The organism is Streptomyces neyagawaensis, from assembly GCF_023516595.1.
Classification (GTDB): domain Bacteria; phylum Actinomycetota; class Actinomycetes; order Streptomycetales; family Streptomycetaceae; genus Streptomyces; species Streptomyces neyagawaensis.
Genome location: NZ_JAMGBG010000078.1, coordinates 1 through 115,343, shown reverse-complemented (window position 1 = coordinate 115,343; position 115,343 = coordinate 1). Strand labels below are relative to the sequence as shown.

The window sequence follows — 115,343 nt, the reverse complement described above, 5'->3', positions numbered from 1 at the left end:
TTCCACGGTCTCCTCGTCGACTTCTGCAAGCAGCGCGACATCCCCGCCATCGTCAAGGGCCTCCGCGCCGTCAGCGACTTCGACTACGAGCTGCAGATGGCCCAGATGAACATCGGTCTCTCAGGCATCGAGACCCTCTTCGTCCCCACCAACCCCACCTACAGCTTCTTGTCGTCCTCCCTGGTCAAGGAGGTCGCCACCTGGGGCGGAGACGTCTCCCACCTGGTGCCCCCCGTCGTCCTCGAAGCCCTGACCGAACGCCTGCGCCGCGACTAGGGCGCCTTGCCGCGGGGGCCCTGTCGCGGGGCCCGCGCGGGACCGGTCGCGCCACCCGGTGTCCGCGCCACCCGGTGTCCGGTGGTCCTCCACTGGCCGTACAGTCGATCCGACCGTCTCCAACACAGCTGTAGAGAGTGGCGAGCACACGGTGGACCACACGGTGGACGTGCAGAAGAAGCTCGACGAGATCGTCTCGGTGGTCTCCGGCGCCCGATCCATGCCCATGTCGGCCTCATGCGTGGTCAACCGCGCCGAACTGCTCTCGCTGCTCGATGAGCTGCGCGCGGCCCTGCCCGACTCCCTCGCCCAGGCCCAGGAGTTGATCGGGGACCGCGACCACATGGTCGAGCGGGCCCGCCAGGAGGCCGAGCGGATCATCGAGTCGGCCCACGCCGAGCGCGGCTCCCTGATCTCCGACACCGAGGTCGCCCGCCGCTCCCAGAACGAGGCCGACCGCATCCTCACCGAGGCCCGCCAGGAGGCCGAGGACATCCGCGCCGAGGCCGACGACTACGTCGACTCCAAGCTCGCCAACTTCGAGGTCGTCCTCACCAAGACCCTCGGCTCGGTCGGCCGCGGCCGCGAGAAGCTCCTCGGCACCGGCCCCGGCCTGGACGAGCAGGGCTACGAGGACGAGGACGCCCCCGAGCGCAGCCACGACCCCGAGACCCTCCGCCGCGACGCGGACGCCTACGTGGACGCCAAGCTCGGCGCCTTCGAGGCCGTCCTCGCCAAGACCCTGGAGGCCGTCGGCCGCGGCCGCCAGAAGCTCCACGGCCGGATCGCCACCGACGACCTCGGCGCCCTCGCCCTGAACGACGACGGCACCTCCCCGAGGCCCACCAGCGACGCCGACTACCTGGCCGAGCTGGCCGCCTTCTCCCAGAACCCGGCCGACCGGTCCCGTGAGGTCCCGGAGCAGTCGCCCTACGCCCCGCAGCAGGACGCCTACGGGGCGACGGCCTACCACCAGGACCAGTACGGCGGCTACCAGCAGCAGTACGCCCAGCCCCAGCAGGCGGCGGACCCCTACGGGTACCAGCAGGCCGACCCGTACGCCGTGGGCTACCCGCAGCAGCCCTCGTACGACCCGAACCAGCAGCACCTGGACCAGCAGCACCTGGACCAGCAGCAGCTGGATCAGCAGCACCAGGACCAGCAGGGTCACCAGGGGTACGCGCAGCCCCCGGCGAACGCGCTCGACGAGACGAGTCTCTTCGACACCACGATGATCACCGCGGAGCAGTTGCGGCGCTACGAGCAGGGCCGCTGACAGCGGATTGGGCCGATAGCGAAAGGTCCAGTATCCTGGCTGTTCGGTCGCGCGTGCGTTCATGCTGTCCGCAGAAGACGCCCGCGATCGTGCGCTGCCCGGAACACCGGGGCCGCGCCCTCCCCCGGATTCGAAGATCGAAAGTTGACATGGCTCTGAACGCCCGTCTCGACCACCGCAACCCCCTCGTGTTCGACACGCACGAGCTGGGCCGGCGGCCGGGTGCGATGCAGCGCCTGACGCGTTCGGTCGACGCTCCCAAGGATCTGGGGATCAAGAGCGTCATCGGAGTGCCGGAAGGCGCCCCGGTGGAACTCGAACTCCGCCTGGAGTCGGTCATGGAAGGGGTGCTCGTCACAGGCACCGCCCGTGCCAAGGCCCAGGGGGAGTGCGTAAGGTGTCTGGAGCCGCTGGAGCTGGAGCTCGAAGCGGACTTCCAGGAGATGTTCTCGTACCCCGACGCCGACGAGCGGGGCCGCGTGATCGCGGAGCCCGACACCGACGCCGAGGACGACGAGGACAGGCTCTTCCTCGAGGACGGCCTGTTCGACCTCGAGCCCGTGCTGCGGGACGCGGTGGTGCTCGCACTGCCGATGCAGCCGGTGTGCCAGGACGACTGCCCCGGCCTGTGCTCCGAATGTGGAGCGCGGCTCGCGGACGACCCGGACCACCACCATGACGCCGTCGACATCCGTTGGGCGGCACTGCAGGGACTCGCCGGTTCACTCGAAGATGGCGAGAAGGACGAGATGAGCGGCGCCGAACCTGGCGTCGACGAGAAGCAGGAGAAGTAGCCGTGGCTGTTCCGAAGCGGAAGATGTCGCGCAGCAACACGCGCCACCGCCGGTCGCAGTGGAAGGCTGCGGTCCCCACCCTGGTTGCGTGCGAGCGCTGCCACGAGCCCAAGCAGCAGCACATCGCGTGCCCGTCTTGCGGCACCTACAACAAGCGCCAGGTCCTCGAGGTCTGAGCGGCTGGTGAGAGGCTCCATGTCTGACGCCAAGGCGGACACCAACGCCAAGAAAAAGGCGGACACCACAGCCTCGTCCCACACGCTTCTGGAAGGGCGGCTCGGCTACAAGCTCGAGTCCGCCCTTCTGGTGCGCGCACTCACCCACCGTTCGTACGCGTACGAGAACGGCGGTCTGCCCACCAACGAGCGGCTGGAGTTCCTCGGTGACTCCGTCCTCGGCCTCGTGGTCACGGACACGCTGTACCGCACCCACCCCGACCTGCCCGAAGGCCAGCTGGCCAAGTTGCGGGCCGCGGTGGTCAACTCTCGTGCGCTGGCGGAGGTGGGCCGTGGGCTCGACCTCGGCTCCTTCATCCGGCTCGGCCGCGGTGAAGAGGGCACAGGCGGCCGGGACAAGGCGTCCATCCTCGCCGACACCCTCGAAGCGGTGATCGGTGCGGTCTATCTCGACCAGGGACTGGACTCGGCGGCGGAGCTGGTGCACCGCCTGTTCGACCCGCTGATCGAGAAGTCCTCGAATCTCGGTGCCGGCCTGGACTGGAAGACCAGTCTCCAGGAGCTCACCGCGACCGAGGGGCTCGGTGTACCCGAGTACCTGGTCACGGAGACCGGCCCCGACCACGAGAAGACCTTCACCGCTGCCGCCCGCGTCGGAGGCGTCTCGTACGGCACCGGCACCGGCCGCAGCAAGAAGGAAGCGGAGCAACAGGCGGCCGAGTCCGCCTGGCGTGCGATCCGCGCCGCGGCGGACGAGCGGGCGAAGGCGGCGGCGGAGGCGACGCAGGCCGCGGAGGCCGCGGAGGCCGCCGCGCGGGCCGCCGAGACCGAGGGCGCGCCCTCGGACGCCGCGTCGGCCTGACTGTTCGGTGCCCCCTCTTCGGGGGCTGCCGCCCCCGTACCCCCGCTGGGGGTGAGGGGGCGGCTTCCGTACGTCGTCGGGCGCGACCCGTCTTTCGGCTGGTCGCACAGTTCCCCGCGTCCCTGAAAGCGTCGGGTGCCCCATGGTTTTCAGGGGCGCGGCGAACTGCGCGAGCGACCACAACGCACCCGCAGCCACTCCACGACAACAACCCACCCTCTCTCGGCTCACCCTCCGGAGGACCCCGTGCCAGAACTGCCCGAGGTCGAGGTCGTCCGGCGGGGACTGCAGCGGTGGGTCGCCCAGCGCACCGTCGCCGACGTCGAGGTGCTGCACCCGCGGGCGATCCGGCGGCATCTGGCCGGCCCGGAAGACTTCGCGCACCGGCTCAAAGGGCACCGCATTGGTGAGCCGAGCCGGCGCGGCAAGTATCTGTGGCTGCCCGTGGCGGACACCGGGACCGCCGTCCTCGCCCACCTCGGCATGAGCGGCCAACTGCTCGTACAGCCGCACGACGCGGCCGACGAGAAGCACCTGAGGATCCGGGTCCGCTTCGCGGACGACCTGGGGACCGAACTCCGCTTCGTCGACCAACGCACCTTCGGCGGCCTGTCGTTGCACGACACCACCCCCGACGGTCTGCCGGACGTCATCGCGCACATCGCCCGCGACCCCCTGGACCCGCTGTTCGACGCGGAGGCGTTCCACCAGGCGCTGCGCCGCAGGCGCACCACCATCAAACGGGCCCTGCTCGACCAGTCGTTGATCAGCGGGGTCGGCAACATCTACGCCGACGAGGCGCTGTGGCGCGCGCGGATCCACTACGAACGCCCGACCGCCGGTTTCACCCGCCCCCGCACCACCGAACTCCTCGGCCACGTACGGGACGTGATGAACGCGGCCCTCTCGGTGGGCGGCACGAGCTTCGACAGCCTCTACGTCAACGTCAATGGCGAGTCGGGGTACTTCGACCGCTCACTGGACGCGTACGGGCGCGAGGGGCTGCCCTGCCGCCGCTGTGCCACACCGATGCGGCGGCGGCCCTGGATGAACCGCTCCAGCTACTTCTGCCCGACGTGTCAGCGGGCTCCGCGGGCCTCGTCGTAGCGCGCCCGCGCCCGCAGCACGTCCTCCATGCGCTCCTCCACGCAGACGATGAGGGAGAGCAGCCGCTCGGAGACCTCGTGGCCGAGCGGAGTGAGGGTGTAGTCGACACGCGGCGGGTTCGTGGGCTGGGCCTCACGGTGGACCAGCCCGTCGCGCTCCAGCGCGTGCAGGGTCTGGGAGAGCATCTTCTCGCTGACGCCGTCGACGCGCCGCCGCAGCTCGTTGAAGCGCAGCGACCCCTCGTGCAGCGCGCCCAGCGTGAGCGCACCCCAGCGGCCGGTGACGTGCTCCAGGGTGCCCCGGGAGGGACAGTTCCTGGCGAAGACGTCGAAAGCCAGGTCGTCGAAGTCCCGGTCGTCCGCGTCCGCGCAGGCCTGCGCGGGTGTCACGGCGGTCTGCGCGGCTGATTCCATACCCCGAGAATACTCCGAAGCAGCGCTAACCATAAGGTTGCACTAACTCATGGTTAGCGCTTGCTCGACCTGTGGAGGCGTGAGGCGGGGCCCGGAAGGCGCTCGCAGGGTTGGTTCAGTAACCGAAATCCTGGGTCCACCACGGGCCGCCGTCGCCCAGGTGCACACCCACGCCCAGCGTCTTGAAGTCGCAGTTCAGTATGTTCGCGCGGTGGCCGGGGCTGTTCATCCAGGCCTCCATGACCGCCTCGGCGGTGGCCTGGCCGCGGGCTATGTTCTCGCCGCCGAGGCCGGTGATCCCGAGGGCGGCGGCACGGTCCCAGGGGTCCTTGCCGTCGGGGTCGGTGTGGTCGAAGAAGCTGCGCAGGGCCATGTCCTCGCTGAACACCTCGGCCAGCTTCGCCAGCGCGCTGTCCGCCGCGACCGGGTCACAGCCTGCCTTCGCCCGCTCCTCGTTCACCAGTTGGAGGACGGCCGCCTCGGCCTGGGTCGCCGCGGAGATCTGCCCCGGAGGAGTGGTCTTCTCCTCCTTCTGCTTCGGGGGCTTGGCGGACGGCTCCTTGGTCTTCTTGGAGCCCGAGTCCTTCTCCGGCTTCTTCTCGGGCTTCTCGGACGGCGTCTTCGACGGGGCCGGCGTCCCCGACGGGGAGGCCTCGCGCTCGGCGTCGCGGCTCGTGGACTGGTCCTCGCGCTGCTGCGCGGCTCCGTCCGTGCCGCCCTGCTGGGCGGGCGCGCCCGTGGGCGACCCGGCGGGCACCACGGCGTCGGGGCTGCTGCCACCGCTGACGGTGTACTTGTCGCCGCCCGGCAGGACCCCGGTCGCCACCGCGGCGGTGCCTATCGCGACGGCCGCGGAGACGCCGAGCAGACCCGTCTTCACGGGCGTCACGGCCTTCTTCTTACGACGACGCGAACCGCCTCCGCGCGACGCGGCCTGGGCGTCGGCCTCGAGGAACTCGGCGAACCCGTACAGGTTCTCGGGCCCGTAGTGCGGCTCCTCGGCGGCGAAGCCCGTGTTCGTGACCCCGGTGGCGCGGCCCCTGGCGGCGCGGCCGGCGGCGGAGCGTCGGTGGCGTCCCATGTTCTGGCCTTCCTCGTCCTTGCGGTGTCCCTACGTCAACGTTGGGGGGTGCTGTCAACGTTGTGATCGTCGTCTTCACGAATCCCACACGAAGGAGTGAGTTTCATATGAGATTCATTGGGTGGGGACGGTACAGCATGGCGCCAGGGGAGGGTGAGACCCAGGAGACATTGGCCCGTTAGCGTGCACTCATGAGCGAGGATGTGCGACTGGTCGCGTGGGTGCGCGGACGGGTACAAGGTGTGGGTTTCCGCTGGTTCACCCGGGCCAGGGCCCTGGAGATCGGGGGCCTGAGTGGTTTTGCTCTCAATTTGGCCGACGGACGGGTGCAGGTGGTCGCCGAGGGCTCCCGGAGAGCGTGTCAAGGGCTGTTGGAGTGGCTCCAGAGTGACGACACGCCCGGGCGCGTGGACGGCGTCACCGAGATCTGGGACACACCCCGCGGTGGCTACGACGGCTTCGCCATCCGTTGACGCCGGCCGCGAGGCGAGGCGGGCGAGAGGGGCAAGGTGAGCCACCGGCATATGCCAGGTGCATGTACAGAACAGAAATGTGCAGGTGGTTGCCAAGAAGGTGCCGTCATGGCAAGCTCCGCGACAAGGATGATCCCCCTCGCCCTCACGGCCAGGAGAGGCCCCGGAACAGCCGCAGCGCCGCCCGCTCAGGACCGCGCGCCACCGGGATGCCCGCCAATACGGGGCGTGATCGTGTTGACCGTCAAACTTTTTGGTGAGACGCTGAAAGCCCCGCGCACCTTAGCTGTTTGGCATGGAGAACGGCAGCAAAAACTCAACAGTGCCAAGCACCACGGGTGCGATTCCCTCACGACCCACACCGCTTCGGTCGGTCACTCAGTGTGGAGGACCATCCATCATGGCAAAGGCGCTTCTCGGTTACGTCGGCGGCTCCGACCCGCGACTCCTCGCCGAGATGCGACGGCTCCAGCAGCGTGTCCAGGACCTGGAATCCGAGCTCGTACGGATCCAGGCCGAGAACGACGCGCTGACGGCTGCCGCTTCTCACGACTCGCTTATGGAGAGCATCGACGCACACCAGGCGGAGCCTGCGCTCACCTGATCACTGCATCGCATCGCACCACTACGACAGCAGTGGTTGGGCCGCCCGTATCAACCGCTAAGTTGTCAGATCTGCAAGGGACGCCTTCCTGAGGCGTCCCTTCTTTCTTCCCCCGCGCTTCAAAGTTGTCCCACCCTCTTAACGTCTGATGTGCCCTGCGTGTTCATGGGCGAAACCGCGCGCTCATGGAGTGAGACAAGGCCGAGAGGTAAAGTCCAGCGCCGTGCACCTCAAGGCCCTGACCCTCCGCGGGTTCAAGTCGTTCGCCTCGGCCACCACGCTCCGGTTCGAGCCGGGCATCACGTGCGTCGTCGGGCCGAACGGTTCGGGCAAGTCCAATGTCGTGGACGCGCTCAGCTGGGTCATGGGCGAGCAGGGCGCGAAGTCGCTGCGCGGCGGCAAGATGGAGGACGTCATCTTCGCCGGCACCACCGGGCGGCCCCCGCTCGGCCGCGCCGAGGTGTCCCTGACCATCGACAACTCCGACGGGGCCCTGCCCATCGAGTACTCCGAGGTCACCATCACGCGGATCATGTTCCGCAACGGCGGCAGCGAGTACCAGATCAACGGCGACACCTGCCGGCTCCTCGATATCCAGGAACTGCTGTCCGACTCCGGCATCGGCCGCGAGATGCACGTCATCGTCGGCCAGGGCCAGCTCGACTCGGTGCTGCACGCCGACCCCATGGGCCGCCGCGCCTTCATCGAGGAGGCCGCCGGCGTCCTCAAGCACCGCAAGCGCAAGGAGAAGGCGCTGCGGAAGCTGGACGCCATGCAGGCCAACCTGGCCCGCGTCCAGGACCTCACCGACGAACTCCGCCGCCAGCTCAAACCCCTCGGCCGCCAGGCCGCCGTCGCCCGCCGAGCCGCCGTCATCCAGGCCGACCTGCGCGACGCCCGCCTCCGCCTCCTCGCCGACGACCTCGTCCGGCTGCGCCAGGCGCTCAGCAACGAGATCGCCGACGAGGCCGCGCTCAAGCAGCGCAAGGACGCCGCCGAGACGGAGCTGAAGAAGGCGCTCCAGCGGGAGGCCGTCCTGGAGGACGAGGTGCGCCGGCTCACCCCGCGCCTCCAACGGGCCCAGGAGACCTGGTACGAGCTGTCGCAGCTCGCCGAGCGGGTGCGCGGCACGATCTCCCTCGCGGACGCCCGCGTCAAGAGCGCCACCTCCGCCCCGCCCGAGGAGCGTCGCGGGCGCGACCCCGAGGACATGGAGCGCGAGGCCGCCCGGATCCGGGAGCAGGAGGCCGAGCTCGAAGCGGCACTCGAAGCCGCCGAGCGGGCCCTGGAGGACACGGTCGCCCACCGGGCCGACCTGGAGCGGGAGCTGGCCCTCGAGGAACGGCGCCTGAAGGACGTCGCACGCTCCATCGCCGACCGCCGCGAGAGCCTCGCCCGCCTCGGCGGCCAGGTCAACGCCGCCCGCTCCCGCGCCGCCTCCGCACGCGCCGAGATCGACCGCCTCGCCGCCGCCCGCGACGAGGCGCAGGACCGCGCCGTCGCCGCCCAGGAGGAGTACGAGGCGCTGAAGGCCGAGGTCGACGGCCTCGACGCCGACGACACCGAACTCGCCGAGCGGCACGAGACCGCCAAGCGCGCCCTCGCCGACGCGGAGACCGCGCTCACCGCCGCCCGCGAGGCCACCACCGCCGCCGAGCGCCGCCGCGCCGCCACCCAGGCCCGCCACGAGGCCCTCGCCCTGGGCCTGCGCCGCAAGGACGGCACGGGCGCCCTGCTCGCCGCGAAGGACCGGCTCGGCGGCCTGCTCGGCCCGGCCGCCGAACTGCTGACCGTGACGCCCGGCCACGAGGTCGCCCTGGCGGCCGCGTTCGGCGCGGCGGCCGACGCGATCGCCGTGACCAGCCCCGTGGCGGCCGCCGAGGCCATCCGGCTGCTCCGCAAGCAGGACGCGGGCCGCGCCTCCCTCCTGCTGGCGGGAGCACCGGAGGACTCCGCGGCCCCGAGGGGCGAGGAGACCGGCCCGAACGGCCCCGCCGCACCCGCGAACCAAGGCCCCGCCGCACGCGCGCACCACCGCCCCGCGGACCACGGCCGCCCCCTCGCGGCGCCCCCCTCCGGCCACTTCGCCACCGACCTCGTCCGAGGCCCCTCCGACCTCATGCCCGCCGTACGCCGGCTGCTCCACGGCATCGTCGTGGTCGGCACCCTGGAGGACGCCGAGGACCTGGTCTACGCGCGCCCCGATCTCACCGCCGTCACCGCCGAGGGCGACCTGCTCGGCGCCCACTTCGCGCACGGGGGCTCCGCGGGCGCCCCCAGCCTCCTGGAGGTGCAGGCCTCCGTCGACGAGGCGGCGGCGGAGCTGGAGGAGCTGGCCGTACGGTGCGAGGAGCTGGCCGAGGCCCAGCAGGCCGCGGTCGAACAGCGCCGGGAGCGGGCCGCGCTCGTGGAGGAGCTGGGGGAGCGGCGCCGGGCGGCCGAGCGGGAGAAGTCGGCGGTCGCCCAGCAGCTCGGGCGGCTCGCCGGGCAGGCGCGGGGCGCCGCGGGGGAGGCCGAGCGATCCACCGCCGCGGCCGCACGGGCCCAGGAGGCGCTCGACAGGGCCGTCGAAGAGGCCGAGGAGCTGGCCGAGCGGCTGGCCGTGGCCGAGGAGATGCCGGTCGAGGAGGAGCCCGACACCTCCGTACGGGACCGGCTCGCGGCGGACGGGGCCAACGCGCGGCAGACCGAGATGGAGGCCCGGCTCCAGGTGCGTACGCACGAGGAGCGGGTCAAGGGGCTGGCCGGACGCGCCGACTCGCTGGACCGGGCCGCGCGCGCCGAACGGGAGGCGCGGGCCAGGGCCGAGCAGCGCCGGGCACGGCTGCGGCACGAGGCGGCCGTGGCCGAGGCCCTCGCCTCCGGCGCCCGGCAGCTGCTCGCGCACGTCGAGGTCTCCCTGGTCCGAGCCGAGCAGGAACGTACCGCCGCCGACGCCGCCAAGGCGCGCCGGGAGCAGGAGCTGGCGCGGGCGCGCATCGAGGGCCGCGACCTCAAGGCCGAGCTGGACAAGCTGACGGACTCGGTGCACCGGGGCGAGGTGCTCGGCGCGGAGAAGCGGCTGCGGATAGAGCAGCTGGAGACCAAGGCGCTGGAGGAGCTGGGCGTAGAACCGGAGGGCCTGGTCGGGGAGTACGGCCCCGACCAGCTCGTACCGCCGTCACCGCCCGCCGAGGGCGAGGCGCTCCCCGAGGACCCGGAGCATCCCCGCAACCAGCCGAGGACGTTCCACCGCGCCGAGCAGGAGAAGCGGCTCAGGGCGGCCGAGCGGGCGTACCAGCAGCTCGGCAAGGTCAATCCGCTGGCGCTGGAGGAGTTCGCGGCTCTGGAGGAACGGCATAAGTTCCTCAGTGAGCAGCTGGACGACCTCAAGAAGACCCGCGCCGATCTGCTCCAGGTGGTGAAGGAGGTCGACGAGCGGGTCGAGCAGGTCTTCACGGAGGCCTACTGGGACACCGCGCGGGAGTTCGAGGGCGTCTTCAGCCGGCTCTTCCCCGGTGGTGAGGGACGGCTGATCCTCACCGACCCCGACAACATGCTCACCACCGGCGTCGACGTCGAGGCCCGTCCGCCCGGCAAGAAGGTCAAGCGGCTGTCGCTGCTCTCCGGGGGCGAGCGCTCGCTGACCGCCGTCGCCATGCTGGTGTCGATCTTCAAGGCGCGGCCCAGCCCGTTCTATGTGATGGACGAGGTCGAGGCGGCGCTCGACGACACCAACCTCCAGCGGCTGATCCGCATCATGCAGGAGTTGCAGGAGGCGTCCCAGCTCATCGTGATCACGCACCAGAAGCGGACGATGGAGGTCGCCGACGCGCTGTACGGCGTGTCAATGCAGGGCGACGGTGTGTCGAAGGTCATCAGCCAGCGGCTGCGTTAACCGTTTTCACGTCGGGGTAGACGGGGTCCGAGCGCGTGGTTGCCTCGGGACCCTAACTCTGCTGCCACGGTTGCCATTTCTTCAATACTTGAACCCAATCTCCGCATCCACTCCTCCAATGTGGGCAATCGCTTTCACTCGACCCCCTCTTGACTTCGAAACTTGAAGACATAGTCTCTGCAACGTTGTTTTTACCTTCAGAGCGGAAGGTCCCCCCACGTGACCAGCACAGCGCAGGCATCGACGACAGGAGCCCGGGCCGCCCATCCCGAGCATCTCTCGCACGTGATCTTCATCGCGGCGGCAGCCGCCATGGGCGGCTTCCTCTTCGGTTACGACAGCGCCGTGATCAACGGCGCCGTCGAAGCCATCAGGGACCGCTACGACATCGGCTCCACAGCCCTGGCCCAGGTGATCGCCATCGCGCTGATCGGCTGCGCCATCGGCGCGGCCACCGCCGGCCGGATAGCCGACCGCATCGGCCGGATCCGCTGCATGCAGATCGCGGCGGCCCTCTTCACGGTCAGCGCCGTCGGCTCCGCGCTGCCCTTCGCGCTGTGGGACCTCGCCTTCTGGCGCGTCGTCGGCGGCTTCGCCATCGGTATGGCCTCGGTGATCGGCCCCGCCTACATCGCCGAGGTCGCGCCCGCCGCCTACCGGGGACGGCTCGGCTCGTTCCAGCAGGCCGCGATCGTCGTCGGCATCGCCGTGTCGCAGCTGGTCAACTGGGGAATCCTCAACGCGGCCGACGGCGACCAGCGCGGTGAGCTGCTGGGCCTGGAGGCCTGGCAGGTCATGCTCGGCGTCATGGTCGTCCCTGCCGTCCTCTACGGCCTGCTCTCCTTCGCCATCCCCGAGTCCCCCCGCTTCCTGATCTCCGTCGGAAAGCGCGAGCGTGCCCGTGAGGTGCTTGCCGAGGTCGAGGGCGACGGTGTCGACCTGGACGCACGGGTCGCCGAGATCGAGTCGGCCATGCGCCGCGAGCACAAGTCGTCCTTCAAGGACCTGCTGGGCGGCAGCCTCCTGTTCAAGCCGATCGTGTGGGTCGGCATCGGCCTGTCGGTGTTCCAGCAGTTCGTCGGCATCAACGTCGCCTTCTACTACTCCGCGACGCTGTGGCAGTCCGTGGGCGTCGACCCGACCGAGTCGTTCTTCTACTCCTTCACGACGTCGATCATCAACATCGTCGGCACGGTCATCGCGATGATCTTCGTGGACCGTGTCGGCCGCAGGCCGCTCGCCCTCATCGGCTCCGTCGGCATGCTCCTCGGCCTCGCGCTGGAGGCCTGGGCCTTCTCCTACGACCTCGTCGACGGCAGGCTCCCGGCCACCCAGGGCTGGGTCGCCCTGGTCGCCGCCCATGTCTTCGTCCTGTTCTTCGCCCTGTCCTGGGGTGTGGTCGTCTGGGTCATGCTCGGCGAGATGTTCCCGAACAAGATCCGCGCCGCCGCCCTGGGAGTGGCCGCCTCCGCGCAGTGGATCGCCAACTGGGCCATCACCGCGAGCTTCCCGTCCCTGGCCGACTGGAACCTCTCCGCGACCTATGTGATCTACACGGTCTTCGCCGCGCTCTCCATCCCGTTCGTCCTGAAGTTCGTCAAGGAGACGAAGGGCAAGTCTCTGGAGGAGATGGGCTGAGACGCAGGCCCCCGAACCCGAGGAGCAGGGCCAAGTCCCCGCTGCCCCGCTCCTCGTGCCCCGCCGTCGCCCCGGCCCGACCACTGAGCGGACCGGGGCGACGGTGTGTCCGCACCGGGCGGGACGGTCAGCCGTCCAGCCGGGGGAGCACCCGCTCGGCGAACAGCCGCAGCCCCCGCCACCCCTCCTCGACCGGCATCCCGCCCGCGAGCGGATGCAGGACGTAGTTGTCGAGGCCCAGCGCCACGCACTCGTCCGGCGTGACGATCCGGTACACGCCTTCGGCGCGCAGCTCGTCCACCGTCGTCGCCCCCGACCGCACGGCCGACCGGATCCCGGCCGACTGCCACGAGGCGTACGTCCGCGCCTCGTGCAGGAAGTGCCCGCCGTACTCGGCCCACGCCCGGTCCGGATCCTCCGCCACATGCAGCAGCGGAGTCTCGGCCGCGGGCATCATCGTCCAGCCCTCGGTGCCGTACTCCACGAGCCGCTCCTTGTAGTACGCCTCCAGCTCCGGCAGGTGCGCGCTCGGGAAGAAGGGCAGTCCGAGCCGGGCCGCCCGCCGGGCCGCCGCCTTCGACGAGCCGCCGACCAGCAGCAACGGATGCGGCTCGGTGGCCGGCCGAGGGGTGACGCGGACCGTGCGCCCCCGATAGGTGAAGGGCTCGCCGGTCCACGCCTGCAGCAGAGTCTCCAGCACCTCGTCCTGGAGCCTCCCCCTGCGCTTCCAGTCCACGTCGAACTGGGCGTACTCCTCCGGCCGGTACCCGATCCCCGCCACCGTCACCAGCCGCCCGCCGCTCACCAGGTCCAGGACGGCGATCTCCTCGGCCAGCCGCAGCGGGTCGTGGAGCGGGCCGATCACCGCCGACACGGTCACCGCGATCCGCCGCGTCGCCCCGAACACCGCCCCCGCGAACACGAACGGCGCCGGCAGCCAGTTGTTCTCGACCCCGTGGTGCTCCTCCGTCTGCACGGTGCTGATGCCCCGCTCGTCGGCGTACGCCGCCATCTCCACGGCGGCCCGGTAGCGGGCCCCCAGCGCGGCACGCGTGGCACCGGGCTCGACCAGATTGAAACGGACGACCGTGACGGGCATGGGAACCCCCTTCGGACGGATGTGGAGGCGGACGTTAGCTGACGCCTCGTCAGGTATCCAGGGGTGTGGCGGGCCGGTGTGGCCCCGTACGGCGATCGAACGCGGCGGGGGGTGGTCGCGCATACTGGTCCCGTTATGGAAATCCTCATCCTTGCTGTAGTCATCGCCGTGGTCGTGCTCGGCGTGCTGGGCGGGCTCGTCGTCGGCAGCCGCAGGAAGAAGCCGCTGCCCCCGGCGCCCCCCACCGCACCCGACATCACCGCGCCCCCGGCCGAGCCGCACGTCGGCGACGAGGCCGAGACCCCGCGCGACGAACCGCGCCGAACCATCGAGGAGGTGGACCTCCCGGACGCCTCGGCGACGGCGCCCGTCGCCGTCGAGGAACCCCCGGTCGTGGAGATTCCCGCGATCGAGGTCCCGGAGCCGACCGCCGGCCGTCTGGTACGGCTGCGCGCCCGGCTCTCCCGCTCGCAGAACGCGCTCGGCAAGGGGCTGCTCACCCTGCTGTCGCGCGAGCACCTCGACGAGGAGACCTGGGAGGAGATCGAGGACACCCTCCTCACCGCCGACGTCGGCGTCCAGCCCACCCAGGAACTGGTCGAGCGGCTGCGTGAGCGCGTCCGGGTGCTCGGCACGCGGACCCCGGCCGAGCTGCGCTCCCTACTGCGGGAGGAGCTGCTCACGATCCTCGTCCCCGAGTTCGACCGCGCGGTCAACACGGACTCGCCGCTCGACACGCCGGGCATCGTGATGGTCGTCGGCGTCAACGGCACCGGCAAGACCACCACCACCGGCAAGCTGGCCCGGGTCCTCGTGGCCGACGGCAAGAACGTCGTCCTCGGTGCCGCCGACACCTTCCGCGCCGCCGCCGCCGACCAGCTCCAGACCTGGGGCGAGCGCGTCGGGGCCCGGACGGTGCGCGGTCCGGAGGGCGGCGACCCGGCCTCCATCGCCTTCGACGCCGTCAAGGAGGGCATCGAGGAGGGCGCCGACGTCGTCCTGATCGACACCGCCGGCCGACTGCACACCAAGACCGGCCTCATGGACGAGCTCGGCAAGGTCAAGCGGGTCGTGGAGAAGCACGCGCCGCTGGACGAGATCCTGCTCGTCCTCGACGCCACCACCGGTCAGAACGGCCTGGTCCAGGCCCGCGTCTTCGCCGAGGTCGTCGACATCACCGGCATCGTCCTCACCAAGCTGGACGGCACCGCCAAGGGCGGCATCGTCATCGCGGTCCAGCGCGAGCTGGGCGTCCCCGTCAAGCTCGTCGGCCTGGGAGAGGGCGCGGACGATCTGGCGCCGTTCGAGCCGGAGGCGTTCGTCGACGCCCTGATCGGCGACTGACCACCATCGCCTGCGGATGTCCGTAGGCCGTCATTAGGCCGTCATGACGAAAGCGCCCGCCCCCAGGTGCAGTGGGGGACGGGCGCTTCGCCGTATGTTGAGGGCGGCGGGCCGGACAGTGAGCGGGCTACGCCCGCGACCGGTGTGCCACGTACGCCAGGGTGCCCAGCAGCAGCCGCGCGGCCGGTGGGCTCGTCGCGGAGTCGAGGGCGGGGGAGCGGAGCCAGCGGACCGGGCCGAGGCCACCGCGGTCGGACGGCGGGGCGGTGATGTGGGCGCCGGGGCCGAGGCCACGCAGGTCGAGGGCGGACGGGTCGTCCCAGCCCATGCGATAGAGCAGCTGCGGCAGCTCGGCGGCGGCCCCGGGCGCGACGAGGAAGTGGGCGCGGCCCTCGGGGGTGGCGATCACCGGGCCGAGCGGCAGGCCCATGCGTTCGAGCCGGACCAGCGCGTGCCGCCCGGCGGACTCGGCGACCTCGATCACGTCGAACGAGCGGCCGACCGGCAGCATGATGGAGGCGCCGGGGTGCTCGGCCCAGGCTTCGCTCACCTCGTCGAGGGTGGCGCCGGCGTGCACCAGGGGAGCGAAGTCGAGGGGGTGCGTGCCGGGCGCGTCACAGGTCGTCCTGCCGCAGGAACAGGCGCCCGAGACCGCCCGTGCGCCGGGGGCGACGTCCCACCCCCACAGGCCGGTGAACTCGGCCACCGCCGTGCAGTCCGAGGAGCGGCCGCGCCGCCCAGATCGCAACTCGCGAATGCCGCCGATCGTGAAGCCCATGCCCCCTCCAACGGGTCCAGCGCGCCGGTGGTTACGCGACGGAGGCGGGTCGTGACGCTCCGTCTCTGCCGGGGCGGCGCACTGCGGCACCCCCGGGTGGTGCGATCGGAGCGCGCGCCCTTGAATGCATCGCTCCGCCGACCCCTGGCCGTCATGTGTCAAGTGAATCGCGTGCGGGGCCCCGTTAGTTCATTCGAAGGGGTGGCGAATGGTGGCGTTTCTGGAATCGCCGTGGCCGGGCGCGTGATCGTGGGATTACTTTGAGTGCACAGATCCTGGGGATGCACGCGCTCGTGGGTATGCCGGAGGCAAGTCGTCTTTCCGTTCGACGGGTGACAACGGACGGACGTACGGCGCGGTAACCGGCATTCTGGTAGGGCTTGGCGCACACAGCGCACAAGTGGTTTCAGGGATGGGGGCGTTCCAGTGGGCGGCAACGGCGGAAGCGGCACGAACGCTGAGAAGCGCCCGAACGAACTGCTGGGCTCGTGGTTCGTCCGCAGCGGCTGGTCCAAGGGCGAACTCGCCCGTCAGGTGAACCGCCGCGCCCGCCAGCTCGGGGCCAACCACATCTCCACCGACACCTCGCGCGTACGGCGCTGGCTCGACGGGGAGAACCCGCGCGAGCCGATCCCGCGGATCCTGTCCGAGCTGTTCTCCGAACGGTTCGGCTGCGTCGTCGCCGTCGAGGACCTGGGGCTGCGCGCCGCGCACCAGGCGCCGTCCGTGTCCGGCGTCGATCTGCCCTGGACGGGCCCGCAGACCGTGGCGCTGATCAGTGAGTTCTCGCGCAGCGACCTGATGCTGGCGCGGCGCGGCTTCCTCGGGAACTCACTGGCCCTGTCCGCGGGCCCGGCCCTGATCGAGCCGATGCAGCGCTGGCTCGTCCCCACGCTGCCCGCGCCCCGCCCGGAGCCCGAACCCTCCGCCACCGCGCGCCGCGGCGGCCGCCTGTCCAAACCCGAGTTGGACCTGCTCGAGTCCACCACGGTGATGTTCCGGCAGTGGGACGCCCAGTGCGGGGGCGGCCTGCGCCGCAAGGCGGTCGTCGGCCAGCTGCACGAGGTGACCGACCTCCTCCAGGAGCCCCAGCCCGAGGCCACCAACCGGCGTCTGTTCAAGGTCGCCGCCGAGCTGGCGGAGCTGGCCGGCTGGATGAGCTACGACATCGGCCTCCAGCCCACCGCCCAGAAGTACTTCGTCCTCGCCCTGCACGCGGCGAAGGAAGCGGGCGACAAGCCCCTCGGCTCGTACGTCCTCTCCAGCATGAGCCGCCAGATGATCCACCTCGGCCGCCCCGACGACGCGCTCGAACTGATCCACCTCGCCCAGTACGGCAGCCGCGACTGCGCGAGCCCGCGCACCCAGGCGATGCTGTATGCGATGGAGGCCCGCGCCTACGCCAACATGGGGCAGCCCGGGAAATGCAAGAGGGCCGTCCGGATGGCCGAGGACACCTTCACCGACGCCGAGGAATGGGACGACCCGGACCCCGATTGGATCCGCTTCTTCAACGAGGCCGAACTGCACGGTGAGAACTCCCACTCCTACCGCGACCTCGCCTATGTCGCCGGCCGCAGCCCCACCTACGCCTCCCTGGCCGAGCCCGTGATGCGCCGCGCGGTCGAACTCTTCGCGACGGACACCGACCACCAGCGGTCGTACGCGCTGAACCTGATCGGCATGGCCACGGTCCATCTGTTGCAGCGTGAGCCCGAACAGGGCGCCGAACTGGCGCAGCAGGCCATGACGGTCGCCCGGAAGGTCCGCTCGGAGCGCCTCAACACCCGTATCCGCAAGACCGTCGACACGGCCGTACGCGATTTCGGCGATCTCGCCGAGGTCGTCGAGCTCACGGACCAGCTCGCCGTGCACCTCCCGGAGACCGCCGAAGCGGTCTGACCCGGCCCGGCCCACCACCCCCGAGGTCCCCCGACTCCGGCCGCGGCCGGTCATCCCTACTGCCCGACTCGGCTCCCCCATGCCAGGTCACCGGATGACCGCCGTGGCCGGTCCCGTAACGACACGCGCGAAGCCGACGCACCGTCGCGCCCTGCCGCAGCGGGGTGCGCCCTCCCCCATGCGGCCCACGGCCGAAGTTCCATCGGACGGCCGAAGTTCCATCGGATACGAAGCCGGTGCCCGCGGACCCGCCCGCAAGGGCCGGGCCCCGCGCGGTCCCAATCCGCCGTGACCCACGTTTCACCCGCCCGTAACACGACATGCGGGTTCGTCACCCGCGGGAAACAATTCCCTTCTTCCCGTGAAACGGTGCTGCGCCAGTCTCCTCAGCACAGTCGGCCCTCCCCGAGAGCTCCCCCAGGCTTCAGCATCCGCACGGGCCGTTCCGACCACGAGGAGATACCGGCATTGAACGGCACAGATACCGGATTCGTACTGATCAGCGCGGCGCTCGTCATGGTGATGACGCCGGGCCTCGCGCTCTTCTACGGCGGCATGGTCCGGGCCAAGAGCGTGCTGAACATGCTGATGATGTCCTTCATCACGCTGGGCATCGTCAGCATCCTGTGGGTGTTGTTCGGCTACTCGCTCGCCTTCAGCGGTGACGTCGGCCACGTCATCGGCAACCTTGACGCCATCGGCCTCAAGGGCATCGACATCACGAGCACGGCCGACAGCTTCGTCACCAACGCCAAGGGCGAACCGCACAAGATCGCCGCGTTCTCGTTCATCCTCTTCCAGATGCTGTTCGCGGTGATCACCCCGGCCCTGATGAGCGGCGCCCTCGCCGACCGCGTCAAGTTCAGCGCCTGGATGGTCTTCGTCGCGCTCTGGGTCACCCTGGCGTACTTCCCGGTCGCGCACTGGGTCTGGGCGCCCGGCGGCTGGCTCTTCGACATGGGCGTCATCGACTTCGCCGGTGGCACCGCGGTCCACATCAACGCCGGTATCGGCGCGCTCGCCGCGGTCCTCGTCGTGGGCAAGCGGATCGGCTTCAAGAAGGACCCGATGCGGCCGCACAGCCTGCCGCTGGTCCTGATCGGCACCGCCCTGCTGTGGTTCGGCTGGTTCGGCTTCAACGCCGGTTCGTGGCTCGGCGTCGACGGCACCACCGCCCGCATGGCGATCAACACGCAGATCGCGACCGCCGCGGCCATCATCGGCTGGCTGATCTACGAGCGCATCCGTCACGGCGCCTTCACCACCCTCGGTGCCTGCTCCGGCGCCGTCGCCGGCCTCGTCGCGATCACCCCGTCCGGTGGTCACGTCAACGCCTTCGGCGCCATCCTCATCGGTGTCGTCGCCGGTGCCGTCTGCTCCTGGGCCGTCAGCCTCAAGTACAAGCTCGGTTACGACGACTCCCTCGACGTCGTCGGCGTCCACCTCGTCGGCGGTGTCATCGGCACCCTGATGGTCGGCTTCCTGGCCACCGGCGGCGTGGGCGGCCTCGACCAGTTCGGCAAGCAGGCCACGGGCGCCTTCTCGGTCATGGGCTACACCTTCGTGGTGACGTTGATCATCGCCTTCGCCATCCAGAAGACGATCGGCTTCCGCGCCTCCGAGGAGGACGAGATCACCGGCGTCGACCAGACGCAGCACGCCGAGACCGCGTACGACTTCAGCTCGGCCGCCGGTTCGCACATCTCCTCCGGCGTCACGAGCACCGTCGCCGCCGCCACCCAGAGCAAGAAGGTCGAGGCATGAAGCTGATCACCGCCGTCGTCAAGCCGCACCGGCTCGACGAGATCAAGGAAGCGCTGCAGGCCTTCGGGGTGCACGGACTTACGGTCACCGAGGCCAGTGGGTACGGTCGGCAGCGGGGACACACCGAGGTGTACCGCGGCGCCGAGTACACGGTGGACCTGGTTCCCAAGATCCGGATCGAGGTACTGGCCGAGGACGACGACGCCGAGCAGTTGATCGACGTCATCGTCAAGGCCGCCCGCACCGGCAAGATCGGTGACGGCAAGGTCTGGTCCCTCCCGGTCGAGACGGCCGTACGGGTCCGGACGGGCGAGCGCGGCCCGGACGCGCTCTGACCGCACAGAAGAACAGGAGTCGCTGGGTGACGAGTACGGACGTACGTACGGATGCAGAGGACTCGGGACCCAGCGGCTACGCGGCGGCCCGGCTGCGCCTCCTCCAGGAGGAGGTGCGGCCCGGGCCGCCGCGCCGTGCCGCCCTCGCCGAGCTGACCGACGACTGGCTCGCCGGACTCTTCGGCGCGGGCGTCGGCGAGCTGCGGGGCGCCTCCCTCGTCGCCGTCGGCGGATACGGGCGCGGTGAGCTGTCCCCCCGCAGCGACCTCGATCTGCTGCTCCTGCACGACGGGTCCGACGACAAGGCCGTGGCCGCCCTCGCCGACCGCATCTGGTACCCGGTGTGGGACCTGGGGCTCGCCCTCGACCACTCGGTCCGCACCCCCGCCGAGGCCCGCAAGACCGCCGCCGAGGACCTCAAGGTGCAGCTGGGGCTGCTGGACGCCCGGCACCTCGCCGGTGACCTCGGACTCACCGCCGGACTGCGCACCGCCGTCCTCGCCGACTGGCGCAACCAGGCGCCCAAGCGCCTCCCCGAGCTCCAGGAGCTGTGCGCCGAGCGCGGCGAGCGGCAGGGGGAGCTGCAGTACCTCCTCGAACCCGACCTGAAGGAGGCGCGCGGCGGGCTGCGCGACGCCACCGCCCTCCGCGCGGTCGCCGCCTCGTGGCTCGCCGACGCCCCGCGCGAGGGGCTCGCCGACGCCCGGCGCCGCCTCCTCGACGTACGGGACGCGCTGCACCTCACCACCGGGCGCGCCACCGACCGGCTCGCGCTCCAGGAGCAGGACCAGGTCGCGGCCGACCTGGGGCTGTTGGACGCCGACACCCTGCTGCGTCAGGTGTACGAGGCGGCGCGGGTCATCTCGTACGCCAGCGATGTCACCTGGCGTGAAGTGGGGCGCGTGCTGCGTTCGCGCGCCGTGCGGCCCCGGCTGCGCGCCATGCTCGGCGGCGGTAAGCCGGTCGCCGAGCGGTCACCGCTGGCCGAGGGCGTGGTCGAACAGGACGGCGAGGTCGTGCTCGCGCGCGCCGCCCGGCCCGAACGCGACCCGGTGCTGCCCCTGCGGGCCGCCGCCGCGGCGGCCCAGGCCGGACTGCCGCTGTCCCTGCACGCCGTGCGGCGGCTCGCGGCCACCGCACGCCCGCTGCCCACGCCCTGGCCCGCCGAGGCGAGGGAGCAGCTCGTCACCCTGCTGGGGTCCGGGCGGCCGACCGTCGACGTCTGGGAGGCCCTGGAGGCCGAGGGGCTCATCACCCGCCTGCTGCCCGACTGGGAGCGCGTCCGCTGCCGCCCGCAGCGCAACGCCGTCCACATCTGGACCGTCGACCGGCACCTCATCGAGACCGCCGTCCGCGCCTCCGCGCTGACCCGCCGGGTCCACCGGCCCGACCTCCTCCTCGTCGCCGCGCTGCTGCACGACATCGGCAAGGGCTGGCCCGGGGACCACTCCGTGGCCGGGGAGATCATCGCCAAGGACGTGGCGGCCAGGATCGGCTTCGACCGCGAGGACGTGGCCGTGCTCGCCACCCTCGTCCGCCACCACCTGCTGCTCGTCGACACCGCCACCCGGCGTGACCTGGAGGACCCGGCCACCGTGCGGTCCGTGGCCGAGGCCGTCGGGTCGCCGGGCACCCTCGAACTGCTGCACGCCCTCACCGAGTCGGACGCCCTGGCGACCGGGCCGGCCGCATGGTCGTCGTGGCGGGCCTCACTCGTGTCCGACCTGGTCCAGCGGGTCGCCGCGCTGTTCGCCGGGGACGTCCCGGAGGAGCCGGAGCCCGCCGCGCCCACCGCGGAGCAGGAGCGGCTCGCCGTCGAGGCGTTCCGCACCGGCGGCCCCGTCCTGTCGCTGCGCGCGCAGACGGAGGCGCCGGCGGAGGACAACGACGACACGGACGAGAAGACCGACCCGGAGCCGCTCGGCGTCGAGCTCCTCATCGCCGTGCCCGACCAGCCCGGCGTCCTGCCCGCCGTCGCCGGTGTCCTCGCCATGCACCGGCTCACGGTGCGCACGGCGGAGCTCCGGGCGCTCGACCTGCCGGACGGCGTCGAGGGCTCCGTCCTGCTGCTGAACTGGCGGGTCGCCGCCGAGTACGGCTCGCTGCCCCAGGCGGCCCGCCTCCGCGCCGACCTCGTCCGGGCCCTCGAGGGCTCGCTGGACATCGCGGGACGGCTCGCCGAGCGCGACGCCGCCTACCCCCGGCGCCGGGGCGTGGTCGCGCCCCCGCCGCGCGTCACGGTGGCCGCGGCCGCCTCCCGGCACGCCACGGTCATCGAGGTCCGCGCCCAGGACGCCCCGGGTCTGCTGCACCGCATCGGGCAGGCGCTGGAGGACGCGCGCGTGCGGGTGCGCAGCGCCCACGTCAGCACGCTCGGCGCCAACGCGGTGGACGCCTTCTACGTCACCGGCCGTGACGGTAGCCCCCTCCCGGGCGACGACGCGGCGTCCGTGGCGCGGAAACTGGAGGAGACACTGCGCGGCTGAACCACGGGGTCACGGGGCCGCGACCTGCTCCGTGACCCCGGGCCGGGCATCGTTGTCCACAGGGGTGGAGACCCGACCACACCCAGACAGATACCCTGGAGGGCACGTCAGACTGCCCCCGACTCCGAGGACCGACACCGCCGTGTTCGATACGCTCTCCGATCGCCTCTCAGCGACTTTCAAGAACCTGCGCGGCAAGGGGCGCCTCTCCGAGGCGGACATCGACGCCACGGCACGCGAGATCCGCATCGCGCTCCTCGAGGCGGACGTGGCGCTGCCGGTCGTCCGGGGCTTCATCAAGAACGTCAAGGAGCGGGCGCTCGGCTCCGAGGTCTCCAAGGCGCTCAACCCCGCCCAGCAGGTCCTCAAGATCGTCAACGAGGAGCTGGTCGGGATCCTCGGCGGCGAGACCCGCCGCCTCCGCTTCGCCAAGAACCCGCCGACCGTGATCATGCTCGCGGGTCTCCAGGGTGCCGGTAAGACGACCCTCGCGGGCAAGCTCGGCAGGTGGCTGAAGGAGCAGGGCCACTCCCCGCTGCTGGTCGCCTGTGACCTCCAGCGGCCGAACGCGGTGAACCAGCTGAGCGTCGTCGCCGAGCGCGCGGGTGTGGCGGTCTACGCCCCCGAGCCGGGCAACGGCGTGGGCGACCCGGTCAAGGTCGCCAAGGACTCCATCGAGTTCGCGAAGTCGAAGGTCCACGACATCGTGGTCGTCGACACCGCCGGTCGCCTCGGCATCGACCAGGAGATGATGCAGCAGGCGGCGGACATCAGGGACGCCGTCTCCCCGGACGAGATCCTCTTCGTCGTCGACGCGATGATCGGTCAGGACGCGGTCAACACCGCCGAGGCCTTCCGTGACGGCGTCGGCTTCGACGGCGTGGTGCTCTCCAAGCTCGACGGTGACGCCCGCGGTGGTGCCGCCCTGTCGATCCGCCAGGTCACCGGCAAGCCGATCATGTTCGCGTCGAACGGCGAGAAGCTCGACGACTTCGACCAGTTCCACCCGGACCGGATGGCCTCCCGCATCCTCGACATGGGTGACCTGCTCACCCTGATCGAGCAGGCGGAGAAGACCTTCAGCCAGGAAGAGGCCGCCAAGATGGCCTCCAAGCTGGCGTCCAAGAAGGGGCAGGACTTCACCCTCGACGACTTCCTGGCCCAGATGGAGCAGGTCAGGAAGATGGGCAGCATCAGCAAGCTGCTCGGCATGCTGCCCGGCATGGGTCAGATCAAGGACCAGATCAACAGCATCGACGAGCGCGACGTCGACCGCACCGCTGCGATCATCAAGTCGATGACCCCGGGTGAGCGCCAGGACCCGACGATCATCAACGGCTCCCGCCGGGCCCGCATCGCCAAGGGTTCCGGTGTCGAGGTCAGCGCGGTGAAGAACCTGGTCGAGCGGTTCTTCGAGGCCCGCAAGATGATGTCCCGCATGGCCCAGGGCGGCGGGATGCCCGGGATGCCGGGCATCCCCGGCATGGGCGGCGGCCCCGGCCGGTCCAAGAAGCAGCCCAAGCAGGCCAAGGGCAAGCAGCGCTCCGGCAACCCGATGAAGCGCAAGCAGCAGGAGCAGGAGGAGGCCGCTCGCCGGGCGGCCGCCGCCCAGGGTGGCGCTCCGGGCGGTGCCTTCGGTCTGCCGGGCCAGCAGGCCGGGAAGGACTTCGAACTGCCGGACGAGTTCAAGAAGTTCATGGGCTGACGGGTCGCCCGCGTTCGACCGCGCCGCCCGCGTTCGCGGCCGTGTACGGTCCCGGGCCCACACACGCCACTGGGGGCGCCCTCCGAGCGGAGGGCGCCCCCAGTGGCGTGTCAGGTGTGGCGGCGGGCGCCGCGCGATCGGCCGGGGGGTGTGGCCGGGCGTGCGGCGCCCGTGCCGTGCGTGGACGGCACATTCGTGGTTGTCGGCATCCGAATGCGTGGTTCGGCCGGACGGTGCGTCAGGCTATGAGGATGGTGCTCCATTTCGCGAAGTGAGAGGCACCCCGTCCCGCTTTCTCCACACCATTCACACGTGCATCGGCCGAAAGTGTGGAAGACCTTCTCAGCGCACCCATGTCGGGGCCGTTCCCGCCGCTCAGGGTGTCCGCGCGATCAGATAGCGGAACACGTTCGGCATCCACACCGTGCCGTCCGGACGGCGGTAGGGGTGCAGGGCCTCGGCCAGTTCCTTGTTCACCTGGACCGGGTCAGTGCTCGCGATCGCCGCGTCGAACAGCCCCGTCGACAGCAGCCCCCGCACCGCGTTGTCCATGTTCGCGTACCCGAAGGGGCAGGCCACGCGCCCGGAGCCGTCCGGCCTGAGGCCGGCCCGCTGGGCGACCTCCTCCAGGTCGTCCCGCAGCGCCAGGCGCCAGCCGGCGGTGCCGCGCAGCGGATCGGCGAGCTTGGTGGCGACGCGGAGCACCGTGGACGTGGCGCAGCGCTCGGGGGGACCCCATCCCACGAGCACCACGGGGGCACCCCGCCCGGCGAGCGGGGTCGCGCGGGCGAGCAGCTCGCCCAGGCCCTCGGAGTCCCCGGCCAGACAGCCGATCGGCTCGAATGCGGTCACCACGTTGTACGGAGCACCGGAGGCCCCGGCCGCGTCCTCGGGAGCGCCCTCCACGACGCGGGCGTCGGCACGCGCGTGTGCGCCCCAGCCCTCCGGCAGCAGCCGCTCCCGCGCGAGAGCCGTTCTCTCGGGCGACGACCCGTCGACACCGGTGACCGCGGCGCCCCGCGACGCCGCCATCAGCAGGGCGAGCCCCGACCCGCAGCCGAGGCCCAGCAGCCGGGTGCCGGTGCCCACGTCGAGCCGGCGGTAGACCGCCTCGTAGAGCGGCACCAGCATCCGTTCCTGGATCTCGGCCCAGTCCCGCGCACGTGCACACTGGTCCACACGGGGTGCGGTCCCCGGGCGAGGCTGTTGCTGCCGCACCAGCGTAGGTGTCATATCGAAAGCGCCCCAATCCGCCGAGAGTTGTCTCTGTGCCCGTTTTCAGGGCCCCCGTGACAGTGCGCTCGCACTCCCCCCGTATGCCAGATAACTCCGCACATGGCGTGCCGTCCAGGGGTCGCGGACACCGGTTTGCGGACTGTCTACGCGTGGATAAAAGAATTCACATCCCCGCAACGTGGGCCCGTACGATCGCGGCATGGCTAAAGCACCCGTTCTCACCCCCCGGGCGGACGACTTCCCGCGCTGGTACCAGGATCTGATCGCCAAGGCGGAGCTGGCCGACAACGGCCCGGTGCGCGGCACCATGGTCATCCGACCGTACGGGTACGGGATCTGGGAGCGGATGCAGCGGGAGATGGACGCCCGGATCAAGGAGACGGGCACGCAGAACGCGTACTTCCCCCTCCTGATCCCGCAGTCGTACCTGACCAGGGAGGCCGAGCACGTCGAGGGCTTCGCGCCCGAACTGGCGGTGGTGACGCACGGCGGCGGCAAGGAGCTCGAGGAGCCCGCGGTGGTCCGCCCCACCTCAGAGATGATCATCAACGACTACTTCTCGAAGTGGATCCAGAGCTACCGCGACCTCCCCCTGCTGATCAATCAGTGGGCCAACGTGGTCCGTTGGGAATTGAGGCCCCGGCTGTTCCTGCGCACCAGTGAATTCCTCTGGCAGGAGGGCCACACGGCGCACGCGACGTACGAGGAGGCGCGCGACTTCGCCGCGCACATCCATCGGGAGGTCTACGAGGACTTCATGGTGAATGTCCTCGCGATGGATGTCGTCCCCGGTCGCAAGACCGTCAAGGAGCGCTTCGCGGGCGCCATCAACACCCTCACCCTCGAAGGCATGATGGGCGACGGCAAGGCCCTGCAGATGGCCACCAGCCATGAGTTGGGCCAGAACTTCGCCAAGGCCTTCACCACCCAGTACCTGTCGAAGGAGGGCAAGCAGGAGCTCGTCTGGCAGACCTCCTGGGGCTCCACCACCCGCATGATCGGCGCCCTGGTGATGATGCACGGCGACGACAACGGCCTGCGGGTCCCGCCGCGCCTCGCCCACATCCAGGCCGTCGTCCTCGCGATCAAGGGCGACGATGCGGTTCTGGCCAAGGTCCGCGAGATCGGCGACCGGCTGAAGGCCGCGGGCGTACGCGTCCACGTGGACGACCGCACGGACGTCCCGTTCGGCCGCCGCGCCGTCGACTGGGAGCTGAAGGGCGTCCCCGTCCGCATCGAGGTCGGCCCCCGCGACCTGGAGAACGGCACCGCGATGCTCGCCCGCCGGATCCCCGGCGGCAAGGAAGCGGTTGCGCTCGACTCCCTCGTGGGGCTGCTGCCCACGGTCCTCGAGGAGGACCAGGCACTGCTCCTGAGGCAGTCGCGCGAGCGCCGGGAGTCCCGTACGACCGAGGTGTCGACGATCGGCGAGGCCATCGAGGCCGCCGGCGCGGGCGGCTGGGCGCGCATCCCCTGGGCCGTGCTCGGCGAGGAGGGTGAGGCCGAGCTCGCGGAGCACGCCGCGAGCGTACGGTGTCTGGTCGCCGAGGACGGGTCGGTGCCCGACTCCTACGACGCACCCGGTAACGTCGCGGTCGTGGCGCGCGCTTACTAGAGCGATCCGTTCCGTCGCGAGAGCGACCGAAACGCCCCTTGCGTATCTGACGACCACAGGTGCCCCGGCGCGCGGACCTTGTCTACGCGCCGGGGCTACGTGTTACTACGTACCGCCTTGCGTGGAGCTGCGAGGCTTCTCCGCAGATCAGCGCACCCGCCCTCGTCGGGTCGCACTAGCGGCAACTGACGGGTACGTGCAAATTATTTGGGATGCCCCGGAATCGGAACACAGGGGCACTCAGGCTCGTTGTCATTACGTGAGCACGACACAGACACCACCCGTTCTCGCCGCAGAACTGGCGCAGGCGTGGGCCGACATTCAGCGGTACCACCCCGAGTTGCCGGATCTTGCCGCCCCCGAGTCCCTGATCGGGGAGTCGTCGTCCGCATGCGGGCACGAACTCTCCTTCGAGCGACTGCTCCATGAGGCAGTCCATGGCATCGCCGCCGCCCGAGGGGTCCGTGACACCTCCCGCGCCGGCCGCTACCACAACCGGAGATTCCTCGCGATCGCCGAGGAACTGGGTCTCGACCACCCCGAGGAACCGCATCCCAGCAGCGGCTTCTCGCTGGTCACCCTCAACCCCGAGGCGAAGCGTCGCTACCGCCCGACCATCGAGAAACTGCAGCGCGCCCTGAAGGCCCACACGGCGGCCACCTCCGCCGACACGGCCCGCAGCTTCCGGGGCCCGGCCGCCCGTCACGGCTCCTCCGGCGGAGGCGTCCGGGTCAAGGCGGTCTGCGACTGCGGACGCAACGTCCGGGTCGTCCCCTCCGTACTCGCCCAGGCACCCATCGTCTGCGGCGGCTGCGGAAAGCCCTTCCGGATCCCGGAGGTCGTGGGCGCGGCGTGACGCGACGACGAACTGAACAGACGGCTGCTCGTGGCGGCCGTACCAGTGAGTCGTCCGTCGAGTCGTACAGCGAGCCTCACGTCGAGTCGGGAGTGGAGGGTGCCGTCCCGGCGGCATCCTCTACGCGCCGGTGAGCGCGACGCACCCCTGGCGCGGGGTGCCGCTCAGGCATGGCCGCACGCGGCCCCTCGCGGCAAGCGCGACCCGTGGGGTGTGGCACAATGGCTAGCTGTACTCGACAGTCGCACAGGACCCCTCTCTCCTCCGGCTGACGCGTCCATCGGGCACTCGGGTACCGCAACCCCACGCGGCATTCTCGCCGTGCCCAACCACGTCAATTCCAGGAGAACCCACTCCCGTGGCAGTCAAGATCAAGCTGAAGCGTCTGGGCAAGATCCGTTCGCCTCACTACCGCATCGTCGTCGCCGACTCCCGTACCCGTCGTGACGGTCGTGCGATCGAGGAGATCGGCAAGTACCACCCGACGTACAACCCCTCGGTCATCGAGGTCGACGCGGACCGCGTCGCCTACTGGCTGGGTGTCGGCGCGCAGCCGACCGAGCCCGTGCTCGCCATCCTGAAGAAGACCGGCGACTGGCAGAAGTTCAAGGGCGAGCCCGCCCCGGCGCCGCTCCTCGTCGCCGAGCCGAAGTCCACGCGCCCGTCGTTCGAGGCCCTCGGCGGCGACGACGAGGGCAAGGGTGAGGCGATCACCCAGAAGAAGAAGGCTGAGAAGAAGGACGAGGCCGCGGCCGAGTCTTCTTCGTCTGAGTCGACCGAGGCCTGAGCATGCTCGAGGAGGCTCTCGAGCACCTCGTCAAGGGCATCGTCGACTACCCCGACGACGTACAGGTCGCCTCGCGCAACCTGCGTCGCGGGCGCGTCCTCGAGGTCCGGGTCCACCCCGATGACCTCGGCAAGGTGATCGGCCGCAACGGCCGTACCGCCCGCGCCCTGCGCACCGTCGTGGGTGCCATCGGCGGCCGCGGAGTCCGTGTCGACCTCGTCGACGTGGATCACGTCCGCTGACGCAATTCGCAGCACCGGCTCGGGCCGGGGAAGGCCATCGAGCCGTCCCCGGCCCGACGTCGTACGGTCGTCCGGACCGTCCGATGACAGGAGATCAAGCACAGTGCAGCTGGTAGTCGCACGGATCGGCCGCGCCCACGGCATCAAGGGCGAGGTCACCGTCGAGGTACGTACCGACGAGCCGGAGCTGAGGCTCGCGCCCGGCGCCGTACTGGCCACCGACCCCGCCTCGACGGGGCCCCTCACCATCGAGACCGGCCGGGTGCACAGCGGCCGCCTCCTGCTGCGCTTCGAGGGCGTGAAGGACCGCAACGCCGCCGAGGCGCTGCGCAACACCCTCCTGATCGCCGAGGTGGACCCGGAGGAACTCCCCGAGGAAGAGGACGAGTACTACGACCACCAGCTGATCGACCTCGACGTGGTCACCAAGGACGGGATCGAGGTCGGCCGGATCACCGAGATCTCGCACCTGCCCTCCCAGGACCTCTTCATCGTCGAGCGGCCCGACGGCAGCGAGGTGATGATCCCCTTCGTCGAGGAGATCGTCACCGAGATCGACCTCGAGGAGCAGCGCGCGGTCATCGACCCGCCGGCCGGACTGATCGACGACCGCGCGGAGATCGCGTCGTCGCGGGACGAGGCCTGATGCGGCTCGACGTCGTCACGATCTTCCCCGAGTACCTCGACCCCCTGAACGTCTCCCTCGTCGGGAAGGCACGCGCGCGTGGACAGCTGAATGTGCACGTGCATGATCTGCGCTCCTGGACGTACGACCGGCACAACACCGTCGACGACACGCCCTACGGCGGCGGCCCCGGCATGGTCATGAAGACCGAACCCTGGGGCGATGCACTGGACTCCGTCCTCGCCGACGGCTACGAGACCGGCGCCCGCCGACCCGCCCTCATCGTCCCCACCCCGAGCGGCCGCCCGTTCACCCAGACCCTCGCCGTCGAACTCTCCGAGCGGCCCTGGCTGATCTTCACCCCGGCCCGCTACGAGGGCATCGACCGCCGTGTCATCGACGAGTACGCCACCCGTATGCCCGTGTACGAGGTGTCCATCGGCGACTACGTGCTCGCCGGCGGCGAGGCGGCCGTCCTCGTCATCACGGAGGCCGTGGCGCGTCTGCTGCCCGGTGTCCTCGGCAACGCCGCGTCCCACCAGGACGACTCCTTCGCGCCCGGCGCCATGGCCAACCTCCTGGAGGGGCCGGTCTACACGAAGCCGCCCGAGTGGCGCGGCCGGGACATCCCCGATGTGCTGCTCAGCGGCCACCACGGCAAGATCGCGCGCTGGCGCCGGGACGAGGCACTGAGGCGCACGACGGCCAACCGGCCCGACCTCATCGAGCGCTGCGACCCCAAGGCCTTCGACAAGAAGGACCGGGAGATGCTCTCCATCCTCGGCTGGGCACCCGACCCCGAGGGCGAGCCCCACGGCCGATTTTGGCGTCGGCTGGAGGGCGTGGAAGAATAGGCCGCTGTTGTGCGTCGTCCGGCGCGCGCCCCTGCCACAGGGGGACACGACGCCCGCCCCGACACGGACAGCATCCTCTTGGAAAACCTAGCTCCCGCCTATGACCTGTGGCATGGGCGAAGAAAGCAGACGCAATGTCTCACCTGCTCGACTCCCTCGACTCCGCGTCGCTGCGCAGCGACATCCCGGCCTTCCGCCCGGGTGACACCGTCAACGTCCACGTCCGCGTCATCGAGGGCAACCGCTCCCGTGTGCAGCAGTTCAAGGGCGTTGTGATCCGCCGCCAGGGCGCCGGTGTCCGCGAGACCTTCACGGTCCGCAAGGTCTCGTTCTCCGTCGGCGTGGAGCGCACCTTCCCGGTGCACACCCCGATCGTCGAGAAGATCGAGCTCGTCACCCGCGGTGACGTCCGTCGCGCCAAGCTGTACTACCTGCGCGAGCTGCGCGGCAAGGCGGCGAAGATCAAGGAGAAGCGCGACAACTGAGCGCGCGCCCACGTGTCATAGAGGGGCCGGATACGATCTGGCCCCGATGGACACCGAGGCACAGCAGTACAAGGAGCGCGACCGCTCCCCCCGCCCTTCCGAAGCCGGGACGTCATCCGTCCCGGCCGGTTCCGAGGAGACCTCGGACACGGAGCGGCCGGAGGGGCGGTCGCGTTTCGTGTGGGCGGGCCGGGCCGCCGAGTCCGTTCCGGGTGGGCGATACACCCTTGCCGTACTGATCTGCCTGCTTTTTCTGACGCTCTTCAGCAACTTCGTGATGCAGCCGTTCCAGATTCCCAGCAGCTCCATGGAGCGTTCATTGAGGATCGGGGACCGCGTTCTCGTAAATAAGTTGGCGTACCGTTTCGGTTCTGAGCCGCGGCGAGGTGACGTCGTCGTCTTCGACGGCACCGGCTACTTCGGGAACGCCGACTACATCAAGCGCGTTGTCGGCGTGGGGGGAGATCGGGTGGTCTGCTGCGACCAGGAGGGGAGGCTTGAGGTGAACGGCCGGTCGGTCGACGAGTCGTCGTTTCTGTACCCGGGGGACAGCCCATCGAGCGTGCCCTTCGACGTGGTCGTACCCGAGGGGCGTCTGTTCCTCCTCGGCGACCACCGCGGCGACTCCAGCGACTCCCGCGACCACCTGGGCTCCCCGGGTGGCGGCATGATCCCGCTCGACGCCGTGATCGGCCGGGCCGACTGGATCGCCTGGCCCGCGGACCACTGGACGCGTCTGCACCGTCCCGACGCCTACGGGCGCGTGCCCGCCGCCGGCGGTGCGCATGGGTAACCGTGGCAGGCCCCGCGGTGCCGCCAGCGCTCCGTCCGAGAATCTGCTGCCCACCGGCACCCGGCGAGCCGGCGGTGCCGCGCGGCCGAGCCGGGTCGAGCGGCGCAAGCTCGCCCGCAAGATCAAACGGCGCAGGCGCCGCTCGGCGGTCAAGGAGATCCCGCTCCTCGTCGGGGTCGCCGTCCTGATAGCGCTGGTCCTGAAGACCTTCCTCGTCCAGGCGTTCGTGATCCCGTCGGGCTCCATGGAGCAGACGATCCAGATCGGCGACCGCGTCCTGGTCGACAAGCTCACCCCGTGGTTCGGCTCGAAGCCGGTCCGGGGCGACGTCGTCGTCTTCAAGGACCCCGGCGGCTGGCTGGAGGACGAGCAGACCACGGCCACGACCGAGGACCCCATCGTCATCAAGCAGATCAAGGAGGGTTTGCAGTTCATCGGACTGCTCCCGTCCGACGACGAGAAGGACCTGATCAAGCGGGTCGTCGCGGTCGGCGGCGACACCGTCAAGTGCTGCGACCTCCAGGGCCGCGTCACCGTCAACGGCATGCCGCTGGACGAGACGGCCTACATCCACCCGGGCAACAAGCCCTCCACGCAGGAGTTCCAGGTCACCGTGCCCCAGGGACGGCTCTGGGTCATGGGCGACCACCGCGAGAATTCGGCCGATTCACGCGCCCACCAGTCGGACGACTCGAAGACGGCCCGGTTCAGCGGTACGGTCCCCATGGACTCCGTCGTCGGTAGAGCCGTGGTCATCGCCTGGCCGATCGGCCACTGGGGGCAGTTGGAGGAGCCTGACACGTTCTCCGCCGTGCCGAGCGGGTCGCCCATTGCCCTCGGCGCTTCGCATAGGGTGGCCCCCGCGGATCGAAACGGATTGATCCCCCTCCCGACCCCTGCGGAACTCCCGCTCGTTATGGGAGTGGTGGGCCTGCACCGGATGTGGCGCGGGCGGCGGTACGGCGTGAGGAGTGGATGTGGGGGATTTGGCGGTCGGCGCACGGTCCGGACACGGTGGTTCCGAGGAGCGGCCCGAGCAGTCCGACGAGGCGGCTTCCCCGGCCGCGGAGAACGCCGTGGGTTCCGAGGGTTCCGTGTCCGACGGGAGTGACCACCCGGACGGGGCGGACGGCGGGGAGGACACCCGGACCTCGACGGACGACGGCGAGCAGAACCGTGCGCCCAAGAAGAAACAGCGCTCCTTCTGGAAGGAACTGCCGATCCTCATCGGGATCGCGCTGGTCCTCGCGCTGCTGATCAAGACCTTCCTGGTCCAGGCGTTCTCCATCCCGTCGGACTCGATGCAGAACACCCTCCAGGAGGGCGACCGGGTCCTGGTCGACAAGCTCACCCCCTGGTTCGGTTCCGAGCCGGAGCGCGGTGAGGTCGTCGTCTTCCACGACCCGGCCGGCTGGCTCAGGGGCGAGCCCACCCTGGAGCCCAACCCCGTGCAGCGGGTCCTCGGCTGGATCGGCCTGATGCCGTCCGCGGAGGAGAAGGACCTCATCAAGCGGGTCATCGGCGTCGCCGGCGACACCGTGGAGTGCAAGGGCACGGGCCCCCTGAAGGTCAACGGCAAGGCGCTGAACGAGCCGTATGTGTACCCGGGCAACACTCCCTGCACCGTCGACGACACCGGCGGCCAGTTCAAGGTGAAGGTACCCGAGGGCAAAATCTGGGTCATGGGTGACCACCGGCAGAACTCGCTGGACTCCCGCTACCACCAGAACGACAAGAACAAGGGCATGGTCCCCGTGGACAATGTCGTCGGCCGCGCCGTCGTGGTCGCCTGGCCGCCCACCCGCTGGTCCACGCTGCCGATTCCCGACACCTTCGACCAGAACCTGAGCGCCGCCGCGCCCGGCGCGCTCGGTCTCGCGGGCGCGGTTCCCCTGGTGCTGTGGCGCCGGCGCCGTCTCCTCGCGGCCGAGAGCCCGAGGGTTTCTGGCACGGGTACCGCCGGGTAGGGTGCCGTCCCAGATCGCCGATCAACCGTGGCTCCGCACGGCGCCCGGGCGATCGAATCTCCGAACTGGGGGAGCACTGGGATGAGCGGGACGACAGGCCGTACGGACGAGGGCCGCGGACGGCTCGGCAGCAAGCTGTCGGGGCTGGCCGTGGCCCTCGGCTGTGTGCTGTTCCTCGGCGGCTTCCTGTGGGGTGCCGTTATCTACCAGCCCTACACGGTGCCGACCGACTCCATGTCGCCCACCATCACCTCCGGCGACCGCATCCTGGCCCAGCGGGTCGACGGCGCCGACGTCCAGCGCGGTGACGTCGTGGTCTTCCGGGAGGAGGCCTGGGGCAACTCGCCCATGGTCAAGCGGGTCGTCGCCGTCGGCGGGGACACGGTCGCCTGCTGCACCGACGGCAAGCTGACCGTCAACGGCAAGAAGATCGACGAGGGGTATCTGCCGAAGGGGCAGGACGCCGAGCTGACCGGCATCCCCGAGATCACCGTCCCCAAGGGCCGCCTCTTCCTCCTCGGTGACGAACGCAGCGGCTCCCTGGACTCCACCGCCCACCTGACCGAGGCCGGCCAGGGCACGGTGCCGCGGGGCAACGTCGACGCGCGCGTGGACGCCGTCGTTTGGCCCATGGACGGCATGCTGGCCCGCCCCACGGGCTTCGAGAAGCTGGGCGCGCTGTCCTCTCCCGGCCCGCTGCGGCTGATCACCGCCGCGCTGGTCGTGGGCATGCTGCTGGTCCTGGGCGGCGCGGCCTACGGCCCCGTGGCCAAGCGGCTCGGCGGCCGCGACCGTACGCCGACGGAGCCCGCCCGTGTCGGCTGAGCCGTCGCGTGAGCCGTCGTACGGTGCGTCGCCGAAGCCGCCGTACGCGCAGCCGCCGGTGTCGCCGCACGGGGCCACGTACAGCTCGTACGGCGGTGACGACCGGGATGCCGGGGACGCGGCCGAGGACACCTACGAGGGCGGGCTGCGCACGGTGGCCCGGCTGATCCTGCTGGATCCACTGGACCGGATCCTCCTGCTGCACGGGCATGAACCGGACGATCCGTCGGACGACTGGTGGTTCACCCCCGGCGGCGGCGTCGAGGGCACGGAGACCCTGGAGGAGGCCGCGCTGCGGGAGCTCGCCGAGGAGACCGGGATCACGGACGCGGAACTCGGCCAGGTCCTCTGGCGGCGGAGGTGCTCCTTCCCCTTCGCCGGGCGCCGCTGGGACCAGGACGAGTGGTACTTCCTGGCCCGCACGGCCGTCGCACACCAGCCGCTGCCCGGCGCGGCGGGCCTGACCGAGCTGGAACGGCGCAGTGTCGCGGGAGCACGTTGGTGGACGTGCGGGGAACTCACCCGCACGCATGAGACTGTGTACCCGACCAGACTCGCCGAACTGCTGCGCACGCTGCTCGACGAGGGTCCCCCGGCCCAGCCCGTGGTCCTCGAGACCGAAATTGTCTAGAGGCGTGCGGGGCTGGCGCACAATGGGGGGATCGCACGGCTGAAGGGGAACATGCCATGAGCGCCGAGGACCTCGAGAAGTACGAGACCGAGATGGAGCTGAAGCTCTACCGGGAGTACCGCGATGTCGTCGGTCTGTTCAAATACGTGATCGAGACCGAGCGGCGCTTCTACCTCACCAACGACTACGAGATGCAGGTGCACTCGGTGCAGGGCGAGGTGTTCTTCGAGGTGTCCATGGCGGACGCCTGGGTGTGGGACATGTACCGCCCGGCCCGGTTCGTGAAGCAGGTGCGGGTGCTCACGTTCAAGGACGTGAACATCGAGGAGCTCAACAAGAGCGATCTGGAGCTGCCGGGCAGCTGAGGCCGGGGTCGGCGTCGGGGGGCCGGGTGTCGGCGTCGGGGGCGCATGGGCATCGGGTGTTGAGGCGGGGCGCCGCTGGGCCGCGGGCGCTGTCGTCCTCCGTGTGGGTGGCGAGGTTGTCCACAATCGTCGGCTTGTCCACCAAGATCCAATAGCGGGCGGGGACGCCCTCAGTGTTGGCGCCGGAGGTGGTGCCGACATGGGCAACGCACGAGGAGCACTCGGCAGGTACGGCGAGGAGCTGGCCGCACGGCGGCTGGCCGGGGCCGGGATGACCGTCCTGGAGCGCAACTGGCGCTGCGGCAGGACCGGTGAGATCGACATCGTGGCCAGGGACGGCGACGCGCTGGTCGTCTGCGAGGTCAAGACCCGAAGGGCCGGCCCCTTCGAACACCCGATGGCGGCCGTCACGACCACCAAGGCGGAACGCCTGCGCGGCCTCGCCGAACGCTGGCTCCAGGAACACGGAGGGGCTCCACCGGGCGGCGTCCGCATCGACGTCGTGGGAGTCGTCCTGCCCCACCGCGGTGCACCCGTCGTGGAACACGTGCGGGGGGTGGCCTGATGGGATTCGCCCGCACCTGCTCCGTGGCCCTCGTGGGCGTCGAGGGCGTCGTCGTCGAGGTCCAGGCGGACCTCGAACCGGGCGTGGCGGCGTTCACGCTCGTGGGCCTACCGGACAAGAGCCTGACGGAGAGCAAGGACCGGGTCAGGGCGGCGGTGGTGAACTCCGGCGCCGAGTGGCCCCAGAAGAAGCTGACCGTGGGGCTGAGTCCCGCGTCGGTGCCCAAGGCCGGCAGCGGCTTCGACGTGGCGGTCGCCTGTGCGGTCCTGGGCGCCTCCGAACGGATCGATCCACGGGTGCTCTCCGACATCGTGATGATCGGTGAGCTGGGACTCGACGGGAGGGTCCGCCCGGTGCGGGGCGTCCTGCCCGCTGTCCTGGCCGCCGCGGAAGCCGGGTACGAACAAGTGGTCGTGCCGGAGTGCTCCGCCGCGGAGGCGTCCTTGGTGCCCGGGGTGTCGGTGCTGGGCGTTCGCACCTTGCGGCAACTGATCGCCGTGCTCGCCGATGAGCCCGTGCCGGACGAGGAGCCCGACGAGGGACGTCCGGATCCCCTGCTGGCGGGGCTGCGCATGCCGGGCACGGGCGCCGCCACCGGCATGCACACCACGGGCGCCGCCCAGCAGGACCAGGGCCACGACCTTGCCGACGTCGTCGGGCAGCTCGCGGCGCGGACCGCGGTCGAGGTGGCGGCAGCGGGCGGACACCACCTCTTCCTGGAAGGCCCACCGGGCGCAGGGAAGACGATGCTCGCGGAGCGACTGCCGGCCATCCTGCCGGAACTGGGCCGGGAGGAGTCCTTGGAGGTCACGGCCGTCCACTCGATCGCCGGGCTGCTGCCGGTGGGAAAACCGCTGGTGGACACGGCGCCCTACTGTGCGCCGCATCACTCGGCGACGATGCAGGCCCTCGTCGGGGGAGGCCAGGGCATCGCCCGGCCCGGCGCGGTGTCGTTGGCACACCGCGGGGTGCTCTTCCTGGATGAGACTCCCGAGTTCAGCAGTCAGGCGCTGGACGCCCTGCGGCAGCCATTGGAGGCGGGCCACGTCGTGATCGCGCGCAGTGCCGGGGTCGTCCGGTTCCCCGCGAAATTCCTCATGGTGCTCGCGGCCAATCCCTGCCCGTGCGGGCGTTTCTCCCGGACCGACGATCTGTGCGAGTGCCCGCCATCCTCGATCCGTCGGTATCAGGCCCGGTTGTCCGGGCCGTTGCTGGACCGAGTCGATCTGCGTGTCGAGATCGACCGGGTCACCCGATCCGAGCTCACCCAGCGAGGCGCCCGAGGCGAATCCACGGCGACGGTCGCAGCCCGGGTGCGCGCGGCCAGGGAACGAGCCGCACTGCGACTGGCCGGCACGCCGTGGCGGACGAACAGCGAGATCCCCGGGCGTGAGCTGCGCAGCAGGTGGCATGCGGCGCCCGGTGCCATGGACGAGGCCGAGCGAAGCCTGGAGAGGGGCATCCTGACGGCGCGGGGACTGGACCGGGTTCTGCGGGTCGCCTGGACGATCTCGGACCTTGTCGGCCACGAACGTCCCGACGCGGCGGACGTCAACCTGGCTCTGCAACTGCGCACCGGCGTTCCGCGTGGAGTGCCCATGGCGATCGGAGCCCTGGTATGAAGCCGGAGCAACGCGCGGGTGGGTGGGCCATGACCGGTGGTGCCTTGGACGCCGAGCGGGTCGATCGGGCCTTCCTCGCCCGTGTCATCGAACCCGGGGACGAGCTCGCCGGGCGATGGCTGCGGGAACTGGGAGCCGGAGAGACCGCGCGGCGGCTTTCCGAGGGCGGTGGGCCGCTGCCGGGGGCGTCGGAGAAGCGGTGGGCGGGGCTGCGGTCCCGCGCCGCACGCGCCGACCCCGCGCGTGACCTCGCGGACGCGGCGACGGCCGGCGTCAGGTTTCTCGTGCCCGGGGACGTCGAGTGGCCGGGGCAGCTGGACGATCTGGGCGACGGGAGACCGGTCGGGATCTGGGTGCGGGGCACGGCACATGCCCGGATGTGGGCCCTGCGGTCCGTGGCCGTGGTCGGGGCCAGGGCCTGCACGGAGTACGGGGCGCACATGGCGGCCGTACTGGGGGCGGGGCTGGCCGAGCGCGGCTGGGTGGTGGTGTCCGGCGGCGCCTACGGCGTCGACGGTGCCGCTCACCGGGGCGTGCTCGGGGTCGGCGGGGCCACCGTCGCCGTGCTGGCCTGCGGGGTGGACCGGCCGTATCCACGGGGTCATGCCCAGTTGATCAACAGGATCGCCGAACAGGGGCTCGTGGTGGGGGAACTGCCCCCGGGGGAGCATCCCACCCAGAGCCGCTTCATCCTGCGGAACAGGGTCATCGCCGCCCTCACCAGAGGCACCGTGGTCGTCGAGGCGGCTCACCGCAGCGGCGCCCTGGTCACCGCGCGGGCCGCACAGCGGTTGGGGCGGTTCACGATGGGCGTGCCCGGACCGGCGACCTCGGCCCTGTCGGCGGGGGTGCACGAGCTGCTGCGCGGCGACGCGGTGCTCGTGTCGGACGCCGCGGAGATCGTCGAGCTGGTCGGCGACATGGGCGAGCTGGCGCCCGCCAAACGGGGCCCCGTTCTCCCGCGTGACCTGCTCGAACCCGGTGCGCGACAGGTGCTCGCCGCGCTGCCGGGGCGGGGCGCGGCGGCCGTCGACGCGGTGGCCAGGGGCGCCGGGACGACCGTGGACGACGCGGTCGGGAGACTGTACGAACTCCGCGCACTTGGTTACGTCGAACGACACGGCGACAGCTGGAAGTTGACACGCCAGGCGATGATCTCCGTTTCTTCGGATCGGAGGCCAAGGTGACCATGCGTGTTCGGCCGTCCGGGGGAACGTCGACAGCCTTGCGGTTTCCGGCAGTTGGGCCCGGCGCCTCCGTCACGCAGTGCGACCGGGGCGACCTCGGAGCGCTCCCAGCGGAACGTATCTGCGCGCGGGTGATCCCTCGACCTTCGCGCACTGCGACTCCCCAGTCACGCTACGCTCACGAGGATTCCGACTCAGGCAGGCATCTCGACATCAGACCGACAGCTCACCCAGGCACCCCCAGTTCACAGCAGAACGGCACAAGGCGACGAATGCCCCAGCACACCTCCGGGTCTGACCGGGCGGCGGTACCGTCCGCCGCTCGCGGCACCGTGCGCCCGCCCGCCCCCTCGACACTCGACGAGCTGTGGCGGACGTACAAGACGACGAACGACGAACGACTGCGCGAGCAGCTGATCCTCCACTACTCACCCCTGGTGAAGTACGTCGCGGGCCGGGTGAGCGTCGGCCTGCCGGCCAACGTCGAGCAGGCGGACTTCGTCTCCTCCGGGGTCTTCGGGCTCATCGACGCGATCGAGAAGTTCGACATCGATCGGGAGATCAAGTTCGAGACGTACGCGATCACCCGGATCCGGGGCGCGATGATCGACGAGCTGCGCGCGCTGGACTGGATCCCGCGCTCCGTGCGGCAGAAGGCACGCAATGTGGAGCGGGCCTACGCCACCCTGGAGTCCCGCCTCAGACGCACCCCCTCCGAGGGGGAGGTCGCCGCCGAGATGGGTATTCCGGTCGACGAACTGCACTCCGTCTTCAGCCAGTTGTCGCTGGCCAACGTGGTGGCCCTGGAGGAGCTGCTGCACGTCGGGGGCGAGGGCGGTGACCGGCTGAGCCTGATGGACACGCTGGAGGACACCGCCGCGGACAACCCGGTCGAGGTGGCGGAGGACCGGGAGCTGCGCAGGTTCCTGGCGCGGGCCATCAACACACTGCCCGAGCGGGAGAAGACCGTCGTCACGCTGTACTACTACGAGGGGCTCACACTCGCCGAGATCGGCAACGTGCTCGGGGTGACCGAGAGCCGGGTGAGCCAGATCCACACGAAGTCGGTGCTACAGCTGCGGGCCAAGCTGGCGAGTTTCGGCCGTTGAGCCGCCGGGCGCGGGCGCGGGCGAGGGCGCCGGGGCCGGCGCTGGGGGGCCAGGTGCCCGGGTTGCCCGGGCAGTGGGGGATCGGAGCGGTAGGGGTGGGGGAGGGCCGGCCGATGGCTGGAGGGGCGGCCGGTCGCGGGAAGGCACTCCCGTGGGTGGCGCTCCGTCCGTAGAGTGGTTTACGTGCCAAGGATTCGAGCGGCCTCCGTGGCCGAGCACCGGTCGATGCAGCGAGCCGCCCTGCTGGACGCGGCGCGGTCCCTGCTGTCCGAGGGTGGGACCGAGGCGTTGACGTTCCCGGCCCTCGCCGAGCGGACGGGGCTGGCGCGGTCGTCCGTCTATGAGTACTTCCGGTCCCGGGCAGCCGTGGTCGAGGAACTGTGCGAGGTCGACTTTCCTCTCTGGTCGGCGGAGGTCGAGGCGGCGATGGCGGCCGTCGACCGGCCCGAGGAGAAGGTCGAGGCATACGTCCGCAAGCAGTTGGAGCTGGTCGGGGATCGGCGGCACCGGGCCGTGGTGGCGATCTCGGCGAGTGAGCTGGACGCGGGTGCCCGGGAGAAGATCCGCGCCGCGCACGGCGGGCTGATCGCGATGATCGTCGAGGCGCTGGCGGCGTTGGGGCAGGCGGAGCCCAGGTTGGCCGCGATGTTGCTCCAGGGGGTCGTGGACGCGGCTGTGCGGCGGATCGAGCTGGGGGCGGCGGAGGAACCGGCCGCCATCACCGACGCGGCGGTCGCGATGGCCCTGCGGGGCGTCCGCGGCTGACCGCCGGTGCCCGTCGGTACGGGGTGGATGCGGCCCGGCTTTGCGGCCGGGCGGCGGAGGTAGGGCGTGAGAGCGGGGGCAGGGTGCCGTCCGCTGGCTGGCTCCGCTGGGCCATCGGGTGGCGGTGGGGCCCTGGCCACCAGGAGGGCACGACATGCGCTTGCTGAGCTCGGCCGGCCCCGCACCCCACGGCACCAGGGTGTGGCTGGTGAGCGAGTCCCTTCTCGGTGTCGGCTCGGCCGCGCGTCCGCAGCCGTGCGGGTCTGGTGACGTGGGCCGTCCTGGCCCGCACCCGGGCGTCGGAAGCGGCGGGGCCGTTATGCCGGGATCGGGAGCAGGCGGGACGGGGCTCTGCGGAGTAGCCAGGGTGGGAGCAGGGACAAGGGGTTCAGGTAAGTGTCCGCTCTGCGGAGGCCCCAGTGAAGGCAGGCCGTGGGGCAGTGGGAGGGGGAGGCCTCCAGGGTGCCGAGGATGTCTCCCGGGGCCACCTCGTCGCCCTTTCGTACGGATGCCCGGACCGGTTGATAGGTGGTCCGGAGCGGAGGGTCGCCCGTGTTCTCCAGTTCGACCGAGATGACCCCTCGGCCTGCCACCCGGCCCGCGAAGGACACCACACCCGGGGCGATGGCCCGGACGGGCGAGCCGGCGGGGGCCGACAGGTCGACGCCTCGGTGGCCGCGGGCATAGGTGGTCGGCGGGGGCTCCCACGCCCGTACGACCAGAGGCCGTAGACCCACCGGCCATGCGCGGCCGATCGCCGGGACCGGGCCGACCGTGTCCACCCCGGTCGCCCCACCGGACGGGTCCGGCGCGCCCGGAGCCGCGTGCGGCGCCGGAGTCCACGCCATGGCCATGAGCACGGCCAACAGCCCCGCCGACACCGCCGACCTCACCGACCCCCACGACCACCCCGTCCGGTCCACCCCTCCCCGCCGAGGCGCCCGTGCCGACCCGCCCGGTCGTGGGTGCGTGTCCGGCGGTGCGAGCCACTCCAACCACCCCGGCGGCGCCAGCCACCTCGGCCAGCCCGGCCACCTCGGCCAGGCGGGCCACCTCGGTCGTCCCGGCCGCGCAAGGCGCCTCGGCCGCCTCGGCCATCTTGGCCACCCCTCCCGGCTCGGACGTTCCCGGTGGGTTTCTCGGTCGATTCGTTCGTCGGACATGCCTGAAGCGTCGCCCGAGTGGAGCGATCATGGCCGGGAACTGTGGAGTACTGGCCGGTTGTGGACATCGGCGTCACCCGGCGCCTCGCGGGTCCCGTACACTTCTGAAGGCGATCCGGGTCACCGGGTCGACTTCGCACGCCCCGGTACGTGGCCCTCAGTGGTCCGTATCAGCGCCCCTCGGTCCTTAGCGGCAACGGCGCATCGCGGGCGTCAGGCGCGAATGCCGTCCGGTGTTCGCGGCACAACCGAGAAAAATCAAGGAGAACGGCCATGGCCGTCGTCACGATGCGGGAGCTGCTGGAGAGCGGCGTCCACTTCGGTCACCAGACCCGTCGCTGGAACCCGAAGATGAAGCGCTTCATCTTCACCGAGCGCAACGGCATCTACATCATCGACCTGCTCCAGTCGCTGTCGTACATCGACCGCGCCTACGAGTTCGTCAAGGAGACCGTCGCCCACGGCGGCACGGTCATGTTCGTCGGCACGAAGAAGCAGGCGCAGGAGGCCATCGCCGAGCAGGCCACCCGCGTCGGCATGCCCTACGTCAACCAGCGCTGGCTGGGCGGCATGCTCACCAACTTCTCGACCGTCTACAAGCGTCTGCAGCGCCTCAAGGAGCTCGAGCAGATCGACTTCGAGGACGTCGCGTCGTCGGGTCTGACCAAGAAGGAGCTCCTGGTCCTCTCGCGTGAGAAGGCCAAGCTGGAGAAGACCCTCGGTGGTATCCGCGAGATGCAGAAGGTGCCCAGCGCCGTCTGGATCGTGGACACCAAGAAGGAGCACATCGCGGTCGGCGAGGCCCGGAAGCTCAACATCCCGGTCGTCGCCATCCTCGACACCAATTGCGACCCCGACGAGGTCGACTACAAGATCCCGGGCAACGACGACGCGATCCGCTCCGTCACCCTGCTCACCCGTGTGATCGCCGACGCCGTCGCCGAGGGCCTCATCGCCCGTTCCGGCGTCGCCACCGGTGAGAAGGGCGAGAAGGCCGCGGGCGAGCCCCTCGCCGAGTGGGAGCGCGACCTGCTCGAGGGCGAGAAGAAGGCGGAGGAGGCCCCGGCCGCCGCCGAGGCTCCGGCTGAGGCTCCGGCCGAGGCCCCCGCTGAGGCCGCTGCCGAGACCCCGGCCGCCGAGGCCGAGCAGGCCTGACCCGGTCAGCATCCGTCGTGTTGACGGCGGGAGCGGTGACATGAACTCCGCTCCCGCCGTTCACCCGTAGGTCAGCGCCGCGTCGGAGATCTCCATCTGGATGGGTACCGACATCCCGATGCGGATCCCGGACCGCGCGGATCTCCGATCTCCCAGACTTCGAGAAAGACTCACAGACTCATGGCGAACTACACCGCCGCCGACGTCAAGAAGCTCCGCGAGCTCACCGGCGCCGGCATGATGGACTGCAAGAAGGCGCTGGACGAGGCCGAGGGCAACGTCGACAAGGCCGTCGAGGCGCTCCGCATCAAGGGCCAGAAGGGCGTCGCCAAGCGCGAGGGCCGCTCCGCCGAGAACGGCGCCGTGGTCTCCCTCATCGCCGACGACAACACCTCCGGTGTCCTCGTCGAGCTGAAGTGCGAGACGGACTTCGTCGCCAAGGGTGACAAGTTCCAGGCCGCCGCCAACGCGATCGCCGCGCACGTCGCCGCGACCTCCCCCGCGGACCTCGAGGCCCTGCTCGCCTCCGAGATCGAGGCCGGCAAGACCGTCCAGGCGTTCGTGGACGAGGCCAACGCCAACCTCGGCGAGAAGATCGTCCTGGACCGCTTCGCGCAGTTCGCCGACGGTTTCGTCTACGCCTACATGCACCGCACCATGCCCGACCTGCCCCCGCAGATCGGTGTCCTGGTCGAGCTGGACAAGGCCGACGCCGACCTGGCCAAGGGTGTCGCCCAGCACATCGCCGCCTTCGCGCCGAAGTACCTCTCCAAGGAGGACGTGCCGGCCGAGGTCGTCGAGTCCGAGCGCCGTGTCGCCGAGGAGACCACCCGCGCCGAGGGCAAGCCCGAGGCCGCCCTGCCGAAGATCGTCGAGGGTCGCCTCAACGGCTTCTTCAAGGACGCCACGCTGCTCGGTCAGCCGTACGCGCTCGACAACAAGAAGTCCGTCCAGAAGGTCCTGGACGAGGCCGGTGTCACCCTGAAGCGCTTCACGCGCATCAAGGTCGGCATCTGAGTCCGTACCGCGACGGACGTCCGGTCCCGATAGGGTCGGAAGCAGTCGTTCGCGTACGCCGTCGCACGCGCGCGTGTGACGGACGACAGCAGATCTGACGAGGAGGCCATTGCCGCGCATGGGATGCGAACATCACCCCACCGGCAATGGCCTTCTTCGTATGTGCGACACGTAAAGAGGCGAGATCTCCATGACCCCCAAGCCCCAGAAGAGCGACGACGGCAAATTGAGCGGCCGGTTTCTGCTGAAGCTGTCCGGAGAGGCGTTCTCCGGGGGCGGTGGCCTCGGCGTCGACCCCGACGTGGTGCACGCGATCGCCCGGGAGATCGCCGCCGTCGTCCGTGACGGCGCGGAGATCGCCGTCGTCATCGGCGGCGGCAACTTCTTCCGCGGCGCCGAACTCCAGCAGCGCGGCATGGACCGAGCCCGCTCCGACTACATGGGCATGCTCGGCACGGTCATGAACTGCCTCGCCCTCCAGGACTTCCTGGAGAAGGAAGGCATCGACAGCCGGGTCCAGACCGCCATCACCATGGGCCAGGTGGCCGAGCCGTACATTCCGCTGCGCGCCGTGCGCCACCTGGAGAAGGGCCGCGTGGTCATCTTCGGCGCCGGTATGGGCATGCCGTACTTCTCCACCGACACCACCGCCGCCCAGCGCGCCCTGGAGATCGACGCCCAGGCGCTGCTGATGGGCAAGAACGGCGTGGACGGGGTCTACGACTCCGACCCCAAGACCAACCCGGACGCGGTCAAGTTCGACTCCCTCGGCTACGGCGAGGTCATCACCCGCGAACTCAAGGTCGCGGACGCCACCGCCATCACGCTCTGCCGCGACAACAAGCTCCCGATCCTCGTGTTCGAGCTTCTCAAGGAGGGCAATATCGCGCGGGCCGTCAAGGGTGAGAAGATCGGCACTCTCGTGGGTGATCAGGGAAGCCGGGCCTGACCGGGTCCTTCCCCTGCCCGGGGGACGGAGCCTGACCGGGGGATGGACAATGTCCTACCGGTCGGGAACCGTGCAGGAACAAGACGCGACGCAGCCGGCCGCCGACGTGACCAAGTACAGCAGCCGGGCCTACTCAAGACACGCAGGAGCAAGTGGTGATCGAAGAGACCCTCCTCGAGGCCGAGGAGAAGATGGAGAAGGCCGTCGTCGTCGCCAAGGACGACTTCGCCGCGATCCGTACCGGTCGTGCGCACCCGGCGATGTTCAACAAGATCGTGGCCGACTACTACGGCGCGCTGACGCCGATCAACCAGCTGGCTTCGTTCTCCGTGCCGGAGCCGCGCATGGCGGTGGTGACCCCGTTCGACAAGACCGCGCTGCGCAACATCGAGCAGGCGATCCGCGACTCGGACCTGGGCGTCAACCCCAGCAATGACGGCAACATCATCCGTGTGGTGTTCCCCGAGCTCACCGAGGAGCGCCGCCGCGAGTTCATCAAGGTCGCCAAGACCAAGGGTGAGGACGCCAAGGTCTCGATCCGTTCCGTGCGCCGCAAGGCCAAGGACGCCATCGACAAGCTCGTCAAGGACGGCGAGGTCGGCGAGGACGAGGGCCGCCGTGCGGAGAAGGAGCTCGACGACACCACCGCGAAGTACGTCGCCCAGGTGGACGAGCTGCTCAAGCACAAGGAAGCCGAGCTCCTCGAGGTCTGATGAACGACTCTTCCTGGGGGGCGCCGCCACAAGCCGGGTACTGGGCGGCGACCGACCGGGGACCTGTCCAGGGGCATGCCCCGGCGGGTCCCCCGTACGATGCGACTGAGGCCCAGCATCCGATGCAGACTCAGCCCATGCCCATCGTGCCCGACGTACCCGCGCATGGCGGGAACCAGGACGACGACCGGGGGGCCGCCCGGCAGGCCGGTCCCCTGTTCCGTGACGAGACGCCGTCGGCGCACCCCCATGGGGCGGCGCCGCAGAAGCCGGAGCCCATGCCCGACGCCCCTCAGCCCGCCCCGCAGAAGAAGAGTGCGGGCCGTGACCTGAGCGCCGCCATAGGGGTCGGTGTCGGGCTCGGCGTGGTCATCGTCGCGTCGCTGTTCATCGTCAAGGCCGTCTTCGTCGGCGTGATAGCGGTCGCCGTCGTGGTCGGCCTGTGGGAGCTCACCTCGCGCCTGCAGGAACGCAAGGGCATCAAGGCGCCGCTCGTGCCGCTCGCGGTCGGTGGTGCAGCCATGGTCGTCGCCGGGTATGTGCGCGGGCCGGAGGGCGCGTGGGTGGCCATGGCGCTGACCGCGCTCGCCGTCCTCGTGTGGCGGATGACGGAACCGCCGGAGAACTACCTGAAGGACGTCACGGCGGGCGTCTTCGCCGCGTTCTACGTGCCGTTCCTCGCCACGTTCGTCGCGCTGATGCTCACCGCGGACGACGGACCGCAGCGGGTTCTCACGTTCCTGGTGCTGACCGTGGTCAGCGACACGGGCGCGTACGCCGTCGGCTGGCGCTTCGGCAAGCACAAGCTCGCCCCCCGCATCAGCCCCGGCAAGACCCGCGAGGGACTGCTCGGCGCGGTCGCCTTCGCCATGGTCGCGGGCGCACTGCTCATGCAGTTCGTCATCGACGGCGGCGCATGGTGGCAGGGCCTGCTCCTGGGCCTCGCCGTCGCCGCCAGCGCCACCCTCGGTGACCTCGGCGAGTCGATGATCAAGCGGGACCTCGGCATCAAGGACATGGGCACACTGCTGCCGGGCCACGGCGGGATCATGGACCGGCTGGACTCGCTGCTGCCGACGGCCCCGGTGGTCTGGTTGCTGCTGGTGCTGTTCGTGGGCTCCGGCTGACCGGAACGCCCCACGGGTACGCGGTGTCACGCGGGCCCCCGACCTGGACGACAAGGCGGGGGCCCGTCGCCGTTTGCCCGGCTCAGCGGTGAAGCGGGGTCCGACAGCCTGCACTCGTGTCTGAACTCGTGCCTGTGCTCGTGTCTGCGGCCGTGGCCGTGGCCTCGGCCGTGGTCGAGTGGGACGATTTCCTCAGGGGGACCACGTCGAAAGGGGGCGGGCAACATGTCCGACTTCCGTCAATCGATCGACATCGACCGCCGCCCGGAGGACGTCTGGGCGTATGTCAGCGACCTCTCCCATCTGCCCGAGTGGCAGGAGAGCGCGGTCGCGAGCGAGCCGCTGGACACCGACCCCGTCGGCGTCGGCTCCCGGGTGCGCGTCACCCGGCACTTCGGCCGCCGGAACATTCCGATGACCATGCGATTCACCGAGTACGAGCCGCCGCGCGCCTGGAGCCTGGAGGGCATCGACGGGCCCGTCCGCACTCATGTGCACGGGGAGATCACCCCGCTCGACCAGGGCCGACGCTCCCGGGTCACCGTCGAGGTCGGCTTCGACGGCCGCGGCATCGGCAAGGTCCTCGTCCCCCTCGTCGTACGGCCCCAGGTCCGCAAGGAGCTGCCGCGCAACGAGATGCATCTGAAGGACCGTCTGGAGCACGGGTCAGCGTAGCGGCCGACGGATCCGGCCCGGCCCCCGTGGTGCGGGAACCGGGCCGGAGCGGGCGGCGGTGTCGGGGGACCCGCGACGGTCCGCGCCCCCGAGTCACCTCACTTGGCGAGCCGGTACGCGTTGGTGATCGTCTGGCGCACGGTGTTGCCGCTCTTGTCCTTCAGGTCCACCAGGAAGGACACGGCCTTGGCACTCGCCGGATGCTTCACGCTGACCGAGCGCGCCCCCTTCGCGTCGGTCTTCACGGCCAGCGTCCTCCAGGTCTTGCCCCCGTCGAACGAGACCTTCACGGTGAGCGCGGCGACCTGCCCGGCCGCGGCGGCCGCGCCTCTCACCTTCAGCGGCACTGTGAGGGTGCCACCCGCAGGGGCGGTCCCGCTCAGGCTCAGTTTCGGCGTGAAACGCACCGCCGACAGCGGCAGCGCCACCGTCCGGTTCGGGGCCGGCCGCACCGAGTTGAACGTCCACACCCCGGCGACCTTGGTACTGGTGGAGGTGTCCGCCGTGGAGCGCTTCGCCTCGACCGTCAGACGGTACGCGGCGGACGCTGCGGGAACCTCGGCGGTCAACATGTCCGTCGCCGGGCCCTCGCCGAGGATCCGGCCGCCGGACTCCAGCCGGGCGGTGCCGCCGGTGACGGCCGAGAACCCCGGGTTGCCGCTGCCGTCGGTGAACAGCGGGATCATCGCGCTGATGGTGTCACCGGTCCGCTCGGCGCCCTGACCGTCGAGCCCACCGGGCGGGAGATCGGGGCCGACCACCGCGGTGTTGAACTTCAGCGTCTGACTGGAGCCCGGCTTGTAGGTGATCCGGTCCTTCCGGTAGATCATGCGCGGCTCGCCGCGCGCGTCGAGCTGGGTGGCCGTCCAGGACCAGCGCACTCCGGCGGTGCTGAGGTAGTGCGTGGTGGACAGCGGCAGCTTCTGCTGCTGTGGTTCGAGGGGCATGCTGTTCCCGAGCTCGTCCAGCGGCCTGATGTCGACGCGGCCCTTGGCCCCGGTCACGGAGGCGCCGAAGCCGAGCTTCACCTCGGCGACCTCGGCCCGGGTGACGGTGCGGTTCAGGCCGGTGAAGAAGCTGCCCTTGCGGTTGAAGGCGAACCGGTAGTCGACGTTCTTGCCGGCCGCGCCCGGCCTCTTCCACACACCGTTGTACTGGGCCCGCAGCGTCGGGGACGCCGGGCCGAGGGCGGCGGTGCGGATCGGCGGCACTCCGTCGGTGAACCAGGAGTTGCCCGAGCCCAATGCCTCGTCGTAGTAGCTGACGACGGAGGTGACCAGCTTCGCGGCCTTGTCCGGGGCCTTCACGGCGAGCGGCTTCGCCTTGCGGGAGTCGAGGGTGACCTTGACGTCCTTGGTCACCTCCAGCACTGGCTGCACGAAGAAGCCCAGCTCGTTGTCCTCGGCGAAGACCAGGCTGTCCAGGTGGTAGGAGCCCTTGCGCAGCCGCTGGACCACCGTGCCGTTCGGGCGGCTCGGCAGCTCCACGTAGCCGCCGTCCCCGTCACGGCGGGTGATCACCGTCGCGTACGTCTGCGCGTTCGCCCCGTCGGCGTCGATGTGCCGCACGGTGACGTCGTACGACTCGACCTCGCGCTCCACCACCAGACCGGTGCGCACCTCCTGGCCGTCTCCCGATGCCAGCACCGTGCCGCCGAAGACACCGTCGACGGTGCCCTTGCGGGTGTCGGCGGTGACGGTGGTCTTCGCGGTGCCGCCGGCCGGAACGGTCAGCTGGGTGTCCTTGACGGTGAACATGCCGGCGGGGGCGGGGCCGCCCGACGGACCCGTCGCGGCGACGGTCAGTTTCAGGGTGACGGCACGGGTGCCGAGGTTGCGGTAGGTGAGGGTCTTGGCGACCGGCTTGTCGTCGGTGTGCGGCCAGGACTGCAGGCCGAAGCCGAGGGAGCCCGGCTCGGCGGCGACCAGGGCGGTGGCGGCGCGCTCCAGGTCCACCCGGCCCGCGCCCTGCTGATGAGCGTGCAGCCGCGGATTCGGCTTGGCCGAGCCGGTCAGGACCGTCTTCAGCCGGGCTCCGCTCCAGTCCGGGTGCTGCTGGAGCAGCAGGGCGGCGGCGCCCGCGACATGCGGGGCGGCCATGGACGTACCGGTCTGGGCGACGTACCCCTCATCGGAGGGCTGTTCGCTCTGCGTGGTCAGGGCGGCGGTGATCTCGACACCGGGGCCGGTGATGTCCGGCTTGGGTGTGCCGTCGCGGTTCGGGCCGAGGCTGGAGAAGTCGCCGAGCTGATCCTGCTTGTCCACGGCACCTACGGTGAGCGCCGCGGGGGCGCTGCCGGGCGACTGGATGGAACCGGGCCCGTCGCCGCCCTTGTTGCCGGCGGACACCACGAACAGCGCCTTGCCGGAGAGCCGGGCGACGGCGGCCTCCATCGGGTCGAGGCCCGGCTCGTCGCCACCGCCGAGGCTCATGTTGACGATCTGTGCGCCCTGGTCGACGGCCCACTGCATGCCGGCGACGATGCCCGAGATGCCGCCGAGGCCGTCGTCGGCGAGGACCTTGCCGTCGAGCAGCTTTACGTCGGGCGCCACGCCCTTGAAGCGGCCGCCGGACTTCGCGCCGCTGCCGGCCACGATGGAGGCCACGTGGGTGCCGTGCCCGTAGCGGTCCTTGACGTCGGGGGTCCCGCTGAAGTTCTTCTGGGCGATCTCCAGGCCCTTGAGGTCCGGATGGGTCTGGTCGACACCCGAGTCCAGGACCGCCACCTTGACGCCCTTGCCGGTGTAACCGGACTTCCACATGACGGGCGCGCCGATCTGCGGCACGCTCTCGGCGAGGCTGGCCCGGACCTTGGCGTCCAGCCACACATGGGCGAGAGCCCGTGCGGGGGCCGCCGCACCGCCTGCCGCAGGGGCCGGGGAGCGGCCGGTGACGGCCGCCCACAGCGCCGGGGCGTCGGCCTTGGGCGCCTCGAAGGCCTCGCCGTCGACGGCCGGCAGCGCCTGGCGCTCCCGCACGGCCACGCCCGCGAACCGGTCGCGGGCGGGGGCGGACGGTTTCGCCTCGGCACCGTCCCGCCGGTAGCCGACGATCAGCGGCAGCGTGCCGCGGTGCGCGTCGTCGTACCCGTCCTCGACCAGCCGCGCGACGTCGAACAGTTGCCGGTCGAGCAGTCCGTCGGCGATCGGGCGCAGGGCGTCCTGCGGGACGACATAGGTGTGCCCGGCCTCACGCCGGACCGAGAAGCCGATCTTTTCGCGACCCTTGCCGCGGGTGAGCCCGACGACCTGACCGTCGGAGCCGACGGTCACACGATCGCCGGTGATCAAGGTGACGGTCGCCGCCGACTGGGACTCGGCCGTGGTCTCGGCCCCGCCCTGCGCGCCGCCGACGGCGGGCGCCGCCTCCGCTCCTAATGCCAAGGCCGGCTGCGCTCCAGACGCCGACACCGCCCCCGTGACCATGGCCCCGGCCATCACGCCGACCAGCGCCACCGTCCTCACGCGTCCTACGGATCCCACTCGCGTCCCCCCGTTCCCGTGTGCGTTCTCCGGTATCACGCGCACAACAGGTGCTCGGTTCTCGGTGAGGGCACATCAGTGCGAGGGGGATCGCGACGGGATGGGGTGAGCCGGGGACGTGCAGGGCCCGGTCCTTGTTTGCTGGGGCCGAGCCGTCTGCGGGCCGTCCGCGAGGGGGCGGCGACGAGCGGAGACGATCGGCTACGACCACCATGAGCGACTCGCCCCCCGGGTCACACAATTTGATCTGCGACACTGGGTGGGTTATGCCGAAGCCCGGAGAACTCACTTTCGTCGCCCCCCGCGGAGCCAAGAAGCCGCCGCGGCATCTTGCCGATCTCACGCCCGCCGAGCGCAAGGACGCGGTGGCGGCGATCGGGGAGAAGCCGTTTCGCGCCAAGCAGCTCTCGCAGCACTACTTCGCGCGGTACGCGCACGCCCCGGAGCAGTGGACCGACATCCCCGCCGGTGCGCGCACCAAGCTCCAGGAGGCGCTGCTTCCGGAGCTGATGACGGTCGTCCGGCATCTGTCGACGGACCAGGAGACCACCCGCAAGACGCTGTGGCGGCTGTTCGACGGGACGCTCGTCGAGTCCGTGCTGATGCGGTACCCGGACCGGGTCACCATGTGCATCAGCTCGCAGGCGGGGTGCGGCATGAACTGCCCCTTCTGCGCCACCGGCCAGGCCGGGCTCGACCGGAACCTGTCCACCGCCGAGATCGTCCACCAGATCGTGGACGGGATGCGGGCGCTCCGCGACGGGGAGATCCCCGGGGGGCCCGCCCGGCTCTCCAACATCGTCTTCATGGGGATGGGCGAGCCGCTCGCCAACTACAACCGCGTCGTCGGCGCCATCCGCCGGCTCACCGACCCGGAGCCGGACGGGCTCGGGCTCTCGCAGCGCGGGATCACCGTGTCGACCGTCGGGCTGGTGCCGGCGATCCACCGGTTCGCCGACGAGGGCTTCAAGTGCCGGCTCGCCATCTCGCTGCACGCCCCCGACGACGAGCTGCGCGACACCCTCGTACCGGTCAACACCCGGTGGAAGGTGCGCGAGGTCCTCGACGCCGGATGGGAGTACGCCGCGAAGTCCGGGCGGCGGCTGTCCATCGAGTACGCGCTGATCCGGGACATCAACGACCAGGCCTGGCGCGGTGACCGGCTGGGCCGGCTGCTCAAGGGCCGGCCGGTGCACGTCAACCTCATCCCGCTGAACCCGACGCCCGGCTCGAAGTGGACCGCGTCGCGGCCCGAGGACGAGAAGGCGTTCGTGGAGGCCATCGCCGCCCACGGGGTGCCGGTGACCATCCGGGACACCCGGGGTCAGGAGATCGACGGGGCCTGCGGCCAGCTCGCGGCCACCGAGCGGTAGCCGACAGCGGCTTACTCCAAGGCGGCAGCCGTCGGCTCACGCCAAAGCGGCCGCCGGCTCACGCCAACCGCCGAGGAGTCGGAATCCGGCCACGGGGTAGTGTGACCTTCGTACACATCTTCATATTCCGACAGGGGAGCGCCACAGCGCTGAGAGTGCGGCATCCAGGCCGCAGACCCTCTGAACCTCGCCCAGGTCATTCTGGGTAGGAAGTTCGGTCTTCACTCAAGCTGTTGCGCCCTGCCCGGGAACCGCCGAGGTTCCCGGGCAGGGCCGCGTCTCTTCCTGGTCACCCCCAGGAGGACATCAGTGCACATCAGAACGTTCGTCGCCGCGGCCGTCGGCCTCGGCCTCGTCACGCTGTCCGCATGCGGTTCGTCGTCGTCCGACGACGCCGGGTCGGGCGGCTCCAAGACCGTCACCCTCGTCAGCCACGGCTCCTTCGGCTACTCCAAGGACGTGCTGAAGGCGTTCGAGAAGGAGTCCGGCTACAAGGTCAAGGTCCTCAAGAGCGGCGACGCCGGCCAGGCCGTCAACCAGGCGATCCTGACCAAGGACAACCCGCAGGGCGACGTCTTCTTCGGCGTCGACAACACCCTGCTGTCCCGCGCGCTCGACAACGGCCTCTTCCAGCCGTACGAGTCGAAGGGCCTCGACAAGGTCGGCGCCGCCTACCAGCTCGACAAGGACAGGCACCGGGTCACGCCCATCGACTCCGGTGACATCTGCGTCAACTACGACAAGGCGTACTTCAGCGAGAAGAAGATCGCGCCGCCGCAGACGTTCGACGATCTGGTCAAGCCCGAGTACAAGAACCTCCTCGTCACCGAGAACGCCTCGACCTCCTCACCCGGCCTCGGTTTCGTCCTCGGTACGGCCGCGAAGTACGGCGACGGGGGCTGGGAGGGCTACTGGAAGAAGCTCAAGGCCAACGGCGTCAAGGTCGTCGACGGCTGGGAGCAGGCCTACTACCAGGAGTTCTCCGGGTCGACGGACGGCAAGAAGGCGGGGGGCGACCGGCCCCTCGTCGTGTCGTACGCCTCCTCGCCGCCCGCCGAGGTCATCTACGCCAAGCCGCGTCCGAAGACCGCGCCCACCGGCGTCGCCACCGGCACCTGCTTCCGGCAGATCGAGTTCGCGGGGCTGCTGAGCAACGCGCGCAACGCCGAGGGCGGCAAGGCGCTCATCGACTTCCTGATCTCGAAGAGGTTCCAGGAGGACATGCCGCTCAACATGTTCGTGTACCCGGTGGTCGAGGGCGCGTCGGTGCCGGCCGACTTCGCCGAGTACGGACCGGCCGCGAAGGACCCGGAGACCATGGCGCCGGCGAAGATCGCCGAGAACCGTGACGAGTGGGTCAAGTCATGGACCTCGCTCGTACTGAAGTAGCCAAGGAGCCTCCCGGGCCGGCGGAGGCCGTGCCCCGGCGGGGGTCCCGCGGGGGCGGCGCGGCGCGGCTCGGGCTGATGGCCCTGCCCGTCGCGTTCTTCGGGGTGTTCTTCGCCTACCCGGTGGCCGCGATCGTCGTCCGGGGGCTGAAGACCGAGGGGCGTGGCGGGGGCTGGCAGTTCGGGCGGATCGCGGAGGTGCTGGGGGACTCCGGGATCCGGCACGTGCTGTGGTTCACCACCTGGCAGGCGCTCGTCTCGACCGCGCTCACCCTGTTGCTCGCGCTCCCCGGCGCGTATGTGTTCGCGCGCTTCGATTTCAGGGGCAAGGACATCCTGCGGGCGGTCGTGACCGTACCGTTCGTGCTGCCGACCGTGGTCGTCGGTACGGCGTTCCTGGCGCTGGTCGGGCGCGGGGGACTGCTCGACGAGCTGGGGGGCGTACGGCTGGACACCACCGTGTGGGCGATCCTGCTCGCACACGTGTTCTTCAACTATGCGGTCGTCGTCCGAACCGTCGGCGGGCTGTGGGCCCAGCTCGACCCGCGGCAGGAGGAGGCCGCGCGGATGCTCGGGGCGTCCCCGCTCGGTGCCTGGCGGAAGGTGACCCTGCCGGCGCTCGGGCCCGCCGTGGCCGCCGCCGCCCTGATGGTCTTCCTCTTCACCTTCACCTCGTTCGGGGTGGTGCAGATCCTCGGCGGGCCGACCTTCTCCACGCTCGAAGTGGAGATCTACCGGCAGACCTCGGAGATCTTCGACCTGACGACGGCCGCCGTGCTGACGCTCGTGCAGTTCGTCGCGGTCGGGCTGATCCTCGCCGTGCACGCCTGGACCGTGCGGCGGCGGGAGACCGCGCTGCGGCTGGTCGACGCCTCGCTCACTTCACGGCGGCCGCGAGGAGCCGGGCAGTGGGCGCTGCTGACCGGGGTCCTCGCCACGGTGGTCGTGCTGATCCTCCTGCCGCTGGGCGTCCTCGTCGAGCGGTCGCTCGACGCACCGGGATTCGGCTACTACAAGGCGCTGACCAGCGACGACAGCGGGATCTTCCTGGTGGCGCCGATCGAGGCGATCGGCAACTCGCTCAGCTACGCGTGCGCCGCGACCGCCATCGCCGTCCTCGTGGGTGGGCTCGCGGCGGCCGCCCTCACCCTGCGCACCCGCCCCCGCGGCGACGGGAAGACCCCGGTGACCGACCGTCTCGTCCGGGGCTTCGACGCGCTGCTCATGCTGCCGCTCGGGGTGTCCGCCGTGACCGTCGGCTTCGGCTTCCTGATCGCACTGGACGAACCGCCGCTCGACCTGCGCAGCTCCTGGATCCTGGTGCCCCTCGCCCAGGCTCTGGTGGGCGTCCCCTTCGTCGTACGGACCATGCTGCCCGTGCTGCGGGCCGTGGACGAACGGCTGCGCGAGGCGGCGGCCGTCCTCGGGGCGTCTCCGTGGCGGGTGTGGCGCGAGGTCGACCTGCCGCTCGTACGGCGGGCCCTGCTGATCGCGGCCGGGTTCGCCTTCGCCGTCTCGCTCGGTGAGTTCGGGGCGACCGTGTTCATCGCGCGCGCCGACAACCCGACCCTGCCGGTCGCCGTGGCCCGGCTGCTCGGCAGGCCGGGCGACCTCAACTACGGCCAGGCCATGGCCCTTTCGACGATTCTGATGGTGGTGTGCGCGGTGGCCCTGCTGGTCCTGGAGCGCCTCCGCACCGATCGCACGGGGGAGTTCTGATGTTGCTGAGGATCGAGGGCGCGACCGTACGGTTCGACGGGCGGCCCGTGCTCGACGGGGTCGATCTGGGCGTCGCCGAACACGAGATCGTGTGTGTGCTGGGGCCGAGCGGCAGCGGCAAGTCGACCCTGTTGCGGGCGGTCGCCGGGCTTCAGCCCCTCGACGCCGGACGGGTGTCGCTGGACGGGCGCGACCAGTCGGGCGTCCCGGCGCACAAGCGCGGGGTCGGCCTGATGTTCCAGGACCACCAGCTGTTCCCGCAGCGGGACGTCGCGGGCAACGTCGCCTTCGGACCCCGGATGCACGGCGCCGCCAAGGACGAACGTGCCGCCCGCGTCAGGGAGTTGCTGGAGCTGGTCGGACTGCCCGGGGCCGCGCGCCGCCGGGTCGGGGAGCTGTCCGGCGGTGAGCAGCAACGGGTCGCGCTGGCCCGCGCCCTCGCGCCGCGCCCCCGGCTGCTCATGCTCGACGAACCCCTCGGCCAGCTGGACCGCTCACTGCGGGAACGACTCGTCGTCGAACTCCGGGAACTGTTCGCCGAGTTGGGCACCACCGTCCTGGCGGTCACACACGACCAGGGGGAGGCGTTCGCGCTGGCCGACCGGGTCGTGGTGATGCGCGACGGACGGATCGCCCAGACCGGCACGCCCCTTGAGGTGTGGCAGCACCCGGCGGACGAGTTCGTGGCCCGCTTCCTCGGCTTCGACAACGTGGTCGACGCGACGGTGACCGGCCAGGCCGCCGACACCCCCTGGGGCAAGGTGCCGGTGCCCGAGGGCTCGCCGCAGGGGCCGGGCGCGCTGCTGGTGCGGCCCGCCGGGGTACGGCTGGTCGACGCCGCCGACGGACTGCGCTGCACCGTGGCCGCACGCACCTTCCGGGGCACCCATGTCGCCGTGCACCTCCAGCCCGAGGGCGCGCCACGACTGGAGGCAGCGTGCGCGCTGCGGGACGCGCCGGACCCCGGCGACCAGGTGGGCGTGGCCTTCGACGCCGCCGAAATCCTCGTGCTCGGCGGTGACCCGGCCGCATAGGGTCCACCACCATGACCCCGCGTACCCGTGAACCCCAGGCCCGTCATGAGCGCTACTGCGCCGAGATCGAGCACCAGCTACGGCAGTTGAGGGACGTCGTGACCTCCGGCGCGGACCTCTCGGCGACCGTGCCCACCTGCCCCGACTGGACGCTGGAACAGCTCGTCCGGCACACCGGCGGCTCCCTGCGCTGGGTCGAACTCAACGTACGGACGCGGGCGGAGGAGGAGGTGCCCGAGGAACGGGTGCCGCTGTACGACGGCCCCGACAAACAGGGGGACCCGGCCGAGCTGGACGCCTGGCTCGCCCGGACGGGGGAGGAACTCCTCGCCACGCTGCGGGAGGCCGGGCCCGGGGCACCGGTGTGGTCCTGGGGCTGGGAGCGGACCGCCGGGTTCTGGGCCCGCCGGATGACCCATGAACTGGTCGTCCACCGGGCCGACGCGACCCTCGCCGCCGGGCTGCCGTACGAGGTGGCGCCCGAGATCGCCGCCGACGCGATCGACGAGTGGCTGGAGATCGTCGAGTTCGTCCAGCGGACCCAGCCGCACGACGCGGCCGCCGAACTGCGCGGCCCCGGCCGCAGCATCCACCTCCACGCCACCGACGCCCCCGCCGACGTGACGGCCGAGTGGTTCGTCGATCTGACCGAGAAGGGCGTGCGCTGGCGGCACGGCCACGAGAAGGCGACCGTCGCGCTGCGCGGCCCGCTCACCGAGGTGCTGCTCGCCTTCTACCGCCGGCTGCCCCCGGACGGCGGTCGCCTGGAGGTCCTGGGCGACCGGGAGCTGCTGGACTTCTGGCTGGAGCGCGCGACCTTCGGGTGAGCCGCGTGGGCGGGCCGCTCGGCGCGGGCCCCCGACACGCGTGCGGCCCGCGCCCCTCACCGAGGAGCACAGACCGCACGGCCGTACGAGGACGGGTCAGCGCATGGAGGACCCGCGGCGCCGCATGCTGTAGAACACGGCACTGACGCCGAGGGCGACCAGGACCGCCGCGACACCGGCTATGGGACCGGTGTCGGAGTCCGCTCCGGTCTCGGCGAGGTTGGAGTCACCCTCGGGGGAGGGCAGGTTGTTGGTGCCGCCCGAACCCGCGGGCGTGCCGCTCTCCGAGGGGGACGGCGTGGGGGCCTTCCCCTCCTCGGCCGGCTTTCCCGGCTCCTCCTCGGCGGGCTTCCCCGGCTTCTCGGGCTTCTCCGGCTTGTCGTCGGAGGCGGGCGGGGTGTCGTCCGCCTTCTTGCAGGACTTGTCGGGCGCGACCAGGATCGGCAGGTCCTCGTCGACGTACTTGTCCGCCGCGATGTGGATGCGGTACTCGGCCTTCGGCTTCCAGTTCTCGTCGAAGGTGACGGTCACACCCTCGGCCGTGGAGCCCTCGATGACCTGGGTGCCGACCTTGCGCAGGTCGGCCCCGTTGTTCTCCAGGTAGACGGTGACCTCGGCCGGGACGCCCAACGGGTCCACGTCGGTCACACGGATGACGCCCTTGCCGCCGTCGCACTCCGCCACGGCGGAGAAGTCCTTGATGGTGCAGGCCATGGCATTGCCGGCGACGCCGAACACGAGTGCGGCGGAAGCGGAGGCGACACCGAGACAGCGCGCTGCTCGCGCGATGCGGGGAGATGTGGACACGTTTGCCCTTCACGAGGAGCACAGGGGGTGGGGGTGACGGAGGCGCCGCCGGTGAAGCGGCTTCCCCATGTGCCTCACAGGTTTATAAGCGCGGCATAAGTACTGTCAATCCGAAGAAGTGTCCGAGCCGTTGGCTTTGCCCATTGATGAACAGCCCATGCGTTTACTCCCGGTTCGCCGCACCGTCCGCTCTCATCCGCGGAGCCGCTCCAGCGCCTCGGGGGCGTCCTCGATCCGGTCGACCAGTGCGATCCGGGACTCCATGGAACGGTCACGGGCCAGGGAGCTGAGCAGGGGCCAGGTGGGGAGCCTCTCCGTCCAGTGGACGCGGTCGACGAGGACCATGGGGGTCGGTTCGCCGCGGGACTCGTAGTAGTTGGGGGTGGCGTTGTCGAAGATCTCCTGGACGGTGCCGGCGGCGCCGGGCAGGAAGACGACGCCGTGGTCGCAGCGGGCGAGGAGGCCGTCCTCGCGGGTGGCGTTGGCGAAGTACTTGGCGATGTGGGAGGCGAACGGGTTCGGCGGTTCGTGGCCGTAGAACCAGGTGGGGATGCCCACGGAGGTGCCACCCTTGGGCCAGCGGGTGCGCACCTCGAAGGCGGCGCTCGCCCAGTCGGTGATCGACGGCGTGAACTCCGGTGCCTTCGCCAGCAGTCGCAGGGCGTCGGCGAGCATCGCGTCGTCGTGCGGGGCGGCGTAGGCGCCGAGGTTGGCGGCCTCCATCGCGCCCGGGCCACCGCCGGTGGCGACCGTGAGACCGGAGCGGGCGAGGTTCCGGCCGAGGCGGGCGGCACCCTCGTACGCCGCGGTGCCGCGGGCCATCGCGTGGCCGCCCATCACCCCCACCACCCGTGCTCCCACGAGCAGTTCGTCGAGCGCGTCGGAGACGGAGTCGTCGTGGACGGCCCGCAGCGTGGAGGCGAAGATGTCCCGGTCGGCCTTGGTCCGCTGGAACCAGGCGTAGGAGCGGGCGTCCGGCGTCGCCTCGTAACCGCCCTCCGCCAGGGACGCGAACAGCTCGTCGGGGGAGTAGAGCAGGCCCCGGTACGGGTCGAAGGGCAGATCCGGTAGGGGCGGGAAGACCAGGGCGCCGTCCGCGCGGATCTTCGCCGCCGCGTCCTCGCGCATCGGGCAGCCGAGGAAGACGGCGCCCGCCGTGTCGGTGCTCAGCAGTTCGCGCGTACGGTCCGTCAGGTCGACGGCCTGGACGCGGTATCCGGTGAGGGTGCCGCGGGCCGAGACGGTCGCGTCGAACTCCTCGATCGTCTCGATCTCGCGGTCGTCATGGTGGGCCGCATGGGCGGGCATCGTCTGCACCCGCCCATGCTAGGCGCGGCCGTACCGGCGGGAGGTTTCCCTCGGAGCGTCGGGACTCAGCCCTCGATGACGTCGGGGTTCATCCACACGACCTCCCAGGTGTGGCCGTCGAGGTCGTCGAAGGCGCGGCCGTACATGAAGTCCATGTCCTGGACCTTCTCGGAGGCCGTACCGCCGGCGGCGACCGCCTTCTCCACCAGTTCGTCCACCTTCTCGCGGCTCTCGGCGCTCAGACACAGCAGCACCTGGCTGGTCCGGGTGGCGTCCGCGATCTCCTTCTTGGTGAAGGTCGCGTAGAACGGCTTGGTGAGCAGCATCGCCACGATGGTGTCGCTGATCACGACGGAGGCGGCGTTCTCGTCACTGAACTGCGGGTTGATCGAGTATCCCAGCTCCGTGAAGAACTTCTTGGAGGCGTCGAGGTCGTTCACGGGCAGGTTCACGAAGATCATCTGCTGGTACATGAGGTCTCTCCCGTAGGTGTCCGGTCGGTCCGTCGTGGGTCTCGGTCCGTTCGAGGGGGTAGACCGGGCTCTTCCGTGAAACTCATCGCCGGTCGCGGTTTTTTCGTACGAGTTCTCCGGCGCCCTCGATGCCGCCGCCGGCCGGTGGTCAGGAGGCCAGCGGGAGTGCCGCCAGCTCCGCGACCGTCCAGGTCAGCGGGCCGAAGACGGCGAGCAGGGCGCCCGCGCGGAGCAGGGCCGCCCGGCGGGGCAGGGCGGCGGGCGCCCCCATCCGCAGCAGCGCGGCGGTGGTGTCGGCGTGCGCCCGGCGGGCCTCGACGGCGGCCGTGGCGAGGGTGAGGACGGCGCAGCCGGCCACGACGAGCGCCCCCAGCAGGGTCAGCGGACCGACCGTGGGGCGCGTGCCGGAGGACAGCGTCACCATGGCGTACGCCCCGGAGGCCACCGCGCACACCACCCCGAGGGGCTGCCCGATCCGCCGGGCCTCCGCCTGCAGCACCCGCCCGGACAGCAGCCTGAGCGCCCCCGGACGTACGGCCTGGAGCAGCCGGCCGGTGAGGTGGGTGAGCCCGGGGCCGGCGAGGGCCAGGCCCAGCGCGGTCAGCAGCCAGCCGCCGAGCACCCCGGCGGGGCTGTCGGCGAAGCCCCCGGGGAGGGCGAGGGCGGAGCCGGCGTCGGACTGGCCGGCGTAGGTCTCGATGGCGAGGCCGACGGCGAGGACGGCCACGCCCCAGGGGAGGCCGCCGGGCGCGGGGCGCGGGGTCGGCGGCTGGTCCGGCTCGGCGGTCGCGGAGGTCTCCTCGTCGGGCTCCGGCTCTTCCTCGAACCTGGTCGCGCCTGCCGGTTCCCGCATCCGGCGGCGGATGCCGAAGGTGTCGTAGGCCATGAAGCGCGTCCGGGGGTTGGCGGCCCGGGTCCGGGGCCCCCGGGGCCGCAGGACCAGGGCCGTCGTCACGGACGCCACGACCGGTACCAGGGCGAGCAGGGTGAGGGCGGCCGGCAGCGGCAGGGGGCGGCCGGCGCCGAGGACGTCGGCGGCGGTGCCGTCGAAGGGCAGGCCGGTGAGGTCGCCGCGCAGATGGAGGAAGAAGACGAGCAGGGCGAGCAGGGAGCCCAGGGTGGTGGACAGGGCCGTCGTCACGGCGGAGACGGCCATGAGGCGGACCGGGCCGAGGCCGATGGCGGACAGGCCGGGGCGTGGCCGGGTGCCGGGGTCGGTCCGGGCGACCGCCACCGCGAAGTGGATCGTGGCGGCGGCGGGAGCGAGGCACCAGAGCAGCCTCAGCAGCGAGCCGGAGGAGGCGTCCGGGTGGGACAGGGCGTAGCCGAGGGTGCACAGCAGCAGGAACCCCGTGCCGCCGGAGGCCGCTGCGACGAGCAGTCGGCGGAGCTGGACGACGGGGTGGGCGCGGCGGGCTAGACGGAGAGCGAGCACGCGGCCCGGCCTCCTCCCTCGGCGGCGGACGGGCGGTCCCCTTTGCCGGAGCCGCCGTCCCGTGCGGCCGTTCGTCCGCCCCCCTCGGCGCCCTCGGCGGCGGTGGCGGTCGGCGGGTCGGTTCGGGCATCGCCCGGCCGACCGGAGGGGGTGGCGGTCGTCCGCTCGGCCTCGGCGGCGGGCCGGCTGCCGTCCCCGGCGGCGTGCCGGGCCTTGCCCACGGTGGTGGCGAGGCGCTCGCCCTCGGCGGCGGACCGCGTCTCACCGCGCGCGGCGGACCGCGCCTGACCGCGCGCGGAGGTGCGGCCGTCGTCCCGTGCGGTGGTGAGGCCTTCCCCGCGCGCTGCGGGGGTGCGGCCTTCCTCCCGCGCGGGGGTGCCGCCCTCCTCCCGTGCGGCGGTGCGGCCGCCCTCGCGCGTGGTGGTCCGGCCGTCCCCGCGCGCGGCGGCGCGACTGTCCTCCCGCGCAGGGGTCCGGCTCTCCCTGCGCACGGCGGGCCGGCTCTCCCCGCGCACGGCGGTCCGGCTCTCCCCGCGCCTGGCGGGCCTCGGTTCGCCGTCGGTGGTGGACGGGAGGTGGACGGTCTTCACGCATCGGCCGTCCAACAGGGTCACCGTGCGGTCGGCGAGGGCGGCGGTCTCCGCGTCGTGGGTGGCGAGGACGACCGTGATCGCGTGCGAGCGGGCGGCCGCGGTGAGCGTGCGCAGCACGTGGGAGCGCTCGGCGCGGTGCAGCGGGGCGGTCGGCTCGTCGGCGAAGAGCACGGTGGGCGCGGCGACCAGGGCGCGGGCGACGACCACCCGCTGGCGCTCGGACTGCAGCAGGGCGTGCGGCCGCTTGCGGGCCGTGTCGCGGATGTCGAGGCGCTCAAGCCACTCCAGGGCGGCGGCCTTGGCGGCCCGGCGGCCCGTGCCGCGCAGCATCAGCGGCAGGGCGGTGTTCTCCCAGACGTTCAGCTCGGGGACGAGCGCGGGCTCCGGGTCGATCCAGCCGAAGCGGTCACGGCGCAGCCGCTCCCGAGAGACCGTCCCCATGGTGTGCACCGGGATGCTGTTGAACCACACCTCGCCCTGCTGGGGCCGCAGCTGGCCGGACAGACAGCGCAGGAGGGTGGTCTTGCCGCTGCCGCGCGGACCGGTCACGGCGAGGATCTCGCCCTCCCGCACGCCCATCGACACGCCTTGCAGCGCGGGCGAGCCGTCGTGCGCGTAGGTCAGACCACGTGCCCAGAGCACGTCGTTGTCCGGCGGGGCCACCATGGGCGTACACCTCGGTTCGGATCAGGGATTGCCGTGGGGAGTCCCCCGTCCGGGGGAACGAAAGCAGGGCTGATCGGTTACCAGGCACGCTAGGCACGAGGGGTGGCGGGGCCGGACGTCACGCGGCCCGGGACGCCCCCATCTCACTCGTACGGGGGGCATCCCGGGCCGTGCGCGGCGCCCGAGGGCGGGTTTACAGCAGGGTCCATGCCTCCGTCAGCGTGGCGCGCAGGATCTGCTCGATCTCGTCGAAGGTCGACTGGTCGGAGATCAGCGGCGGGGCGAGCTGGATGACCGGGTCGCCCCTGTCGTCGGCGCGGCAGTACAGACCGTTCTCGAACAGCTTCTTCGACAGGAAGCCGTAGAGGATTCGCTCGGTCTCGGCCTCGTCGAAGCTCTCCTTCGTCGTCTTGTCCTTGACCAGCTCGATTCCGTAGAAGTAGCCGTTGCCGCGGACGTCACCGACGATCGGCAGGTCGTGGAGCTTCTCCAGCGTCGAGCGGAACGCCCCCTCGTTGTCGAGGACGTGCTGGTTGAGGCCCTCGCGCTCGAACAGGTCGAGGTTGGCGAGGCCGACGGCCGCGGAGACCGGGTGGCCGCCGAAGGTGTAGCCGTGCAGGAAGGTGTTGTCGCCCTTGTAGAAGGGGTCGGCTATGCGGTCGGAGATCACACAGGCGCCGATCGGGGAGTAGCCCGAGGTCATGCCCTTGGCGCAGGTGATCATGTCCGGGACGTAGCCGAACTTGTCGCAGGCGAACGTCGTGCCGAGGCGGCCGAAGGCGCAGATGACCTCGTCGGAGACGAGCAGCACGTCGTACTGGTCGCAGATCTCGCGGACCCGCTGGAAGTAGCCGGGCGGCGGCGGGAAGCAGCCGCCGGCGTTCTGCACGGGCTCCAGGAAGACGGCCGCGACGGTGTCCGGGCCCTCGAAGAGGATCTGCTGCTCGATCTGGTCGGCGGCCCAGCGGCCGAAGGCCTCGGGGTCGTCGCCGAAGAGCGGGGCGCGGTAGATGTTGGTGTTCGGCACCTTGTGCGCGCCGGGGACCAGCGGCTCGAAGGGGGCCTTGAGGGCGGGCAGGCCGGTGATCGACAGGGCGCCCTGGGGGGTGCCGTGGTAGGCGACCGCGCGGGAGATGACCTTGTACTTGGTGGGCTTGCCGACGAGCTTGAAGTACTGCTTGGCGAGCTTCCAGGCGGTCTCGACCGCCTCGCCGCCGCCGGTGGTGAAGAAGACCTTGTTCAGGTCGCCGGGCGCCTCGTGGGCGAGGCGTTCGGCCAGCTCGACGGCCTTCGGGTGGGCGTAGGACCACACCGGGAAGAAGGCCAGCTCCTGCGCCTGCTTGAGCGCGGTCTCCGCGAGTTCGGTGCGGCCGTGGCCCGCCTGGACCACGAAGAGACCGGCGAGACCGTCGAGGTACCGCTTGCCCTTGTCGTCGTAGATGTACGTGCCCTCGCCCCGGACGATGGTGGGGACCGGGGAGTTCTCGTACGACGACATGCGGGTGAAGTGCATCCACAGGTGGTCGTACGCGGTCTTGCTGAGGTCCTTGGGGCTCACGGCTATCGCGTCCTCACGGTTATCGGGTTCCCCACATATAGGTCTGCTTCTTGAGCTTGAGGTAGACGAAGCTCTCGGTGGAGCGCACGCCGGGCAGGGTCCGGATGCGTTTGTTGATCACCTCGAGGAGGTGGTCGTCGTCCTCGCAGACGATCTCCACCATCAGGTCGAACGAGCCCGCGGTGATCACGATGTACTCGACCTCGGACATGGCTGTCAGCGCGTCCGCGACCGGGTCGAGGTCGCCGTCGACGTTGATGCCGAGCATCGCCTGGCGCCGGAAACCCACGGTGAGCGGGTCGGTGACGGCGACGATCTGCATCACGCCCTGGTCCAGCAGCTTCTGCACGCGCTGTCGCACGGCCGCCTCGGAGAGGCCGACGGCCTTGCCGATCGCGGCGTACGGCCGGCGGCCGTCCTCCTGAAGCTGCTGGACGATGGCGAGGGAGACGGCGTCCAACTGGGGAGTGCCGTTCCTGGGCTCCTTGGAGTCCCTCCGGGGCTCGCGGGAGTCCCTCTGCTCTGCGCTTCGACTGGCCACGAGCACACTGTGCACGAGACATCGACAGTTCCGCAAGGCCGGATCGATGAAATTCGTTGTTTACAGCGCCGTAGCTTGCGGATTTCGCAGCAAGTCTGGTGTCAGGGGTGTTGAAAACGTCGGGCGGCGGATTAGGGTGGTGTCTCAAAGGATGGACACCCCCATCTGTAACCCACATCTGGAGGGCACGGCAGTGAGCACCGAGCTGCGTCGTCTGCGTAACTACATCGACGGGGAGTTCCGCGACGCGGTCGACGGACGGACCACCGAGGTGGTCAACCCCGCGACCGGCGAGGCCTACGCGACCGCGCCCCTGTCCGGCGAGGCCGACGTCGACGCGGCCATGGCCGCCGCCGCGGCCGCGTTCCCCGGCTGGCGGGACACCACCCCGGCCGAGCGCCAGAAGGCCCTGCTCAAGATCGCGGACGCGTTCGAGGAGCGGGCCGAGGAACTCATCGCGGCCGAGGTGGAGAACACCGGCAAGCCGATCGGACTGACCCGGTCCGAGGAGATCCCGCCGATGGTCGACCAGATCCGCTTCTTCGCGGGTGCGGCCCGGATGCTGGAGGGCCGCTCGGCCGGCGAGTACATGGAGGGCATGACCTCGATCGTCCGCCGTGAGCCGGTCGGCGTCTGCGCGCAGGTCGCGCCCTGGAACTACCCGATGATGATGGCCGTGTGGAAGTTCGCCCCGGCGATCGCCGCGGGCAACACGGTCGTCCTGAAGCCGTCGGACACCACGCCGGCGTCGACGGTCCTGATGGCCGAGATCATCGGGGCGATCCTCCCGAAGGGCGTCTTCAACGTCATCACCGGTGACCGTGACACGGGCCGCCTGATGGTCGAGCACTCCGTGCCCGCGATGGCGTCCATCACGGGTTCGGTACGGGCCGGCATGCAGGTCGCCGAGTCCGCGTCCAAGGACCTCAAGCGGGTCCACCTGGAGCTGGGCGGCAAGGCGCCGGTCGTCGTCTTCGAGGACACCGACATCGCCAAGGCCGTCGAGGACATCTCCGTGGCGGGCTTCTTCAACGCCGGGCAGGACTGTACGGCGGCCACCCGGGTGCTGGTGCAGGAGTCGATCCACGACGAGTTCGTGACCGCGCTGGCCAAGGCCGCCGCCGACACGAAGACCGGGCAGCCGGACGACGAGGACGTGCTGTTCGGGCCGCTGAACAACCCCAACCAGCTCAAGCAGGTCTCCGGGTTCATCGAGCGGCTGCCGGCGCACGCGCGCGTGGAGGCCGGCGGCAAGCAGGTCGGCGACAAGGGCTACTTCTTCGCGCCGACCGTCGTCTCCGGGCTGAAGCAGGACGACGAGATCATCCAGAAGGAGGTCTTCGGTCCGGTCATCACGGTGCAGTCGTTCACCGACGAGGCCCAGGCCGTCGAGTGGGCGAACGGCGTGGAGTACGCCCTCGCCTCGTCGGTGTGGACCAAGGACCACGGCCGGGCGATGCGGATGTCGAAGGCGCTGGACTTCGGATGCGTGTGGATCAACACGCACATCCCGCTGGTCGCGGAGATGCCGCACGGCGGATTCAAGAAGTCCGGGTACGGCAAGGACCTCTCGGGCTACGGGTTCGACGACTACACGCGGATCAAGCACGTGATGACGTCCCTGGACTGACGGGCGGTCGCCCTCGTTGCACGGGGTGGAGGCCGGGCGGCATGCTGCGGTGATGTTCGTACTGCGGGGCAACGTCCGTCCTCCATCCCGTCGTTCTGTTCTGCGTGCCCTCGGTTCCGGTGCGCTGGCCGGCGGGCTCGCCGGGTGCGGGGTGCCTGCCGCGTATGTCGCGCCCGGGGACCGGGCCGGACAGGACCGGTCCACCCGGGAGAAGCGGGTGAACTGGGCGAACTGGCCGTTGTACATCGACACGGATGACGCGGACGAGTCGCGCAGGCCGACCCTGGAAGCCTTCGAACGGCGCACCGGGATCCGGGTCGACTACACCGAGGAGATCAACGACAACGACGAGTTCTTCGGCAAGGTCGGCCCGGCGCTGATGAACCACCAGGACACCGGGCGCGATCTGATCGTGCTCAGCGACTGGATGTGCGCCCGGTTCGTACGGCTGGGCTGGGTGCAGGAGATGGACCGGGCGGCGCAGCCGAACGTCACCGCGCACCTCGATCCGCAACTGCGGTCGCCCGCCTTCGATCCTGGACGCGCGTTCACCGTGCCCTGGCAGTCCGGGATCACCGGCATCGCCTACAACCGGCGGAAGGTGGGCCGTGAACTGCGCCGCCTGTCCGACCTCTGGGCGGACGACCTCAAGGGGCGCGTCACCCTGCTCTCCGGGCTGGACGAGGCGTTCGCGCTGCTGATGCAGGGCAACGGCGTCGACGTCACGCGTTGGACCGCCGACGACTTCCATCGGATCTGCGACCAGGTGGAGGCCCGCGTCCGCGCGGGCCACATCCGCCGGTTCACCGGCAACGACTACATCAAGGACCTGGCGTCCGGGGACGTCCTCGCCTGCCAGGCCTACTCCGGCGATGTGATCCAGCTCCAGGCCGACGACCCGGACATCGCGTTCGTCGTCCCCGAGGAGGGTGCCGAGCTGTGGTCCGAGTCCCTGATGATCCCCGACCTGGCCCGGCACAAGACCAACGCGGAACGCCTCGTCGACCACTACTACGACCCCGAGGTCGCCGCCGAACTGGCGGCCTGGGTCACCTACGTCTGCCCCGTCCCCGCCGCCCGCGACGTCCTCGCCTCCGCCTCGGACAAGGAGACCGCCGCGCTCGCCGAGGACCCCCTGATCTTCCCCGACGACACCATGCGGTCCCGCCTCGCGATCGCCCGCGACATCACCCCGAAGGAGCGGCCCGGGTTCGCCAGGCGGTGGAACGGGATCGTGGGGTTGTGAGGGTCGGTGCCGCGGTGGCCCGTGTCGCGATGGCCCGTGTCGCGATGGCCCGTGGCGCGGTGGCCGGTGCGGGGGGTCGGGGTTGGGGGCCGATGTTGTGAGGGCCTCGGGCGCGACGCTATCTTCATAGTCAACAATGCACCTAGGCACGTAGTTGCCTAGGGGTGGTCGGTTCGCCCGTCGCGGGCGGTGTTGGCGAGGAGGCGGTCGGCCCGTGTCGAGCGGTGCGTATCTGCGGTACGTCGCCCTGGGTGACAGTCAGACCGAGGGGCTCGGGGACGGCGACGACGTGCAGGGGTTCCGGGGGTGGGCGGACCGGCTGGCCGAGCGGATCGCCCGGCACAGTCCCGGCCTGCTGTACGCGAACCTCGCCGTGCGCGGCCGCAAGGCGGGCGAGGTGCGCGCCGAGCAGCTCGCCCCGGCGCTCGCGATGCGGCCCGACCTCGCCTCCGTGGTGGCCGGCGTCAACGACGCGCTCCGCCCGAGCTGCGACCTGGACGAGGTGGCCGGTCACGTGGAGGCGATGTTCGCCGCGCTCACCGCGCAGGGCGCCACGGTCGTGACGCTCATGTTCCCCGACGTCGGCCGGATCTCGCCGATGGCCCGCCCGCTCGCCCCTCGGGTCCTCGCCCTCAACGCGCGCATCCGCGAGGCCGCCGCACGGCACGGCGTGGTGGTGGCCGAGACGGCCGCGCATCCCGTGGCGACCGACCCGAGGCTGTGGAGCGCCGACCGGCTGCACGCAGGTCCCCTCGGTCACGACCGCATCGCGGACGCCGCCGCGTACGCGCTCGGCCTGCCCGGCAGTGACGACCGCTGGACGCTGCCGCTGCCGGCCGACGAGGTGAGGGCAGCGGGACTGCGGGCCGTGGGCGCCGAGCTGCGCTGGGCCGGCTCCTTCCTCGGCCCCTGGCTGCTCCGCCGACTGCGCGGGCAGTCCTCCGGCGACGGCCGCCGACCCAAGCGCCCCGAACTGCTCCCGGTGCTCGCGGCCACGCCCTGACCGTGCACGTGGTTGAGCAGCGGCCCGGAGCGGGGCGGGCCGGGTGGTCGACCCCCGGTGCGGGCCAAGACGGGCTGTGGGGTCAGTCTTCGGTGCGCCTCGGGCGGATCGGTGGTCAGCCCTCGGCGGGGAGCGCGGCCGCGCGCTGGTCGAGGCGGCGGAGCGCCATGTCGCCCCACTGGAGGTTCTCCCGCTCGAAGGACATACCGCGCAGCAGGGTGAGGTAGGGGCCGACGCGCTCGGCCTCGGCGAAGTACGCCTCCTCCGAGCGCCCGTCGAGCAGACGCCGGCGGAGTCGCTCGTAGCGGGCCAGCTTGGCCGTGGCCCACTCCATGCGCTCGGCCACGGCCTTGCGTACGGCGTCGATGTCGCCGGCGTCCACGCACTGCACCTTGACCATCAACTCGTCCCGGATGGCGGACGGTTTGCCGAGGGGCTCGACGGTGTAGGCGTGCACGGCCGCGCGCCCGGCCTCCGTCAGCGAGAACAGCCTCTTGTTGGGGCGGCGCTGCTGCTCGATGACACGGGCCGCGACCAGCCCTTCGGCCTCCATGCGCTCCAGCTCCCGGTAGAGCTGCTGAGGGGTCGACATCCAGAAGTTGGCCACGGACGCGTCGAACGCCTTCGCGAGGTCGTACCCGGACGCCTCGCCCTCCAACAGTGCGGCCATCACCGCGTTCCGCAACGCCATGGGCCCCACGCTAGCACTGTGTGTGACTACTCAAGGAGGTGACTGACAGCCGCTTCCCTGCCTGTGGACAAGGGGGATACGGCCCTCTAGCCTGCCTCTGTCCTAATCAATTTGTTCAATATCAGCTCGTGAGGTGGACTCGTGCATCCCTTCCGCAAGGCCGTCGAGAGCGACGACATGGACGCCGTCGCCGCCCTGCTGGCCGACGACGTCGTCTTCACCAGCCCCGTCGCCTTCAAGCCGTACCCGGGAAAGGCCATCACCGCCGCGATCCTGCGGGCCGTCTCGCGCGTCTTCGAGGACTTCACCTACGTCCGTGAGATCGCCAACCCGGACGGCCGTGACCACGCCCTGGTGTTCACCGCCACCGTCGCGGGCAAGCAGTTGCAGGGCTGCGACTTCCTGCACTTCGACGAGCACGGCAAGATCGATGAGTTCACGGTGATGGTGCGGCCGCTCTCGGCCGCCCAAGCCCTCTCCGAGGCCATGGGCGCCCAGTTCGAGCGGATCGCGCAAGAGGCCGCCGAGGGGTGACCGGCGGGGCGGCGATGTGGACGAGCCGGAGGTCGTCGCCCGCGTAGCGCGCCATGGCTGCCGAGCCGCCCGGGGTGTGGGCCCCGGGCGGCCTCGTCGTGTTTGCCTGGTGCTCCTCGTGGGCTCGTCAGGCCCCGGGGAACTGGCGGATCGCGGCGAGGTCGAACTGCAGCCGGACCTTCTCGCTGACCATGGCGCCGCCCTCGGCGAGCCGCTGGTTGTAGGTCAGGCCCCACTCGGAACGGTTGATCGTGGTCGTGCCGTCGAAGCCGACCCGCTCGTATCCGAACGGGTCGACGACATGGCCGATATAGGTGAGTTCGAGGTCGACGGGACGGGTGACGTTCTTGATCGTGAGGTCGCCGGTCATGCGGTAGACATCGTTGCCGACGAGGTCCACCGCCGTACTGGCGAAGCGCATCCGGGGATAGGTCGCGGCATCGAGGAAGTCCCGGCCGACCAGATGGGCGTCGCGTTGTTCCACGCCCGTGTCGACGGACGCGGTGGACAGCAGGATCTCGGCCTGCGAGCGGGACGGGTCACGGCCGTCGAAATAGAGCCGGCTCTCGTACTGCGTGAAAGCTCCGCGCACGGTCGTCACCAGGGCATGGCGGACGGAGAAACCGATACGACTGTGCGCCCGGTCGATGATCCATTCTCCGGTCAGCCCCGCCAGGGCGGGATCCAGCGTGCCGGTGGGGGCGGACGCCGGTGAATCGTGGGGGAGTTGTCGGTCAGTGGGGGGAGCCGGGCGGCGCAGCGACGCAGCACGGTTGAACAGGTTCATGATTCACGTAACTACGGCAGTTGGGAAAGGGCCGCAAGCCTTCTTCAAGAGCCGCGCACACGGTCACCACGAATTGCCCGTCGCATTCTCCTGTCATTCGCCGTAATTCGTCGAACCGCGGGCGGGTCGCGAAAAGCGGGAAGAATCGCCTTATTGGCGTCCGGAGGTGTCGGGCGCGCCCCGCGGGGTTCGGTGGTGGGTGAGGGGTGGGCGAGGAGTGGGCGAGGGGGGCGCTTTTGAACGTGTTCAAGTCCGGGCGTACGCTCCTGCCATGAGCGACAGAGCCGCCCTGGTGAAGGGCATCCGTGCGTGGCTGGTCTTCTTCGTCGTCTGCCTGGTGCTGAGCGGAGCCACGGCCTTCCCGCTCGTCCACGAGCTGCGCTGGACCGAGGAGTTGATGCGGTCGCTGTCCGTCGGTGACCATCTGCCGGGGCTCATGGAGTGGATCGAGCGGGTGCGTGCCGGGCTGGACGAGGCCGACGCCGAGTATCCGTTCCTGCTGTACGGCACCGACTGGCTGGCCTTCGCCCACCTGGTGATCGCGGTCGCCTTCTACGGGCCGTACCGCGACCCGGTGCGCAACATCTGGGTCGTCGAGGTCGGGATGATCGCCTGCGCGGGGATCGTCCCGCTGGCCCTGATCTGCGGGCCCGTCCGCGGCATCCCCTTCTGGTGGTCGCTGATCGACATGTCGTTCGGGGTGTTCGGCGTGATCCCGCTGTACGTCGTGTGGAAGCGGATCAAGCGGCTGGAGGCGCTGACGCCGGTCGCGCCGCCGATGGCGGCCACGGCCTGAGGATCCCGGTCGCGTCACGGGCCGAAAAACTGTTATCGGCGGCGCCCGCGTCCCGTCTCCACACCGACGCCTGTTTCCCCACGTACAGGAGCGCGCCGCAGGGGACGTGTGATCTCCGCCTCGCGGGTCCCCCCTGCCGCGGGAACGGCTGAGAAGGTACGGAAAACAGCCGATTGAGCACGGTGCACCCCCCCCGGGGCCGAAAGGAACGTACGTGGACGGGCGGCAGTGGCGCTCCACCATCGCGGACGCACAGGCGGGCGACCGGCGGGCCCTCGACGAACTGGTCGAGGGCTGGCTGCCGCTCGTCTACAACATCGTCGGCCGCGCCCTCAACGGTCACGCCGACGTCGACGACGTCGTGCAGGAGACCATGCTGCGCGCCGTCGACAACCTCGGCGCCCTGCGTGACCCGGACAGCTTCCGCTCCTGGCTCGTCGCCATCGCGATGCGCCAGATACGGGAGCGGGCGCGACGGCGCACCACCGACCGGCTCGCCGACAGCGACGGCCACGACGCCGCCGACTTCGCCGAACTGACCGTGCTGCGGCTCCAACTGGAGGGCCAGCGACGCGAGGTCGCCGAGGCGGTCCGCTGGCTCGACGACGAGGACCGGCAACTGCTCTCCCTGTGGTGGCTGGAGGTCGCCGGCGAACTCAGCCGACGCGACCTGGCGGCCGCCGTCGGCATCAGCCGGCAGCACGCCGCGGTGCGGGTGCAGCGGATGAAGGCCCGCCTGGAGACCGCGCGCGGCATCGTCCGGGCCCTCGACTCCTCCTGCGCCGACCTCAGCCAGGTGACCGCCCGGTGGACCGGGCAGCCCGACTCGGTGTGGCGCAAGCGCATCGCCCGGCACATCCGCGGCTGCGACCGCTGCGACGGCCAGGGCAGGCGCGGCGAGGCCGTCGTACCCGCCGAGCGTCTCCTCGTCGGCCTCGCCCTCGTCCCGGTCCCCGTCGGCTTCACCCTGTCGCTGGCGTTCGGCGGCAAGACGGCGGTCGCGGCGACGGCCGCCACGGCGTCCGTCGGCTGGTCCGCCAAGGTGCTGGGCGCCCTCACCAAACCGGCGGTGGCGGTGACGGCGTCCGCGACGATCGTCGCCGGTGGCGCCTACGTGGTGACGAAGACCCCCGAACAACGGCCCCCGCGGGCGGCGCCCACGGCACTGAGCACGGCCCGCCCGCAGGCCCCCGCCCCACGCCGTTCCCCCTCCGCGCCCGTATCCTCGACGTCCCCCAGCCCGACCCCGTCACCGTCGACGTCGCCGAAGAAGAAGCACGAGGCGTCGTACGGCACGGTCGTGGACGCCGTGGACCGGGCGCCGGACCCGGGCACCCCGCCCCGCGCCCTTCCGCGCCGGCCCGAGACGGGGATCGAGAGCACCGCGGGCGCGCGGGCCGTGATGAACCACCGGGGCGAGAGTGTGACCCTCAAGGGCGAGGGCTACATCCTCGTCCGCTGGCAGCTCGCGCCGCAGTACCGGCCGGGCTCCCTGGTCATGCCGGCCTGGACCGGGCTGAAGGGCAGGCTCTTCCATGTCGCCTCGGGCGGCGGCCGCCGCATGGACGACCCGGTGTCGCCGGACGGCCGGACCAGCGGCATGGGCGGCCCCGACATCGGCTACATCGTCCTTCCCGACGGCACCCAGCAGATGTGGCAGAACGAGTACTTCTACCTCGACGGCACGGTCACCCTCGTCCAGAACGAACGCGGCGCCGACTACAACCTGTCCGTGTTCCCCTCCTCCCGGACCGCCGTCGAGGACGACGTCAACCGGGGCCCCGACCAGGATGCCCTCCGCTACGGCCTCGTCCGCGACAACGGCACGGACACGACGCCCGTGCCGCAGTACGTCACCCGGGAGACACCCGAGGACGCGGCCACGGTGGCCCAGCGGTCCGAGGTGTGAGGGCGACGCGACCCGGGCGCGCGGTCGTCAGGTCCCGTTCCGCAGCGCGCACAGCGTGTCCACGCGGTTCGTGGTGATGGAGTCGACCCCGAGGTCCACCAGCCGCCGCATGGAGCGACGGGTGTCCGGCGTCCACACGGACAGCAGGTAGCCGTCGCCGTGGACACGGTCCGCGAGGGCCCGGCTCACCAACCCGAAACGGTAGTTGAGCCAGCGGGGGCGTACGGCGGCGAGCAGGGCCGGGCGGGGCGGGGCGAGGGTCTTCCAGGTGAGGGCGATCTCGGCGTCGGGAGCGACGGCCCGCAGGGCGAGCATGGTGTCGGCCCCGGCGCTGTAGTACACCCGCTCCTGCGCCCCGCACTCCTGTACGAGGCCCACGACCTGCCGTATCGCCCGGCGGTCGGCCGCACCCGGCAGGTCGATCATGACCCGGCTGGCCCCGGTGACGGCCAGGGCCTCGGCCAGCGTCGGCACACCGTCCGCCGTGAGCCCCCGCACCTCGGCGGCGGACAGCGCCGCGAGCGGCCGGTCCAGCTCCCACAGCCGCTTCAGGGTGGAGTCGTGGAGCAGGACCGGTACGCCGTCGCGGGTCGTCCGTACGTCGAACTCGACGGCGTCCGCGCCCAGCGCGAGCCCCGCACGCAGCGAGTCCAGGGTGTTCTCGCGGTGGCGGTACGGGGCGCCGCGATGAGCCACGGCGGTCACGGTGCGCAGGGGGTTCATGGTGCTTCCGGTGCGGGTCGTCTTCCGGTGCGGGTCAGGGGGTGAGCCAGGCCGAGGTGTAGGTGTCGATCTCGGCGGCCAGCCGGGCCTTGCCGGGCTCGTCGAGAAAGGCCGCCTCCACCGCGTTCTTCGCGAGCGCGGCCAGCCCCGGCTCGTCGAGGTCGAGGAGCCGGGCGGCGACCGCGTACTCGGAGTTGAGGTCGGTGCCGAACATCGGCGGGTCGTCGGAGTTGACGGTCACCAGGACACCGGCCGCCACGAACTCCTTGATCGGGTGCTCGTCGAGGGTGCGGACCGCGCGCGTCGCTATGTTCGACGTGGGGCAGACCTCCAGGGCGATCCGGTGCTCGGCGAGGTGGGCGAGCAGCTTCGGGTCCCTGGCGGAACTCGTGCCGTGGCCGATGCGCTCCGCGCGCAGTTCGTTGATCGCGTCCCAGACCGTCTCCGGCCCGGTGGTCTCGCCGGCGTGCGGAACGGAGTGCAGTCCGGCCGCGATGGCCCGGTCGAAGTACGGCTTGAACTGCGGCCGCTCCACGCCGACCTCGGGCCCGCCGAGCCCGAACGACACCAGGCCCTCCGGGCGCAGCCGGTCGTCGGTGGCGAGCCGGACGGTCTCTTCGGCCGACACGAGTCCCGCCTCGCCGGGGATGTCGAAGCACCAGCGCAGTACGGTCCCGAACTCGGCCTCGGCCGCCTTGCGGGCGTCCTCGATCGCGTCCATGAACGCCCGCTCGTCGATGCCGCGACGCGTCGAGGAGTACGGCGTGATGGTCAGCTCGGCGTACCGCACCTGCTGCCGGGCCAGGTCCCTGGCCACCTCGAACGTCAGCAGCCGGACGTCCTCCGGGGTGCGGATCAGGTCCACGACGGACAGGTACACCTGGATGAAGTGCGCGAAGTCCGTGAACGTGAAGTAGTCCGCGAGGGCCTCGGGGTCGGTCGGCACCTTGGAGTCGGGGTGGCGGGCGGCGAGCTCGGAGACGATCCGGGGGGAGGCGGAGCCGACGTGGTGCACGTGCAGTTCGGCCTTGGGCAGGCCGGCGATGAAGGCGTGCAGATCGCGGGCGCCGGTGCCGCCGGGCGCGGTGCGGTGGTCGGTCAAGGTTCCTCCCGGGAACAGCGTCCTGCCCGGACCGATGGTCTTCGTCGGGGGACGCGGGTGATCGGCTGATCGATGACTCGGGGATCATCGTAGGCGGCGAGATCCGCGTCGGGGGCCTCGGGCTTTAGCATGACCGACGGTACGGCTGATGGTGCGCCGTCATCCGGCTGTCCGGTCATTCGGTACGGCGCACGGGATCAGCGGTACTACGGGATCAACGCGAGACGCAACGCCACGACGCGGAACGGAACAGAGGGGGACCCGCGCATGTCGTCCGACGAGGCCACGACCCCGGCAGACCCGCCGATACCGGCAGACCCGCCGACACCCCGGGGGGCTTGGGTGACGCCGGGGGAGGGTGCGATATCCGGCGAGGGGGCCGGCACGGAGGCGCAGACCGATGCGTCGGCCGGGACGCCGATCGAGGGGACTGCTGACGGGGAGGCTGCCGCGCCCCCCTCGGAGGGGTCGGAGGGGGAGGGCGCCCCCGGGGACAGGCCGTCCGTCCCTGAGGACCGTGTGCCGTCGGCGCCCACCCAGAAGGTCGTGTTCGACAAGCCTGCCAGTGCCGACGTGGCGGATGCCGCTCGCGTATCGCTCGACAAGCCTGCGCTTGCGGACGTGGTGGATGCCGCCGTGGCGGATCCTGCCCGGGTATCGCTCGACAAGCCTGCGCTTGCGGACGTGGTGGATGCCGCCGTGGCGGATCCTGCCCGGGTATCGCTCGACAAGGCGGCCGCCGGTGCGACCGGCCCCGCCCCCGGTGCGACGAACCCCGCGCCGGTGTCCGCGACACCCCGGCCCTGGGCCGGCCCCAGTGGGGTCGCGGCCCCCGCCGCGCAGGAGCCCGGGACCCCTCCCGCATGGACCCCGCCGTCCCCCACCGCGTCCGGGGCCCGCGACCCCTTCGCGCCACCGGTCGACACGACGGTCTTCCCGGCGCCCGCGCCCCAGCCCCACCCGGCGAACCCCTTCGCCCCGCCCCCGGCCGGAACGACCTCACCGGCGCCGGTGTCGGCGCCGCACGCCGCCAACCCCTTCGCTTCCCCCGCAGGGCCTCCGCACCCTGCTGCGCAGGGGCCCGCCCCCAGCAACCCGTTCGCCCCGCCCTCCGACGGGACGCCGACCTACCCGGCGCCCGCGCCCTACGCCGCATACCCCCCGCCCGTGCCCGCCGGGGCCTACCCTCCGCCGACGTCGATGCCCGGCCCCGGTGCTCCCTTCGCTCCGCAGGACCCGGCAGCCCACACCTACCCACCCCACCTGCCCGGCGCGATGAGCGGTGCCCCCGTGCCGCCCCCGCCGATCAGCCCCGACGGACCCGGGCAGTTCCCGTACGGCTATGCGCCGTACCCGGGCGGCGGCCCCGGCCCGGCCGGGCACACGCATACCTCCGGTTACGGTTGGCCGCTCATGCCGCCCCCGCCGAGCAACGGGATGGGCATCGCCTCGATGGTGCTCGGGATCTGCGCGGCCACCCTCTTCTGTATGTGGCCGCTGGCGATCCTGCTGGGCGTGATGGCGGTGATCTTCGGCATCATCGGCCGAGCCAAGGCGAGCCGGGGTGAGGCGACGAACCCCGGGCACGCGCTGGCAGGGATCATCTGCGGCATCGCCGGCTTCCTCATGGGCATCGGCTTCTTCGTCCTGATCGTCGTGGCACCGGACGGCACGGACGAGTCGGACACCGACGTCTTCGACGACGGCTACGACACGTCCCTGTCCCTGGTCCTACCGACCGAGAACACCCCGCCGCCGCTCGCCCACCCCGCTACGCCGAGCCGATAGCCCTCCAAACCCACCTCCGCCGGCCCGCCGCGGTGGGGCTCCCAGGGCCGCGGGGGCCTGCGGTCACCCCAGGCCCCCGGCTACCCCTCCTCCCCCCGCAGCAGCCGCTCCCGTGCCTCCATCAGGGCGAAGCCCAGCAGGTTGGGGCCGCGCCAGCGCGTGGGGTCCATCGCGCGTTCGTCGTCCGCCGCGAGGCCGATGCCCCAGACGCGGTCCAGGGGGCTGGCCTCGACGAGGACGCGGCCCGTCGTGCCCAGCAGCCAGGCCCGCAGATCGTCGTGAGCGGCGAACTTGTGGACGCTGCCCTCGACGACGATGCCGAAGCGCTCCCGCTCCCACAGGGCCTCGTCGAAGCCGCGTACCAGGCGCCCCACCTTCTTCGCCATCGCGGGGTTCGACGCCGCGACGGCCTTGCGCTCCGCCTCCACGTCACCGAACAGCCGGGCCTTGGACGCCATCATCCAGTGCTCCGCCGTCGCGTACTCCACGCCGTCCACCGTGAACGGCGACGGCCACCACTGACTCAGACAGCTAGGCCCCACCCGGCCGTCGGGCCGCGGACGGTGCCCCCAGAAGTGCAGGTACTTGACCCTCGCCCCCGCCTGGACCTCGCTGATCAGCGCGTCCCAAGAATCGATCTTCAGCATGCCGACGAGTGTGGCACCCGCCACGGACACTCCGTCCCCGATTTTCACCTGCGACTGGACACCTGGTCGACAGATTCCGTCGCGTAACCAAAAGGCAACAACGGAATCACTTGTTGATGCCCCATCCCTCTGTCAGGATCGGCACTCAAATCGAGCTGGAGCTACGCCACCCGCCCCCAGGACACAGGGGGACAAGGCGGAGGAGAGCGACATGCAGAACCCGGGCACCGCCACCCCGGACCGATTCCCCGCGCAGGAACGCTTCGCGGCCGGCGCGCAGTACATCGCCGGCCGCCTCACGAAGGGCACGTCGGGTCACACGCACGCGGTCGTCGACCCCGCCACCGGCGACGAGGTCCTCACCTACGAGCTGGCCGGCACCGACGACGTGGAGGCGGCCGTCGCCGCCGCCCGCCGCGCGTTCCCGGGCTGGGCCGGGGCCACGCCCGGCGAGCGGTCGGACGCGCTGCACCGGTTCGCCGCCGTGCTCGCCGACCGGGCCGAGGCGTTCGCGCGGGCCGAGTCGCTCCAGTGCGGGAAGCCGCTGAAGCTCACCCGCGAGTTCGACGTCCCCGGCACCATCGACAACACGGCCTTCTTCGCGGGCGCGGCCCGGCACCTCCAGGGCCAGTCGGCCGGTGAGTACTCCGGGGACCACACCTCGTACGTACGGCGCGAGCCCATCGGGGTCGTCGGCTCCATCGCCCCCTGGAACTACCCCCTCCAGATGGCCGCCTGGAAGATCCTCCCGGCGGTCGCCGCGGGCAACACGATCGTCCTGAAGCCCGCCGAGCTGACCCCGCTCACCTCGCTGCTGTTCGCGCAGGCCGCCATGGACGCCGGAATCCCGGACGGTGTGATCAACATCGTCACCGGCACCGGCAGGGTGGCCGGCGAGCACCTCGTCGGGCACCCCGATGTGGCCATGACGTCCTTCACCGGGTCCACCCCCGTCGGCAAGCGGGTCGCCGAGATCGCCACCGCCACCGTCAAACGGCTCCACCTGGAACTCGGCGGCAAGGCCCCCTTCGTCGTCTTCGACGACGCGGACCTGGAGGCCGCCGTGCACGGCGCCGTCGCGGGCGCCCTCATCAACACCGGGCAGGACTGCACGGCCGCCACGCGCGCGTACATCCAGCGTCCCCTCTATGAGGCGTTCGTCGAGCGCACGGCCGCCCTCATGGAGACCGTCCGGCTGGGCGACCCCTTCGCGCCCGGCACCGACCTCGGCCCGCTGATCTCGCACGTCCAGCGCGACCGGGTCGCCGGGTTCGTGGACCGGGCGCGCGGCTACGCGCGCGTGGTCACCGGCGGCGAGGCGCCGCAGGGGGAACTCGCCAAGGGCGCGTACTATCGTCCGACCCTCGTCGCCGACGCCGCCCAGGACAGCGAGATCGTCCAGTCGGAGATCTTCGGCCCCGTCCTCGTCGTCCTGCCGTTCGACAGCGACGACGAGGGCATCCGGCTGGCCAACGACACCCCGTACGGGCTCGCCGCCTCCGCGTGGAGTCGCGACGTGTACCGGGCGGGCCGTGCGACACGGGAGATCAAGGCCGGGTGCGTGTGGGTCAACGACCACATTCCGATCATCAGCGAGATGCCGCACGGCGGTTATAAGGCGTCCGGCTTCGGCAAGGACATGTCGGCGTACTCGTTCGAGGAGTACACGCAGATCAAGCACGTCATGTTCGACAATACGGCGGTGGCCAGGAAGGACTGGCACCGCACGATCTTCGGGGACCGCTAGTCAGACCGGGGTCCGGCCGCCCGACCTCCGGCCGGACCTCGCCACCCTCCCGAAAGGGCACCTCCCGAAAGGGCATCACGCGCATGGAGCAGTTCGAGCCCGACCGCCTGTCCCCGGCCCAGGTGGCCGCCATGCGGCGCAGTCTCAGGAACGGCAGGGCCGCACTGAGCCGCCGTTCGCTGCTGCGCGCCGGAACGGGCGGCGCGCTCGCCGTCGGCGCGCTCGGCACGCTGAGCGCCTGCGGCATCCCCGCGGCGAAGAACACCGCGGGCGTCTCGTCCGAGGACCACTCGGCCAAGGAGAAGGAGATCGCCTTCTCCAACTGGACCGAGTACATGGACGTCGACGACAGCGGCAAGCACCACCCGAGCCTCGACGCGTTCACCGAGCGCACCGGCATCAAGGTCAAGTACACCGAGGACATCAACGACAACGTCGAGTTCTTCGGCAAGATCAAGCCGCAGCTCGCCGCCGGTCAGGCCACCGGCCGCGACCTGATCTGCGTGACCGACTGGCTGGCCGCCCGGCTGATCCGCTTCGGGTGGGTCCAGAAACTGGACCCGTCCAACCTGCCGCACGCCTTCATGAACCTCTCCCAGCAGTTCCGCAGCCCGGACTGGGACCCGGGACGGGCCTACTCCTACCCCTGGCAGGGCATCTCGACCGTCATCGCCTACAACAAGAAGGCCCTCGACGGCGAGGAGGTGAAGTCGGTCTCCGACATGCTCGACAACCCGAAGCTGAAGGGCCGCATCGGCTTCCTCTCCGAGATGCGCGACAGCATCGGGATGACCCTGCTCGACATGGGCAAGGACCCGGCGAAGTTCTCCGACGACGACTACGACGCGGCGATCGCCCGCCTCCAGAAGGCCGTCGACCAGGGCCAGATCCGCCGCTTCACCGGCAACGACTACACATCCGACCTGAGCAAGGGCGACCTGGCGGCGTGTATCGCGTGGGCCGGTGACGTCGTCCAGCTCAAGGCCGACACCCCGGACGTCGACTTCGTCATCCCCGACAGCGGCTACATGACCTCGACCGACAACCTGCTGATCCCGAACAAGGCCCGCCACAAGACCAACGCCGAACGGCTCATCGACTACTACTACGAGCCGAAGCCGGCCGCCGAACTCGCCGCGTACATCAACTACGTGTGCCCTGTGGAGGGCGTGAAGGCGGAGCTGGCCAAGATCGACGAGGACGCGGCGAACAACCCGCTGATCATCCCCGACGCCGCCATGGCGGCCAAGTCCCACGCCTTCCGCTCCCTCACCCAGAAGGAAGAGACGGCGTACGAAGAGAAGTTCGCGAAGCTGACGGGGGCGTGACGAGGACCATGAAGACCACACAGAACAGCAGCGGTGACGTCCGCCTCACCGGCATCGGCAAGACCTACGGCTCCTTCACCGCCGTGCACCCGCTCGACCTGACCGTGCCGGAAGGTTCCTTCTTCGCCCTCCTCGGCGCCTCCGGCTGCGGCAAGACCACCACGCTGCGGATGATCGCCGGCCTGGAGGAACCGTCCCGCGGAACCGTGTCGCTCGGCGACCAGGACGTGACGCACCTCCCGCCGTACAAGCGGCCGGTGAACACCGTCTTCCAGTCGTACGCCCTCTTCCCGCACCTCGACATCTTCGAGAACGTCGCCTTCGGACTGCGCCGGCGCGGTCTCAAGAGCGTGAAGAAGCAGGTCGACGAGATGCTGGACCTGGTCCAGCTCGGCGAGCAGGCGCGCAAGAAGCCGCACCAGCTCTCGGGCGGCCAGCAGCAGCGCGTCGCCGTCGCCCGCGCCCTGATCAACCACCCCAAGGTGCTGCTCCTCGACGAGCCGCTCGGCGCCCTCGACCTCAAGCTGCGCCGCCAGATGCAGCTGGAGCTGAAGCGCATCCAGACCGAGGTCGGGATCACCTTCATCCATGTCACGCACGACCAGGAGGAGGCCATGACCATGGCCGACACGGTCGCCGTGATGAACGGCGGCCGGGTCGAGCAGCTCGGCTCCCCGGCCGACCTGTACGAGAACCCGAAGACCACCTTCGTCGCCAACTTCCTCGGCACCTCCAACCTCATCGAGGCCGAGGTCGACTCCAGGAGTGGCGAGGAGATCGTGCTGAAGGCGGGCGACGGCAAGCTCGTCCTGCCCGAGGCGCGATGTGCGGCGCCCGCCACCACCGGCGGCAAGGTCCTCGTCGGCATCCGCCCCGAGAAGATCACCCTGACGCACGCGGACGACGCGGGCGAGATCCCGGTCGGCCGCAACCGCATCACCGGGAAGATCGCCGCGACCAGCTTCATCGGGGTCTCCACGCAGTACGTCATCGACAGCTCGGTCTGCCCCGAGTTCGAGGTGTACGTACAGAACATCGACCGCGACGCCCGCCTCGTCCCCGGCGCCGACGTCGTCCTGCACTGGAGCCCGGCCCACACCTTCGGACTGGACGCCGCGCAGTCCCTGCTTGCTGGGACAGCGGGCTCCGCGGGTGTCGAAGAGGGGGCGGCCCTGTGATGTCGACCCTCGCCGAAGCCGAGGCGCCACCGCCCCTCGCCCCCGTACCGACGGAGAAGCCGCCCCGCAGAAGGGGCCGCTGGACGCCGTACCTGCTCCTCGCGCCCGGTCTGATCTGGCTGCTCGTGTTCTTCGCGATGCCGATGGTCTACCAGGCCTCCACGTCCGTGCAGACGGGCTCCCTGGAGGAGGGCTACCAGGTCACCTGGCACTTCGCGACCTACTGGGACGCGCTCAGCGAGTACTACCCGCAGTTCCTGCGTTCGGTGCTCTACGCCGGCACGGCCACGTTCCTGTGCCTGCTCCTGGGCTACCCGCTGGCGTATCTGATCGCGTTCCGAGCGGGGCGGTGGCGCAATCTGATCCTGATCCTGGTGATCGCACCGTTCTTCACCAGCTTCCTGATCCGCACCCTCGCCTGGAAGACGATCCTCGCGGACGGCGGCCCGGTGGTCGGCGCCCTCAACTCGCTGCACGTCCTCGACGTCACCAGCTGGCTCGGCCTCACCGCGGGCGACCGTGTGCTGGCCACGCCGCTCGCGGTGGTCTGCGGCCTCACGTACAACTTCCTGCCGTTCATGATCCTGCCGCTCTACACCTCGCTGGAGCGCATCGACGGACGCCTGCACGAGGCGGCGGGCGACCTCTACGCGACCCCGTTCACCACCTTCCGCAAGGTCACCTTCCCGCTGTCCATGCCCGGTGTCGTCTCCGGCACCCTGCTGACGTTCATCCCCGCCAGCGGCGACTACGTGAACGCCGAGCTGCTCGGCTCCACCAACACCCAGATGATCGGCAACGTCATCCAGAGCCAGTTCCTGAGGATTCTCGACTATCCGACGGCGGCGGCCCTCTCGTTCATCCTCATGGCCGCGATCCTCATCATGGTCACGGTATACATTCGCAGGTCCGGGACGGAGGATCTGGTTTAAATGGCCTTCCTGAACTGGCTCAAGCGGCATCTCGTCGTCATCGCGGGACTGCTCACCCTCGGATATCTGCTCCTGCCCAATGTCGTGGTCACGGTCTTCTCCTTCAACCAGCCGAAGGGCCGCTTCAACTACGAGTGGCAGGAATTCTCCACGGCCGCCTGGACCGACCCGTGCGGCGTCGCCGACCTGTGCGGGTCGCTCTCGCTCAGCCTCCAGCTCGCCGCCTGGGCGACCCTCGGCGCCACCGTCCTCGGCACGCTGATCGCCTTCGCGCTCGTCCGCTACCGGTTCCGCGCGCGGGGTGCCGTCAACTCGCTGATCTTCCTGCCGATGGCGATGCCCGAGGTCGTGATGGCCGCCTCGCTGCTCACCCTGTTCCTCAATCTGGGTGCTCAGTTGGGTTTCTGGACGATCCTCATCGCCCACATCATGTTCTGCCTCAGCTTCGTCGTCGTCGCCGTCAAGGCGCGCGTGATGTCGATGGACCCGCGGCTGGAGGAGGCGGCGCGGGACCTGTACGCCGGCCCCGTCCAGACGTTCCTGCGCGTCACCCTGCCGATCGCCGCTCCCGGTATCGCGGCGGGCGCGCTCCTCGCCTTCGCGCTCTCCTTCGACGATTTCATCATCACCAATTTCAACGCGGGCTCGACCGTCACCTTCCCCATGTTCGTCTGGGGTTCGGCACAGCGTGGAACGCCCGTCCAGATCAATGTCATCGGTACGGCCATGTTCCTGATCGCCGTACTGTTCGTGGTGGCCGGAATGGTCGTCACGAACCGCAGAAAGCGGCAGAAGGCATAGCGCCGCCCGTCGAAATTCTCTGTAGGGAGTTGAAATCATGGCCCCTAGCGCCATGAACCGTTGGACAAAGTCTCTCTCCGACGCACAGCCGGTCCCGTACTGGCTCGAAGACCCCGGCAAGCCCCACCCCGAGCCCGCCCTCACCGGCGCCGAGACCTGCGACCTGCTGGTCGTCGGCGGCGGCTACAGCGGACTGTGGACCGCGCTCATCGCCAAGGAGCGCGACCCCGGACGGGATGTCGTCCTGCTGGAAGGCCGTGAGGTGGGCTGGGCCGCCTCCGGACGCAACGGCGGCTTCTGCGCCGCCTCCCTCACCCACGGTCTGGCCAACGGCCTCAGCCGCTGGCCGGACGAGATCCACAAGCTGGAGGAGCTGGGCGCCCGCAACCTCGACGAGATCGAGGCGGCGGTCGCCCGGCACGACCTCGACTGCGACTTCGAACGCACCGGTGAGATCGATGTCGCCACGGAGACCTACCAGGCCTGGGAGTTGCGCGACTGGTACGACGAGATCAGCCGCAGGGGCCTCGCCGACGGCATCGAGTTCCTCGACGCGGACGCCGTCCGTGAACAGGTCGCCTCACCGACCTTCGAGGCCGGGCTCCACGACCGCCGGGGCGTCGCGATGGTGCACCCCGCCAAGCTCGCCTGGGGCCTCAAGCGCGCCTGTGTGAAGCTCGGCGTCCGCGTCTACGAGCACACTCCCGCGCTGGATCTGAAGGCGTACGGCGCCGGCATGGCCGTCCGCACCCCGTACGGCCAGGTCCGCGCCCGTCAGGTCGCCCTCGGCACCAACATCTTCCCCAGCCTGGTCAAGCGCGTCCGCGCGTACACCGTCCCGGTCTACGACTACGCCCTCATGACCGAGCCGCTCACCGCCGACCAGCTGGCGTCGATCGGCTGGAAGAACAGACAGGGGCTCGGGGACTCCGCCAACCAGTTCCACTATTTCCGGCTCTCCGCCGACAACCGCGTCCTGTGGGGCGGCTACGACGCCATCTACCCGTACGGCGGCCGGGTGCGCGCCGAGTACGACGACCGGCCCGAGACGTACGCCAAGCTCGCCGGCCACTTCTTCACCTGCTTCCCGCAGCTGGAGGGCGTCCGCTTCACCCACGCCTGGGGCGGCGCCATCGACACCTGCTCCCGCTTCTCCGCGTTCTTCGGCACCGCCCACCAGGGCAAGGTCGCCTACGCGGCCGGGTACACCGGGCTGGGAGTGGGCGCCACCCGGTTCGGCGCGGAGGTCATGCTCGACCTGCTCGCCGGGGAGCGCACGGAGCGCACCGAGCTGGAGATGGTCCGCAAGAAGCCCCTGCCGTTCCCGCCGGAACCGTTCGCCTGGACCGGTATCGCCCTCACCAAGTGGTCCCTCGCCCGCGCCGACTCCCACGGCGGCCGGCGCAACCTCTGGCTGAAAGCCATGGACCGTCTGGGGCTGGGCTTCGACAGCTGACACCACGCAGGATGGAGGGGGCGCACCGAAGCGCTCGCGAGCCATGGGCGTACGCCTTGCTGGAACCGGCGTACGCCCAGCTCGAATGCCATCATCGGATTCACCACCAGGAAATGAGGGGAACCCGCGTAATGCCCGCCCCGCACCGCTGTCTGTGCTCCTGACGCGACCCCGCGTCCGACGGAGCTCTACAGAGAGGAAGGTCCCCGTCATGACTGGGGCCAAGACGGCGGTCGAGTGGCTGGCAGCGGTGGCGCCGGATCCGGACGCCTGCCGCTGGGAGTGGGAACGCAACCCCCTGGGAGTCACCTTGCTCCCGGCGGGCCGGGCCTGGGACGTGCTGATCCTGCCGGGGGAGCTCGGCTACCCCACGCTGGACGTTCTGACCCGCATCATCGACCGACTCGGGCCCGTGCTCGTCGACTTCGGCGACGACCGCATGGGCTTCTTCGTGCCCCCGGGAACGGCGTCCCGCTGGCTCGGCACGGGGGTGCGCAGCGCGGGCCGCGGCACCTGGATCGTGGTGCCGTACCCCGGTCGGCAGTCCGGCGGCGTGCGCTGGCTGATCCCCCCGGACGGCACCGGCACCCTCACCGACCCGGCCCTGCTGGAACTGGCGATGCACGAGGCGGCGGCGGGCCTCGCCGGGGACCAGGACCGTTGAGCGGAAAGGCCCCCGAGAAACACCGTTCTTGGTGCGGCAAGGGGAATGGATTGCGCCATTGACTTGATTCGCGTTGACGAAACACAAGGGAAACAAAAGCCGTCAAGTTCGCACTTGAACGGCTCAAGCGAGTGCCTTAAGCTCCAGTCCGTCCCCAGATACATGTGCCAGCCAACTGGCCCAGGCGGAAGAATGGAGGTGGTCATGGAATTATTACGGATTCCCGGAGTCGAGAGGCAGGCGCTCATGGCGCTGTTTCCCCTGGATCCCGCTCGATCCGTCAAGATCGGGACGCTGGGACCGGAAGGGACGAGCAGCGAGCACATCGCCCGGATGATGCTGCGCTGCATAGGTGATCCCGAGAATTGCGAGATAACTCTTGAGGATACGTTCGAGCGGTGCATGGACGCCCTCGTCGACGGAGTCATAGACCTCGCACTGGTACCCCACGCCTACTCGAAAATCAACGCGTTCTATATGCATCCCGGCTTGCAGCCGGTGAGTGTGTTTCATGGGAGCACGCCGGAATACGGCCTCGCCACCCGGCCCGACTTCGCGTTCGACGACGAAGTGCTGCGCACCGACACGGTCGTCAGCCACCCCGCTCCTGTTCCGATGCTCGAGCACCATGTCGCCGGGCCTGTGAAGGTCGCGACCGTGACCTCCACGAGCCAGGCCGCCGGCCGCGTCGCCGACGGGCATTACAACATCGCTCTGACGAACGAGCAGGCGGTCGAGCAGTACAACCTGAGGTTTGTCCAGAGGTTCTCGCGCATCCCCATGACCTGGACCGTTTTTTCGCGGAAGAAGGATGGACATGACCACCGGTGTGCGTGAAACCCCCTTCTTCCCGGCCGCTGACGCGCTGCTGCACGAGAACGGCGTGCGCAGCGATTCCTATCGGCGGGACGACACCGAGGTGCGGCTCTCCTATCTGGCGCCGGGAGCCGTGCTCGACGAGGCGGCGACGGCGTGGGCGCGGGTCGGGATCGTCGTGCGCGGGGAACTCGCCGTGACGGTCGAGGGCGTCACGAAGTCGATGACGGCCGAGCACGACGTCTTCGTCGCCCCGCCCGGAGCATGCCTCTCCGTGACGAACACGTCCGCCGAGGAGACCGTCCTGCTGGAGATCAAGCGCGACAAGCCCGGGGAGAGCTACCCCGCCCCCAGCGGCTATTTCCTCGAACCGCTGGAATCACGCAAGTTCGTCGGCATGGATGTCACCTTCTTCCTGGCGGACTGGATCGAGCTCATGCTCGCCAACATTCCGGCCGGTGGCGAGATGCCCTATCACAAGCACTCCCACGAACAGATCGGCACATGCCTGGAAGGTCGTTACGAGATGACCGTCGAGGGCTCACGGCATGAATTGCTTTTCGGCGGAACCTACTTCTGCGCCAGTCAGGAGGGGCACGGGGCAGCAAATCCCAACACCGCCGTGGCGCGTTCCCTGAACATTTTCATCCCGCCGCGCTACCACCGGGTCCCGAAACCGGCCTCGGAACAGGAAAGCGAGTGACCCGACTGGCACTCGTCCTGGGGGCCGGCCGCGGAATCGGAAGGGCGACCGCGCTGCGCCTGAACGCGACCGGCCATGCCACGGTCCTCTGTGCCCGAAATCGGAGCGACCTGGAAAAGGTCGCCGCGGAATCCGTGGGCGGACCCACCCCGTGCGTCATCGCGGGAGACATCACCTCGCCCGCTTTCCGTGCCGAACTCGTCGGTGAGACGGAACGCCGGTTCGGAAGGATCGACGTTCTGGTCAACAACGCGCCGGGTCCGGCGCCGGGCGCCTTCGACAGCGTGTCGGCCGACGACATCGGTGCCGCCATGGAGCAGAAGCTCGTCCCGTACCTGGACCTGATCAAGCTGGTGGCACCGCTCATGATGCGCAACAGGTTCGGGCGCATCGTGAATGTCGTCGGAAACGCCGGAAAGGAACCCGCCCCCGGATTGTTCCTCTCCGGTCTGGTGAACGCGGCCGTCGCGAACGCCGGCAAGTACTTGGCGAGTCAGTACGCCCCGCACGGAGTGACCGTGAACTGCGTGCATCCCGGAGTCATCCGCACCCAGCGGTACGACCGTGCCGTGGGGCACATGAGTCGCTCCGAGGGGATCTCGCCGCAGGAGGCCGAGGACCGGATGCGGCGGTCCATCCCCATGGACCGGCCGGGTACCGCCGAGGAGGTCGCCGCCCTCGTCGGGTTCCTGGCGTCCGAGGAGGCCTCCTATGTGACGGGGCAGCAGATCTCCGTCGACGGCGGCCACATGACATGCGTATGAGAGGAGACCGACTCGTGGCGTTCAAGGACAAGGTGGTCATCGTCACCGGTGCCGCCTCCGGGATCGGCCGCCGGACCGCGATCGAGTTCGCTCGGCAGTCCGCGAAGGTCGTCGTCGCGGACATCGACGAGAAGGGCGGTGAGGGCGTGGTCGCGCAGCTCACGGAGGAAGGGCTCGACGCCGTCTTCGTGCCGACCGATCTCACCGTGGAGGCGGACTGCGCGCAGCTCGTCACCACCGCCACCGAGACCTTCGGCCGACTCGACGTTCTCGTCAACAACGCCGGGATCGAGGTCACCACACCCCTGCACGAGATGCAGGAGCACGAGTGGGACCGGCTGGTCGACACCAACCTGAAGAGCATGTTCCTGTGCTCCAAGCACACCCTGCGCCAGATGATGTCGGCCGCCCACGGCGGGGCCATCGTGAACGTCTGCTCCGTCAGCGGCCTGGTGGCCTGGCCCGGCATAGCCGCCTACAACTCCACCAAGGGCGGCGTACTGATGCTCACCAAGTCCCTCGCCATCGACTACGCGCGACACAACATCCGGGCGAACTGCGTCTGCCCCAGCATCATCGACACCCCGATGACGGACGTCTCCAACGGCCACGACGACGCCGTCAAGGCGGAGAAGGCCAAGCTGAATCCGATCGGCCGCCTGGGCACGCCCGAGGACGTCGCCCACGCGATCCTCTTCCTCGCGTCGGACAAGTCCTCGTTCATCACGGGCACCGCCCTCACCGTCGACGGCGGTTACACGGCCATCTAGCAGCCCGCGGAGGACCTTCGGATCGTCCTCTCGCGATCCCCCCGCACCGAAAGAAAGAAAAGAAAGGTTGGCCGAGTGTCGGACCGATTGAACGGCGAGGAACGCTCCGGCGGATTCCCGCTCCTGACCGTGCTCGCCCTGATGGCGGGGATCTTCGCGGTCGGCTCGGAGGAGCTGGTGGTCTCACCGCTTCTCGTGGGCATGGCCGACTCGTTCCGCACCTCGGTGGCCCTCATGGCGCTGTCCGTCACGGTGTACGGCGTCGCGACGGCGATCGGCGCCCTGATCTTCGCTCCCCTCGGGGACCGTATGTCACGCCGGGTCAGCCTGACGATCGGGATGACGATGTTCGTCCTGGGGACCGTCCTGTGCGCGCTCGCCCCCTCACCGGCCCTGCTGTTCACGGGACGGGCCCTGGCAGGTCTGGCGACGGGCGCCTTCGTCCCGACGGCCTACGCCTTCGTCGGTGACCAGATCCCCTACCGGCACCGCGGCCGGGCCATGGGCATCATCGTGTCGAGCTGGTCGCTGTCGCTCGTGCTCGGCGTACCGATGGGATCCTTCGTCGGCGGCTGGGTCGGCTGGCGCTGGACCTTCGGGCTGCTCGCGATCCTCGGTGCCCTCGTGACCGTGGTGCTGGTCCGGGCCGGCGGAAGCGGCACCGCCGCCGACCCCGCCGCCGGCAACACGGGCGCCACACCGGACGGAGAGGCGGCCGCCGAGCCGTCGGACCGCGGCTGGGTACGGGACGCGGCCCGCGCCTTCCTGGCGCCCCGTGTGCCCACCTACGTCCTCGCCACCTTCCTGAACATGCTGGGCTTCTACGGGATGTACACCTTCCTCGGCAGCGCCCTGCAGTACCGCTTCGGCACGGGCAGCTCCATGACCGGCATCATGATCCTTCTCTACGGTCTGGGCTTCGCGACCAGCTTCCTCACCGGCCGATGGGCCGATGAGTGGGGCAAGGAGCGTGTGCTCGTCGTGCTGCTGGCGGGGCTCGTACCGGCCCTCGCGCTCATCCCGCAGGCCACGCGCTGGACGCCGCTCCTCGTGGTGTGCCTGTTCCTGTGGGGGGCGATGCAGAGCCTCGTGGTCACCCTGCTCAGCACCCTGCTGAGCGAGTGCTCGCAACAGCACCGAGGTGCGATCCTCGCGTTCTACAGCCTCGCCACCAACCTCGGGGTGGCCATCGGGGCGGCGGTGTTCGGCTCCCTGTTCTCCGCGTACGGATTCGACGCCCTCGGCTGGGTGTGCGCCGCCATCACCCTGATGGCCTTCGCCCTGACCGGCTGGGCGCACCGGGGGCGCGACGAGCGGACCGCCGGCCACCCGACCGCCGGGGCTCCGGATCCCGGGGCGGCCGTGGACCAGGCTCGGGGAGCGAAGGTCGTCGCCCATGAGGACTGAGACCGCGCGCAGGCTGCGTGACCTGCCCAGAAGCTCCTTCGCCACGACCGTGGCCAGGATCGACCAGATGGTCGCCGCGGGCGAGGACGTCGTCAACCTGTGCCAGGGCAACCCCGACCTGCCGACTCCGCCGCACATCGTGGAAGCGCTCCGCAGGGAGGTCCTCGACCCGGCCACCCACCGCTACGGCTCCTTCTCCGGCCTGCTCGAACTCAAGGCCGCGATCAGCGACTGGTACGCGACTCACCACGGGGTCCGTCTGGACCCCGAGACCGAGGTCGCGATCCTGTTCGGCGCCAAGGCCGGCCTGGTGGAGATCAGCCAGTGCTTCCTCGACCCGGGTGACGTCTGCCTGATGCCCGACCCGGCTTTCCCGGACTATTGGGCGGGCGTGGTCCTCGCCCGGGCGGACATGCGCCCCCTGCCGCTGCACAGGGAGAACGGCTTCCTGCCCGACTACACGGAGCTGGACCCGGCCACCCGCGCACAGGCCAAGCTGATGTTCCTGAACTACCCCAACAACCCCACATCGGTGACCGCCCCGCCGGACTTCTACGCCGAGACCGTCCGCTTCGCCGCCGAACACCAGGTGATCGTGGCGTCCGACTTCGCCTACGGGGCACTGGGCTTCGACGGTGAGCGGCCCGTCTCCTTCCTGGAGACGGACGGGGCCAAGGACGTCGGGGTCGAGTTCATCTCGCTGTCGAAGATGTTCAACATGGCCGGCTGGCGGGTCGGAGCCGTGGTCGGCAACCGTGACGTCGTCGCCGCGATCAACCTCCTCCAGGAGCACTACTACGTCTCGCTCCCGCCGTTCATCCAGCGCGCCGCCGTCGCGGCCCTCACCGGCCCGCAGGACTGCGTCGACGAGCTGACGGCGGTCTACGAACGACGCCGTGACCTCTTCGTCGCCGGGGTGCGCGACGCCGGATGGCCCGTCGCCATCCCCCGGTCGATCTTCGCCTGGCTGCCGATCCCCGCCCACCAGAAGTCCGCCGAGTTCGCCGACGACCTGCTCACCCGGGCCAGGGTCGCCGTGGCCCCCGGCCACTGGTTCGGCGAGCACGGCGAGGGATACGTACGGGTCAGTCTGCTGGCCCCCGAGGAACGCCTCCGCGAGGCCGTCGCCCGGCTCGCCGCCTTCTCACGATCCACGGGAGACCTGCTGTGATACGCCACGTCGTCCTGTTCCGGTTCAAGCCGGGAATCGACTGGAACGACCCGCGCGCCGTCGAGGCGGAGCAGTCCACCGCGAAGGTGGGCAGCGAGGTGCCCGGACTCCATACATGGCGCTGCGGACGCAATGTGTCCACCCGGGCCGTCGCCTACGACTTCTACGCCGAGGGAGTCCTGGACGACATCCCCGCCGTCGACCGCTACCTGACCCACCCCTTCCACCAGCGCTCGGCCGAGCTCTGGCGGGAGATCGCCGACTGGGTCGTCGTCGACGTGGAGGCCTGACGCGCGGGTCGGCGTGGGCTCCCCTACCGCTCCTCCAGGCCCGTCCCCTCGGGGGTACGGGAGTGGGGGCGCGGGGTGCGGGAGCGGGGGCGTGACCAGCGGCTCAGCGCGGTGAGGAGCATCGCGCACACGCACCAGCTCGCCACCACGTCGAGCGGCCAGTGGTAGCCCTGACGCACCAGGCCGGCACCGACGCCGAGGTTGACGACGACCGCGCAGCAGACGGCCGCGCCGCGCGCCGGGGCGCCGCGCAGCCAGGGCAGGAGCAGCAGAACGGCGGCGCCGTACGCCACGGAGGCGGTCGCGGTGTGGCCGGAAGGGTAGAAACCCGTGCCCGGACCCATGATCGCGGGGCCGGGGCGGGCGACCAGCTCCTTCAGCGGGACCACCCAGAGCGGTACCGCCGCCATGAGCGCGGCGGCGCCGGCGGCGGGCCGCCACCAGTGGTCCGTACCGGTGGCACGCGCGCGCCACGCGACGTGGGCGAGGACGAGCGCGAGCACCGGCACGGCGACCGTGACATTGCCGAGGTCGGCCAGGAACTGCGCGGCCGCGCCACGCCGTACGAGGGAGTCGCTGAGGCGTTCGTCCGCGCGGGCCAGCGGGCCGTCCGCGACGACTTGCCAGGTGATCAGCGCGAAGAGAAGGCCCGGAAGGCCGAGAAGGAGGAGTCCGGGGAGCCCGGGAAGGCTGTGGAGTCCGGCGCGACGGCCGGAGGAAATGGTCGGCCGCCCTCGAACAGGGGGGGTGGTTCGAGAGCGGCCGTCCGGATCGGTGTGCCGCGCGCCCCGGGGGGTTTGGGGCGAGCGGCCATCCGATCGGTGAGGAGATCCGGAGCCGGAAGCTCCGGGTGTGTGCGCGAGGGCACGACCAGGGCGAAGCTGGGGAGGCCCCGACCAGGTGTCGCCCACAGTTCCCTGTGGGCGGGGTGTATCTCTCATCTGCTCAAGAACCTACGGCAGGCCGTGCGGTGGCGACAGGTGAAAACGCGACCCGACATGCACTTTGCACACCTTCTTCACGCCCTCCGACGCTCGTCCACAGGCACCGGAATCCGGGGCCGCGTTCCGGTTCCGGGAAGCGTGGGACGTCGGAGGCGGATGGGGGATTCCGTATGCGCGCCCCGTGCGGGGCGGGGCCGGCAGGGGGCGCGCAGGGGCTCGCGGAGGCTCACGAGAGGCTTGCGAGAGGGCTCTCGCCAGAGGGCCCGCAGGAAGGCTCGCGAGAAGGCTCAGACGCGGGTGAACGCCTGCTCGATGATGTCGAGGCCCTCGTTCAGGAGGTCCTCGCCGATGACCAGCGGCGGCAGGAAGCGCAGGACGTTGCCGTAGGTGCCACAGGTCAGGACCAGCAGGCCCTCCTGGTGGCAGGCCTTCGCCAGCGCGGCGGTCGCCTCCGGGTTCGGCTCCTTCGTCGTGCGGTCCTTGACCAGCTCGATGGCGATCATGGCGCCGCGACCCCGGACGTCGCCGATGACGTCGAACTTCTCGGCCATGGCGGTGAGGCGGGACTTCATGATCGCCTCGATGTGCTTGGCCTTGGTGTTGAGGTCGAGCTCCTTCATCGTCTCGATGGAGCCGAGGGCGCCCGCGCAGGCGACCGGGTTGCCGCCGTAGGTGCCGCCCAGGCCGCCCGCGTGGGCGGCGTCCATGATCTCGGCGCGGCCGGTCACCGCGGCGAGCGGGAGACCGCCGGCGATGCCCTTGGCGGTGGTGATCAGGTCGGGGACGATGCCCTCGTCCTCGCACGCGAACCACTGGCCGGTGCGGCAGAAGCCCGACTGGATCTCGTCGGCGACGAAGACGATGCCGTTGTCGGAGGCGAACTTGCTGATGGCCGGGAGGAAGCCCTTGGCGGGCTCGATGAAGCCGCCCTCGCCGAGGACCGGCTCGATGATGATCGCGGCGACGTTCTCCGCGCCGACCTGCTTGGAGATCTGGTCGATGGCCTGGGCGGCGGCCTCCGGGCCCGCGTTCTCCGGGCCGGTCGGCCAGCGGTAGCCGTAGGCGACGGGCACGCGGTACACCTCGGGGGCGAACGGGCCGAAGCCGTGCTTGTACGGCATGTTCTTGGCGGTGAGCGCCATCGTCAGGTTGGTGCGGCCGTGGTAGCCGTGGTCGAACACGACGACGGCCTGCCGCTTGGTGTACGCACGCGCGATCTTCACGGCGTTCTCGACGGCCTCGGCGCCCGAGTTGAACAGGGCGGACTTCTTGGCGTGGTCGCCCGGGGTCAGCTCGGCGAGGGCCTCGGCGACCGCCACGTAGCCCTCGTACGGCGTGACCATGAAACAGGTGTGCGTGAAGTCCTGGAGCTGGGCGGAGGCCCGGCGGACCACGGCCTCGGCGGAGGCGCCGACGCTCGTCACGGCGATGCCCGAGCCGAAGTCGATCAGCCGGTTGCCGTCCACGTCCTCGATGATCCCGCCGCCCGCGCGCGCGGTGAACACCGGCAGCACGGAGCCCACACCCGCCGCCACCGCGGCGGTACGACGTGCCTGCAGCTCCTGCGACTTCGGTCCGGGAATGGCGGTGACTACGCGGCGCTCCTGCGGAAGTGCGCTCATGTGGGGCTCCTGGGGGCGTTACGGACGCTTGTCTTCTTTTCTCGCAGGCTAGGACCGAGGAGGAGTGGTGGGCATGCTCCATGTGGGCGTTGTTGCGGAGTCCGCTTGTCCGTGGTGGACATGGCGCGTTGTCGGAGGTGAACGGGGCCGCTCGGGTCACGGACCGGCAGCTTCCGGGCCCACCCGGCCGCGTATGCGGTGAACTCCCCTTGCGAGAGCGTTAGATTGGCACGCTGATGGTGGACGGAACGGCTGGTCAGGGGGCAAGGCGATGAACAGCGACGGGACGCGGGACGCACGGGGCACGCATGCGAATCCTGTGCCGCGTCCGGCGGGGTCGCCGGAGATGCCCGCGGTGCCTCCGCTGCCTCCCATGCCCGCGAGCGTGCCCGGAGCGCCGCCCAGGCCCGACGGGAACACCTTCCTGACCTGGCTGCGGACACCCAGGCCGGACGCGGCGCCCGGCGTCTGGCGGCTCGGCCACCGGCCGAGGCCGGAGGAGGAGCCCGAGATCGTGCCCGGCCGCCAGCTGCTCGGCGGCGCGGTCATCGCCTTCCTCGTCGGCTGGCTCATCTGGTCCCTGCTCTGGAACGGCTATCTCGGCGGCTGGTGGCTGGTGCCGCTCTATGCGATGATCCCGGACTCCTGGGCCCCTGCCCACTCGTACTCCGCGGTCGTTCTCAGCTATGTCTGGTACGTCGTCGTCGCTCTGGCGATCATGATCGGTGTCGGGCGGCTCGGCCGCTGGGGCGAGGTCTGGCGCCGGTACGGCGCCCCGCGCTTCAAACAGCCCCGTGAGCGGCAGGTCCTGCCGCCGCCCGAGCGGGATCCCGCCGAATGGCCGCAGCTCAGGGAGGCCGGTGCGACCGACGTCGCCGACCGGCTCGGTGCCGAGGCGCGGGCCGGGCTCATGCGGGATGTGGATCACGCACGGATCATGCGGGCGTGGCAGGGGGTGCGCAGTGGGCGGCACAGCATGGCGACGTTCACCGGCGCGGTGCTGAAGGACGGCGCGGCGGCCTGTCTGCATCCGTCGGGGGAGCGGGACCTCCCGGGCCGGCTCGCGCAGCACGACATGGTGACCGGGCAGGTCCGGCTCGGCACGACCGCCGACGACCCCCGCAACCCGTACGCCTACCGCGGCACCGGCCTCGCCCTCGGCCCGGAACTGCTGGGCACGTCCCTGCTGGCCGTCGGCCCCGCCGGGTCGGGGAAGACCGGCGGCATCGTGTGGCCCGTCGCCGAGTCGCTGTGCCTGCACGCGCTGGCCGGCCGGGCCGCCGTGGTGGTCGTGGGCGCGGCGGGCGCGGGGCTCGGTCCGGTCGACGCCTACGACGTCGTCGTCCGCATCGGCAACCCGGAGTCCGTGTACGACCTGGACCTCTACGGCGGCACCACCGACCCCGACGAGGCGGCCGCCGTCCTCGCCGAGGCGCTCGTCGGTGACCTCGCCGACCCGCACCCCGGCGGCGACAGCCGGCGTTCGACCACCGTGCTCGCGCAGCTGCTCGGCCCGTTCCGGGCGGTGCACGGGCGGTTCCCGTCGGTGCCGCAGCTGCGGCAGCTGCTCGACGGCGCCCCCGGCCCGCTGGGCGAGCTGCGCCAGGCGCTCCAGGACGCCGGGCAGGACTCGCTGCTGCGGGAGCTGGACGCGCGGGAGCGGCAGCTCGGGCACCCCGGTGACGTCGGCTCCGTCCTCGCCGACCGGGTCGCCCTACTGGACCGGCCCGCCTTCGCCGGGTTCTTCAACACCTCGGGCCAGTCCCGGCCGTTCTCCCTCCGGGCGCTCGACCATCCCGTCCGGGTCCGCATCGACCTCCCCGAGCGCGGCCACGCCGACGCCTCGCGGATCCTGGCCCGGCTGGTGCTCGCGCAGTTCACCGCGAGCGTGTCGGTACGGGAGGACCGCTCGCTGTTCGCGTGCCTGGTGCTGGACGACGCCACGGGCGTCATCACCCCCGAGGCCGTACGCGGCATCCAGCGGCTGCGGTCCGCCAACGCGGGCACGGTCCTCACCCTGCGCACCCTCGACGACGTGCCCCGGCCGTTGCGCGGGCCGCTGCTCGGCGCGACCGGCTGCCGTATGGCGCTGTCCGGGATCACCCCGTGGGACGGCCAGGACTTCGCCGAGGTCTGGGGCAAGGAGTGGACCGAGGCGCGGGACGTCACCGACCGGCAGATCATCGCGGACTCCCCGGCGGGCAAGGCATGGCACGCGTTGCGCCGGGTGATCACCGGCTCCGCGCCGACCGCCCGCGCCGTCACCGTGCGCCAGGTCGAGCGGGAGCGCTGGTCCGCGTCCGAGCTGGCGCACGCCGTGCCGCCCGGCCACGCGGTGCTGTCCCTGACGGACGTCCGCGGCGAACACGCGCCACCGCTGCTGGTGAACCTGCGGGGCTGAACGACGGAGGCCTTCGGATGCCATCGGAGGCATTCGAAGGTCATGGGGGCGGAAGGGGCGCGGGATCGGGCGTGAGGGGCGCGCGGTGACCGTACGGTGAGGCAGAATCGGTACTGGCCGTTCATACGCGGCGGCCAAAACGTACGACGGTGATCGCCGACCCGACCGGGATCCCGATGCCCCGACGCGACGCCGCTCCGAGTAGATTCCGACCCGTTCTGAAGGCCCGATGCCCCCGACGCTCGCCTCGCTCGTCCACCACTCCGCGCTCAAGCTGACCGTGCGGGCGGGCGGGGACCGCCTGGACGTGCCCGTCCGCTGGGCCCACGTCAGCGAGCTCGCCGACCCCGTCCCGTACATGGAGGGCGGTGAACTGCTGCTGATCACCGCGCTCAAGCTGGACGCGGAGGATCCGCAGGAGATGCGGCGCTATGTACGGCGGCTGGTGGGAGCCGGGGTCGTCGGGCTCGGCTTCGCCGTCGGGGTGAACTACGAGGAGGTCCCCGAGGCGCTCGTCGAGGCGGCGGACGCCGAAGGACTGCCCCTGCTGGAAGTGCCCCGGCGCACGCCCTTCCTCGCCATCAGCAAGGCGGTGTCGGCGGCCATCGCCGCCGACCAGTACCGGGCGGTGACGGCGGGCTTCGCCGCACAGCGCGAACTCACCAAGCAGGCGCTGGGCGCCGGTCCCGAGGGGGTGCTCGCCGCGCTCGCCTCACAGGTCGACGGGTGGGCCGCGCTGTACGACGCCTCCGGTGCCGTGGTGGCCGCGGCGCCCGACTGGGCGGAGCGGCGGGCCGGGCGGCTCACCGCCGACGTCGAACGGCTGCGGGACCGGCCCGCCCCGGCCAGCGCGGTCGTCGGCGGCGAGGACCGCGTCGAGCTGCACTCCCTCGGCACCGGGCGCAGGGCCCGCGCCGCGCTCGCCGTCGGCACGGCCGCCGCCCTGGGCACCGCCGAGCGGTACGCCGTCCACTCCGCGATCGCGCTGCTGACGCTGACGACGGAGAGGTCGCGCTCGTTGCACGCCGCCGAGCAGCGGATCGGGGCGGCGGTGCTGCGGATGCTGCTGGCCGGGGAGCCGGACCACGCGAGGGCCGTCGCCGGGGATCTGTACGGGCAGCTGCTGGACGCGCCGTTCCGGCTGATCCTCGCCGAGTCGGGCTCCGCGTCGGCGGCCCGGGCGCGGGCGGAGGGCGCGGTCGGCCCGACCGGTGCGTCGACCGGGAACGCCGGCGTCGCCGGGAGCGGCGGGGCGGTCGGCCGGGAGAGCGGACGGTACCGGTCCGCCGCGTTGGCCGCCGCCACTGCGAACGGCCATCCGCTCGCGCAGCTCGCCGAGGTCGTCGAGGCGGCGGCCGCGCGGGGCGGAGAAGCCGTGCTCGTCGTGCCCGAGGGGGAGCGGCTCGTCGTGCTCGCCGTGGACGGGGGCGCGGCGGTCGCCGCGTGCGGGGAGTTCGCGGGGGCGCTGGAGACGACAAGGTCGGCGACCGCGCGAACCGCCCGGGGCGCGGGGGGCGGGGGCGGTACGGGCGGGACGTCGGCGGCGGCTTCGGGAGCCGCCCCGGCCGCGACCGGTCCCGCGGTTTCGGCTGCGGGCCCCGGCGGGGGCCCGGCTCCCCTGTCGGCCTCCGCCGCGGGCGCCGCCGCGGCATCCGCGTTCTCCGAGGAGGAGGAACTCGTCGTCGGCCTCTCCGCGCCTGCCGGGCCCATAGCGGTCTCGGCCGCGTACAAGCAGGCCGAGCAGGCGCTGTCGGTGGCGCGGCGGCGGGGGCGGTGCCTGGTCGAACACGAGGAACTGGCGGCGGGGTCCGTGCTGCCGCTGCTCGCGGACGACGCGGTGCGGGCCTTCGCGGACGGGCTGCTGCGCGCGCTGCGGGAGCACGACGCGACCGGGCGGGGGGATCTGGTCGCCTCGTTGCGGGCGTGGCTGTCGCGGCACGGGCAGTGGGACGCGGCTGCGGCGGATCTCGGGGTGCATCGACATACGTTGCGGTACCGGATGCGGCGGGTGGAGGAGATCCTCGGGCGGTCGCTGGACGATCCCGATGTGCGGATGGAGCTGTGGCTGGCGTTGAAGGCGACGTCCGCGGCGGGGGAGTGACCAAGGGGAGTGACCAGGGGTCCTCGCCCCCGCCGCCCTTACCCGTCCCATCCCCAGGGGCTGCGCCCCTTCGACCCCGCCAGGGGGAGTGGGCAGGTGCGGGTGGGTGGGGGCTGATCGCGCAGATCCCCGCGCCCCTGAAAGAAGGCCTGCGGCCCCTTCGTCAAGAAGCGAGGGCCGCAGGCCCCGCTTTTTGAGGGGCGCGGGGAACTGCGCGACCCGCCACGACGCGCCCGCACTCGCCCACCCACCCGCACCCCCGAGTCATCAGGCGCCCGGCCCCACCCCCACCGCACCAAAGCGGCGCAACCCCCCGCCCCACTCATACGCCCCGGACAAACGACCCCCCGGCCTCCCGGCCCTACCGTGGAGCCGAGAAGAGGCTGTACAGAGACGCACCGAAGGGCCGGGAATTCACTATGAACGCCACGCATGCCTTCTGGCTCGCCGGCCGCGAGGCCACCGGTGAGACCACGTTCGACGTCACGTCACCGTGGGACGACCGGCTCGTCGGCAGGGTGAGCGTGCCCACGGACGCGCAGGTCGAGGAGGCGGTCGCCGCCGCGTACGCCGTACGGGACGAGTTCGCGGCGACCCCGGCGCACGTACGGGCCGCCGCGCTGGACCACGTCAGCCGACGCCTGGCGGAGCGGACCGAGGAGATCGCGCAGCTGATCTCCGCCGAGAACGGCAAGCCGATCAAGTGGGCCCGCGGCGAGGTCGGCCGTGCCGTGTCCGTGTTCCGGTTCGCGGCGGAGGAGGCCCGCCGGTTCAACGGCGGTGAGGCGCAGCGCCTCGACACCGACCTGGGCGGTCAGGGACGGCTCGCGGTCACGCGCCGCTTCCCGAAGGGCGTCGTCCTCGGCATCGCGCCGTTCAACTTCCCGCTGAACCTGTGCGCCCACAAGATCGCCCCGGCGATCGCGGCCGGTGTGCCGATCATCCTGAAGCCCGCCCCGGCCACCCCGCTCTCCGGTCTCGTCATCGGTGAGCTGCTGGCCGAGACCGAGCTGCCCGCCGGGTCGTGGAGCGTCCTCCCCGTCGCCAACGACCGCATGCCGGCCCTCGTGCAGGACGAGCGGCTGCCCGTCATCTCCTTCACGGGTTCCGAGAAGGTCGGCTACGCGATCATGGACTCGGTGCCGCGCAAGCACTGCACGCTGGAGCTGGGCGGCAACGGCGCGGCGGTCGTGCTCGCCGACTACGCCTCCGACGAGGACCTCGACTGGGCGGCGAACCGGATCGCCACGTTCTCCAACTACCAGGGCGGCCAGTCCTGCATCTCGGTGCAGCGGGTGATCGCGGACGCGTCCGTCTACGACCGGCTGCTGCCGCGCGTCGTGGCCGCGGTGGAGGCCCAGGTCACCGGCGACCCGTCCGACGCCGCCACCGACGTCGGCCCGCTGGTCAGCGAGGACGCCGCCAAGCGGGTCGAGACATGGGTCCAGGAGGCCGTCGACGCCGGCGCCACCCTCCTCACCGGCGGCAAGCGCGACGGCGCCTCGTACGCGCCGACCGTCCTCGCCGACGTGCCCGCCGACGTCACGCTCTCCTGCGAGGAGGTCTTCGGCCCCGTCCTCACCCTCCAGAAGGTGGACGGGGAGGCCGCGGCCTTCGCCGCCGTCAACGACTCCAAGTACGGCCTCCAGGCGGGCGTCTTCACCCACGACCTGCAGACCGCCTTCCGCGCGCACCGCGCCCTGGAGGTCGGCGGCGTGGTCATCGGCGACGTCCCGTCCTACCGCGCCGACCAGATGCCGTACGGCGGCGCCAAGCAGTCCGGCGTCGGCCGCGAGGGCGTGCGCTACGCGATGGACGACTACACCTACGAGCGGGTGCTGGTGCTGACCGGCCTCCAGCTCTGAGCCTCCACGGACATCGACCCCTAGCTTCTGACAATCGTTTTCAGGTAGGCTGGGGTCAGATCCCGGGATGAAGGGGCCCGGCACCGATGCCTTCCGGTGCCGGGCCCCTTCTGCGTCGGCCTGCTTCCGGACCCTCAACCGGAGAAGCCGACGCGCGCGAGCCGCAGGGGCCCGCGCAGTGCGAGGTGGACGTCGTGCACACCGGCGGCGGAGACGGCGGCGTGCAGGGTGGTGTACGCGTACGGGTCCCCGGCGGGGGTGTCGAGCGTCAGGGTCGCCAGCACCGGGCCGCCGACGAGGGAGAGCTCGACGCTTCCCCCGCCCGCGACCTCGACCGACATCCCGGTGACGCCCGGCCCGAAGTCGCAGCCGTTGAAGACCAGTTCGCCCGAGGCGCCGCCCAGCGGGGTCACCGCGTCGCCGGACACCTTCGTGCGGTCGACGATCTCGGTGCCGCGCTGCTCGTCGAAGTCCGCCGCGTTCAGGCCGCGTTCGCGGACCGGGCGTGGGGCGAGCGGCTCGCCCTCGACCTCGACGGTCGTACGGAGCCGGATGTCCTCGCTGGACGCGCCGGCGAGCACCTCGTAGGAGCCCGGCTCCAGCCGCAGGGTGCCGTGCGCCACGTCCCAGAACTCCAGCACGGACAGCGGCAGTCGGAAGGTCAGCTCGGTCGCCGCGCCGGGTGCGAGGGTGACGCGGCGGTGGCCGGCCAGCTCGCGGCGCGGGCGCGGGACCGAGGGGTCCACGGCGCGGACGTAGAGCTGGGCGACCTCGTCGGCGGTCACCTCGCCGGTGTTGGCGACCGTGAAGGACACCGTCAGCCGGCCTCCGCCGCCGTCGTCTCGCTGCTCCACGCGGGCGTCGAGGTTCTCGTATGCGAACGTCCCGTACGACAGGCCGTGGCCGAACGGGAACAGTGGTTCGCCCTCGAAGTAGAGGTACGTCTGGCGGCCGCCGATCACGTCGTAGTCGAGGAGGTCCGGCAGGTCCGTGTCGGAGGCGTACCAGGTCTGCGGGAGGCGGCCGGCGGGGGAGACGTCACCGGCGAGGACACGGGCCAGGGCGGTGCCCGCGGCCTGGCCGCCGTGCGCGGTCCACAGGACGGCCGGCAGTTCGGCCGGGTCGACGGCGTACGGGTAGGCCGAGACCAGGACCAGGACCGTGTTCGGGTTGGCGGCGCGGGCCGCGCGCAGCAGGCGCTCCTGGTGGGCGGGCAGGGCGAGGGTGGTGCGGTCCTCGGTCTCGCGGCCGTTGATGTGCGGGTCGTTGCCCGCGACCACGACGACCACGTCGGCCCCGGCGGCGGCCTCCGCCACCGCCTCCTCGCCGGGCTGCGTCACGACGAGCTCGAAGACCTCCGGATTCCCGTCGGCAACCTTCACGCCGTCGGCGGCGACAGTGACGTACCGGCCCGTCCCCGTGTGCTTCAGGAGGTGACCGTTCTCGTGCGGCTCCAGGCGGAACGTCTCCTGGACCACCCAGCCGCCCGGCTGGTCGGCGGCGGCGCGGACCCGGCCGTCCTCGGCGACCGAGAGGTAACGGCCGTCCGGGGCGCGGAAGGTGAGGACGCCCTCGCCCCAGTCGACCAGGGCGAGTTCCGTGCCGGTCGCGTCGGTGGTGAGCGGGGGCAGATCCGTCCGGCCCGCGAGGAGCGCCGGATCGAGGGCGCCCTCCGCGCCGCGCACCGCGTCGGCGCTGTCGCCGGACTCGGGGACGGCCAGGTACGCGCCGCCCGCCGTGCGCAGCCTCACCCGGTCCACGCCCTCCGCGAACGTCACGCGCCCGGCGCCGAACCGGTCGTAGAGGCCCTCCAGCGGGGTCGAGCGGTGGATGAGGGTGCCGCTGTACCAGTCGAGCTTGCACTCGTCGGCGAGGAGGCCGACGACGGCGATCCGGGTGTCCTCGGCGAGCGGCAGCAGACCGCCCTCGTTCTTCAGCAGGACGATCGCCTGCTCGGCGGCCTCCCGGGCGAGGGCCCGGTGGGCCGGGGTGTCGAAGTCCTTGATGTCGGCGTACGGGTCGGCTCCGGGGTCGAACTCGCCGAGCCGGAAGCGGACGGAGAGCTGGCGGCGGACCGCCTCGTCGATGTCGTCCGCGGTCAGCAGGCCCCGGTCGAGGGCTCCCCGGATGCGCCCGATCATCGTCGAGCTGTCGGTGCCGTGGTCGGTGAAGCTGTCGACGCCGGCGCGCAGCGAGGCGGCGGCCGCCTCCTCGTGGGTGTCGAAGTAGTGCTCGGAGTCGACCAGGTTGGACGGGGCGCCCGCGTCGGAGCAGACCATCAGGGGTTCGTCGGTCCAGGTGCGCAGCTGCTCGGCCAGATAGGGCGAGACATGGTTGGGGCGGCCGTTGACCAGGTTGTAGGCGGGCATCACGCCGGCGACGGCGCCCGCCTCGACGGTCGAGCGGAAGGCCCGCAGGTCGTATTCGTGCAGGACGCGCGGGCGGACCGAGGAGGACGTCTCGGAGCGGTCGGTCTCGTTGTTGTGGGCCAGCCAGTGCTTGAGGACGGGGGCGGTGCGCCAGTACGTGGGGTGGTCGCCGCGCAGCCCCCGGGTGTACGCGGTCGCGATCGCCGACGTCAGCGTCGAGTCCTCGGAGTAGCCCTCCTCGTTTCGGCCCCACAGGGGGTGGCGCAGGAGGTTCACCGTCGGCGACCAGACGTTGAGGCCGACGCGGTCGTCGCGCGCCCGCATGGCGCGGACCTCGGTGGAGACCGCCTCGCCCACCCGGCGGACGAGGTCGTCGTTCCACGTGGCGCCGAGACCGACGGCCTGCGGGAACACGGTCGCGGGGCCCATCCAGGCGACCCCGTGGAGGGCCTCCTGGCCGGTGCGGAACGCGGCCACCCCGAGCCGGTCGACGGCGGGCGCGAACTGGTGCAGGAACGCGATCCTCTCGTCCGGGGTGAGCCGCTGGAGCAGGTCGTCGATGCGCTTCGCGATCGGCAGCCGCGGATCACGGAACGGCGGCACGGGCGGCGTCTGAGCGGTCACGTGGGATCCCTTTGCGATGGAGCGGCGCGAGCCTTTCGAAGCGCTTCGATGCTCATTCGACCGTGGGGTGGGTGTCAAGAGACCGAGGTGCAACGGATCCGTTTCTTCACTGTCATGCAGGCCGCGTTCGAGGGCCGCGCCAGTGGTCCGTACCTCCGGGAAATCTGGGAATCGACCCTTGTGCACCCCCGGTCGTTCACTTAACCTCGCAGCAACATCGAAGCGCTTCGACGGTGGAGGGTTCGCTTCGCCAGCCTCCCCCTCCCCTCCGCCGGTCATGGGTTCCATCGCTTCAGCACAGCCAGTTCCACTCAAGACACCGCAGCCGACGGCCACCGCCGGGTGTCCTGGTGTGCGCCATGAAGGGTTGACGCAATGACGCCGAACTCAGCCACCCCCTCCGCCCCGAGCCGGAGAAGCTTCCTCGCCTCCACGGCGGTCGCCACCGCCGTCGTCGCGGGAGGCGTCCCCCTGCTGTCCGCCTGCGGCGGCTCGCAGGAAGGCCGCAAGGAGGGCACGACGTCGGGCAAGGACGCCAAGAAGATCCTCCCGACGTTCGTCGCGTCGAACGTCGTGGCACCCGACATCCCGTCGAAGAACGGCTCGGCGGCCGGCTTCACCAAGGCGATCCCCACGGCCGACCTGAAGACCTCGGTCCCGAAGAAGCTGGGCAGCGGCGGCAGCCTGAAGATCATGTCGCCGTTCTGGGGGACCCCGCCCAAGGGCGACAACCCGTACTACAAGGCGATGAACGAAGCCGTGGGCGTCGACGTCACCTGGCAGAACCAGGACGGCATCACCTACGACCAGAAGCTCGGCGCGGTCCTCGCCTCCAGCGACATCCCCGACGTGGTGGTCGTGCCCGCCTGGAATCTGATGGGCAAGATACCCAGCGCCATCAACGCCAAGTTCGCCGACCTCGGCCCCTATCTCTCCGGCGACAAGGTCAAGGAGTACCCGAACCTCGCCGCCGTCCCGAGCGAGGCCTGGCAGCGCGCCATCTTCGGTGGCCAACTCCGCGGGATCCCGATGCCCGGCTCGTACGTCACGAACATCGCGCCCCTCTACCGCAGGGACCTCTTCGGGAAGAAGGGCTACGAGGTCCCGAGGAGCCCCGACGCGTTCCTGTCCTGGGCGAAGGAGGCCACCGATGCCAAGTCGAAGCTGTGGGCCTGCGACGACATGAAGTGGTCGGCGTTCCACATCTACGGCGTCTTCCCGGGCGGCGACAAGGAGCTGTGGTGGAACCTCGTCGACGGGAAGCTGGTCAACCGCGTCGAGACCGAGGAGTACCTGGAGGCCCTGGAGTGGACGCGCAAGCTCTACGCGGCCGGCGTGGTCCACCCCGACGCCCTCAACATCAAGGCGGGCGGCACCGCGGGCAACCGCTTCACCGCCGGGGAGGTACTGGTCTACAACCAGAACATCTCCGACTGGTGGGGCAAGACGGCCGAACAGCGCACCCAGAACCCCGACTTCGACATGGCCGCGTTCGACTACTTCGGCGCCGACGGCGGCGACCCCACGCTGTGGGCAGGCCAGCCTGCCAGCATCTTCACCTTCATCAGCAAGAAGGCGACCAAGCAGCAGATCAAGGACTTCCTCGCCCTCTGCAACTACTGCGCGGCCCCCTACGGCACCAAGGAGTTCATGCTCACCGCCTACGGTGTCGAGGACACGGACTACGAGACGAAGAAGGGCCTGCCGGTCAAGACCACGCAGGGCGTCAACGAGGTCAACGGCGCCTACGACTACACCGGAAACCCCGCACCGTACGTCGCCTACCCCGACCTGCCGGAGATCACCAAGGGCATCGTCGAGTGGCAGCAGCGCATGGGTGCCTTCACCAGGAAGACCCCCTTCTTCGGGCTGACCATCACCGAGCCCAACCGCTGGGCCAACCTCGCCGACAACTTCGAGCAGCTGGAGGACGACACCGTCCGCGGCCGCAAGAAGATCAGCGACGTCCAGCAGGCGGTGGCCGACTGGAAGAGCAAGGGCGGCGACAAGCTGCGCGACTGGTACAAGAAGCTGCTCGACGAGACCGGCTCGGCGAGCTGAGCCGGGGCCCGAGGCGAGGAGAAGGCCGTGTCCCACAGCACGGTGCCCCGGCCCGGGGCCGAGGCCAAGACCCCCGACCGACCCCCGGCGTCCGGTGACGCCGCCAGGTCACGGCCCCCGGGGGAGAAGCACGTCAGAAGACTGAACCTCCGGCTGAGATTCCGGCGCGACCGCACGCTGATCCTGATGACGCTGCCCGCGGTCCTGCTCCTCCTGGTCTTCAACTACATACCGATCCTCGGCAATGTGGTGGCCTTCCAGGACTACGACCCCTACCTCAGCGACAACGGCTTCGTCGCCATGCTGGAGAGCCCCTGGGTCGGACTGGAGCAGTTCGAGCGGATCTTCGCGGACTCGGCCTTCTGGCACGCGGTGCGGAACACGTTCGTGCTGTTCTTCCTCCAGCTGGTGCTGTTCTTCCCGGTCCCGATCCTGCTCGCGCTGCTCATCAACAGTGTGGTCAGGCCCCGGGTCCGGGCGGTCGCCCAGGCGGTGATGTACCTGCCGCACTTCTTCTCCTGGGTCCTCGTCGTCACCGTGTTCATGCAGATCTTCGGCGGCGCCGGCATCATCGCGCAGACCCTGCGCCAACACGGCGTCGACGGCTTCGACCTGATGACCAACCCGGAGACCTTCAAGTACCTGGTCACCGTCGAGATGATCTGGAAGGACGCCGGTTGGGGCATCATCGTCTTCCTCGCCGCCCTCTCCTCCGTCTCCCACGACCTCTACGAGGCCGCGGCCATGGACGGTGCCGGCCGCTGGCGGCGCATGTGGCACATCACCCTGCCCGCCCTGCGCCCGGTGATCGCCCTGCTCCTGGTGCTCAGGGTCGGTGACGCCCTCACCGTCGGCTTCGAGCAACTCCTCCTGCAACGCTCGGCCGTGGGCGTCGACGCCTCCGAGGTCCTCGACACCTACGTCTGGTGGAACGGCATCCGCAACCAGGACTTCAGCTACGCCGCCGCGGCGGGACTCATCAAGGGCATGGTCGGCGTGGCCCTCGTCCTGGTCGCCAACAAGGTCGCCCATCTCATGGGCGAGCAGGGGGTGTACAAGAAATGAGCGCACTCGCCGACAAGACGGCCAAGGCCAGGGCGGACATGGCGGCGAAGACGGCCAAGGCTGACAAGGCGGCCGAGACCGCTGATCCGGCCGACCGCCGACCGGCCGCGAGGAAGCCGGGCCGCTGGGCCGCCCCACCCCGCCCGGTCTGGGAGGAGGAACCCGCCAAGGCGGGGCTCGCCGGCAAGGGCGTCGCCCTGGGCTTCGCCTGCTTCGCGATCCTCTTCCCCCTGTGGATCGTCGTTGTCACCAGCCTCCAGACGAAGAAGACCATCGACGAGGCGGGCGGCCTGGTCGTCGTCCCCAGGAGCATCACCTTCGTCGCCTACCAGGAACTCCTCGGCGGCGGCCAGGTGCAGCGGGCCGCGCTGGTCAGCGTCGGCGTCACCCTCGTCGGCACCCTGTTCAGCATGACCGTCTCGGTCCTGTGCGCCTACGGACTCTCCCGCACGGGCTCGCTCGGCCACCGCTGGATCCTGATGACCCTGCTCGCGACGATGTTCTTCGGCGCGGGCCTGATCCCGACGTACCTCCTGGTCCAGGCACTCGGCCTCACGGACACCTATCTCGCGCTGATCCTCCCCAGCGCGGTGAGCGTCTTCAACATCCTGGTCCTGCGGTCGTTCTTCATGGGCATCTCCCCGGAACTCATCGACAGCGCCCGTATCGACGGCGCCGGCGACTGGCGCATCCTCTGGAAGATCGTGATGCCGCTGTCGAGGGCGGTCCTCGCGGTCATCGCCCTCTTCTACGCGGTGGGCTACTGGAGCGCCTGGTTCAACGCGTCCATCTACCTCACCGACCAGGACATGATGCCGCTGCAGAACGTCATGATCCAGCTCGTCCAGAAGCAGGAACGCCCCGTCGGCCTCGCGGCCCAGATCAACACGGGCCAACTCTCCCCGCTCGCCGTCCAGATGGCCGTCATGGTGATGGCCCTGCTCCCGGTCGCCGTTCTGTCGCCCTTCGTTCAGAAGCACTTCAAGAAGGGCATGCTCACCGGGGCGATCAAGGGCTGACCCGCACTGCCCGCCCGACCCCCGCCGTGTTCGGCCGTGCCTGTCACCCGGCCGAGCACGGCGGGTCCAGCGGCCGGGTGCCATCCGCCCGAGGACCATCCGGGTGCCTGTGTCAGCGGGGCTTCGCCCCGCCGAAGGGCCCAGCCCTTCCAGGGGCGCGGGGAACTGCGCGACCGGCCCCGAACGACCCGCGGTCGCCGTCCCTCCCCAGGCACCCCGAGCTCTCAGGCGCCGAAGCACGCCCTCCGACGCCCCCTTGAGCCCCCCGACGCCCCCCTCCCCCTGCCCCTTCCCGACGCCCCCGAGGTATGTCATGCGCACGCCCCATCCGAGCCGCCGCACCCTACTCACCGCGACCACAGCCGCAGCAGCCCTCACCGCCCTCCCCGCACTCACCACCCCGGCCCACGCCACCGAGGCCCGAAACGGCCCGACCGCCGGAGGCTACCGCTGGCGCACGGCCGTGATCGGCGGCACCGGTTTCCTCACCGGCGTCCTCTTCCACCCCTCCGTCCGCGGTCTCGCCTACGCCCGCACGGACATCGGCGGCCCCTACCGCTGGGACGACCGCAAGGCCCGCTGGACCCCGCTGACCGACCACCTCGGCTGGGACGACTGGAACCTTCTCGGTGTGGAGGCGATCGCCGTCGACCCGGCCCACCCGAACCGCGTCTACCTCGCCCTCGGCACCTACACCCAGCCCTGGGCCGGCTACGGCGCGATCCTCCGCTCCGACGACCGCGGCGCCACCTGGACCCGTACCGACCTGACCGTGAAGCTCGGCGGCAACGAGGACGGCCGGGGCACGGGCGAGCGCCTGCTCGTCGACCCCGGGGACAGCGACACCCTGTGGCTCGGCACCCGACACGACGGCCTCCTCAGGTCGACGGACCGGGGCGCCACCTGGGCGAGGGCCACCGGCTTCCCGGCCACGCCCACCGCCACCGGGCAGGGCGTCACCCTGCTCGTCGCCGCCGGCCGCGCCCTCTACGCCGGCTGGGGCGACGGCGACGGCACCTCCGCCACCGCCAACCTGTACCGCACGACCGACGGCACCACCTGGGAGGCGGTCCCCGGGCAACCGGCCGGCGCCTCCGCCAAGGTCCCGATCCGCGCCGCGTACGACCGGCACACGCGCGAGCTGTACGTGACGTACGCCAACGGGCCCGGCCCCAACGGCCAGTCCGACGGCAGTGTGCACAAACTGCGCACCACCAGCGGCAGGTGGACCGACGTCACCCCGGTGAAGCCGGGCGGTACGGCGGCCGACGGCTCCGCCGACACCTTCGGCTACGGCGGCGTCGCCGTCGACGCCCGCCGCCCCGGCACCGTCGTCGTCTCCACCAACAACCGCTGGGCGGACATCGACACGGTGTTCCGTTCCACCAACGGCGGCCGCACCTGGACCTCCCTCAAGGACTCCGCGGTCTTCGACGTGTCCGAGACCCCCTATCTCAAGTGGGGCGGCGACAAGCCGAAGTTCGGCTGGTGGATCCAGGCGCTGGCGCTCGACCCGTACGACTCGAAGCATGTCGTGTACGGCACCGGCGCGACCCTCTACGGCACCCGTGACCTCACGCACTGGGCCCCGCAGATCCGCGGCCTCGAGGAGACAGCGGTCCGCCAGCTGATCTCGCCCCCGGTCGGAGAAGCGCACCTGATCAGCGGACTCGGGGACATCGGCACGATGTACCACGAGCGGCTCACGGCGTCCCCGAGGCGCGGCATGGCGACGAACCCGGTGTTCGGGTCGGCGACGGGGCTCGCACAGGCCGCCGCGAAGCCGTCGTACGTGGTCCGCGCCGGCTGGGGGGACCACGGCAACGGCGCCTTCTCGAACGACGGCGGGCGGACCTGGGCGCCCTTCGAGACCCAGCCCGCCATCGCCAAGGACGCACCCGGACCGATCGCCGTCAACACCGACGGCAGTGTGCTGCTGTGGTCCTTCGTCCACTGGGACGGCACGAAGTACGCGGCCCACCGCTCCACCGACAAGGGGGTGACCTGGTCCGAGGTCCCCACCTTCCCCAAGGGCGCCACCCCGGTCGCCGACCCGGCGGACGCGACCCGCTTCTACGCGTACGACACCGACACCGGAACGCTGTACGCCAGCACCGACGGCGGCCGTTCCTTCACGGCGGGCGCGACCGGCCTGCCCTCGGGGGACAGCCAGTACAAGCTGGCCGCGGCCCCGGGACGCACCGGCGACCTGTGGCTGAGCACCAAGACGAACGGCCTGTACCGGTCCACCGACGGCGGTGCCTCCGTCACGAAGGTCGCCGGCTGCCGCGCCTCGCACGTCCTCGGCTTCGGCAAGGCCGCGCCCGGCGCCGCCTACCCGGCGATCTACCAGATCGGGGCCGTCGACAGCGTCACCGCGGTCCTCCGCTCCGACGACGGCGCGCGGACGTGGACCCGCGTCAACGACGACGCCCATCAGTGGGGCTGGACCGGCGAGGCCATCGCCGGCGACCCGAGGCTGTACGGCCGCGTCTACGTGGCGACGAACGGCCGCGGCATCCAGTACGGGGACCCGCTCCGATGACCGGGCGGCGGCCAACCGGGCCCACCCTCGCCGACGCCACCCGCGGCCGGCTCCTCTTCGGCGGCGACTACAACCCCGAGCAGTGGCCCGAGGAGGTCTGGTACGAGGACGTCCGCCTCATGAAGGAGGCGGGCGTCAACTCCGTCACCCTCGGGGTCTTCTCCTGGGCGAAGCTCGAACCCCGGCCCGGCGCACGGGAGTTCGGCTGGCTGGACACCCTGATGGACCTGCTGCACGAGCACGGCGTCGGGGTCGTCCTCGCCACCCCCACCTCCTCCCCGCCGCCGTGGATGGGCCGCCTCCACCCCGAGACCCTCCCGCGCGACGAGAACGGGCAGGTCGAGTGGTGGGGCTCCCGCCAGCACTTCTCGCACTCCAGCACCGTCTACCGCCGCTACGCCGCCGCCATCACCGAGGACCTCGCCGCCCGCTACGGCTCCCACCCCGCCCTCACCCTGTGGCACATCAACAACGAGTACTGCACCTACGACTGGGGCGACGAGGCCGCGACCACCTTCCGCGACTGGCTGCGCCGGAAGTACGGCACGCTCGACGCGCTCAACGAGGCCTGGGGCACGGCCTTCTGGAGCCAGGGCTACGACGGCTGGCACGAGATCCTCCCGCCGCGCCGCGCCCACTACATGAGGAACCCCACCCATGTGCTGGACTTCAAGCGCTTCACGAGCGACATGCTCCTGGAGTGCTACGTCATGGAGCGCGACATCGTCCGCCGGCACACTCCCCACATCCCGGTCACCACCAATTTCATGCCGCTGTGGGTGGGCCAGGACGCCTGGCGCTGGGCCGAGGAGGAGGACGTCGTCTCGGTCGACCTGTACCCGGACCCGCGTGACCCGCTGGGCGCCCAGCACGGCGCACTCGTCCAGGACATGACCCGCTCGCAGGCGGGCGGCGGCCCCTGGATGCTCATGGAACAGGCCGCCGGACCCGTGAACTGGCGTGGGGTGAACCACCCCAAGCCCCGGGGCCTGAACCGCCTCTGGTCCCTCCAGGCCGTCGCCCGCGGCGCCGACGCCGTCTGCTACTTCCAGTGGCGGCAGTCCCGGCAGGGCGCGGAGAAGTTCCACTCCGGGATGGTCAGCCACGCGGGCGAGCGGGGCCGCACCTTCCAGGAGGTCAAACGGCTCGGCGCCGACCTCGCCGCGATCGGCGCCGAGGTGTCCGGCCGGCCCCTCACCGCCGAGGTCGCCGTGCTGTTCGACTGGAACTCCTGGTGGGCCGGCGCGCAGGACGGCCGGCTGTCGTCCGAGGTGGACCTCCCCCGGGTCGTCCGGGACTGGCACCGCGCCCTCTGGGAGGCCCACCTCACCACCGCCTTCGCCCACCCCGAGCACGACCTGTCGGCGTACCGGCTCGTCGTCGTCCCCCAGCTCTACCTCCTCACGGACACGGCGATCGAGAACCTCCTCGCCCACGTCCGCGGCGGCGGCACCCTCGTCTGCGGCTTCCTGACCGGAGTCGCCGACGAGGACGACCGGGTCCGACCCGGCGGCATGGACGCCCGGCTCCGCGAACTCCTCGGCATCCGCACCCTGCACGAGTGGTGGCCGCTGGACGCCGGGGAGGACGTCCGCTGCGACGGCTTCCGGGGCACGCTGTGGTCCGAGGAACTGGAGGCGGCCGACGCGGACGAGGTGATCCCCTACCGGGGCGGTGAACTCGACGGCCTTCCGGCGGTGCTGCGCAAGGGGCGCGCCTGGTACGTCTCCACGCTGCCCGAACCCGCCGGGCTGCGCGCGCTGCTCACCGGGATCGCCGACGGCGCCGGGGTGCGGCCGGTGCTCGACGGGCTGCCCGACGGGGTCGAGGCGGTGCGCAGGGGAGACGTCCTCTTCCTGCTCAACCACGGCCGCGACGAGGTCACCGTCGATGTGCCGGGCACCCACCGCGACCTCCTGACGGGCACCACCGTCACCGGCCCGCTGTCCCTCGGACGGTACGGGGCGGCCGTGCTCACGCCATGACCGACTCCGAGCTTTCTCCGGCGCGACCGCTTCGACCGGTCGCCGGAGAAGACCACGTCCTCCCCACAGGGGCGTGGTGATCCTCCCCGCAGTTCCCCCCACCCATGGAAGGAAAGCCATGGCACTACGCACCCGCACCCTGAGCAGGATCGGCAAGGCCCTGCTCGCCCCCGCGCTCGCGCTCGGCGCCACCGTCGGTCTCGCCGCCGCCCCCGCCTCCGCCGCCGTCTGGAACAGCTGTGACCAGTGGGGCAACACCAGCCTGGGCGGCTACACGCTCTACAACAACATCTGGGGCGGCGGCGCCGGCAGCCAGTGCATCTGGGCCAACTCCGGCACCAACTGGGGTGTCTGGGCCAACCACCCCAACACCGGCGGCATCAAGTCGTACCCCAACTCGAAGAAGGTGATCAACAAGTCGATCACCTCGCTCGGTTCGCTCAACAGCGACTACAACGTCACGGTCCCGTCCTCGGGCGCGTACAACACCTCGTACGACGTCTGGGACACCGACCACGACTACGAGATCATGCTCTGGGTCAACTACAACGGCGCGGTCGGCGCGCTCGGCGACTACCAGGGCAACGTCACGCTCGGCGGCCACAACTGGAACGTCCACAAGGGCCGGGTCTACCGGAGCAACGGCACGTACTGGGACGTCTTCTCCTTCCTGCGGACCGCGGACTCCACGTCCGGCTCGGTCCAGATCCTGCCCGTCCTCAAGTGGCTCAAGGACACCAAGGGCTGGATGGGCAACGAGACCATCGGTGACGTGCAGTTCGGCTTCGAGGTCACCTCGTCGTCCGGCGGCCTGAACTTCCAGACGAACAACCTGACCGTCAGCAGCAGCTGAGCCATCCGCCCGAGCCGGTGCCGCACCCCCGCACGGCCCCGGCTCGGGACCGTCCGCCCTCGCACAGCCAAGGCTCCGGTCCGTGCGCCCTCGTACGGGACCGGCGGGCGGCGGCCGTTCAGTCGGTCCCGGCGTGGAGGCGGATCAGCACGGCGGTCGGTGTGCGGGGCAGCGACACCCGCAGCGCGTGCCCGTCCCGGTCCCAGACCGCCGAGCCGCCGCTCCCCGCGGACGGGTGCAGGATCTCCGGACGCACCTCACGGCCCGCCAGGTGCCCGACGGGCAGCGACACGTCCGCCTCCCCGCCGCGCCGCCACACCGACACGTAGGACGGCCCGTCCGGCACCCGCAGGCCCAGCGCCAGCCACGGGTCCGTCCACCCCGGCAGACCGAGCGGCCAGAAGGGCACGGCCCGCGCCAGGTCCCCGCGGATCGACGTGTACGTGTCCACGGCGTCCCGGACGAGGCCGAGTTGCCGCTCCGACATCCGGTTCAGATGGCCGGAGAGGTGGATGCGGCCGAGGAGCGCGCCGCCGAGGGTGAACCCGATCAGGTCGTCGTCGAACCCGGGCTGCGGATACGCCCAGACGGCGCCCTGTTCCGGTGGGACCGCCGTCGGCGCGGCGGCGGCGATCGCGGGGAAGCGCAACGGGTCCTGCTGGTCGCTGAGGGACTGGAGCTGGGCGACGGCCAGGGTGGCACCGTCCATGCGCATGCCCCCGGAGGCGCAGTTCTCGACGACGAGACCGGGGTGGCGGTCCAGGACGTCGGACAGCCACTCCAGGTAGGCGTGGGCGTGGCCGAGGAGCCCGGCGCCGGGGGAGAGGTCGCCGGGGGCGCGGGTGCCCGGGTCGACGACGATGTTGTAGTCCAGCTTCAGATAGCCCACGCCCCAGTCGCCGACGATCCGGTCCACCGTCCTGTCGAGATGCGCGCGGGCGGCGGGGTGCCGCAGGTCGAGCTGATGGCGGCCCTGCTCGGTGATCCGTACGCCGTCCCGCTGGAAGAAGGCGTCCGGGGGGAGCGCCGAGGCGACCGGGCTGTGCACGCCGACGACCTCCGGCTCCAGCCACAGCCCCGGCACCATGCCGCGCTCCCGGATCCGGTCCAGCACGGCCTCGATGCCGCCGTCGGGGAAGCGGCGCGTCGACGGCTGCCACGCGCCGACGCCGTCCCACCAGCCGCCGTCCACGGTGTCGTCGTACCAGCCGGAGTCGATGCAGAAGTACTCCGCGCCCGCGCGCGCCGCCGCGTCGATCAGCGGCAGCAGCTTCTCGGTGGTCGGGTCGCCCATCAGCGTGTTCATGTAGTCGTTGAAGACGACGGGCAGCGCGCCATGGTCCGGATGCGGCCGCCGCACGGCCCGCCGGTACGCGGTCAAGACCCCGAACGCCTCGTCGAGCGCGGACCCCTTTCCCGGGCGGGGCACCCCCGCCTGCGCCGACCCCGTCGCGACCGCCGCCCACACCGTCGTGAACTCCTCGCCCGGCGCCAGCCGTACCCGCCACTGGTGCTCGGCGTCCGTGGGACCGTTCACCGCGAGGTACGTGCCGTGCGCGCGTTCGCCCAGGTCCCAGCGCCAGCCGGCCGGTGACTCCACCTGCCACACCCAGGCCCGACCACCGCCCCGCTCCGTGAGCGCCCCCATCGGCAGATGGCCGTCGGTGGGCCAGCTGCCGCGCCCGGTGAGGGTGAGCGCGGCCCGGCTGTCGTGCTGGTGGGCGTCGACGCCGATGTCGGCGACGGTGTCGCGCAGCGGTTCGGCGTACCAACGGCACTCGGCGAGCCAGTCGTTGCGGGCCCGGTGCACGTCGAGGACGTCGGGGGAGGGGAGCCCCCCGAGGAGGAGGCTGCTGACGGACTGGACGACGAGGGGGTCCGTGCCGTCGTTGCGCAGCCGCACCCGGGAGCGGAGCACCGGCAGCCCGATCGGGGAGGTCAGCTCGACGAAGGCGGTCAACGCCGTCACCGGGTCGTGGAGTTCGACGGTCAGCCGCGCCCAGTCGGAGGAGCCGGCGTCACGGTGCCCGCGGTACGCGAGCCGCGACCCGAGAGCCGTACCGGTGAACCGGGGCCCGGACCAACCGCTCCCGTGCCCGACCGCCGTCAACTCGACGAGGGGCAGGGCGACCTCCGGATCGACGGCGGCCCCGGCGGGGCCCAGCCGGACCAGACGCGGAGTGCCGTCCGCCGCCGCGGCGAACTCCGCGCGCAGCGCCGGATGCCCCCAACTGAACGTCGGGGATGGGGTGGTGAAGCCGTCCGCCGTCCGATCCGCCGTACCGGTCAAGTCGCTGCTCCTCCCGAGCCGCCGCGCTCGCGCACGCCGCCCCCGGGCCGTCGCCGACGGGCGGTCCAGTTCCTCGCGGGGGGCGTCGCTCGCGGGAATCCCGCTTGACGTTCTCTTGACCGCCCGCAGTGTGACCGGTCACAATCGTGACATGAATGTGACCGGTCACACAAGGCGTCCCGCGAGCATCCGGG

Annotated in this window: 97 protein-coding genes and 1 pseudogene (1 of these 98 running past the window's edge); 75 read left to right on the top strand and 23 right to left on the bottom strand. The window is 71.0% G+C overall.

What is annotated here, in order from left to right:
- The 6 genes from coaD to mutM all read left to right on the top strand — a co-directional run.
- On the top strand, window positions 1-276 hold the 3' portion of the coding sequence (gene coaD, locus M8J73_RS29405) for a pantetheine-phosphate adenylyltransferase (RefSeq protein WP_055512574.1). Its footprint begins 204 nt before the window's first position; only the last 276 of its 480 coding nucleotides appear in the window; the start codon falls outside the window, past its left edge; its stop codon occupies window positions 274-276.
- A gap of 163 nt (window positions 277-439) precedes the next feature.
- Window positions 440-1,552, top strand: coding sequence for a F0F1 ATP synthase subunit B (locus tag M8J73_RS29400; RefSeq protein ID WP_206187974.1), 1,113 nt, complete (start codon window positions 440-442; stop codon window positions 1,550-1,552).
- Window positions 1,553-1,701: 149 nt separating this feature from the next.
- Window positions 1,702-2,346, top strand: a complete 645-nt coding sequence (locus M8J73_RS29395; protein ID WP_055541360.1) for a YceD family protein — start codon at window positions 1,702-1,704, stop codon at window positions 2,344-2,346.
- Window positions 2,347-2,348: 2 nt separating this feature from the next.
- Window positions 2,349-2,522 carry a 50S ribosomal protein L32 gene (rpmF, locus tag M8J73_RS29390; RefSeq protein ID WP_003951102.1) on the top strand — a complete coding sequence of 58 codons (174 nt, stop codon included), beginning with the start codon at window positions 2,349-2,351 and terminating at the stop codon, window positions 2,520-2,522.
- 19 nt (window positions 2,523-2,541) lie between these two features.
- Window positions 2,542-3,384 carry a ribonuclease III gene (gene rnc / locus M8J73_RS29385; RefSeq protein ID WP_055541361.1) on the top strand — a complete coding sequence of 281 codons (843 nt, stop codon included), beginning with the start codon at window positions 2,542-2,544 and terminating at the stop codon, window positions 3,382-3,384.
- A gap of 246 nt (window positions 3,385-3,630) precedes the next feature.
- Window positions 3,631-4,491, top strand: coding sequence for a bifunctional DNA-formamidopyrimidine glycosylase/DNA-(apurinic or apyrimidinic site) lyase (mutM, locus tag M8J73_RS29380; RefSeq protein ID WP_055541362.1), 861 nt, complete (start codon window positions 3,631-3,633; stop codon window positions 4,489-4,491).
- Here mutM and M8J73_RS29375 read toward each other — a convergent pair.
- The gene (locus tag M8J73_RS29375) at window positions 4,464-4,904 is read right to left on the bottom strand and encodes a winged helix-turn-helix transcriptional regulator (protein ID WP_079055106.1); all 441 of its coding nucleotides are present in this window, start codon (window positions 4,902-4,904) and stop codon (window positions 4,464-4,466) included. The two genes, mutM and M8J73_RS29375, sit on opposite strands and share 28 nt — an antisense overlap.
- Before the next feature lie 115 nt (window positions 4,905-5,019).
- Complete coding sequence (locus tag M8J73_RS29370; RefSeq protein WP_055541363.1) at window positions 5,020-5,985, bottom strand: CAP domain-containing protein; 966 nt, start codon at window positions 5,983-5,985, stop codon at window positions 5,020-5,022.
- A 191-nt stretch (window positions 5,986-6,176) separates the two neighbouring features.
- On the opposite strand from M8J73_RS29370, the gene M8J73_RS29365 reads away from it, so the two are divergent.
- The 4 genes from M8J73_RS29365 to M8J73_RS29350 all read left to right on the top strand — a co-directional run bounded on the left by M8J73_RS29365 (window position 6,177) and on the right by M8J73_RS29350 (window position 12,577).
- Window positions 6,177-6,458, top strand: a complete 282-nt coding sequence (locus tag M8J73_RS29365) for an acylphosphatase (protein ID WP_055541364.1) — start codon at window positions 6,177-6,179, stop codon at window positions 6,456-6,458.
- A 400-nt stretch (window positions 6,459-6,858) separates the two neighbouring features.
- Window positions 6,859-7,062, top strand: coding sequence for a hypothetical protein (locus M8J73_RS29360; RefSeq protein ID WP_009327638.1), 204 nt, complete (start codon window positions 6,859-6,861; stop codon window positions 7,060-7,062).
- A gap of 223 nt (window positions 7,063-7,285) precedes the next feature.
- Window positions 7,286-10,939, top strand: coding sequence for an SMC hinge domain-related protein (locus tag M8J73_RS29355; RefSeq protein ID WP_249829282.1), 3,654 nt, complete (start codon window positions 7,286-7,288; stop codon window positions 10,937-10,939).
- 219 nt (window positions 10,940-11,158) lie between these two features.
- Complete coding sequence (locus M8J73_RS29350; RefSeq protein ID WP_055539138.1) at window positions 11,159-12,577, top strand: sugar porter family MFS transporter; 1,419 nt, start codon at window positions 11,159-11,161, stop codon at window positions 12,575-12,577.
- A 127-nt stretch (window positions 12,578-12,704) separates the two neighbouring features.
- Here M8J73_RS29350 and M8J73_RS29345 read toward each other — a convergent pair whose 3' ends face one another.
- Window positions 12,705-13,676 (bottom strand): LLM class flavin-dependent oxidoreductase, encoded by a 972-nt coding sequence (locus M8J73_RS29345; protein ID WP_055539137.1) that lies wholly within the window; start codon window positions 13,674-13,676, stop codon window positions 12,705-12,707.
- Between the two features lie 135 nt (window positions 13,677-13,811).
- Here M8J73_RS29345 and ftsY point away from each other — a divergent pair, with 135 nt between their 5' ends.
- Entirely contained in the window at window positions 13,812-15,020 is a 1,209-nt protein-coding gene (ftsY, locus tag M8J73_RS29340; RefSeq protein ID WP_249829281.1) for a signal recognition particle-docking protein FtsY, read from the top strand.
- A 127-nt stretch (window positions 15,021-15,147) separates the two neighbouring features.
- Here ftsY and M8J73_RS29335 read toward each other — a convergent pair whose 3' ends face one another.
- Window positions 15,148-15,798, bottom strand: coding sequence for a bifunctional DNA primase/polymerase (locus tag M8J73_RS29335; protein WP_055542320.1), 651 nt, complete (start codon window positions 15,796-15,798; stop codon window positions 15,148-15,150).
- Between the two features lie 426 nt (window positions 15,799-16,224).
- Here M8J73_RS29335 and nsdA point away from each other — a divergent pair, with 426 nt between their 5' ends.
- From nsdA to ffh, 5 genes are all read left to right on the top strand, one after another.
- Complete coding sequence (gene nsdA, locus M8J73_RS29330; RefSeq protein WP_055542319.1) at window positions 16,225-17,700, top strand: transcriptional repressor NsdA; 1,476 nt, start codon at window positions 16,225-16,227, stop codon at window positions 17,698-17,700.
- Window positions 17,701-18,168: 468 nt separating this feature from the next.
- A complete protein-coding gene (locus M8J73_RS29325; protein WP_055541807.1) occupies window positions 18,169-19,464 on the top strand; it encodes an ammonium transporter in 1,296 nt (431 codons plus the stop codon).
- Entirely contained in the window at window positions 19,461-19,799 is a 339-nt protein-coding gene (locus tag M8J73_RS29320) for a P-II family nitrogen regulator (protein ID WP_003997576.1), read from the top strand. The genes M8J73_RS29325 and M8J73_RS29320 overlap by 4 nt, the downstream gene beginning before the upstream one ends.
- A gap of 26 nt (window positions 19,800-19,825) precedes the next feature.
- Window positions 19,826-22,285: a [protein-PII] uridylyltransferase gene (locus M8J73_RS29315; protein WP_055541808.1), complete on the top strand. Its 2,460-nt coding sequence runs from the start codon at window positions 19,826-19,828 to the stop codon at window positions 22,283-22,285.
- A gap of 142 nt (window positions 22,286-22,427) precedes the next feature.
- On the top strand, window positions 22,428-23,990 hold the full coding sequence (ffh, locus tag M8J73_RS29310) for a signal recognition particle protein (RefSeq protein ID WP_055541809.1): 1,563 nt from the start codon (window positions 22,428-22,430) through the stop codon (window positions 23,988-23,990).
- A gap of 375 nt (window positions 23,991-24,365) precedes the next feature.
- On the opposite strand, the gene M8J73_RS29305 is transcribed toward ffh, so the two are convergent.
- A complete protein-coding gene (locus M8J73_RS29305) occupies window positions 24,366-25,223 on the bottom strand; it encodes an SAM-dependent methyltransferase (RefSeq protein ID WP_079055148.1) in 858 nt (285 codons plus the stop codon).
- A gap of 202 nt (window positions 25,224-25,425) precedes the next feature.
- On the opposite strand from M8J73_RS29305, the gene proS reads away from it, so the two are divergent.
- The 18 genes from proS to M8J73_RS29215 all read left to right on the top strand — a co-directional run bounded on the left by proS (window position 25,426) and on the right by M8J73_RS29215 (window position 40,519).
- Window positions 25,426-26,841 carry a proline--tRNA ligase gene (gene proS, locus M8J73_RS29300; protein ID WP_055541810.1) on the top strand — a complete coding sequence of 472 codons (1,416 nt, stop codon included), beginning with the start codon at window positions 25,426-25,428 and terminating at the stop codon, window positions 26,839-26,841.
- Window positions 26,842-27,100: 259 nt separating this feature from the next.
- On the top strand, window positions 27,101-27,697 hold the full coding sequence (locus M8J73_RS29295) for a hypothetical protein (RefSeq protein WP_055541811.1): 597 nt from the start codon (window positions 27,101-27,103) through the stop codon (window positions 27,695-27,697).
- A 358-nt stretch (window positions 27,698-28,055) separates the two neighbouring features.
- Window positions 28,056-28,484, top strand: a complete 429-nt coding sequence (rpsP, locus tag M8J73_RS29290; RefSeq protein WP_055517138.1) for a 30S ribosomal protein S16 — start codon at window positions 28,056-28,058, stop codon at window positions 28,482-28,484.
- 2 nt (window positions 28,485-28,486) lie between these two features.
- The gene (locus tag M8J73_RS29285; RefSeq protein ID WP_033526925.1) at window positions 28,487-28,726 is read left to right on the top strand and encodes an RNA-binding protein; all 240 of its coding nucleotides are present in this window, start codon (window positions 28,487-28,489) and stop codon (window positions 28,724-28,726) included.
- 103 nt (window positions 28,727-28,829) lie between these two features.
- Complete coding sequence (rimM, locus tag M8J73_RS29280; protein WP_055541812.1) at window positions 28,830-29,372, top strand: ribosome maturation factor RimM; 543 nt, start codon at window positions 28,830-28,832, stop codon at window positions 29,370-29,372.
- Window positions 29,372-30,205 (top strand): tRNA (guanosine(37)-N1)-methyltransferase TrmD, encoded by an 834-nt coding sequence (trmD, locus tag M8J73_RS29275; RefSeq protein WP_055541813.1) that lies wholly within the window; start codon window positions 29,372-29,374, stop codon window positions 30,203-30,205. The genes rimM and trmD overlap by 1 nt, the downstream gene beginning before the upstream one ends.
- Before the next feature lie 134 nt (window positions 30,206-30,339).
- On the top strand, window positions 30,340-30,690 hold the full coding sequence (gene rplS / locus M8J73_RS29270) for a 50S ribosomal protein L19 (RefSeq protein ID WP_033526928.1): 351 nt from the start codon (window positions 30,340-30,342) through the stop codon (window positions 30,688-30,690).
- Window positions 30,691-30,736: 46 nt separating this feature from the next.
- Complete coding sequence (gene lepB / locus M8J73_RS29265; RefSeq protein ID WP_055541814.1) at window positions 30,737-31,483, top strand: signal peptidase I; 747 nt, start codon at window positions 30,737-30,739, stop codon at window positions 31,481-31,483.
- Window positions 31,476-32,594 (top strand): signal peptidase I, encoded by a 1,119-nt coding sequence (lepB, locus tag M8J73_RS29260; RefSeq protein WP_055541815.1) that lies wholly within the window; start codon window positions 31,476-31,478, stop codon window positions 32,592-32,594. The genes lepB (M8J73_RS29265) and lepB (M8J73_RS29260) overlap by 8 nt, the downstream gene beginning before the upstream one ends.
- Window positions 32,560-33,450 (top strand): signal peptidase I, encoded by an 891-nt coding sequence (gene lepB, locus M8J73_RS29255; RefSeq protein ID WP_055541816.1) that lies wholly within the window; start codon window positions 32,560-32,562, stop codon window positions 33,448-33,450. The genes lepB (M8J73_RS29260) and lepB (M8J73_RS29255) overlap by 35 nt, the downstream gene beginning before the upstream one ends.
- Window positions 33,451-33,531: 81 nt before the next feature.
- The gene (gene lepB / locus M8J73_RS29250; RefSeq protein WP_055541817.1) at window positions 33,532-34,275 is read left to right on the top strand and encodes a signal peptidase I; all 744 of its coding nucleotides are present in this window, start codon (window positions 33,532-33,534) and stop codon (window positions 34,273-34,275) included.
- Window positions 34,276-34,420: 145 nt separating this feature from the next.
- Window positions 34,421-34,906 (top strand): NUDIX hydrolase, encoded by a 486-nt coding sequence (locus tag M8J73_RS29245; protein ID WP_240501643.1) that lies wholly within the window; start codon window positions 34,421-34,423, stop codon window positions 34,904-34,906.
- 56 nt (window positions 34,907-34,962) lie between these two features.
- Window positions 34,963-35,271 carry a DUF2469 domain-containing protein gene (locus M8J73_RS29240; protein WP_005311352.1) on the top strand — a complete coding sequence of 103 codons (309 nt, stop codon included), beginning with the start codon at window positions 34,963-34,965 and terminating at the stop codon, window positions 35,269-35,271.
- 199 nt (window positions 35,272-35,470) lie between these two features.
- Window positions 35,471-35,836, top strand: coding sequence for a YraN family protein (locus M8J73_RS29235; RefSeq protein ID WP_055541818.1), 366 nt, complete (start codon window positions 35,471-35,473; stop codon window positions 35,834-35,836).
- Window positions 35,836-37,458, top strand: a complete 1,623-nt coding sequence (locus M8J73_RS29230; protein ID WP_055541819.1) for a YifB family Mg chelatase-like AAA ATPase — start codon at window positions 35,836-35,838, stop codon at window positions 37,456-37,458. The genes M8J73_RS29235 and M8J73_RS29230 overlap by 1 nt, the downstream gene beginning before the upstream one ends.
- Window positions 37,459-37,487: 29 nt before the next feature.
- Window positions 37,488-38,645 carry a DNA-processing protein DprA gene (dprA, locus tag M8J73_RS29225; RefSeq protein WP_079055149.1) on the top strand — a complete coding sequence of 386 codons (1,158 nt, stop codon included), beginning with the start codon at window positions 37,488-37,490 and terminating at the stop codon, window positions 38,643-38,645.
- 272 nt (window positions 38,646-38,917) lie between these two features.
- The gene (whiG, locus tag M8J73_RS29220; protein ID WP_055541821.1) at window positions 38,918-39,754 is read left to right on the top strand and encodes an RNA polymerase sigma factor WhiG; all 837 of its coding nucleotides are present in this window, start codon (window positions 38,918-38,920) and stop codon (window positions 39,752-39,754) included.
- Window positions 39,755-39,961: 207 nt separating this feature from the next.
- Entirely contained in the window at window positions 39,962-40,519 is a 558-nt protein-coding gene (locus M8J73_RS29215; RefSeq protein ID WP_055517162.1) for a TetR/AcrR family transcriptional regulator, read from the top strand.
- A gap of 317 nt (window positions 40,520-40,836) precedes the next feature.
- Here M8J73_RS29215 and M8J73_RS29210 read toward each other — a convergent pair whose 3' ends face one another.
- Entirely contained in the window at window positions 40,837-41,373 is a 537-nt protein-coding gene (locus M8J73_RS29210; RefSeq protein WP_240501814.1) for a M23 family metallopeptidase, read from the bottom strand.
- A gap of 582 nt (window positions 41,374-41,955) precedes the next feature.
- Between M8J73_RS29210 and rpsB the strand changes: the two genes are divergently transcribed.
- From rpsB to M8J73_RS29180, 6 genes are all read left to right on the top strand, one after another.
- Window positions 41,956-42,837: a 30S ribosomal protein S2 gene (gene rpsB, locus M8J73_RS29205; protein WP_249829280.1), complete on the top strand. Its 882-nt coding sequence runs from the start codon at window positions 41,956-41,958 to the stop codon at window positions 42,835-42,837.
- 180 nt (window positions 42,838-43,017) lie between these two features.
- A complete protein-coding gene (gene tsf / locus M8J73_RS29200; protein ID WP_249829279.1) occupies window positions 43,018-43,854 on the top strand; it encodes a translation elongation factor Ts in 837 nt (278 codons plus the stop codon).
- Window positions 43,855-44,044: 190 nt separating this feature from the next.
- On the top strand, window positions 44,045-44,803 hold the full coding sequence (pyrH, locus tag M8J73_RS29195) for a UMP kinase (protein ID WP_055541417.1): 759 nt from the start codon (window positions 44,045-44,047) through the stop codon (window positions 44,801-44,803).
- 155 nt (window positions 44,804-44,958) lie between these two features.
- Entirely contained in the window at window positions 44,959-45,516 is a 558-nt protein-coding gene (gene frr, locus M8J73_RS29190; protein WP_055517210.1) for a ribosome recycling factor, read from the top strand.
- Window positions 45,516-46,643, top strand: a complete 1,128-nt coding sequence (locus tag M8J73_RS29185) for a phosphatidate cytidylyltransferase (RefSeq protein WP_107424084.1) — start codon at window positions 45,516-45,518, stop codon at window positions 46,641-46,643. Before frr ends, M8J73_RS29185 begins: the two co-directional genes overlap by 1 nt.
- A 225-nt stretch (window positions 46,644-46,868) precedes the next feature.
- Window positions 46,869-47,318, top strand: coding sequence for an SRPBCC family protein (locus M8J73_RS29180; protein WP_055541419.1), 450 nt, complete (start codon window positions 46,869-46,871; stop codon window positions 47,316-47,318).
- Window positions 47,319-47,416: 98 nt separating this feature from the next.
- Here the strand turns inward: M8J73_RS29180 and M8J73_RS29175 are convergent, their stop codons facing one another.
- Entirely contained in the window at window positions 47,417-50,782 is a 3,366-nt protein-coding gene (locus tag M8J73_RS29175; protein WP_157873282.1) for a S8 family serine peptidase, read from the bottom strand.
- A gap of 284 nt (window positions 50,783-51,066) precedes the next feature.
- On the opposite strand from M8J73_RS29175, the gene rlmN reads away from it, so the two are divergent.
- The 5 genes from rlmN to M8J73_RS29150 all read left to right on the top strand — a co-directional run bounded on the left by rlmN (window position 51,067) and on the right by M8J73_RS29150 (window position 57,141).
- Entirely contained in the window at window positions 51,067-52,173 is a 1,107-nt protein-coding gene (gene rlmN, locus M8J73_RS29170; RefSeq protein WP_055541421.1) for a dual-specificity RNA methyltransferase RlmN, read from the top strand.
- 309 nt (window positions 52,174-52,482) lie between these two features.
- Window positions 52,483-53,562 (top strand): thiamine ABC transporter substrate-binding protein, encoded by a 1,080-nt coding sequence (locus M8J73_RS29165; RefSeq protein ID WP_055541422.1) that lies wholly within the window; start codon window positions 52,483-52,485, stop codon window positions 53,560-53,562.
- On the top strand, window positions 53,538-55,280 hold the full coding sequence (locus tag M8J73_RS29160; RefSeq protein ID WP_206187978.1) for an ABC transporter permease: 1,743 nt from the start codon (window positions 53,538-53,540) through the stop codon (window positions 55,278-55,280). Before M8J73_RS29165 ends, M8J73_RS29160 begins: the two co-directional genes overlap by 25 nt.
- Window positions 55,280-56,314 carry an ABC transporter ATP-binding protein gene (locus M8J73_RS29155; RefSeq protein ID WP_055541423.1) on the top strand — a complete coding sequence of 345 codons (1,035 nt, stop codon included), beginning with the start codon at window positions 55,280-55,282 and terminating at the stop codon, window positions 56,312-56,314. The genes M8J73_RS29160 and M8J73_RS29155 overlap by 1 nt, the downstream gene beginning before the upstream one ends.
- Before the next feature lie 11 nt (window positions 56,315-56,325).
- Window positions 56,326-57,141: a maleylpyruvate isomerase family mycothiol-dependent enzyme gene (locus tag M8J73_RS29150; protein ID WP_055541424.1), complete on the top strand. Its 816-nt coding sequence runs from the start codon at window positions 56,326-56,328 to the stop codon at window positions 57,139-57,141.
- Window positions 57,142-57,237: 96 nt separating this feature from the next.
- Here M8J73_RS29150 and M8J73_RS29145 read toward each other — a convergent pair whose 3' ends face one another.
- The 7 genes and pseudogenes from M8J73_RS29145 to M8J73_RS29115 form a co-directional block, all read right to left on the bottom strand.
- Complete coding sequence (locus tag M8J73_RS29145; RefSeq protein WP_055541425.1) at window positions 57,238-57,948, bottom strand: LAETG motif-containing sortase-dependent surface protein; 711 nt, start codon at window positions 57,946-57,948, stop codon at window positions 57,238-57,240.
- 192 nt (window positions 57,949-58,140) lie between these two features.
- Window positions 58,141-59,265 carry an LOG family protein gene (locus M8J73_RS29140; protein ID WP_055541426.1) on the bottom strand — a complete coding sequence of 375 codons (1,125 nt, stop codon included), beginning with the start codon at window positions 59,263-59,265 and terminating at the stop codon, window positions 58,141-58,143.
- Window positions 59,266-59,321: 56 nt separating this feature from the next.
- On the bottom strand, window positions 59,322-59,729 hold the full coding sequence (locus M8J73_RS29135) for a VOC family protein (RefSeq protein WP_055541427.1): 408 nt from the start codon (window positions 59,727-59,729) through the stop codon (window positions 59,322-59,324).
- Between the two features lie 148 nt (window positions 59,730-59,877).
- The gene (locus M8J73_RS29130; RefSeq protein WP_055541428.1) at window positions 59,878-61,164 is read right to left on the bottom strand and encodes a hypothetical protein; all 1,287 of its coding nucleotides are present in this window, start codon (window positions 61,162-61,164) and stop codon (window positions 59,878-59,880) included.
- A 539-nt stretch (window positions 61,165-61,703) separates the two neighbouring features.
- Window positions 61,704-62,423, bottom strand: a pseudogene (locus tag M8J73_RS29125) (ABC transporter ATP-binding protein); the annotation flags it as partial.
- Window positions 62,424-62,616: 193 nt separating this feature from the next.
- Window positions 62,617-63,981 (bottom strand): aspartate aminotransferase family protein, encoded by a 1,365-nt coding sequence (locus tag M8J73_RS29120; RefSeq protein ID WP_055537939.1) that lies wholly within the window; start codon window positions 63,979-63,981, stop codon window positions 62,617-62,619.
- Window positions 63,982-64,000: 19 nt separating this feature from the next.
- Entirely contained in the window at window positions 64,001-64,537 is a 537-nt protein-coding gene (locus M8J73_RS29115) for an Lrp/AsnC family transcriptional regulator (RefSeq protein WP_079049258.1), read from the bottom strand.
- 178 nt (window positions 64,538-64,715) lie between these two features.
- On the opposite strand from M8J73_RS29115, the gene M8J73_RS29110 reads away from it, so the two are divergent.
- The 3 genes from M8J73_RS29110 to M8J73_RS29100 all read left to right on the top strand — a co-directional run bounded on the left by M8J73_RS29110 (window position 64,716) and on the right by M8J73_RS29100 (window position 68,401).
- Complete coding sequence (locus M8J73_RS29110) at window positions 64,716-66,152, top strand: gamma-aminobutyraldehyde dehydrogenase (RefSeq protein ID WP_055537938.1); 1,437 nt, start codon at window positions 64,716-64,718, stop codon at window positions 66,150-66,152.
- Between the two features lie 52 nt (window positions 66,153-66,204).
- A complete protein-coding gene (locus M8J73_RS29105) occupies window positions 66,205-67,398 on the top strand; it encodes an ABC transporter substrate-binding protein (protein ID WP_055537937.1) in 1,194 nt (397 codons plus the stop codon).
- 214 nt (window positions 67,399-67,612) lie between these two features.
- Window positions 67,613-68,401 (top strand): SGNH/GDSL hydrolase family protein, encoded by a 789-nt coding sequence (locus M8J73_RS29100; protein ID WP_055543155.1) that lies wholly within the window; start codon window positions 67,613-67,615, stop codon window positions 68,399-68,401.
- 115 nt (window positions 68,402-68,516) lie between these two features.
- Here M8J73_RS29100 and M8J73_RS29095 read toward each other — a convergent pair whose 3' ends face one another.
- A complete protein-coding gene (locus M8J73_RS29095) occupies window positions 68,517-69,092 on the bottom strand; it encodes a PadR family transcriptional regulator (protein WP_055543154.1) in 576 nt (191 codons plus the stop codon).
- A 141-nt stretch (window positions 69,093-69,233) separates the two neighbouring features.
- Here M8J73_RS29095 and M8J73_RS29090 point away from each other — a divergent pair, with 141 nt between their 5' ends.
- Entirely contained in the window at window positions 69,234-69,626 is a 393-nt protein-coding gene (locus M8J73_RS29090; RefSeq protein ID WP_055543153.1) for a nuclear transport factor 2 family protein, read from the top strand.
- A gap of 127 nt (window positions 69,627-69,753) precedes the next feature.
- Here M8J73_RS29090 and M8J73_RS29085 read toward each other — a convergent pair whose 3' ends face one another.
- On the bottom strand, window positions 69,754-70,413 hold the full coding sequence (locus tag M8J73_RS29085) for a YceI family protein (RefSeq protein ID WP_055543152.1): 660 nt from the start codon (window positions 70,411-70,413) through the stop codon (window positions 69,754-69,756).
- A gap of 271 nt (window positions 70,414-70,684) precedes the next feature.
- Here M8J73_RS29085 and M8J73_RS29080 point away from each other — a divergent pair, with 271 nt between their 5' ends.
- Window positions 70,685-71,209, top strand: coding sequence for a hypothetical protein (locus M8J73_RS29080; protein WP_055543235.1), 525 nt, complete (start codon window positions 70,685-70,687; stop codon window positions 71,207-71,209).
- Between the two features lie 214 nt (window positions 71,210-71,423).
- Window positions 71,424-73,118, top strand: coding sequence for an RNA polymerase sigma factor (locus tag M8J73_RS29075; RefSeq protein WP_249829278.1), 1,695 nt, complete (start codon window positions 71,424-71,426; stop codon window positions 73,116-73,118).
- Window positions 73,119-73,145: 27 nt separating this feature from the next.
- Here M8J73_RS29075 and M8J73_RS29070 read toward each other — a convergent pair whose 3' ends face one another.
- Window positions 73,146-73,841 (bottom strand): glycerophosphodiester phosphodiesterase, encoded by a 696-nt coding sequence (locus M8J73_RS29070; RefSeq protein ID WP_249829277.1) that lies wholly within the window; start codon window positions 73,839-73,841, stop codon window positions 73,146-73,148.
- A gap of 34 nt (window positions 73,842-73,875) precedes the next feature.
- Complete coding sequence (locus M8J73_RS29065; protein WP_249829276.1) at window positions 73,876-74,943, bottom strand: adenosine deaminase; 1,068 nt, start codon at window positions 74,941-74,943, stop codon at window positions 73,876-73,878.
- A gap of 1,167 nt (window positions 74,944-76,110) precedes the next feature.
- On the opposite strand from M8J73_RS29065, the gene M8J73_RS45305 reads away from it, so the two are divergent.
- Entirely contained in the window at window positions 76,111-76,731 is a 621-nt protein-coding gene (locus M8J73_RS45305) for a DUF4190 domain-containing protein (protein WP_249829275.1), read from the top strand.
- A gap of 80 nt (window positions 76,732-76,811) precedes the next feature.
- On the opposite strand, the gene ybiA is transcribed toward M8J73_RS45305, so the two are convergent.
- Window positions 76,812-77,378, bottom strand: a complete 567-nt coding sequence (gene ybiA, locus M8J73_RS29055; RefSeq protein ID WP_206187941.1) for a riboflavin biosynthesis intermediates N-glycosidase — start codon at window positions 77,376-77,378, stop codon at window positions 76,812-76,814.
- A 211-nt stretch (window positions 77,379-77,589) separates the two neighbouring features.
- Here ybiA and M8J73_RS29050 point away from each other — a divergent pair, with 211 nt between their 5' ends.
- From M8J73_RS29050 to M8J73_RS28985, 14 genes are all read left to right on the top strand, one after another.
- Entirely contained in the window at window positions 77,590-79,125 is a 1,536-nt protein-coding gene (locus tag M8J73_RS29050) for a gamma-aminobutyraldehyde dehydrogenase (protein WP_055540688.1), read from the top strand.
- A gap of 83 nt (window positions 79,126-79,208) precedes the next feature.
- Window positions 79,209-80,453: a polyamine ABC transporter substrate-binding protein gene (locus tag M8J73_RS29045; protein WP_055540687.1), complete on the top strand. Its 1,245-nt coding sequence runs from the start codon at window positions 79,209-79,211 to the stop codon at window positions 80,451-80,453.
- Window positions 80,454-80,461: 8 nt separating this feature from the next.
- A complete protein-coding gene (locus M8J73_RS29040) occupies window positions 80,462-81,631 on the top strand; it encodes an ABC transporter ATP-binding protein (RefSeq protein ID WP_055540686.1) in 1,170 nt (389 codons plus the stop codon).
- Window positions 81,631-82,563 carry an ABC transporter permease gene (locus tag M8J73_RS29035; protein WP_055540685.1) on the top strand — a complete coding sequence of 311 codons (933 nt, stop codon included), beginning with the start codon at window positions 81,631-81,633 and terminating at the stop codon, window positions 82,561-82,563. Before M8J73_RS29040 ends, M8J73_RS29035 begins: the two co-directional genes overlap by 1 nt.
- Window positions 82,564-83,364: an ABC transporter permease gene (locus M8J73_RS29030; RefSeq protein ID WP_055523717.1), complete on the top strand. Its 801-nt coding sequence runs from the start codon at window positions 82,564-82,566 to the stop codon at window positions 83,362-83,364.
- 37 nt (window positions 83,365-83,401) lie between these two features.
- Window positions 83,402-84,820: an NAD(P)/FAD-dependent oxidoreductase gene (locus M8J73_RS29025; protein ID WP_055540684.1), complete on the top strand. Its 1,419-nt coding sequence runs from the start codon at window positions 83,402-83,404 to the stop codon at window positions 84,818-84,820.
- A 211-nt stretch (window positions 84,821-85,031) separates the two neighbouring features.
- Window positions 85,032-85,484 (top strand): hypothetical protein, encoded by a 453-nt coding sequence (locus M8J73_RS29020; RefSeq protein WP_055540683.1) that lies wholly within the window; start codon window positions 85,032-85,034, stop codon window positions 85,482-85,484.
- A gap of 192 nt (window positions 85,485-85,676) precedes the next feature.
- The gene (locus M8J73_RS29015) at window positions 85,677-86,321 is read left to right on the top strand and encodes a type 2 periplasmic-binding domain-containing protein (protein ID WP_055540682.1); all 645 of its coding nucleotides are present in this window, start codon (window positions 85,677-85,679) and stop codon (window positions 86,319-86,321) included.
- The gene (locus tag M8J73_RS29010) at window positions 86,302-87,003 is read left to right on the top strand and encodes a cupin domain-containing protein (protein WP_055540681.1); all 702 of its coding nucleotides are present in this window, start codon (window positions 86,302-86,304) and stop codon (window positions 87,001-87,003) included. The genes M8J73_RS29015 and M8J73_RS29010 overlap by 20 nt, the downstream gene beginning before the upstream one ends.
- Window positions 87,000-87,767 carry an SDR family oxidoreductase gene (locus M8J73_RS29005; protein WP_055540680.1) on the top strand — a complete coding sequence of 256 codons (768 nt, stop codon included), beginning with the start codon at window positions 87,000-87,002 and terminating at the stop codon, window positions 87,765-87,767. Before M8J73_RS29010 ends, M8J73_RS29005 begins: the two co-directional genes overlap by 4 nt.
- Before the next feature lie 14 nt (window positions 87,768-87,781).
- Window positions 87,782-88,537, top strand: a complete 756-nt coding sequence (locus tag M8J73_RS29000) for an SDR family NAD(P)-dependent oxidoreductase (RefSeq protein WP_240501545.1) — start codon at window positions 87,782-87,784, stop codon at window positions 88,535-88,537.
- Between the two features lie 75 nt (window positions 88,538-88,612).
- A complete protein-coding gene (locus M8J73_RS28995) occupies window positions 88,613-89,944 on the top strand; it encodes an MFS transporter (RefSeq protein ID WP_240501543.1) in 1,332 nt (443 codons plus the stop codon).
- Complete coding sequence (locus M8J73_RS28990; RefSeq protein ID WP_055540678.1) at window positions 89,934-91,115, top strand: aminotransferase class I/II-fold pyridoxal phosphate-dependent enzyme; 1,182 nt, start codon at window positions 89,934-89,936, stop codon at window positions 91,113-91,115. Before M8J73_RS28995 ends, M8J73_RS28990 begins: the two co-directional genes overlap by 11 nt.
- Window positions 91,112-91,405, top strand: coding sequence for a Dabb family protein (locus M8J73_RS28985; protein ID WP_055540677.1), 294 nt, complete (start codon window positions 91,112-91,114; stop codon window positions 91,403-91,405). The genes M8J73_RS28990 and M8J73_RS28985 overlap by 4 nt, the downstream gene beginning before the upstream one ends.
- A gap of 23 nt (window positions 91,406-91,428) precedes the next feature.
- On the opposite strand, the gene M8J73_RS28980 is transcribed toward M8J73_RS28985, so the two are convergent.
- Window positions 91,429-92,316: a phosphatase PAP2 family protein gene (locus M8J73_RS28980; RefSeq protein ID WP_249829274.1), complete on the bottom strand. Its 888-nt coding sequence runs from the start codon at window positions 92,314-92,316 to the stop codon at window positions 91,429-91,431.
- A gap of 320 nt (window positions 92,317-92,636) precedes the next feature.
- Window positions 92,637-93,971 (bottom strand): 4-aminobutyrate--2-oxoglutarate transaminase, encoded by a 1,335-nt coding sequence (gabT, locus tag M8J73_RS28975; protein WP_055542888.1) that lies wholly within the window; start codon window positions 93,969-93,971, stop codon window positions 92,637-92,639.
- A 271-nt stretch (window positions 93,972-94,242) separates the two neighbouring features.
- Here gabT and M8J73_RS28970 point away from each other — a divergent pair, with 271 nt between their 5' ends.
- The 3 genes from M8J73_RS28970 (at window position 94,243) to M8J73_RS28960 (ending at window position 100,338) form a co-directional block, all read left to right on the top strand.
- A complete protein-coding gene (locus M8J73_RS28970; protein WP_249829273.1) occupies window positions 94,243-96,372 on the top strand; it encodes an ATP-binding protein in 2,130 nt (709 codons plus the stop codon).
- A 229-nt stretch (window positions 96,373-96,601) separates the two neighbouring features.
- The gene (locus M8J73_RS28965; RefSeq protein ID WP_249829272.1) at window positions 96,602-98,473 is read left to right on the top strand and encodes a PucR family transcriptional regulator; all 1,872 of its coding nucleotides are present in this window, start codon (window positions 96,602-96,604) and stop codon (window positions 98,471-98,473) included.
- 419 nt (window positions 98,474-98,892) lie between these two features.
- Window positions 98,893-100,338 carry an aldehyde dehydrogenase family protein gene (locus M8J73_RS28960; protein WP_249829271.1) on the top strand — a complete coding sequence of 482 codons (1,446 nt, stop codon included), beginning with the start codon at window positions 98,893-98,895 and terminating at the stop codon, window positions 100,336-100,338.
- 134 nt (window positions 100,339-100,472) lie between these two features.
- Here M8J73_RS28960 and M8J73_RS28955 read toward each other — a convergent pair whose 3' ends face one another.
- On the bottom strand, window positions 100,473-103,331 hold the full coding sequence (locus M8J73_RS28955; RefSeq protein WP_055542315.1) for a glycoside hydrolase family 3 protein: 2,859 nt from the start codon (window positions 103,329-103,331) through the stop codon (window positions 100,473-100,475).
- A 375-nt stretch (window positions 103,332-103,706) separates the two neighbouring features.
- Between M8J73_RS28955 and M8J73_RS28950 the strand changes: the two genes are divergently transcribed.
- The 6 genes from M8J73_RS28950 to M8J73_RS28925 all read left to right on the top strand — a co-directional run bounded on the left by M8J73_RS28950 (window position 103,707) and on the right by M8J73_RS28925 (window position 112,859).
- Window positions 103,707-105,392: an extracellular solute-binding protein gene (locus tag M8J73_RS28950; protein ID WP_055542316.1), complete on the top strand. Its 1,686-nt coding sequence runs from the start codon at window positions 103,707-103,709 to the stop codon at window positions 105,390-105,392.
- A gap of 27 nt (window positions 105,393-105,419) precedes the next feature.
- Window positions 105,420-106,457: an ABC transporter permease gene (locus M8J73_RS28945; protein WP_055542317.1), complete on the top strand. Its 1,038-nt coding sequence runs from the start codon at window positions 105,420-105,422 to the stop codon at window positions 106,455-106,457.
- A 38-nt stretch (window positions 106,458-106,495) separates the two neighbouring features.
- A complete protein-coding gene (locus M8J73_RS28940; RefSeq protein WP_055542318.1) occupies window positions 106,496-107,476 on the top strand; it encodes a carbohydrate ABC transporter permease in 981 nt (326 codons plus the stop codon).
- A 313-nt stretch (window positions 107,477-107,789) separates the two neighbouring features.
- On the top strand, window positions 107,790-110,021 hold the full coding sequence (locus M8J73_RS28935) for a sialidase family protein (RefSeq protein ID WP_249829270.1): 2,232 nt from the start codon (window positions 107,790-107,792) through the stop codon (window positions 110,019-110,021).
- A complete protein-coding gene (locus tag M8J73_RS28930) occupies window positions 110,018-112,006 on the top strand; it encodes a beta-galactosidase (protein ID WP_249829269.1) in 1,989 nt (662 codons plus the stop codon). The genes M8J73_RS28935 and M8J73_RS28930 overlap by 4 nt, the downstream gene beginning before the upstream one ends.
- A gap of 118 nt (window positions 112,007-112,124) precedes the next feature.
- On the top strand, window positions 112,125-112,859 hold the full coding sequence (locus tag M8J73_RS28925) for a glycoside hydrolase family 12 protein (protein WP_055540408.1): 735 nt from the start codon (window positions 112,125-112,127) through the stop codon (window positions 112,857-112,859).
- 118 nt (window positions 112,860-112,977) lie between these two features.
- On the opposite strand, the gene M8J73_RS28920 is transcribed toward M8J73_RS28925, so the two are convergent.
- Complete coding sequence (locus M8J73_RS28920; RefSeq protein WP_055540409.1) at window positions 112,978-115,149, bottom strand: alpha-galactosidase; 2,172 nt, start codon at window positions 115,147-115,149, stop codon at window positions 112,978-112,980.
- Window positions 115,150-115,343 lie beyond the last annotated feature (194 nt).

Bases quoted from the DNA above. Each gene is read 5' to 3' on its own strand.
- M8J73_RS29395 (WP_055541360.1), top strand. From the start codon at position 1,702: ATGGCTCTGAACGCCCGTCTCGACCACCGCAACCCCCTCGTGTTCGAC.
- rnc (WP_055541361.1), top strand. From the start codon at position 2,542: ATGTCTGACGCCAAGGCGGACACCAACGCCAAGAAAAAGGCGGACACC.
- M8J73_RS29375 (WP_079055106.1), bottom strand. From the start codon at position 4,904: ATGGAATCAGCCGCGCAGACCGCCGTGACACCCGCGCAGGCCTGCGCG.
- M8J73_RS29370 (WP_055541363.1), bottom strand. From the start codon at position 5,985: ATGGGACGCCACCGACGCTCCGCCGCCGGCCGCGCCGCCAGGGGCCGC.
- M8J73_RS29365 (WP_055541364.1), top strand. From the start codon at position 6,177: ATGAGCGAGGATGTGCGACTGGTCGCGTGGGTGCGCGGACGGGTACAA.
- M8J73_RS29360 (WP_009327638.1), top strand. From the start codon at position 6,859: ATGGCAAAGGCGCTTCTCGGTTACGTCGGCGGCTCCGACCCGCGACTC.
- M8J73_RS29345 (WP_055539137.1), bottom strand. From the start codon at position 13,676: ATGCCCGTCACGGTCGTCCGTTTCAATCTGGTCGAGCCCGGTGCCACG.
- ftsY (WP_249829281.1), top strand. From the start codon at position 13,812: ATGGAAATCCTCATCCTTGCTGTAGTCATCGCCGTGGTCGTGCTCGGC.
- M8J73_RS29335 (WP_055542320.1), bottom strand. From the start codon at position 15,798: ATGGGCTTCACGATCGGCGGCATTCGCGAGTTGCGATCTGGGCGGCGC.
- M8J73_RS29320 (WP_003997576.1), top strand. From the start codon at position 19,461: ATGAAGCTGATCACCGCCGTCGTCAAGCCGCACCGGCTCGACGAGATC.
- M8J73_RS29305 (WP_079055148.1), bottom strand. From the start codon at position 25,223: ATGACACCTACGCTGGTGCGGCAGCAACAGCCTCGCCCGGGGACCGCA.
- proS (WP_055541810.1), top strand. From the start codon at position 25,426: ATGGCTAAAGCACCCGTTCTCACCCCCCGGGCGGACGACTTCCCGCGC.
- M8J73_RS29285 (WP_033526925.1), top strand. From the start codon at position 28,487: ATGCTCGAGGAGGCTCTCGAGCACCTCGTCAAGGGCATCGTCGACTAC.
- trmD (WP_055541813.1), top strand. From the start codon at position 29,372: ATGCGGCTCGACGTCGTCACGATCTTCCCCGAGTACCTCGACCCCCTG.
- rplS (WP_033526928.1), top strand. From the start codon at position 30,340: ATGTCTCACCTGCTCGACTCCCTCGACTCCGCGTCGCTGCGCAGCGAC.
- lepB (WP_055541814.1), top strand. From the start codon at position 30,737: ATGGACACCGAGGCACAGCAGTACAAGGAGCGCGACCGCTCCCCCCGC.
- lepB (WP_055541815.1), top strand. From the start codon at position 31,476: ATGGGTAACCGTGGCAGGCCCCGCGGTGCCGCCAGCGCTCCGTCCGAG.
- lepB (WP_055541817.1), top strand. From the start codon at position 33,532: ATGAGCGGGACGACAGGCCGTACGGACGAGGGCCGCGGACGGCTCGGC.
- M8J73_RS29240 (WP_005311352.1), top strand. From the start codon at position 34,963: ATGAGCGCCGAGGACCTCGAGAAGTACGAGACCGAGATGGAGCTGAAG.
- M8J73_RS29235 (WP_055541818.1), top strand. From the start codon at position 35,471: ATGGGCAACGCACGAGGAGCACTCGGCAGGTACGGCGAGGAGCTGGCC.
- M8J73_RS29230 (WP_055541819.1), top strand. From the start codon at position 35,836: ATGGGATTCGCCCGCACCTGCTCCGTGGCCCTCGTGGGCGTCGAGGGC.
- dprA (WP_079055149.1), top strand. From the start codon at position 37,488: ATGACCGGTGGTGCCTTGGACGCCGAGCGGGTCGATCGGGCCTTCCTC.
- whiG (WP_055541821.1), top strand. From the start codon at position 38,918: ATGCCCCAGCACACCTCCGGGTCTGACCGGGCGGCGGTACCGTCCGCC.
- M8J73_RS29210 (WP_240501814.1), bottom strand. From the start codon at position 41,373: ATGGCCATGGCGTGGACTCCGGCGCCGCACGCGGCTCCGGGCGCGCCG.
- rpsB (WP_249829280.1), top strand. From the start codon at position 41,956: ATGGCCGTCGTCACGATGCGGGAGCTGCTGGAGAGCGGCGTCCACTTC.
- tsf (WP_249829279.1), top strand. From the start codon at position 43,018: ATGGCGAACTACACCGCCGCCGACGTCAAGAAGCTCCGCGAGCTCACC.
- pyrH (WP_055541417.1), top strand. From the start codon at position 44,045: ATGACCCCCAAGCCCCAGAAGAGCGACGACGGCAAATTGAGCGGCCGG.
- M8J73_RS29185 (WP_107424084.1), top strand. From the start codon at position 45,516: ATGAACGACTCTTCCTGGGGGGCGCCGCCACAAGCCGGGTACTGGGCG.
- M8J73_RS29180 (WP_055541419.1), top strand. From the start codon at position 46,869: ATGTCCGACTTCCGTCAATCGATCGACATCGACCGCCGCCCGGAGGAC.
- rlmN (WP_055541421.1), top strand. From the start codon at position 51,067: ATGCCGAAGCCCGGAGAACTCACTTTCGTCGCCCCCCGCGGAGCCAAG.
- M8J73_RS29160 (WP_206187978.1), top strand. From the start codon at position 53,538: ATGGACCTCGCTCGTACTGAAGTAGCCAAGGAGCCTCCCGGGCCGGCG.
- M8J73_RS29155 (WP_055541423.1), top strand. From the start codon at position 55,280: ATGTTGCTGAGGATCGAGGGCGCGACCGTACGGTTCGACGGGCGGCCC.
- M8J73_RS29150 (WP_055541424.1), top strand. From the start codon at position 56,326: ATGACCCCGCGTACCCGTGAACCCCAGGCCCGTCATGAGCGCTACTGC.
- M8J73_RS29135 (WP_055541427.1), bottom strand. From the start codon at position 59,729: ATGTACCAGCAGATGATCTTCGTGAACCTGCCCGTGAACGACCTCGAC.
- M8J73_RS29105 (WP_055537937.1), top strand. From the start codon at position 66,205: ATGTTCGTACTGCGGGGCAACGTCCGTCCTCCATCCCGTCGTTCTGTT.
- M8J73_RS29095 (WP_055543154.1), bottom strand. From the start codon at position 69,092: ATGGCGTTGCGGAACGCGGTGATGGCCGCACTGTTGGAGGGCGAGGCG.
- M8J73_RS29085 (WP_055543152.1), bottom strand. From the start codon at position 70,413: ATGAACCTGTTCAACCGTGCTGCGTCGCTGCGCCGCCCGGCTCCCCCC.
- M8J73_RS29080 (WP_055543235.1), top strand. From the start codon at position 70,685: ATGAGCGACAGAGCCGCCCTGGTGAAGGGCATCCGTGCGTGGCTGGTC.
- M8J73_RS29070 (WP_249829277.1), bottom strand. From the start codon at position 73,841: ATGAACCCCCTGCGCACCGTGACCGCCGTGGCTCATCGCGGCGCCCCG.
- ybiA (WP_206187941.1), bottom strand. From the start codon at position 77,378: ATGCTGAAGATCGATTCTTGGGACGCGCTGATCAGCGAGGTCCAGGCG.
- M8J73_RS29050 (WP_055540688.1), top strand. From the start codon at position 77,590: ATGCAGAACCCGGGCACCGCCACCCCGGACCGATTCCCCGCGCAGGAA.
- M8J73_RS29045 (WP_055540687.1), top strand. From the start codon at position 79,209: ATGGAGCAGTTCGAGCCCGACCGCCTGTCCCCGGCCCAGGTGGCCGCC.
- M8J73_RS29040 (WP_055540686.1), top strand. From the start codon at position 80,462: ATGAAGACCACACAGAACAGCAGCGGTGACGTCCGCCTCACCGGCATC.
- M8J73_RS29035 (WP_055540685.1), top strand. From the start codon at position 81,631: ATGTCGACCCTCGCCGAAGCCGAGGCGCCACCGCCCCTCGCCCCCGTA.
- M8J73_RS29030 (WP_055523717.1), top strand. From the start codon at position 82,564: ATGGCCTTCCTGAACTGGCTCAAGCGGCATCTCGTCGTCATCGCGGGA.
- M8J73_RS29025 (WP_055540684.1), top strand. From the start codon at position 83,402: ATGGCCCCTAGCGCCATGAACCGTTGGACAAAGTCTCTCTCCGACGCA.
- M8J73_RS29020 (WP_055540683.1), top strand. From the start codon at position 85,032: ATGACTGGGGCCAAGACGGCGGTCGAGTGGCTGGCAGCGGTGGCGCCG.
- M8J73_RS29015 (WP_055540682.1), top strand. From the start codon at position 85,677: ATGGAGGTGGTCATGGAATTATTACGGATTCCCGGAGTCGAGAGGCAG.
- M8J73_RS29010 (WP_055540681.1), top strand. From the start codon at position 86,302: ATGACCACCGGTGTGCGTGAAACCCCCTTCTTCCCGGCCGCTGACGCG.
- M8J73_RS28990 (WP_055540678.1), top strand. From the start codon at position 89,934: ATGAGGACTGAGACCGCGCGCAGGCTGCGTGACCTGCCCAGAAGCTCC.
- gabT (WP_055542888.1), bottom strand. From the start codon at position 93,971: ATGAGCGCACTTCCGCAGGAGCGCCGCGTAGTCACCGCCATTCCCGGA.
- M8J73_RS28970 (WP_249829273.1), top strand. From the start codon at position 94,243: ATGAACAGCGACGGGACGCGGGACGCACGGGGCACGCATGCGAATCCT.
- M8J73_RS28965 (WP_249829272.1), top strand. From the start codon at position 96,602: ATGCCCCCGACGCTCGCCTCGCTCGTCCACCACTCCGCGCTCAAGCTG.
- M8J73_RS28960 (WP_249829271.1), top strand. From the start codon at position 98,893: ATGAACGCCACGCATGCCTTCTGGCTCGCCGGCCGCGAGGCCACCGGT.
- M8J73_RS28950 (WP_055542316.1), top strand. From the start codon at position 103,707: ATGACGCCGAACTCAGCCACCCCCTCCGCCCCGAGCCGGAGAAGCTTC.
- M8J73_RS28940 (WP_055542318.1), top strand. From the start codon at position 106,496: ATGGCGGCGAAGACGGCCAAGGCTGACAAGGCGGCCGAGACCGCTGAT.
- M8J73_RS28935 (WP_249829270.1), top strand. From the start codon at position 107,790: ATGCGCACGCCCCATCCGAGCCGCCGCACCCTACTCACCGCGACCACA.
- M8J73_RS28930 (WP_249829269.1), top strand. From the start codon at position 110,018: ATGACCGGGCGGCGGCCAACCGGGCCCACCCTCGCCGACGCCACCCGC.
- M8J73_RS28925 (WP_055540408.1), top strand. From the start codon at position 112,125: ATGGCACTACGCACCCGCACCCTGAGCAGGATCGGCAAGGCCCTGCTC.